The 111,077-nt window shown below is 71.4% G+C and carries 106 protein-coding genes (2 of these 106 only partly in view); 50 read left to right on the top strand and 56 right to left on the bottom strand.

The genetic code is table 11. The features are described from left to right. From flgG to ASG40_RS14360, 13 genes are all read left to right on the top strand, one after another. Window positions 1–774, top strand: partial view of a flagellar basal-body rod protein FlgG gene (gene flgG, locus ASG40_RS14420; RefSeq protein ID WP_055887005.1) — the 3' portion only. The gene continues 15 nt to the left of window position 1, outside the view; only the last 774 of its 789 coding nucleotides appear in the window; the start codon falls outside the window, past its left edge; its stop codon occupies window positions 772–774. Window positions 775–923: 149 nt separating this feature from the next. After that, window positions 924–1,424 (top strand): flagellar basal body P-ring formation chaperone FlgA, encoded by a 501-nt coding sequence (flgA, locus tag ASG40_RS14415; RefSeq protein ID WP_244480624.1) that lies wholly within the window; start codon window positions 924–926, stop codon window positions 1,422–1,424. Beyond that, window positions 1,424–2,524, top strand: coding sequence for a flagellar basal body P-ring protein FlgI (flgI, locus tag ASG40_RS14410; RefSeq protein ID WP_055887002.1), 1,101 nt, complete (start codon window positions 1,424–1,426; stop codon window positions 2,522–2,524). The genes flgA and flgI overlap by 1 nt, the downstream gene beginning before the upstream one ends. Next, the gene (locus tag ASG40_RS14405; protein ID WP_055887000.1) at window positions 2,521–3,039 is read left to right on the top strand and encodes a MotE family protein; all 519 of its coding nucleotides are present in this window, start codon (window positions 2,521–2,523) and stop codon (window positions 3,037–3,039) included. The genes flgI and ASG40_RS14405 overlap by 4 nt, the downstream gene beginning before the upstream one ends. Continuing rightward, on the top strand, window positions 3,039–3,773 hold the full coding sequence (gene flgH, locus ASG40_RS14400) for a flagellar basal body L-ring protein FlgH (protein ID WP_055886997.1): 735 nt from the start codon (window positions 3,039–3,041) through the stop codon (window positions 3,771–3,773). Before ASG40_RS14405 ends, flgH begins: the two co-directional genes overlap by 1 nt. 24 nt (window positions 3,774–3,797) lie before the next feature. Then, window positions 3,798–4,289: a flagellar basal body-associated FliL family protein gene (locus ASG40_RS14395; RefSeq protein WP_055886993.1), complete on the top strand. Its 492-nt coding sequence runs from the start codon at window positions 3,798–3,800 to the stop codon at window positions 4,287–4,289. Window positions 4,290–4,448: 159 nt separating this feature from the next. Continuing rightward, the gene (gene fliP / locus ASG40_RS14390; protein WP_443136617.1) at window positions 4,449–5,207 is read left to right on the top strand and encodes a flagellar type III secretion system pore protein FliP; all 759 of its coding nucleotides are present in this window, start codon (window positions 4,449–4,451) and stop codon (window positions 5,205–5,207) included. A 164-nt stretch (window positions 5,208–5,371) separates the two neighbouring features. Continuing rightward, window positions 5,372–7,048, top strand: coding sequence for a flagellar basal-body MS-ring/collar protein FliF (fliF, locus tag ASG40_RS14385; protein ID WP_055886986.1), 1,677 nt, complete (start codon window positions 5,372–5,374; stop codon window positions 7,046–7,048). Next, window positions 7,048–7,698: a hypothetical protein gene (locus ASG40_RS14380; RefSeq protein WP_055886983.1), complete on the top strand. Its 651-nt coding sequence runs from the start codon at window positions 7,048–7,050 to the stop codon at window positions 7,696–7,698. The genes fliF and ASG40_RS14380 overlap by 1 nt, the downstream gene beginning before the upstream one ends. Window position 7,699: 1 nt before the next feature. Further along, window positions 7,700–9,067 (top strand): MotB family protein, encoded by a 1,368-nt coding sequence (locus ASG40_RS14375; RefSeq protein WP_055886980.1) that lies wholly within the window; start codon window positions 7,700–7,702, stop codon window positions 9,065–9,067. After that, window positions 9,064–10,308 carry a chemotaxis protein MotC gene (locus ASG40_RS14370; protein WP_082494473.1) on the top strand — a complete coding sequence of 415 codons (1,245 nt, stop codon included), beginning with the start codon at window positions 9,064–9,066 and terminating at the stop codon, window positions 10,306–10,308. Before ASG40_RS14375 ends, ASG40_RS14370 begins: the two co-directional genes overlap by 4 nt. After that, window positions 10,305–13,163 (top strand): flagellar hook-length control protein FliK, encoded by a 2,859-nt coding sequence (locus ASG40_RS14365; protein ID WP_055886977.1) that lies wholly within the window; start codon window positions 10,305–10,307, stop codon window positions 13,161–13,163. Before ASG40_RS14370 ends, ASG40_RS14365 begins: the two co-directional genes overlap by 4 nt. Next, window positions 13,117–13,674, top strand: a complete 558-nt coding sequence (locus tag ASG40_RS14360) for a transglycosylase SLT domain-containing protein (RefSeq protein WP_055886974.1) — start codon at window positions 13,117–13,119, stop codon at window positions 13,672–13,674. Before ASG40_RS14365 ends, ASG40_RS14360 begins: the two co-directional genes overlap by 47 nt. Before the next feature lie 6 nt (window positions 13,675–13,680). Here ASG40_RS14360 and ASG40_RS14355 read toward each other — a convergent pair whose 3' ends face one another. From ASG40_RS14355 to ASG40_RS14305, 11 genes are all read right to left on the bottom strand, one after another. Beyond that, window positions 13,681–14,364, bottom strand: coding sequence for a response regulator transcription factor (locus tag ASG40_RS14355; protein ID WP_055886971.1), 684 nt, complete (start codon window positions 14,362–14,364; stop codon window positions 13,681–13,683). Between the two features lie 448 nt (window positions 14,365–14,812). Next, a complete protein-coding gene (locus tag ASG40_RS14350; protein WP_244472344.1) occupies window positions 14,813–15,313 on the bottom strand; it encodes a hypothetical protein in 501 nt (166 codons plus the stop codon). Beyond that, window positions 15,310–16,377 (bottom strand): flagellar biosynthesis protein FlhB, encoded by a 1,068-nt coding sequence (gene flhB / locus ASG40_RS14345; RefSeq protein ID WP_055886968.1) that lies wholly within the window; start codon window positions 16,375–16,377, stop codon window positions 15,310–15,312. Before flhB ends, ASG40_RS14350 begins: the two co-directional genes overlap by 4 nt. Before the next feature lie 62 nt (window positions 16,378–16,439). Further along, the gene (locus ASG40_RS14340; protein WP_055886965.1) at window positions 16,440–17,486 is read right to left on the bottom strand and encodes a flagellar motor switch protein FliG; all 1,047 of its coding nucleotides are present in this window, start codon (window positions 17,484–17,486) and stop codon (window positions 16,440–16,442) included. Window positions 17,487–17,502: 16 nt separating this feature from the next. Then, window positions 17,503–17,874, bottom strand: a complete 372-nt coding sequence (gene fliN / locus ASG40_RS14335) for a flagellar motor switch protein FliN (protein ID WP_055886962.1) — start codon at window positions 17,872–17,874, stop codon at window positions 17,503–17,505. 64 nt (window positions 17,875–17,938) lie between these two features. After that, a complete protein-coding gene (locus ASG40_RS14330; RefSeq protein ID WP_055886960.1) occupies window positions 17,939–18,256 on the bottom strand; it encodes a hypothetical protein in 318 nt (105 codons plus the stop codon). Next, window positions 18,240–19,196, bottom strand: a complete 957-nt coding sequence (locus ASG40_RS14325; protein WP_055886958.1) for a flagellar motor switch protein FliM — start codon at window positions 19,194–19,196, stop codon at window positions 18,240–18,242. Before ASG40_RS14325 ends, ASG40_RS14330 begins: the two co-directional genes overlap by 17 nt. Then, window positions 19,193–20,065: a flagellar motor stator protein MotA gene (gene motA / locus ASG40_RS14320; protein ID WP_055886956.1), complete on the bottom strand. Its 873-nt coding sequence runs from the start codon at window positions 20,063–20,065 to the stop codon at window positions 19,193–19,195. The genes ASG40_RS14325 and motA overlap by 4 nt, the downstream gene beginning before the upstream one ends. A gap of 88 nt (window positions 20,066–20,153) precedes the next feature. Beyond that, window positions 20,154–21,608: an ATP-binding protein gene (locus tag ASG40_RS14315; RefSeq protein ID WP_082524081.1), complete on the bottom strand. Its 1,455-nt coding sequence runs from the start codon at window positions 21,606–21,608 to the stop codon at window positions 20,154–20,156. A gap of 160 nt (window positions 21,609–21,768) precedes the next feature. After that, window positions 21,769–22,533, bottom strand: a complete 765-nt coding sequence (locus ASG40_RS14310; RefSeq protein WP_055886953.1) for a ComF family protein — start codon at window positions 22,531–22,533, stop codon at window positions 21,769–21,771. 102 nt (window positions 22,534–22,635) lie between these two features. Next, window positions 22,636–22,857: a hypothetical protein gene (locus ASG40_RS14305; RefSeq protein WP_055886951.1), complete on the bottom strand. Its 222-nt coding sequence runs from the start codon at window positions 22,855–22,857 to the stop codon at window positions 22,636–22,638. A gap of 124 nt (window positions 22,858–22,981) precedes the next feature. Between ASG40_RS14305 and ASG40_RS14300 the strand changes: the two genes are divergently transcribed. Both ASG40_RS14300 and ASG40_RS14295 read left to right on the top strand, forming a co-directional pair. Next, complete coding sequence (locus tag ASG40_RS14300; RefSeq protein WP_055886949.1) at window positions 22,982–23,881, top strand: methyltransferase domain-containing protein; 900 nt, start codon at window positions 22,982–22,984, stop codon at window positions 23,879–23,881. Next, window positions 23,878–24,228, top strand: a complete 351-nt coding sequence (locus tag ASG40_RS14295; RefSeq protein ID WP_055886947.1) for a DUF427 domain-containing protein — start codon at window positions 23,878–23,880, stop codon at window positions 24,226–24,228. The genes ASG40_RS14300 and ASG40_RS14295 overlap by 4 nt, the downstream gene beginning before the upstream one ends. Window positions 24,229–24,237: 9 nt before the next feature. Here ASG40_RS14295 and ASG40_RS14290 read toward each other — a convergent pair whose 3' ends face one another. The 3 genes from ASG40_RS14290 to argJ form a co-directional block, all read right to left on the bottom strand. After that, a complete protein-coding gene (locus tag ASG40_RS14290; RefSeq protein ID WP_055886945.1) occupies window positions 24,238–24,489 on the bottom strand; it encodes a DUF2283 domain-containing protein in 252 nt (83 codons plus the stop codon). 114 nt (window positions 24,490–24,603) lie between these two features. Next, window positions 24,604–25,008, bottom strand: coding sequence for a (deoxy)nucleoside triphosphate pyrophosphohydrolase (locus ASG40_RS14285; protein ID WP_055886943.1), 405 nt, complete (start codon window positions 25,006–25,008; stop codon window positions 24,604–24,606). A gap of 22 nt (window positions 25,009–25,030) precedes the next feature. After that, window positions 25,031–26,281 carry a bifunctional glutamate N-acetyltransferase/amino-acid acetyltransferase ArgJ gene (argJ, locus tag ASG40_RS14280; protein WP_055886941.1) on the bottom strand — a complete coding sequence of 417 codons (1,251 nt, stop codon included), beginning with the start codon at window positions 26,279–26,281 and terminating at the stop codon, window positions 25,031–25,033. Between the two features lie 249 nt (window positions 26,282–26,530). On the opposite strand from argJ, the gene ASG40_RS14275 reads away from it, so the two are divergent. Next, a complete protein-coding gene (locus tag ASG40_RS14275; protein WP_055887424.1) occupies window positions 26,531–26,968 on the top strand; it encodes a hypothetical protein in 438 nt (145 codons plus the stop codon). 120 nt (window positions 26,969–27,088) lie between these two features. Here the strand turns inward: ASG40_RS14275 and ASG40_RS14270 are convergent, their stop codons facing one another. Next, window positions 27,089–27,643, bottom strand: coding sequence for a PRC-barrel domain-containing protein (locus ASG40_RS14270; protein WP_055886938.1), 555 nt, complete (start codon window positions 27,641–27,643; stop codon window positions 27,089–27,091). Between the two features lie 168 nt (window positions 27,644–27,811). On the opposite strand from ASG40_RS14270, the gene ASG40_RS14265 reads away from it, so the two are divergent. The 7 genes from ASG40_RS14265 (at window position 27,812) to ASG40_RS14235 (ending at window position 37,126) form a co-directional block, all read left to right on the top strand. Next, window positions 27,812–28,387: a glutathione peroxidase gene (locus ASG40_RS14265; RefSeq protein ID WP_055887420.1), complete on the top strand. Its 576-nt coding sequence runs from the start codon at window positions 27,812–27,814 to the stop codon at window positions 28,385–28,387. 313 nt (window positions 28,388–28,700) lie between these two features. Further along, window positions 28,701–29,741, top strand: a complete 1,041-nt coding sequence (locus ASG40_RS14260; protein ID WP_055886936.1) for a sensor histidine kinase — start codon at window positions 28,701–28,703, stop codon at window positions 29,739–29,741. A gap of 167 nt (window positions 29,742–29,908) precedes the next feature. Continuing rightward, on the top strand, window positions 29,909–30,343 hold the full coding sequence (locus ASG40_RS14255) for a SufE family protein (protein ID WP_055886935.1): 435 nt from the start codon (window positions 29,909–29,911) through the stop codon (window positions 30,341–30,343). A 421-nt stretch (window positions 30,344–30,764) separates the two neighbouring features. Beyond that, window positions 30,765–33,134: a putative bifunctional diguanylate cyclase/phosphodiesterase gene (locus ASG40_RS14250; protein WP_055886933.1), complete on the top strand. Its 2,370-nt coding sequence runs from the start codon at window positions 30,765–30,767 to the stop codon at window positions 33,132–33,134. Between the two features lie 840 nt (window positions 33,135–33,974). Continuing rightward, window positions 33,975–35,036, top strand: a complete 1,062-nt coding sequence (locus ASG40_RS14245; protein ID WP_156387732.1) for a substrate-binding domain-containing protein — start codon at window positions 33,975–33,977, stop codon at window positions 35,034–35,036. Between the two features lie 383 nt (window positions 35,037–35,419). After that, window positions 35,420–35,887, top strand: coding sequence for a hypothetical protein (locus ASG40_RS14240; RefSeq protein WP_055886931.1), 468 nt, complete (start codon window positions 35,420–35,422; stop codon window positions 35,885–35,887). A gap of 3 nt (window positions 35,888–35,890) precedes the next feature. After that, window positions 35,891–37,126 (top strand): HlyD family secretion protein, encoded by a 1,236-nt coding sequence (locus tag ASG40_RS14235; protein ID WP_055886928.1) that lies wholly within the window; start codon window positions 35,891–35,893, stop codon window positions 37,124–37,126. Window positions 37,127–37,559: 433 nt separating this feature from the next. Here ASG40_RS14235 and ASG40_RS14230 read toward each other — a convergent pair whose 3' ends face one another. After that, the gene (locus ASG40_RS14230) at window positions 37,560–40,442 is read right to left on the bottom strand and encodes a phosphoenolpyruvate carboxylase (protein WP_443136616.1); all 2,883 of its coding nucleotides are present in this window, start codon (window positions 40,440–40,442) and stop codon (window positions 37,560–37,562) included. Window positions 40,443–40,678: 236 nt separating this feature from the next. Here ASG40_RS14230 and ASG40_RS14225 point away from each other — a divergent pair, with 236 nt between their 5' ends. From ASG40_RS14225 to ASG40_RS14215, 3 genes are read left to right on the top strand one after another with little or no spacing between them, the layout of a single operon-like run. Beyond that, window positions 40,679–40,969 (top strand): hypothetical protein, encoded by a 291-nt coding sequence (locus ASG40_RS14225; RefSeq protein ID WP_055886925.1) that lies wholly within the window; start codon window positions 40,679–40,681, stop codon window positions 40,967–40,969. After that, on the top strand, window positions 40,966–41,697 hold the full coding sequence (locus tag ASG40_RS14220; protein ID WP_244480623.1) for a hypothetical protein: 732 nt from the start codon (window positions 40,966–40,968) through the stop codon (window positions 41,695–41,697). Before ASG40_RS14225 ends, ASG40_RS14220 begins: the two co-directional genes overlap by 4 nt. 14 nt (window positions 41,698–41,711) lie before the next feature. Continuing rightward, entirely contained in the window at window positions 41,712–42,152 is a 441-nt protein-coding gene (locus tag ASG40_RS14215) for a cupin domain-containing protein (RefSeq protein ID WP_055886923.1), read from the top strand. On the opposite strand, the gene yddG is transcribed toward ASG40_RS14215, so the two are convergent. The 7 genes from yddG to ASG40_RS14180 all read right to left on the bottom strand — a co-directional run bounded on the left by yddG (window position 42,094) and on the right by ASG40_RS14180 (window position 48,487). Beyond that, the gene (gene yddG / locus ASG40_RS14210) at window positions 42,094–43,011 is read right to left on the bottom strand and encodes an aromatic amino acid exporter YddG (RefSeq protein ID WP_055886920.1); all 918 of its coding nucleotides are present in this window, start codon (window positions 43,009–43,011) and stop codon (window positions 42,094–42,096) included. The two genes, ASG40_RS14215 and yddG, sit on opposite strands and share 59 nt — an antisense overlap. Before the next feature lie 150 nt (window positions 43,012–43,161). Next, the gene (gene phbB, locus ASG40_RS14205; RefSeq protein WP_055886917.1) at window positions 43,162–43,890 is read right to left on the bottom strand and encodes an acetoacetyl-CoA reductase; all 729 of its coding nucleotides are present in this window, start codon (window positions 43,888–43,890) and stop codon (window positions 43,162–43,164) included. A 190-nt stretch (window positions 43,891–44,080) separates the two neighbouring features. Next, window positions 44,081–45,262: an acetyl-CoA C-acetyltransferase gene (locus ASG40_RS14200; RefSeq protein WP_055886914.1), complete on the bottom strand. Its 1,182-nt coding sequence runs from the start codon at window positions 45,260–45,262 to the stop codon at window positions 44,081–44,083. Window positions 45,263–45,586: 324 nt separating this feature from the next. Next, a complete protein-coding gene (locus tag ASG40_RS14195; protein WP_055886911.1) occupies window positions 45,587–46,051 on the bottom strand; it encodes an arsenate-mycothiol transferase ArsC in 465 nt (154 codons plus the stop codon). 144 nt (window positions 46,052–46,195) lie between these two features. Then, window positions 46,196–46,720 carry a UPF0262 family protein gene (locus ASG40_RS14190; RefSeq protein ID WP_244472342.1) on the bottom strand — a complete coding sequence of 175 codons (525 nt, stop codon included), beginning with the start codon at window positions 46,718–46,720 and terminating at the stop codon, window positions 46,196–46,198. A 7-nt stretch (window positions 46,721–46,727) separates the two neighbouring features. Next, entirely contained in the window at window positions 46,728–48,023 is a 1,296-nt protein-coding gene (gene hisD / locus ASG40_RS14185) for a histidinol dehydrogenase (protein WP_055886909.1), read from the bottom strand. Continuing rightward, the gene (locus ASG40_RS14180) at window positions 48,020–48,487 is read right to left on the bottom strand and encodes a DUF2948 family protein (protein ID WP_055886906.1); all 468 of its coding nucleotides are present in this window, start codon (window positions 48,485–48,487) and stop codon (window positions 48,020–48,022) included. Before ASG40_RS14180 ends, hisD begins: the two co-directional genes overlap by 4 nt. Before the next feature lie 265 nt (window positions 48,488–48,752). On the opposite strand from ASG40_RS14180, the gene ASG40_RS14175 reads away from it, so the two are divergent. Then, window positions 48,753–49,097, top strand: a complete 345-nt coding sequence (locus tag ASG40_RS14175) for a hypothetical protein (RefSeq protein ID WP_244472341.1) — start codon at window positions 48,753–48,755, stop codon at window positions 49,095–49,097. Window positions 49,098–49,244: 147 nt separating this feature from the next. On the opposite strand, the gene ASG40_RS14170 is transcribed toward ASG40_RS14175, so the two are convergent. The 4 genes from ASG40_RS14170 to ASG40_RS14155 all read right to left on the bottom strand — a co-directional run bounded on the left by ASG40_RS14170 (window position 49,245) and on the right by ASG40_RS14155 (window position 52,519). Continuing rightward, entirely contained in the window at window positions 49,245–50,123 is an 879-nt protein-coding gene (locus ASG40_RS14170) for an alpha/beta fold hydrolase (protein WP_055886904.1), read from the bottom strand. Between the two features lie 191 nt (window positions 50,124–50,314). Further along, the gene (gene dapD / locus ASG40_RS14165; protein WP_055886902.1) at window positions 50,315–51,169 is read right to left on the bottom strand and encodes a 2,3,4,5-tetrahydropyridine-2,6-dicarboxylate N-succinyltransferase; all 855 of its coding nucleotides are present in this window, start codon (window positions 51,167–51,169) and stop codon (window positions 50,315–50,317) included. A gap of 100 nt (window positions 51,170–51,269) precedes the next feature. Beyond that, window positions 51,270–51,722: a cyclic nucleotide-binding domain-containing protein gene (locus ASG40_RS14160; protein WP_055887404.1), complete on the bottom strand. Its 453-nt coding sequence runs from the start codon at window positions 51,720–51,722 to the stop codon at window positions 51,270–51,272. 110 nt (window positions 51,723–51,832) lie between these two features. Beyond that, window positions 51,833–52,519 carry a response regulator transcription factor gene (locus ASG40_RS14155; protein ID WP_055886899.1) on the bottom strand — a complete coding sequence of 229 codons (687 nt, stop codon included), beginning with the start codon at window positions 52,517–52,519 and terminating at the stop codon, window positions 51,833–51,835. A gap of 383 nt (window positions 52,520–52,902) precedes the next feature. Between ASG40_RS14155 and ASG40_RS14150 the strand changes: the two genes are divergently transcribed. Further along, window positions 52,903–53,478: a L,D-transpeptidase family protein gene (locus ASG40_RS14150; RefSeq protein ID WP_055886897.1), complete on the top strand. Its 576-nt coding sequence runs from the start codon at window positions 52,903–52,905 to the stop codon at window positions 53,476–53,478. 109 nt (window positions 53,479–53,587) lie between these two features. Here ASG40_RS14150 and ASG40_RS14145 read toward each other — a convergent pair whose 3' ends face one another. The 3 genes from ASG40_RS14145 to ASG40_RS14135 form a co-directional block, all read right to left on the bottom strand. Continuing rightward, window positions 53,588–54,871: an MFS transporter gene (locus ASG40_RS14145; RefSeq protein WP_055886892.1), complete on the bottom strand. Its 1,284-nt coding sequence runs from the start codon at window positions 54,869–54,871 to the stop codon at window positions 53,588–53,590. Between the two features lie 109 nt (window positions 54,872–54,980). Further along, window positions 54,981–56,309 (bottom strand): hypothetical protein, encoded by a 1,329-nt coding sequence (locus ASG40_RS14140; RefSeq protein WP_055886890.1) that lies wholly within the window; start codon window positions 56,307–56,309, stop codon window positions 54,981–54,983. Window positions 56,310–56,319: 10 nt separating this feature from the next. Then, window positions 56,320–57,102, bottom strand: a complete 783-nt coding sequence (locus ASG40_RS14135; RefSeq protein WP_055886887.1) for a hypothetical protein — start codon at window positions 57,100–57,102, stop codon at window positions 56,320–56,322. A 451-nt stretch (window positions 57,103–57,553) separates the two neighbouring features. Between ASG40_RS14135 and ASG40_RS14130 the strand changes: the two genes are divergently transcribed. From ASG40_RS14130 to ASG40_RS14110, 5 genes are all read left to right on the top strand, one after another. After that, window positions 57,554–58,501: a lipid kinase gene (locus tag ASG40_RS14130; protein WP_156387731.1), complete on the top strand. Its 948-nt coding sequence runs from the start codon at window positions 57,554–57,556 to the stop codon at window positions 58,499–58,501. Window positions 58,502–58,505: 4 nt separating this feature from the next. Continuing rightward, on the top strand, window positions 58,506–59,261 hold the full coding sequence (locus ASG40_RS14125; RefSeq protein ID WP_055886885.1) for a TerC family protein: 756 nt from the start codon (window positions 58,506–58,508) through the stop codon (window positions 59,259–59,261). Between the two features lie 230 nt (window positions 59,262–59,491). Further along, complete coding sequence (locus ASG40_RS14120; RefSeq protein ID WP_055886882.1) at window positions 59,492–59,935, top strand: hypothetical protein; 444 nt, start codon at window positions 59,492–59,494, stop codon at window positions 59,933–59,935. 115 nt (window positions 59,936–60,050) lie between these two features. After that, window positions 60,051–61,157 carry a DUF2125 domain-containing protein gene (locus ASG40_RS14115; protein WP_055886879.1) on the top strand — a complete coding sequence of 369 codons (1,107 nt, stop codon included), beginning with the start codon at window positions 60,051–60,053 and terminating at the stop codon, window positions 61,155–61,157. A 36-nt stretch (window positions 61,158–61,193) separates the two neighbouring features. Then, window positions 61,194–62,114 (top strand): DMT family transporter, encoded by a 921-nt coding sequence (locus ASG40_RS14110; protein ID WP_055886876.1) that lies wholly within the window; start codon window positions 61,194–61,196, stop codon window positions 62,112–62,114. 108 nt (window positions 62,115–62,222) lie between these two features. Here ASG40_RS14110 and ASG40_RS14105 read toward each other — a convergent pair whose 3' ends face one another. From ASG40_RS14105 to ASG40_RS14090, 4 genes are all read right to left on the bottom strand, one after another. Continuing rightward, window positions 62,223–63,077: a DUF6456 domain-containing protein gene (locus tag ASG40_RS14105; RefSeq protein ID WP_244480622.1), complete on the bottom strand. Its 855-nt coding sequence runs from the start codon at window positions 63,075–63,077 to the stop codon at window positions 62,223–62,225. Between the two features lie 285 nt (window positions 63,078–63,362). Continuing rightward, window positions 63,363–63,602 carry a hypothetical protein gene (locus ASG40_RS14100; RefSeq protein ID WP_055886873.1) on the bottom strand — a complete coding sequence of 80 codons (240 nt, stop codon included), beginning with the start codon at window positions 63,600–63,602 and terminating at the stop codon, window positions 63,363–63,365. 134 nt (window positions 63,603–63,736) lie between these two features. Continuing rightward, entirely contained in the window at window positions 63,737–64,453 is a 717-nt protein-coding gene (locus ASG40_RS14095; RefSeq protein ID WP_055886870.1) for a PhoH family protein, read from the bottom strand. 374 nt (window positions 64,454–64,827) lie between these two features. Beyond that, complete coding sequence (locus ASG40_RS14090; protein ID WP_055886866.1) at window positions 64,828–67,200, bottom strand: ATP-dependent helicase; 2,373 nt, start codon at window positions 67,198–67,200, stop codon at window positions 64,828–64,830. A 183-nt stretch (window positions 67,201–67,383) separates the two neighbouring features. Here ASG40_RS14090 and ASG40_RS14085 point away from each other — a divergent pair, with 183 nt between their 5' ends. Together ASG40_RS14085 and ASG40_RS14080 are read left to right on the top strand one after the other, a co-directional pair. Beyond that, window positions 67,384–67,623, top strand: a complete 240-nt coding sequence (locus tag ASG40_RS14085) for a hypothetical protein (protein WP_055886864.1) — start codon at window positions 67,384–67,386, stop codon at window positions 67,621–67,623. Window positions 67,624–67,776: 153 nt separating this feature from the next. After that, window positions 67,777–71,361: an AsmA family protein gene (locus ASG40_RS14080; RefSeq protein ID WP_055886861.1), complete on the top strand. Its 3,585-nt coding sequence runs from the start codon at window positions 67,777–67,779 to the stop codon at window positions 71,359–71,361. A gap of 19 nt (window positions 71,362–71,380) precedes the next feature. Here ASG40_RS14080 and ASG40_RS14075 read toward each other — a convergent pair whose 3' ends face one another. After that, entirely contained in the window at window positions 71,381–73,546 is a 2,166-nt protein-coding gene (locus tag ASG40_RS14075) for a S9 family peptidase (protein WP_055886858.1), read from the bottom strand. Between the two features lie 515 nt (window positions 73,547–74,061). On the opposite strand from ASG40_RS14075, the gene ASG40_RS14070 reads away from it, so the two are divergent. Continuing rightward, window positions 74,062–74,496: a MucR family transcriptional regulator gene (locus ASG40_RS14070; protein ID WP_055886856.1), complete on the top strand. Its 435-nt coding sequence runs from the start codon at window positions 74,062–74,064 to the stop codon at window positions 74,494–74,496. A gap of 71 nt (window positions 74,497–74,567) precedes the next feature. Here ASG40_RS14070 and panC read toward each other — a convergent pair whose 3' ends face one another. The 9 genes from panC to ASG40_RS14025 form a co-directional block, all read right to left on the bottom strand. Next, on the bottom strand, window positions 74,568–75,413 hold the full coding sequence (gene panC, locus ASG40_RS14065) for a pantoate--beta-alanine ligase (protein WP_055887394.1): 846 nt from the start codon (window positions 75,411–75,413) through the stop codon (window positions 74,568–74,570). A 292-nt stretch (window positions 75,414–75,705) separates the two neighbouring features. Beyond that, the gene (locus tag ASG40_RS14060; RefSeq protein ID WP_244480621.1) at window positions 75,706–76,098 is read right to left on the bottom strand and encodes a hypothetical protein; all 393 of its coding nucleotides are present in this window, start codon (window positions 76,096–76,098) and stop codon (window positions 75,706–75,708) included. 65 nt (window positions 76,099–76,163) lie between these two features. Beyond that, a complete protein-coding gene (locus ASG40_RS14055; RefSeq protein ID WP_443136621.1) occupies window positions 76,164–77,474 on the bottom strand; it encodes a hypothetical protein in 1,311 nt (436 codons plus the stop codon). Window positions 77,475–77,581: 107 nt separating this feature from the next. Further along, complete coding sequence (locus tag ASG40_RS14050; RefSeq protein WP_055886853.1) at window positions 77,582–78,499, bottom strand: tetratricopeptide repeat protein; 918 nt, start codon at window positions 78,497–78,499, stop codon at window positions 77,582–77,584. Then, window positions 78,499–79,428 carry a VWA domain-containing protein gene (locus ASG40_RS14045; protein WP_055886851.1) on the bottom strand — a complete coding sequence of 310 codons (930 nt, stop codon included), beginning with the start codon at window positions 79,426–79,428 and terminating at the stop codon, window positions 78,499–78,501. Before ASG40_RS14045 ends, ASG40_RS14050 begins: the two co-directional genes overlap by 1 nt. 1 nt (window position 79,429) lies before the next feature. Next, complete coding sequence (locus ASG40_RS14040) at window positions 79,430–80,440, bottom strand: VWA domain-containing protein (RefSeq protein ID WP_055886848.1); 1,011 nt, start codon at window positions 80,438–80,440, stop codon at window positions 79,430–79,432. A 7-nt stretch (window positions 80,441–80,447) separates the two neighbouring features. Continuing rightward, window positions 80,448–80,906 (bottom strand): DUF4381 domain-containing protein, encoded by a 459-nt coding sequence (locus ASG40_RS14035; protein WP_055886847.1) that lies wholly within the window; start codon window positions 80,904–80,906, stop codon window positions 80,448–80,450. Between the two features lie 12 nt (window positions 80,907–80,918). Next, window positions 80,919–81,851: a DUF58 domain-containing protein gene (locus ASG40_RS14030; protein WP_055886843.1), complete on the bottom strand. Its 933-nt coding sequence runs from the start codon at window positions 81,849–81,851 to the stop codon at window positions 80,919–80,921. A gap of 5 nt (window positions 81,852–81,856) precedes the next feature. Continuing rightward, window positions 81,857–82,861: an AAA family ATPase gene (locus ASG40_RS14025; RefSeq protein ID WP_055886842.1), complete on the bottom strand. Its 1,005-nt coding sequence runs from the start codon at window positions 82,859–82,861 to the stop codon at window positions 81,857–81,859. Window positions 82,862–83,138: 277 nt separating this feature from the next. On the opposite strand from ASG40_RS14025, the gene ASG40_RS14020 reads away from it, so the two are divergent. Both ASG40_RS14020 and ASG40_RS14015 read left to right on the top strand, forming a co-directional pair. Continuing rightward, window positions 83,139–84,035: an alpha/beta fold hydrolase gene (locus ASG40_RS14020; RefSeq protein ID WP_055886838.1), complete on the top strand. Its 897-nt coding sequence runs from the start codon at window positions 83,139–83,141 to the stop codon at window positions 84,033–84,035. Window positions 84,036–84,199: 164 nt separating this feature from the next. Beyond that, window positions 84,200–84,916: an MgtC/SapB family protein gene (locus ASG40_RS14015; protein WP_055886835.1), complete on the top strand. Its 717-nt coding sequence runs from the start codon at window positions 84,200–84,202 to the stop codon at window positions 84,914–84,916. An 11-nt stretch (window positions 84,917–84,927) separates the two neighbouring features. On the opposite strand, the gene ASG40_RS14010 is transcribed toward ASG40_RS14015, so the two are convergent. Next, window positions 84,928–86,199 carry a hemolysin family protein gene (locus ASG40_RS14010; protein WP_055886834.1) on the bottom strand — a complete coding sequence of 424 codons (1,272 nt, stop codon included), beginning with the start codon at window positions 86,197–86,199 and terminating at the stop codon, window positions 84,928–84,930. A gap of 118 nt (window positions 86,200–86,317) precedes the next feature. Then, a complete protein-coding gene (locus ASG40_RS14005) occupies window positions 86,318–87,529 on the bottom strand; it encodes an MFS transporter (RefSeq protein ID WP_055886831.1) in 1,212 nt (403 codons plus the stop codon). Between the two features lie 325 nt (window positions 87,530–87,854). Here ASG40_RS14005 and ybaL point away from each other — a divergent pair, with 325 nt between their 5' ends. After that, the gene (gene ybaL / locus ASG40_RS14000) at window positions 87,855–89,672 is read left to right on the top strand and encodes a YbaL family putative K(+) efflux transporter (RefSeq protein WP_055886829.1); all 1,818 of its coding nucleotides are present in this window, start codon (window positions 87,855–87,857) and stop codon (window positions 89,670–89,672) included. A 24-nt stretch (window positions 89,673–89,696) separates the two neighbouring features. Beyond that, window positions 89,697–90,572, top strand: coding sequence for a LysR substrate-binding domain-containing protein (locus ASG40_RS13995; RefSeq protein WP_055886826.1), 876 nt, complete (start codon window positions 89,697–89,699; stop codon window positions 90,570–90,572). 9 nt (window positions 90,573–90,581) lie between these two features. Here the strand turns inward: ASG40_RS13995 and ASG40_RS13990 are convergent, their stop codons facing one another. The 6 genes from ASG40_RS13990 to ASG40_RS13965 form a co-directional block, all read right to left on the bottom strand. After that, on the bottom strand, window positions 90,582–92,048 hold the full coding sequence (locus ASG40_RS13990; RefSeq protein WP_055886824.1) for an amino acid permease: 1,467 nt from the start codon (window positions 92,046–92,048) through the stop codon (window positions 90,582–90,584). 188 nt (window positions 92,049–92,236) lie between these two features. Beyond that, the gene (locus ASG40_RS13985) at window positions 92,237–92,902 is read right to left on the bottom strand and encodes a TenA family protein (protein ID WP_055886820.1); all 666 of its coding nucleotides are present in this window, start codon (window positions 92,900–92,902) and stop codon (window positions 92,237–92,239) included. After that, on the bottom strand, window positions 92,899–93,786 hold the full coding sequence (locus tag ASG40_RS13980; protein WP_055886818.1) for an aldose 1-epimerase family protein: 888 nt from the start codon (window positions 93,784–93,786) through the stop codon (window positions 92,899–92,901). Before ASG40_RS13980 ends, ASG40_RS13985 begins: the two co-directional genes overlap by 4 nt. Then, the gene (gene asnB, locus ASG40_RS13975) at window positions 93,783–95,738 is read right to left on the bottom strand and encodes an asparagine synthase (glutamine-hydrolyzing) (RefSeq protein ID WP_082524078.1); all 1,956 of its coding nucleotides are present in this window, start codon (window positions 95,736–95,738) and stop codon (window positions 93,783–93,785) included. The genes ASG40_RS13980 and asnB overlap by 4 nt, the downstream gene beginning before the upstream one ends. Window positions 95,739–95,805: 67 nt before the next feature. Continuing rightward, window positions 95,806–96,090, bottom strand: a complete 285-nt coding sequence (locus tag ASG40_RS13970; RefSeq protein WP_338011779.1) for a hypothetical protein — start codon at window positions 96,088–96,090, stop codon at window positions 95,806–95,808. A 165-nt stretch (window positions 96,091–96,255) separates the two neighbouring features. Beyond that, the gene (locus ASG40_RS13965; protein WP_055886815.1) at window positions 96,256–97,461 is read right to left on the bottom strand and encodes an FAD-dependent oxidoreductase; all 1,206 of its coding nucleotides are present in this window, start codon (window positions 97,459–97,461) and stop codon (window positions 96,256–96,258) included. 568 nt (window positions 97,462–98,029) lie between these two features. Here ASG40_RS13965 and ASG40_RS13960 point away from each other — a divergent pair. The 4 genes from ASG40_RS13960 (at window position 98,030) to ASG40_RS13945 (ending at window position 101,561) form a co-directional block, all read left to right on the top strand. Further along, window positions 98,030–99,670, top strand: coding sequence for a porin (locus tag ASG40_RS13960; protein WP_055886813.1), 1,641 nt, complete (start codon window positions 98,030–98,032; stop codon window positions 99,668–99,670). A gap of 307 nt (window positions 99,671–99,977) precedes the next feature. Then, the gene (locus ASG40_RS13955; RefSeq protein ID WP_055886810.1) at window positions 99,978–100,439 is read left to right on the top strand and encodes a tellurite resistance TerB family protein; all 462 of its coding nucleotides are present in this window, start codon (window positions 99,978–99,980) and stop codon (window positions 100,437–100,439) included. A 10-nt stretch (window positions 100,440–100,449) separates the two neighbouring features. Further along, the gene (locus ASG40_RS13950; RefSeq protein ID WP_055886808.1) at window positions 100,450–100,848 is read left to right on the top strand and encodes a CidA/LrgA family protein; all 399 of its coding nucleotides are present in this window, start codon (window positions 100,450–100,452) and stop codon (window positions 100,846–100,848) included. Continuing rightward, window positions 100,845–101,561, top strand: coding sequence for an LrgB family protein (locus ASG40_RS13945; RefSeq protein WP_055886805.1), 717 nt, complete (start codon window positions 100,845–100,847; stop codon window positions 101,559–101,561). The genes ASG40_RS13950 and ASG40_RS13945 overlap by 4 nt, the downstream gene beginning before the upstream one ends. A 4-nt stretch (window positions 101,562–101,565) precedes the next feature. Here ASG40_RS13945 and ASG40_RS13940 read toward each other — a convergent pair whose 3' ends face one another. Beyond that, on the bottom strand, window positions 101,566–103,692 hold the full coding sequence (locus ASG40_RS13940) for an ABC transporter ATP-binding protein/permease (protein WP_055886802.1): 2,127 nt from the start codon (window positions 103,690–103,692) through the stop codon (window positions 101,566–101,568). 203 nt (window positions 103,693–103,895) lie between these two features. Then, window positions 103,896–104,198 carry a hypothetical protein gene (locus ASG40_RS13935; RefSeq protein ID WP_055886801.1) on the bottom strand — a complete coding sequence of 101 codons (303 nt, stop codon included), beginning with the start codon at window positions 104,196–104,198 and terminating at the stop codon, window positions 103,896–103,898. Window positions 104,199–104,580: 382 nt separating this feature from the next. Between ASG40_RS13935 and ASG40_RS13930 the strand changes: the two genes are divergently transcribed. The 5 genes from ASG40_RS13930 to ASG40_RS13910 all read left to right on the top strand — a co-directional run bounded on the left by ASG40_RS13930 (window position 104,581) and on the right by ASG40_RS13910 (window position 108,458). After that, complete coding sequence (locus tag ASG40_RS13930; protein ID WP_055886799.1) at window positions 104,581–105,213, top strand: 2OG-Fe(II) oxygenase; 633 nt, start codon at window positions 104,581–104,583, stop codon at window positions 105,211–105,213. A 99-nt stretch (window positions 105,214–105,312) separates the two neighbouring features. Continuing rightward, entirely contained in the window at window positions 105,313–106,035 is a 723-nt protein-coding gene (locus tag ASG40_RS13925) for a hypothetical protein (RefSeq protein ID WP_055886796.1), read from the top strand. 140 nt (window positions 106,036–106,175) lie between these two features. Beyond that, window positions 106,176–106,988 carry a hypothetical protein gene (locus tag ASG40_RS13920; RefSeq protein WP_055886793.1) on the top strand — a complete coding sequence of 271 codons (813 nt, stop codon included), beginning with the start codon at window positions 106,176–106,178 and terminating at the stop codon, window positions 106,986–106,988. After that, window positions 106,985–107,971, top strand: coding sequence for a ParA family protein (locus ASG40_RS13915; protein ID WP_082524076.1), 987 nt, complete (start codon window positions 106,985–106,987; stop codon window positions 107,969–107,971). The genes ASG40_RS13920 and ASG40_RS13915 overlap by 4 nt, the downstream gene beginning before the upstream one ends. Continuing rightward, window positions 107,961–108,458, top strand: coding sequence for a hypothetical protein (locus tag ASG40_RS13910; RefSeq protein ID WP_200938190.1), 498 nt, complete (start codon window positions 107,961–107,963; stop codon window positions 108,456–108,458). The genes ASG40_RS13915 and ASG40_RS13910 overlap by 11 nt, the downstream gene beginning before the upstream one ends. A 285-nt stretch (window positions 108,459–108,743) precedes the next feature. On the opposite strand, the gene groL is transcribed toward ASG40_RS13910, so the two are convergent. After that, on the bottom strand, window positions 108,744–110,399 hold the full coding sequence (groL, locus tag ASG40_RS13905) for a chaperonin GroEL (RefSeq protein ID WP_055886792.1): 1,656 nt from the start codon (window positions 110,397–110,399) through the stop codon (window positions 108,744–108,746). Window positions 110,400–110,497: 98 nt separating this feature from the next. Further along, the gene (gene groES, locus ASG40_RS13900) at window positions 110,498–110,785 is read right to left on the bottom strand and encodes a co-chaperone GroES (RefSeq protein ID WP_055886789.1); all 288 of its coding nucleotides are present in this window, start codon (window positions 110,783–110,785) and stop codon (window positions 110,498–110,500) included. Between the two features lie 216 nt (window positions 110,786–111,001). Here groES and ASG40_RS13895 point away from each other — a divergent pair, with 216 nt between their 5' ends. Next, window positions 111,002–111,077: the start of a magnesium transporter CorA family protein gene (locus ASG40_RS13895; RefSeq protein WP_055886786.1), read on the top strand. The gene runs 923 nt beyond the window's last position; 76 of the gene's 999 nt are visible here — the first part of the coding sequence; it begins with the start codon at window positions 111,002–111,004; its stop codon lies off the right edge, out of view.

The following is a 111,077-nucleotide window of genomic DNA, read 5'->3' as shown; positions in this document are numbered from 1 at the left end:
ATCGCCGCGACCGGCATGAACGCCCAGCAGATGAACCTCGAGGTCATCGCCAACAACATCGCCAACCTCAACACCACCGGCTTCAAGCAGGCGCGGGCCGAGTTCACCGACCTGCTCTACCAGGCCGAGCGCCAGCAGGGCGTGCCCAACCAGGCCGGCCAGGAGCCGGTGCCCGAGGGCGCCATGCTGGGCCTGGGCGTGCGCACCGCCGCGATCCGCAACCTCCACCGCCAGGGGCAGCTCGCCAACACGTCGAACCAGCTCGACCTGGCCATCAACGGCCGCGGCTACTTCCAGATCACCAACCCCAACGGCGAGATCAACTACACCCGCGCCGGCTCGTTCAACCGCAACAACGCCGGCCAGCTGGTGACGCTGGAGGGCTACACCGTCGAGCCGGCGATCCTCCTGCCCGCCAACGCCGTCGACGTGGTGGTCAACCAGTCCGGCCAGGTCTTCGCCAAGATCGACGGCCAGGTCGCCCAGCAGAACATCGGCCAGCTCTCGCTCGCCAACTTCGCCAACGAATCCGGCCTCGAGCCCCTGGGCAACGGCCTCTACCGCGAGACCCCGGCCTCCGGGCAGCCGGTGGTGGGCGTCGCCGGCGACGTCAGCTTCGGCAAGATCCAGCAGGGCTACCTCGAAGGATCGAACGTCGATCCGGTCAAGGAGATCACCAACATGATCACCGCCCAGCGCGCCTTCGAGATGAACTCGAAGGTGATCCAGGCCGCCGACGAGATGGCCGGCACGGTCTCCAAGGGCATCCGATAGGGCCACCGGCCGCGCTGAGGCGGGGCCACCCCGATCCTCCACCCCACCGGCGGCGCCTGCTCGATGCGTGCCGCCCGAGACCTCGAACAGGCGGACGGCGGGGCGGACGCCCGGCCGAGGGACCCGGCTCGCCGCCGGCCGGACACACGATGAAGAGCGCGACCACCATGGGCCAGACACATCTCACCGGACGGATCACGCGGGGCCTCGCCTCGGCCGCGACAGGGCTCGCCCTCTGCGCCGGCCCGCTCTGGGCGGCCGACCTCGTGCTGCCGGTGCCCACGGTGACGATCTACGCCGGCGACGTCATCAAGGAGTCGATGCTGCGCTCCCAGGCCTATCCCGAGACCTTCAGGGCGCGCGGCGCGGTCATCGACGCGCCGCTGGCCATGGTCGGGCGCACCGCCCGGCGGATGCTGCTGCCGGGCGAGCCGGTGCCGGTCAACGCCGTCGAGGACCCGCGCCTCGTCAGCCGCGGCGCACCCACCCAGATCGTGTTCGAGGAGAACGGCCTGTTCATCACCACGGTGGGCTCGCCCCTCCAGAACGGGGGCCTGGGCGAACTCATCCGGGTGCGCAACGCCGACACCGGCCGCATCGTCCTCGGCACGGTGATGGCCGACGGCCGCATCCGCACCGGGGACAAGTGATGCGCCGCATCCTCCTGGTCCTGGTGGCCCTCGTCCTCGCGGCCGTCCCCGCCGCCGCGGGAACGCGGATCAAGGACATCGCCACCCTCAAGGGCGTGCGCGACAACCAGCTCGTCGGCTACGGTCTCGTCACCGGCCTGCAAGGCACCGGCGACACCCTGCGCAACGCCCAGTTCACCGAGCAGTCGCTGCAGTCGATGCTCGACAAGATGGGCATCAACGTCCGCGACGCCCGCCTGCGCACCCGCAACGTCGCCGCCGTGATGGTGACCGCCGACCTGCCGCCCTACACCGGCACCGGCTCGCGCATCGACGTCACCGTGACCTCGCTGGGCGATTCCTCCTCGCTTAAGGGCGGCACCCTGCTGATGACGCCGCTGATGGGCGGCGACGGCCTCGTCTACGCCGCGGCGCAGGGGCCGCTGGCGGTCTCGGGCTTCACCGCCGGCGGCGCGGCCGAGACGGTGACGCAGGGCGTGCCCACCGCCGGGCGCATTCCCAACGGGGCGCTGATCGAGCGCGAGGTGGTCGGCACCTTCCGCGACCTGCCCGAACTGGTGATGGAACTGAAGAACCCCGACTTCAAGACCGCGATCCTGGTGGCCGACGCCATCAACACCTACGCCCTGCAGCGTTTCCGCAAGCGCGTCGCCATCCCCCGCGACCAGCGCGCGGTGGTGCTGATCCGGCCCGCGCAGATCGCCCAGACCCGCTTCATCGCCGAGATCGGCGACCTGTCCGTCGATCCCGACGTGCCGGCCCGGGTCGTCGTCGACCAGCGCACCGGCACGGTGGTGATCGGCCGCAACGTCCAGGTCTCCACGGTGGCGGTGACCCACGGCAACCTCACCGTCCGCGTCACCGAGACGCCGGAGGTCTCGCAGCCCGAGCCCTTCTCCAACGGCCGGACCGTGGTGGTGCCCCGCACCGAGGTCGCGGTCAACGAGCAGCCGGGCCGGCTCGCCATCATCCGCGGCTCGGACCTGCAGACCCTGGTGCGCGGCCTCAACCAGGTCGGCCTGAAACCCACCGACATCATCTCGATCCTGCAGGCGGTGAAGACCGCCGGCGCCCTCCAGGCGGAGCTCGTCGTCCAATGACCGGCAGGCGCTCCCTCCTCGCTGCCGCCATCGCGCTCGTCCTCGCCGCCGGGTCGGCCGCGGCGATCGAACCGCCGCCGCCGGCCGAGGCGGCCCGTGCGCCCGAGGCCGCACCCAAGCAATCCGGCTATTGCGCCAGCATCGCCGATGCCGCCGCCGACGCGCGCTTCGCCTGGCAGAAGGAGCAGCTCGCGACCCTGGAGAAGCAGGTCGAGGAGCGGATCGCGAAGCTCGAGGAGAAGCGCGCCGAATACGAATCCTGGCTGACCCGCCGCAACGCCTTCCTCGCCAAGGCCGACGAGGGCGTGGTGGCGATCTACACCAAGATGCGTCCCGACGCGGCCGCCCTCCAGCTCGCCAACATGCCCGAGGAATCCGCGGCCGCGATCCTCACCAAGCTGAACGCCCGCACCGCGAGCGCCATCCTCAGCGAGATGGAGGCCGCCCGCGCCTCGCAACTCGCCCGCGTCATGACCGATCTGGGCAAGAAGGCCCGGGAAAGCGAGAAATCCTGATGACCCGCCCGGCACCCGCAGGCTCCAGAGCCCGCCTCGGCCTCGCCCTCCTCGTCCTCGCGCCGGCTCTGGGCGCCTGCAACGCCAACCGCCTGTCGGAGTTCGGCCAGGCGCCGGTGCTGAGCCCGATCGGCACCGGGCTCGCCGCCCCGCGCGAGGCGTTGCCGACCACCTTCGGCTCGCTCAACCGCAAGACCTACCATTCGACCTGGGCGCCCGGCGCCGTCGAGATCTTCCAGGACCCGCGCGCCCGCAACGTCGGCGACGTCATCACGGTCTCGATCCAGATCGAGGACAAGGCCCAGTTCGGCAACTCCAGCGATCGCTCGCGCAGCCAGCGCTCGGGTCTCGGCTTCGATTTCGGCTACGGCGTCTCGGCGCTCAAGGACACGGCCACGGCGGATGCCGGCATCCGCTCCTCCACCGAGAGCAAGGGGGCGGGCAACATCGACCGGTCCGAGAGCCTGCGGCTCTCGGTGGCGGCCGTCGTCACCGAGGTCATGCCCAACGGCAACATTCTGATCTCGGGCTCGCAGGAGGTGCAGGTCAACAACGAGGTCCGCGTCCTCACCGTGGCCGGCATCGTGCGGCCGCGCGACATCTCCCGCCTGAACACCATCGCCTACGACAAGATCGCCGAGGCGCGCATCTCCTACGGCGGCCGCGGCCGCATCAGCGAGGTGCAGGCCCCGACCTTCGGCCAGCAGGTCTTCGAGACCCTGGCGCCGTTCTGACGGTTCGATCGAGGAGACGCCACGATGGCCGCCAAGACGGACGATGCCCCCAGGAAGAAGGGCGCCATGGCGCTGATCGGCGCCGTGGCGGTGGCGAGCGTGATCGCCATCGGCACCGGCGGCGGGCTCGGCCTCTACCTGCAGTCCACCGTGGAGAAGGCGGTCGACCAGAAGAAGAAGGACGAGGAGGACAAGGCCGTGAAGGTCCTCAAGTACACCGGCGACCTCTCGCTGCGCAGCGTCGGCTCGGTGGTGACCAACCTCGCCGACGCCAACGAGGCCTGGGTGCGGCTCGAATCCTCGGTGGTGTTCAAGACCGCGGCGGTGCCGAGCCCCGACGTGGCGCTCGCCGAGATCCGGGCCGACATCACCGCCTACCTGCGCTCGGTCACCACCCGGCAGATCGAGGGCCCGAGCGGCCTGCAGCACCTGCGCGAAGATCTCAACGAGCGCGTGGCGCTGCGCACCAAGGGCCAGGTCCGCGAACTGATCGTGGAATCGCTGGTGGTCCAGTAGCGGGCCACCCTCCCTCCCCCTCGTGGGGAGGGAAGACGGGTGGGGGTGGCTGGGTGACCCTCCGCCTCCGGCAAGCGGCACAACCCCCACCTCCGACTCCTCCCCACGAGGGGGAGGAGAATCGCCGGCATCGACCGGGGTCGATCGATGGAAAGCCTCATGAGACATCTCAAACCGGCGTTCCTCGCCCTCGCCGCCCTGCCCGTCCTCACGGCGGCGGCCTCCGCCCAATCCGCCACCGGCGTGCCGGCGCTGGACGCCCTGCTGCCGGCCGGCAACGGGGCGGCGAGCGGGCGCATCCTGCAGCTCGTCGCGCTGATGACGGTGCTGTCCCTGGCGCCCGGCCTCCTCGTGATGGTGACGAGCTTCACGCGGTTCGCCGTGGCGTTCTCGTTCCTGCGCTCCGGGCTCGGCCTCCAGAGCACGCCGGCCAACCTGTTCCTGGTGAGCCTGTCGCTGTTCCTGACGTTCTACGTGATGGCGCCCACCTTCGACCGGGCCTGGAACGAGGGCGTGAAGCCGCTCAGCGAGAACCGGATGACGGAGGCGGAGGCCTTCCCCAAGATCGTCGAGCCGTTCCGCGAGTTCATGACCACGCACGTGCGCCCCAAGGACCTCCAGACCTTCCGGGATCTGGCGAGCCGCACCTTCCCGGCGGCCGAGGAGGGCGAGAAGATCGACCTGCGCATCCTCATCCCCGCCTTCATGATCTCCGAACTGCGGCGCGGCTTCGAGATCGGCTTCCTCATCGCGCTGCCGTTCCTCGTCATCGACATGATCGTGTCCACGGTGGTGATGTCGATGGGCATGATGATGCTGCCGCCCACCGTGATCTCGCTGCCGTTCAAGGTGCTGTTCTTCGTCCTGATCGACGGGTGGAACATGCTGGTGAGCGGGCTGGTGCGATCGTTCTACTGAGGTTTCTCGGTTCTCGACCGGTCGCGGGACGGGGTCGAACCCGTACGTCGCCGGCAGCGCCGAAACGCGACGGAAAGGCCCCGGCGGGCCACGCAATCTCCGCGCAAGGCTGACGGGCAAGAAGGGCGGCACAGGCCGCGTGCCCGTCAGGAGCAGTCCCGTCAATGTCCGGTCGCCAACACGCCGAGAGGCTCTGGAACAACATCGTCGCCCTGGGCGGGCGGCGGATCGCGGCCCTCGGGCTGATCGGCCTCGTCGTCTTCCTGTCGGTGGGGCTTGGCGCCCTCTACCTCAGCCGTCCCGCCCAGGAGACGCTCTACACCGGCCTGAGCCGCGAGGACGTCGGCCGCATCGGCGGCGTGCTCAAGGACGCCAACATCCCCTTCGACGTCGCCGCCGACGGCGCCTCCGTCCTGGTGGCCTACGGCCACACCGCGCAGGCGCGCATGCTGCTCGCCGAGAAGGGCCTGCCGCAGAGCTCCAAGTCCGGCTACGAGCTGTTCAACGACCTCGGCTCGCTCGGCATGACCTCGTTCATGCAGGAGGTCACCCGGGTCCGGGCGCTCGAGGGCGAGATCGCCCGCACCATCCAGGGCATGAAGGGCGTGCGTGCCGCGCGCGTCCACATCGTCCTGCCCGACCGCGGCTCGTTCCGCCGCGACCAGCAGCCGCCCTCGGCTTCCGTGGTGGTGCGCACCGAGCCCGCCGACGACGTCAGCGGCGCCCAGTCGATCCGCCACCTCGTCGCCTCGGCCGTGCCCGGCATGAAGCCCGACCGCGTCACCGTGATCGGCACCGACGGCGCCCTCATCCTGTCGGGCGACGAGGCCAACACCGCCGCCACCGGCAAGATGGCGAGCCTGGAGAAGACGCTCGGCCGCGAGGTCCAGGACAACATCCGCCGGACGCTGACCCCCTACCTCGGCGTCGGCAACTTCGAAGTCAGCGTCGCGGCCCGCCTCAACACCGACAAGACCGTCCAGAACGAGACGATCTACAATCCCGACCAGCGCGTCGAACGCTCGACACGGGCGGTGCGCGAGACCGAGAACGCCCAGAACCGCGCCTCGCAGCGCCCGACCACGGCCCAGCAGAACCTGCCCGACCAGCGCGTGCGCTCGGACGGCAACGACACCTCGAGCAACGAGACCCAGAAGCGCGAGGACCTGACCAACTACGAGATCTCGACCAAGACCATCCAGACGGTGAGCGACGGCTACGCCATCCGCCAGCTCTCGGTGGCCGTGCTGGTCAACCGCTCGCGCCTGGCGGCGCTGGCCGGTCCCGAGGGCGGCAAGGCCGCCATCGACGCCCAGATCGCCGAGATCGAGCAGCTGATCGGCTCGGCCGCGGGCTTCAACAAGGAGCGGGGCGACAACGTCAAGGTCGCCGCCGTGGGCTTCGTCAACGACGGCCAGGCCCTGGAGCCGGTGGCGCCGTTGAGCCTCACCGACGTGCTGCTGCGCCAGTCGGCCACCCTCATCAACGCCGCCACCATCCTGCTGGTGGCCGGCCTGCTGATCTGGTTCGGCCTGCGCCCGGCCATGCGCGCCATCCTGGCGATCCCGGCCGCCGAGCAGGAGCAGGTCGCCGCACTGGCCGCCGCCGCCGGGCTCAACCCCGACGGCACGCCGGCCGGCGCCCTCACCGGAGCGGCCGCCTCGGGCCTGCCCGAACTGGCGGCGCCCGCCGCCGCCACGGGGGTCGCCGGCCTGATCGAGGATCTCGCCGACAAGCTCAACCGCTCGCCGCAGAAGCGGCTCGAGCAGATGATCGAAGCCGACGAGGAGCAGGCCGCGCAGATCCTCAAGCGCTGGCTCCTGCGTGAGGAGGCCGCGTGATGGCACCGGTGATCGCCCGTTATCTCCCCGACTTCTCCGTGGCGCCGGCGGCCCCCCCGCCCCGCGCCCAGGACGGGCTCGCCCTCCTCCTGCGCACCGCCCCGGCCCCGGTCGCGCCGCCGGCTCCCGTCGAGGACCGCGAGGCCCTGCTTCGCGCCGCCGAGGCGAAGGGCTGGGAGCAGGGCCGGGCCGACGCCCAGGCCGAATCCGCCGCCGTCCTCGCCCGGGCCTGCGAGGACTTCGACGGGCGCCTCGACACCGCCCGCCGCGACTGGTGCCGCCACGAGGCCGAGGCGCTGGCCGCCGGCCTCAATGGCGCCGTCGAGGCCCTGGCCACGGCCTTGAGCGAGCGCATCGGCCGGTTGTTGGTGCCGGTGGTGACCGCGTCCCTGCGCGTCCGGGCGGTCGAGGAACTCTCGGGCGTGCTCGCAAAGCTCCTCACCGAGGGGACGAACGGCGCCCCGATCCGGGTCGAGGGCCCTGGCGACCTCCTCGAGGCCATCGCCGAGCGGCTGGGGCCCCTGTCGGCCACCGTCGCCTTCACGCCGGCGCAGGCCGTCGACGTCACCGTCCGGGCCGACCAGACCCTGATCGAGACCCAACTCGGGGCCTGGGCCGATCGCCTCGCCGCCGCCGTCGGAGCGCGCTGACATGGCCGAGGGCGTCCACGAGATCATCATCGTCAAGCGTCGCGGCGACGAGGAGGAGGGGCACCACGGCGGCGCCTGGAAGATCGCGCTCGCCGACTTCATGACCGCGATGATGGCGCTGTTCCTGGTGCTGTGGCTGATCGGCTCCACCACCAAGGAGACGAAGACCGCGATCGCCGAGTACTTCAACCCGGTCAAGCTCGCCGACGTCACCTTCGACCGTCGCGGCCTGCGCGACCCGACCAACACCCCCGGCGAGGCCCCGAGCGAGGGCGAACTCGGCAAGATGGAGGGTGGCAAGGGCGATACGGGTAAGGGGGAAGGCGCCAAGGGCGACGCGAAGGGCGACGCCAAGGGCGGGCCGGGAAGTCGCGCCCGGGAGGCCGCCCTGTTCCAGGACCCCTACGCGGTGCTGGCCAAGCTCGCCGCCGAGGCCGACCCCGACCGGAACGATTCCGCCGACGGCGTCATCACCGAGGCCGGTCAGCCCGGCATCAACGGCGGCGAGGCCGCGCGCGACCCGTTCGATCCGCTCTACTGGCAGGTGGCGCCGGTGGCCAAGATGCGCGCCGAAGCGCCCGGCGCGCCCAACACCGTGGCGCCGCTGCCCCAGGACGGCCGCCTCGACGCCCGTTCGGTCAACCCGCTTCGGACCGCCCCCGTCACGCCTCCCGTCAAGGCCGCCACCACGGTCGCGCCGGCCGAACCGGCGGCGGTCGCAGAGATGGTGGCCGCTCCGCCGGCGGCCGCCCCCGAGGTCAAGCGCGAGACGGCCCTCGAGCCCGCCAAGGCCGAACCGGTCAAGGCCGAACCGGTCAGGGCCGAGCCCGTCAAGCCTGCTCTCTCCAAGGCCGCCCCCCTCGCCGCCGACCGGGCCAGGGATGCGGCCGAGGCCGCCGAGACCCTGGCCGCGGCGCAGATCAAGGACGAGATCGCCAAGGCCCTGGCGAGCCTGGGCACCGCCAGCCCGGCGCCGCGCACCGAGGTGCGGCGCACCGGCGAGGGCATCCTGATCAGCCTCACCGACGAGGCGAACTTCAGCATGTTCGGGGTCGGCTCGGCCGAGCCGCAGGCCAAGGTCGTCAAGGCCCTGGAGCGGATCGCCGGGATCCTCAAGGATCGGCCCGGCCGCATCGTGGTACGCGGCCATACCGACGCGCGCCCGTTCCGGTCGGAAACCTACGACAACTGGCGCCTGTCCTCCGCCCGCGCCCAGATGGCGTCCTACATGCTCGTGCGCGGCGGCGTCGCCGATGCCCGGCTGGAGCGGATCGAGGGCTACGCCGACCGCCTGCCGCGCAACCCGGCCGACCCCAAGGCGGCCGAGAACCGCCGCATCGAGATCCTGCTGCGGGGGCGGCCCGAGTGAGTGCGCGCCCGCGTCGCCTCCTCGCCGCGACCGTCGTCCTGTCCCTCTGCGCGACATCGGCCGTGGCGGCGGAGTCCCACGGCGGCGATTCGCACGGGGGCGGCTCGGTAAGGTCGGCGCCCATCGCGCCGTTGCCGATCGTGCCCTACACGGTGCCGGTCGAACTCGTGCGCACCCTCCAGCTGCTGCAGGACCGGATCGCGCAGGGGCAGACCCAGGCCTTCCACGGCCAGCGCGCCCTGATGCAGCACGCCGAGGAGCGCATGGTCGCCCTTCCCCCAGAGGTCTGGGCCGAGGCGGTCAACATCCGCGCGGCGGTGACCTTCGCCCTGAGCGGCGGCGGCCCCGGCCTGCTGCGCCAGGTGATGGGCTCGGGCAAGGTCGGGGAGGGGGAGACGCCCCTGGTCCTCGGGGCGCTCGCCTATCTCGAAGGCCGCGAGAAGGAGGCGCGCACGCTGCTCGCCAAGTTCGACCCGAACGCCGTGCCGGTGGGCCTGGGCGCCCAGCTCGCCCTCGCCCAGGCGGCGCTGGCGGCGCGCGACGACCCGGCCCAGTCGATCCGGCTCCTCGATCTCGCCCGTCTCATCGCGCCCGGCACCCTCGTGGAGGAGGGCGCCCTGCGCCGCGAGATCTTCGTGCTCGCCCATGTGGGAGACCTCGCCAGGTTCGAGGCCCTGTCGATCCAGTACCTGCGCCGGTTCCGGCACTCGGTCTACGCCGGCAACTTCCGCCAGCGCTTCGCCGCCGCCCTGACCCGCCTCGACTTCGCCAGCGACGGCGCCCGCTTCGCCAAGCTCCAGGCGATGCTCGACGAGATCGAGCCGGAGGGCCGGCGCGACCTCTACCTCCTGGTGGCCCGTGCCGGGCTCGACCAGGGCAAGACCGCGACGGCGGTCTTCGCCGCCGAGCGGGCGATCACCCTGGTGGACGCGGCCTCGGCCTGGTCGGTGCGCGCGCGGCTCTACCGCGCGGCGGCGCTGGTGGCCGTCGACGGCCAGTTCGAGGCCAGCCTCGAGACCCTGCGCGCGACCGACCGCTCGGTCCTGGCGGAGGCCGACGCGGCGCTGCTCGATTCCGCGCTGGCCATGGCCGCGCAGATCCGCTCGGTCCCCGCGCTCGGGGCCAAGCCGCCGGAGGCGGCCCCGGCGGCCAAGCGGTCCCTTCCCACCACACCCGCCATCGCCCGTGCCCAGGGGGCGATCGGGCAGATCGACGCGTTGATGACCAGGAGTGACCGGTGAACACCCTCGGCGCGACTCTCGCTTCCCTGCGTCCGGCCGTCGAGGCTGCGTCCGGCCGGCCCGGCCGCGATGACGATGCGGCGGCCGCGTTCGGAACCCTGCTCGGGTCCCTGGCCGGGGAGGCGGTGACGGGCGACCCGGAGCGGGAGGCCAAGGCGTCGCCCGCACCGGCCGAGTCCGAGGCGCCACCGTCCATCCCCTCGACCACGGGCGATGCCGCCTCGGCCCTGACCATCCTGGCGGCGCTGGAGTCGGCAGGCGCCGCGCCGGCGGCCCGGACAGGGCCGGCCGGGGCCCACCCCGAATCCATCGCGACCTGGATCGCCAGGGCGCTGCCCGCTGCCGCGCCTGCCGCCGGCGGGGTCACCCCCGGCGCGGCCGACCGCAGTGTCGTCGGGCGTTCCGCCGACCGGGCGATGCCGGCCTTTCCCGGCGCCCCGGTCCCGGCCGGGCGGCTGCAGGTGACGGTGATCGCCCAGGAGACCCATTTCGCCCCGGTCAAGCCGCATCCCGTCAGCCTCTTGGGCACGCTGCCGGCGACACCGCCGGCCGGACCCGTCCCGACCGTGCCCACTTCCGCGCCCACCTCCGGCGTGGCCGCTCCGGCCCCCGCGCGGCCCGAGACCGCCATCGTGCCGGGCGCGGCCCCGGCGACACCGCGGCCGGCCGCCGCCCTGGCGACCGTTGCCATTCCGGGCGTCGGGACCGCCGCCGGCCGGTCCGCTCCGACCGGCCCCGGCGAGGCTCCCGTGGTCGCGCGCGCTGGGGCGGACCGGGTCGCGGGCGATGAGGCCGCCGCGCCGTCCCGGCTCTCGATGCCGTCCACGTCCGACACCGCCGCGGCTTCGCTCCCGCCCGTCGCGACCGAAGCCGTCGCCACGGTGCGCTCCCCGCTCGACGGGCCGGTATCCTCGACGCCGGTCCCGGGACCGGCCGCCTCCGAGATGCCCGTCGTCGCGCGCGCCGTTGCGGACGGCGAGCCGCCGGCGCCGGCCGGAACGCCCTCCACCGGCGCTCCCGCGCCGGCCGAGCCCTCTGGCATTCAAGCACGGCGCGGTCCGGGCGCGACGGGCACGCCGCCTGCGCCCGGCGTCGATCCCGACAGCCACGAGCGGTCAGCTGCCGTCACGGCCACCCCGGACTCTGCCCGCCCGCCAGTGGATGTCGCCCCGACCGCCACAGCGCGTCCCGCGAACGCACCCCCGGCCGGTCCCGGTCCGCTGGCGAGCGCCATTCCGGCCGGTGTGGCGCCGGTCGCCCCGGTGTCCGATCCAACTCCCATGCTCCCCCAGGCCGGAACCGACCGCTCCCTCGCGGCCGAGATCGCGTCCGGTTCTCCGGCTCGCGCGATCGAGGCCGAGCGGCCCGTCTCGCTCGACGGTCGGCCGCAGGCCGCCCCGGTTCCGGTGGCGCCGCCTGCCACGGCTGCCGCGTCTCTTGCCGTGGCTTCCGCGCCATCTGCCACGGCTGCCGCGCCGCCTGCCGTGGCTGACCCGACCGTGACCGAGCATCGGCCGGTGGCCGTGCCCGTTCCGCGTGATCCCGCCATGGCGGAACGGCCTACCGCGTCCGATGCGGTCGGGGAGGCCGCGCGGCAGGCGGCCCCGACCGCCGTGGCGCCGCCCGCTACGGCTGCCGGGTCTCCCCCCGCTGCTGCCCTCACCGTTTCCAAGGCGGTCGTCGACGCCCCGCCTGAGGCCGCCGCGATCCATGTCGAACCCGCTGCCTCGAAGGCCGATGGCGAGCCCATCGTCGCCCCGCCCGGAGTCGAGCGCCCGCGCGTGGCCGTGACCGCGGCGGTGCAAGCGGCTCCCTCCGCCGCCGTGCCATCCGCCGTGCCCGACGCGATCGCCCCGACCCCGCCATCCGCAGCCCTGCCCGGATCCGCCCCCTCCGTGACGCCGGTTCCTCCGGCCGCCACCGCCTCGATCGCTCCGCCGGTCGCCTCCTCGCCGCCGGTCGCCGCCGATGGCGGACGCCCCGTCCCGCCGCCTGTCCAAGCGGCTGCCCAAGCGCCTGCCCAAGTTTCTGCCCAAGCGCCTGCCCCGGCCGGCTCCCTCTCCCCGTCGCCGCCCGCTCAGGCTCCGGCCCCGGTGGTCGTCCCGGCGCGCCCGCAGCCGATCCTCACTCGCGCTGTGGCGGAGCCCGAGGCGGAGGCCGCTGCGTCCGACACCGCCCCATCCGGCGCGGCGAGCCGGATGTCGCCGGTGTCGTTTGCGTCCTCGCCCATCGGCGACGTGCCGCAGCCGGGCGTCTCCGCCGAGGGCCGACGCGAGGGGGCCCAGCCGGTCACGCCCGTGGCGGCGCTGGCGATGCCGGCCGTGGCGATGCCGGCGGCGGCCGATCCGGCGCGTCAGGTCGCGGACGCGGTGGTCGCCGAGGCCGGACGGCTGCATGCGCCCGCCGCGACCGCCGGCGCGGCGAGTGGCCTCGACGGGCCCTTGCGCATTCTGACGATCCAGCTGCGGCCGGACGACATGGGCACCGTCGTGGTGCGGATGCGCCTGCGCGGTGACGCCCTCGAGGTGAGCCTGCACGCCAGCCGCGAGGAGACGGCGGCGCTCCTGCGCAGCGACGACGGCGCGCTGCGCGAGGTGCTGCGCAGCGCCGGCTACCAGCCCGACGTCGTCACCATCGGCTCGGGCCGCCCCGACACCGCATCCGGCGACGCCGCCCGGCACGGCGGCGGGGCCGATGCCGCGGCGCAGGGCGGCAGGGGCGGCGATGCCGCGCCGGGCCAGTCCGGCCGCCGCCAGTCCGATCCGCGCGAGACCGAACGGTCCGCCCACCGAGGGGAGTCCCAGAGCGATGACGCCACGTCTGCCGGTCCTGGCCGTAGCGGCCGCTATCTCTAGTTTCGCGGCTCCGGCCGCGGCCACCAACGTCTGCGAGCGCGAGATGGCGAGCGCCTCGGCCAAGCACGGGGTGCCGCTGGGCGTGCTCTACGCGGTCGGCCTCACCGAGAGCGGCAACCGCGGCTCGCTGCAGCCCTATGCGATGAACATCGCCGGCAAGGCCTATTTCGGCGCCAACGCCGCCGATGTGGTGTCGCGCCTCGCCCAGGCGCGCACCGGCGGCATCAAGCTGGTCGATCTGGGCTGCATGCAGATCAACCACCACTACCATCGGGCGAAGTTCGCCTCGCTGGAGAGCATGATCGATCCGCGCCAGAACGTGGAATACGCCTCGGTCTTCCTCAAGGAGCTCAAGGCGCGGGAGGGGAGCTGGACGCTGGCGGTGGCCCGCTATCACGCCGGCCCCAACAACAACCCGGCCCAGAAGCAGTACGTCTGCCGGGTGATCGCCAACATGGTCGCCACGGGCTTCGGCCAGTGGACGCCCAACGCCCGCGGTTTCTGCAAGTAGGGCGGTTCAGCCGTTAAAGGTGTAGCCGATGAAGCGCTTGGCCTCGATCGGGTCGTAGCCCAGGCGCGTGCTCAGCTTCTTGCGCAGCTTGCTCACGTGCCCCTCGATGACGCTCTCCTCGACCCCGTTGCTGTAGACACCGTAGACCACGTTGTAGATCTGCGACTTCGTCATGCGGCGGCCCTTGTTGCGCACCAGGCATTCGAGGATGTGGCGTTCGCGCCGCGGCAGGGCCAGCACGACCCCGTCGATCTCCGGGTCGCGGCCGTCGAAATAGACCCTGAGGCGGTCGGGGGCGGGGGGCGCCTCGCCCGGCTGCGGCGCGCCCCCGTTCACCCGCCGCCAGATCGCCTCGGACCGGGCCAGGATCTCGCGGACGTGGACGGGCTTGGGCAGCACGTCGTCGATGCCGGCATCGAACAGGACGAGGGTGTCGTCGAGGCTGCGCACGTCGGACAGGGCGATGATGGGGGCCCGCGACAGCCGGCGGATCGCGCTCGCGCATTTGGCGCGGTCCTCGAAGTCGCCCAGCAGGAAGCCCTGGATCGCCTCGCGGTCGCTGCGCGATGAGGCCTGGAACCAGTGGGTGAACTCGTCGGGCGCCAGCCCGAGCGAGGAAATCCCTTCCTGGTCGAACCTGGCCTTGTACGCGGCGTTCACCGACTCGCGCGCGTCGACCAGTATGTACATCGCGGGACCTCTCCGGTTCTTCTCGACCGTCTGTCGGTGGGCGTCGCGTGGCCGGATCGACCCCCCTTTCCCACGACCTCCCTGGATCGCCGGGCGCCCCCGGCGCCGGAGGATCGCGTCCACAATCGGTGATCGCGGCGTGGATCGGATTCGCGGCTCGGATGTTCCGTCAAAATCGATCCGGTCAGACGAGCGCGTCTCTCCGGCTCGAAGACAGAACAGGTCCGCCCCGATTTAATCCTTGCACGTCTGGAAATCTTATCGGTCGGCGGCTGATCATCCGCTCACCTGTCCGGTCCACGATTCGATCCTGCCGCCTACCTTTGTCGGTCGGCGGTTGGACGGTCAATGGATTTTGCATTCCACCGCGTCATTAACATAGGATCGTGTCGCGACCCGCCTGCGGCGCGGAGCGCGGCGCGCGAGGACCCGCCGTCTCCCGGGGTGGTCAGGCGGCGTTCGGACGCAGCCTCGCATCGGCCAGCGCGGTGGCGAACCCATCGAGGTTGAACGTCGTCGGGGGCTGGTCGGCCAGGATGCGCTGGATCGCGACGCCGACGTAGACGCCGTCGAGGATGAGCTTGAAGAACACCGTCACGGGTTTGGTCACGAACTCCATGTCGAGGACGACGGTGAGGGAACGGCCCCAGTCGAACCGGATGTCGGCTCCGTCGGCGTAGGCGATGGTCGCCTCCTTGAAGAACGGTTCGGCCGAGGAGGCGACGAGGTCGGCGATGTTGCCGTGGCGCTCGCCCTTGACCCAGCCGATCAGGATCCCGCCGTCGAGGAGGCAGAGTTCGGCGATGAAGTCCCGGATGGCGGTGGCGAACACGCGCTCGGCCGCGCCCATCACGTCCTCGGTGGCGCAGCCGACGTCGTGGGCGTCCCCGTCACGGGCGGAACGGCCTCGGGTCGAATCGCCGGCGGCCCAGCGGGAAGCTGCGGTCATGAGCGGTTCCTTGCGAACAGGAAGAACAGGATCTGGGCCACTGCGCTGTAGAACTCCGCCGGGATCATCTGATCGACCTCGACACTGTCGTACAGGGACCTTGCGAGAGGCTTGTCTTCCACCACCGGAACGCCGTTCGCCTCGGCGATTTCGCGGATGCGCAGGGCCAGCAGGTCCTTGCCCTTGGCCAGCACGAGGGGGGCGGGCTGCTCCTCGCGGTTGTAGCGAAGCGCGATGGCGTAGTGGGTCGGGTTGGCGATGACGACGGTGGCCGTCTTCACGTCGGCGAGCATGCGCTTGCGCGAGCGGTCCTGGGCCAGCGAGCGCAGGCGGCTCTTGACGAGGGGGTCGCCCTCGCTCTGCTTGTGCTCGTCCTTGAGGTCCTGGTGGGACATCCGCAGGGACTTCTGCCAGCGCAGGCGCGACCACACCAGGTCGGCGGCCACGATCACGATGGTGGCGATGCTCACCACCGAGATCAGGCGGATCGCCACCGTCAGGATCAGGTCGGGGATCTGGCTCGGATCGGAGAACATGGCATTCATGGCTTTGTTGCCCTCCGAGCGCAGGAGGAGCAGGGCGATCAGAGAAACCGATAAGAATTTAAGGACCGATTTCAGGAACTCGACCTGCCCTTCCTTTCCGAAGATCCGTCCCCAGCCCTTGGCCAGTGAGATCCGCGACCATTGCGGGCGGATGCGCTCGCCCACCAGGCTCGGAACGTTCTGGAGGAGGGAAGCGGACAGGCCGCACACGGCCAGGATCGCCAGGATCGGGATCAGGAACTTCGCCACCGCGAAGGCGGTGGCCTGGAACAGCATCGCCGCGTCCTGGCTGTTCTCCAGGGTGAATCCGCGGGGATGGTCGAACAGCGGCAGCATCTCCCGCACCAGCGGGCCGATGCCGTCGCGCACGACGAAGCTCAGGGCGATGAGGAGGCCCAGGATCGAGGCGAAGATGGGGGCCTCGCGCGAGAACGGCACGTTGCCCTTCTCGACGGCGTCGCGGATCTTGCGCTCGCTCGCCGCCTCGGTCTTGCTCTCCGGATCGCTGTCATCCGACACGGACGGGATCCGGCCTGGCGGTCAGGGCTGGCGTCGGGACACGGCGGGCCGGAGCCGATCCTTCAGCGGACGAGCTCCTCAACCTCCCCTCCCGCGTTGATCTCGATCTCGCCGCGCCCGGCCATCTCCATGGCGAGGTCGGTGATGCTGCGGCGCGCCTCCAGCACGTCCTTCTGCGCGGCCGGCTCGCCGCCGTTCAGCTCGTGCTCGACCATGCGGCGCACGCGGGCGGAGAGCGCGCTGAGGACCACGGTGCGGAACTCCGCGTCGGTGCCCTTCAGGGCGAGGATCAGGCGGTCGCTCGGCACCACGTCGAACAGCGTCGTGCGGGCGCGGGGCGCCAGGCGGGCGATGTCGTCGAAGGTGAAGAGCAGGCCCTTGAGGATCTCCACGGATTTGGGCTGCGTCTCGCCGAGGCTCGTGAGCACGGCGTCGATCTGGTTGCGCTCCATCTTGTTGATGATGTCGGCCATCTTGGCGTGGGTGTCGGCGCCGGAGTTGCGCGAGCCGTTGATGAGGAAATCCTCCAGCAGCGCCTTCTCGATGGTCTGGCGGATCTCGTCGACCACGGGCTTGAAGGTGAGCATCCGGCGCATGATCGTGTTGCGCAGGGCCTCGGGCAGGTGGGCCATCACCTTGGCGGCCGCCGCCGGCTTGATCCGCGACAGCACGAGGGCCGCCGTCTGCGGGTGCTCCTTGACGAGGTAGCTCGCCAGCACGCTCTCGGACACGCCCGACATCCGCTCCCAGACCGAGCGGGTGACGTCGCCGCGCAGGTCGGCCAGGATGTCGGAGAGCTGGTCGGCCGGCAGGAGCCCGGTCAGGAGCTTCTCGACCTCCTGCAGGGTGCCGATCAGGCTGCCGCCGGCCGAGAACTCGCCCGAGAACGTGTCGACGATGCTGTCGATCTGCACCGAGCTCACCGCGCCGAGCTGGGTCGCGGAGCGGGTGATGAGGCGGATCTCGTCGGGCTCGAAGTACTTGAGCAGGCGGCCCGCGGCCGGCTTGCCCATGGCCAGCAGCAGGGCCGCGACCTCGTCGACCGCGTTGAGCTGGCGCAGGCCGCCCTTGCTGCTGCCGGCTTCGACCTTGGCGGGAAGAGTGGCCATCGCCGCGTGTCCCGCCTCAGCCGTTCTGGCCGGCGTCGGCCGGGCCGACGATCTCGGTCAGCGACACGCCGAAGCGGGAATTGTCCTCCTCCACCACCACGATCTCGCCGCGGGCCACGACCCGGCCGTTGACGGTGATGTCCACCGGCTCGCCGACCCGGTGGTCGAGGGGGACGATGGCGCCGCGGCCGAGCTTCATCAGGTCGGCCACCGGCATGGTCGCCGAGCCGAGCACCACCTGGATCAGGACCGGGATGCGTAGGATCGAATCGAGGTTGCGGCCGTCGCCGACCCGCGGCTCGCCCGTGGCGGCCGGCGGGATGTTCGGGAAGGCCGGCGCTGCACCCGGGGGGGCGGTGCCGGCTCGGTCGAAGGGGCTGTCGGTCATCGGCCGCTCTGGGGGGTTGTCGTGTGGGGTCTAGGCGGGACGGGTGAGGGGGCGCGGGAGGGGTCTAGCCCCCGCGGGCGTGGCCGTCCCGGGAGGTGGCGGCCTCCGAGGTCAGGCGCCGGCGGCTCTCCTCGAGGTCGGACAGGGTCCGGCGGGCCTCGTCGATCTTCACGGTCAGCGCCTCGAGGATCTCGCGACCCTCGGTGCTGAAGCCGCGCACCGCCTCGCCGGCGCTGTGGAGCGCTTGGCCCGACTGGGCGAAGATGCGGCCGTACTCGGCCTGCGTCCGGTCGAGGCGCTTGAGCTTGAGATACATCGGCACCACGCAGGCGCTCGTCGCGATCAGGGCCAGCAGCAGGACGGTGTCAACGAGCGGGGTCATCTTCGGTGGCTTCCTTTCCCTGCGCAATGGCCTCGTCGACGCGCAGGACGTAGGACCCCTGCGCCTGCCCCATATGGCACCAGAACAGCGGCCTGTCGTTGCCCTCGAGCATCACCCGCGTGCTCGGGGTGGCGTCGAGGCCGATCACCTGGCCGACCTTGAGGTCGGCGATCTCGCCCAGCGTCAGGGTGCGCTCCTCGAGCACCGCCCGCAGGGTGACCTGCGCCTTCTGGACCTCCGCCGCCATCTGCCGGGTCCAGTGCGGGTCGCGGGCGGCGGACTCGCCGGTGAGGACCTTGGACAGGCTCGGCCGCATCGGGTTGAGCACCGATTGCGGAAACAGCACGCACATCTCGCCGCCCCGGTTGAGGGACTGGATCATGAACTTGGCCTCGACGGCCTTGTTGGTGCGCCCGCCGATCACCGCGAACTCCATCCGGGTCTCGGCGCGCTCCATGCGGAAGGTCGTGGCCGAGACCAGGGAGAACGAGGATTCCAGCGCCTTGCCGATCTGCTCGAACACGAGGTTGGCCAGCCGCAGTTCGATCGCCGAGAACGGCCGCTCGTCCTCCACCGGCGGTTCGCCGCCGTCCGAGCCGAACAGGGCCTCGACCATCGTGAAGATGAAGTCGCGGTCGAGGGCCACCAGGATGTGGCTGTCCCACTCGGCGGCGTGGAAGATGCCCGCCACCGCGTTGTCCTCGTAGGCGTCGAGCATCTCGCCGAAGGGGCCGCTGCGCACGCCGCTGAACGAGAAGAACACCGAGGAGGCGACGAGGTGCTTGAGGTTGTCGGTGCAGGCGCTGGTGAGGCGGTCGAACACCACCGCCAGCATCGGCAGCCGTTCGAGGGAGAGGTCGCCCGCCTCCTTGAGGCGGGTCTTGAGGTCGATGCGCCCCGGTTCGATGCGCCCCGGCTCGATGGTCGGTCGATCGGTCATGCGGCCTCCCGCTGGGCTCCGCCGGTGACGGTCGCGTTCTCGACCTCGTCGATGGTGGGCCGGTCGCCCGACGAGATGCCCTTGCGGCCGTGCTCCACCGCGATCTGCGGCACGGCGCCGTTCATGTAGGCGAGCAGGCTCTGCTTGACGATGACGTAGACGCGGCCCTGCTTCTCGCGGGTGGTCTTCACCTTGATCGCGAAGGGCGCGAGCATGCCGTAGGACAGGAAGATGCCGACGAAGGTGCCCACCAGCGCCGCGCCGATGAGGCCGCCGAGGATCTGCGGCGACTGGTCCAGCGCCCCCATGGCCTTCACGATGCCGAGCACCGCCGCGACGATGCCGAGCGCCGGCAGCGCCTCGGCCACGGTGGTGATGGCGCCGTAGGGCTTGAGCGCGTCGCGGCGCTGGCTGCCGATCTCCTCGTCCATCAGGGCCTCGATCTCGTGGGAGCGGGCGTTGCCGATCAGGATCAGGCGGGCGTAGTCGCAGATGAACATCACCAGGTCGATGTTCTTGGCGACGTCGGGATAGGCCTTGAACAGCTCGGAATTGGCGGGGTCGTCGAGGTGGGGCTCGACTTCGTTGCGGGGCTTGTTCTTGAGCTCGCGCATCAGCGCGTGCAGGAGCCCGAGCAGGGCGAGGTAGTCCTTGCGCTTGGGCACCTTGCCGGTGAGGGCCTCCAGGGAGGCGCGCCCGGAATCCACCACCGTCTTCATCGGGTTGGCGATGACGAAGGTGCCCGCGGCCATGCCGCAGATGATGACGTATTCCCAGGGTTGCCAGATGACGATCAGGTGGCCGCCCATGGCGACGAAGCCGCCGAGCATGGAACCGATCGCGATGACGAGGCCGACGAGGACGCTCAAGGCTGCTGTCTCCCTGGTGGGACGTTCAAGATCGCAGCCGGGATAGGGCGAGACGCTTGTGCGGGGCTGGACCGTGCCCGGGCCCGGCTCACGCCCCGGCCGCCGCCGCCTCGCCGACCCGGGGGGAGGGCGCTTCGGCCACCCGCGCCATCCCGCCGGCCCGCGGCAGGTGGAGGGTGGCCACGAGGCCGTGCGGCGCGCGGGCGGACAGGTCGAGGCTGCCGCCGTGCGCCTCCGCGATCGCGACCGCGATCGACAGGCCGAGCCCGAAGCCGGGCGTGCCGTCGAGGTTGCGCGCCCGGTCGCCGCGCACGAAGGGACGCAGCATCGCCGCATGCTCCTCGGGCGGGATGCCCGGCCCCTCGTCGGCGATCGATACGCTCGCCCCCGTCGCCGTCGCCGACATCCCCACCCGCACCCGCCCGCCGTACTTGACGGCGTTGTCGACGAGGTTGGTGAGCGCCCGGCAGAGGTCGTCCGAGCGGCCGTTGACGAGGACGTGGCGCAGGGTCTCGGCCTCGACGTCGGCGCCCACGTCCGCGAAGCCGTCGCAGACGGTCTGGACCAGGGCGGCGAGGTCGAGGGTGCCCATGCGCTCGTCGGTGCGGCCGTCGCGCACGTAGGAGAGGGCGGCCTCCACCAGCGCGTTCATCTGGTCGAGGTCGCGCAGGGTCATGGCGCGGGCGTGGTCGTCCTCGATGAACTCCGCGCGCAGGCGCATCCGGGTGATCGGGGTCCGCAGGTCGTGGCTGATGGCGGCGAGCATCCGGGTGCGGTCGTCGATGAGCCGCTTGACGCGGTCGCGCATCCGCCCGAGCGCCCGCGAGACGGTGAGCACCTCCGCCGGCCCGCGCTCGGGCAGGGGGGTGGAATCGTCGACGTTGCCGAAGGCCTCGGCGGCCTCCGCCAGCCGCCTGAGGGGAGCCGCTAGGGCGCGGGCCGCCCAGAGCGACAGCACCACCAGCATGATCGCGAGGAAGATGGTCGTGGCCAGCGCCGGTCCCCATCGCGTCGGCAGCGGCCCCAGGCGGAAGGGCAGGGTGGCCGAGATGTGCAGGCCGGCGGGGGTGACCACCGCCACGCGCCCGGCCTCGGTGCCGTCGCCGGCGCGCCACGGCATCGGCACGAGGCGATAGCCCGGCCCCAGGATCTGCAGCAGCCGCGGCCCCTGCGGATGGTTCGTCGAGGCCGGCGACCCTTGCGCCGCCGGATCGTCCTCCCCCGTCCTCTCTTCCCAGGTCAGGGCGAGGGCCGGCTCGACCTCCTTGGCGAGGGTGAAGATCGCCCGCCGCCTGTCCTCGGGCGTCGCCTCGATCATGCGCAGGATGACGGCGAACCGGTTGGTGTTGCCGCCCGGGGTGTCGCCCCCGGCAAAGCTCGCCGGCCCCATCAGGAAGAAGGCCGCCGCGATGAGCACATGCGTGACGACCACCGTCAGCACCACGAGCAGGGCGAGCTGGGCGCCGACGCTGCGGGGCCGCGAGCCGATCGCTCGCGTTCCCTCGGCACCCGCCCCGAGGATGCGGCTCACGAGACGGGCCATGGCGTCCTCCGTTCCATCGCGGTGCGGTCCCCGGCGGTTCCGGCCATGCCGGTGGCCGGACGGGTGTTCCACGTGGAACGCGCGAGCCCGGTCGTCCGCTGGCACCCCCCATCGACCACGCCGATGTTTCTCGGGTGTCTCTGCGAGCTTGCGACGATCTCTAGTCGGCCCCGCCCGGAACCAGGGCGAAGGTGAGGAGGTCGACCGCCTCCGCCCCGCCGCGGATCAGGGCGCGGGCGGCGGCATTGGCGGTGGCGCCGGTGGTGCTGACGTCGTCGATCAGGAGGATTCTCCGGCCCTGGAGCCGGGCCCTGGCGTCCTTGGGGATCGCGAAGGCCCCCTGGAGGTTGGCCGCCCGCGCCGTGCGGCTCAGGCCGACCTGCGAGCGGGTCGCACGGACGCGGGCGAGGCAGGCGGGATCGTAGGCGAGCCCGTGCCGACGCGCCAACGGACGCGCGAGGAGGGCGGCCTGGTTGAAGCGCCGCCGCCACAGGCGCAGGCGATGGAGCGGCACCGGCACGACCGCGTCGGCCTCCGCCAGCAGCTGCGCGCCCGCCCGCGCCATCATGCCGGCCATGGCGGCGGCGAGGTCGAGGCGGTCCTCGTACTTCAGGCGGTGGACGAGCCGGCGGGCGACGTCGTCGTGGATCGCCACCGCCCGCGCCCGGTCGAATACCGGTGGGTCGGCGATGGCCCGCGGCGACAGGAGAGGGCCGACGCCGAGATCCACGGGGAAGGGCGTGCCCAGGCGCGGGCAGACCGGCTCCTCGATCAGCCGCAGCCGAGACCAGCACGACGGGCACAGGGCGTGGGGATCGGCGGTGGCGCCGCCGCAACCGACGCAGGTCGGCGGATAGACGATGCCGAGGGTCGCGGTCCAGGCGGTCGCGAGGCCCGAACGCAGATGACGGAGGGCGGTGGGCATCGAGGCTCGTCCGCGGCACGACCGCGATCCTACCCGGCACGCATGCATTGGCAAGCCGGCGCCCCGGCGGGAGCGAGTTCCGCCGGGGCGGGTCGCGCTCGGTCAGCGCGTGGTGGTCTGCTTGTTCTGCTTATTGGCCTGGTGGCGGCCGACGGCGCAGCCGGCGACGGCACCCATCACGCCGTGGCCGGCCATGTGGCCGGCGACGCCACCGACGATGGCGCCCTTGATGCAGCCCTTGGCCTGTGCCTCCGGCGCGGCTCCGAGGACGGCGAGGACCATGGCAAACCCCAGGACCGTGTGTCTGATGATCGTGGATGTCATGTGACGATGTCCCACTGCTGGATCGACGGATGAAAGAACGCCGTCGTTCGTGCGATCGTTCCTGGTGGTATCGCCACCGCGGCGAGGCTGGCCGCCCGCCGCCGCCGCTCCATGTAAGAGGATCATGTCCGTCCCGCCGCCCCTGTTCGACACCGCGTTGATCCGCGCTCGCCTGATCCGCGCGCACCGTGGGGGCTATGCCGGCTTTCTCGTGGACCGCGCGGCGGAGGATCTCGACGACCGGCTCGGCGCGGTGCTGCGCCGCTTCGACCTCGCGGTGGACCTCGCCACGCCGACCCCCGCCGCCGCGGTGCGGCTGCGTGCCTCCGGCCGGGCCGGGACGGTGGTGCGGATCGCCCCGGTCGCGGACGGTTCGGGCGACCTCGCGGCGGTGGGCGACCCCGAGGCGCTGCCGCTGGCGCCCGGCCGCTTCGACCTCGCGGTGTCGCTTCTGGCCCTGCATCAGGTCAACGACCTGCCCGGCGCGCTGGTGCAGTTGCGCCGGGCCCTGAAGCCGGACGGGCTCTTCGTCGGCTGCCTCCTGGGCGGGCGCAGCCTCACCGAGCTGCGCCAGGTCTTCGGCGAGGCCGAGGCCGAGCTCGAAGGCGGGGTCAGCCCGCGGGTGGCGCCCTTCGCCGACGTGCGCGCGATCGGCGGGTTGCTGCAGCGGGCGGGCTTTGCCCTTCCCGTCACCGATGCCGACCTCGTCACCGTTCGCTACGCCGATCCCTTCGCCCTGATGCGCGACCTGAGGGCGATGGGGATGACCAACGCCCTCACCGAGCGCCGCCGCACGCCGCTGCGCCGCGCCACCCTCCTGCGCGCAGCCGCCCTCTACGCCGAGCGGTTCGCGGATGCGGACGGGCGGCTGCGGGCGAGCTTCGAGATCGTCTGGGTCTCGGGATGGGCCCCGCACGACAGCCAGCAGAAGCCGCTCAGGCCCGGCAGCGCCCGCACCCGCCTCGCCGACGCGCTCGGCACCACCGAACACATCCCCGTCACCGACCCGTCGAGAGAGCCATGAGCGCCATCAGCATCGCCCCGAACCCGAGCCGCGTCCGCGTCACCCTCGGCGGTATCGTCCTGGCGGAATCGGACGCCGCCCTGCGGCTGGTGGAGGGCCGGTCGAGCCCGGTGCTCTACATCCCGCGGGCCGACGTGCGCTGGGAGCTGTTCACCAGGACCGCCACCCGCACCCACTGCCCCCACAAGGGCGACGCCAGCTACTACGCGGTGACCGTCGACGGCACGCTCCGGCCCGACGTGGTCTGGAGCTACGAGGACCCCAAGGCGGAGGTCGCCGCGATCAAGGACCACCTCGCCTTCTATCCCAGCCGGGTCGACGCCATCGAGGAGGTCGCGAGGGGGTGAGGCGATGCTCTACGTCTTTCCCTGAGACCGGATCGATTGCCTCATCGCAGAGCGGAACGGCCTTCTAGCTGCCGCGAAATGCTCGAGGGCGGCACCGATGGCCAAATGCTCCGACGCGTCGAGGATCTCGACGGCCACGATCCGCCCGGTGGCGTCGAAATCCAGCACGAGGCCTGGCCGCACTTCCTCGCTCTCCACGACGGGAGCGTCGGCGAAGCGCACGGACAGCGCGTCCGTCTCCGCATCGTACCGCGACTTCACGGGAGGCGTCTCCGACGTCGGTCGAGGAAGGCGGTCACGATGGGGGCGCCACCGTTCGTCGGCACCTGTTTGATGCGCGGCACCCTGCCGTGGCACTCGGCGGTCGTCCTCACCTTACGGTCCCAGCAGATCCACCAAGAACGGGATCAGCGGCGCGTCGGCCGGAGGCATCGGCTTGTCCCTGAGGTCGCGCGGGCGCACCCAGGCCAGGGCCTGGCCTTCGAGGGGGGCGGGCGTACCCTCCCAGCGCCGGCAGACGTAGAGCGGCATCAGCAGGTGGAAATCGGGATAGGCGTGGCTCGCGAAGGTCAGCGGCGCCAGGCACGGCTCGGCGACCGTGATCCCGAGCTCTTCGGACAGTTCGCGGATCAGCGTGTCCTCCGGCCGCTCGTTGGCCTCGACCTTGCCGCCGGGGAACTCCCAGAGCCCGGCGAGCTGCTTGCCCGGCGGGCGCTGCGCCAGCAGCACCCGGCCGTCCGTGTCGACGAGGGCCACCGCGACGACGAGGAGGAGCCTCATGCCACGACGCTCACGAAGACGCTCACGACCGGTAGTCCCCGTTGATGGCGATGTAGCCGGAGGTGAGGTCGCAGGTCCACACGCGGGCCGTGCCGTCGCCCAGGCCGATGTCGACCCGCACGGTCACGTCGGGCTCCTGCATCACCGCGCTGGCGGCCTCCTCGCTGTAGGCCGGATCGCGCGCGCCCTGGTGGGCGACGCGGATGTCGCCGAACCAGATCGAGAGCCGGTCGCGGTCGGCGGGCTCGCCGGCCTTGCCCACCGCCATGACGACCCGGCCCCAGTTGGCGTCCTCGCCGGCGATGGCGGTCTTGACCAGGGGCGAGTTGGCGATCGACATCGCGATCCGGTGGGCGGAGGCGTCGTCCGCGGCACCGCCGACCTCGACGGTGACGAACTTGCGCGCGCCCTCGCCGTCCTTGGCCACGAGCTGGGCGAGCTCGATGAGGAGGTCGTCGAGGGCCGCCTTGAAGCCGGACAGGCGCGGGTCGGCGGCATCAGCGACCGCCGGGTTGCCGGCTTTGGCGGTGGCGAACAGCATCAGCGTGTCGGAGGTGGAGGTGTCGCCGTCCACCGTGACGCAATTGAAGCTCCTGGCGGTACCGGCCGAGAGCAGCGCCTGCAGCACCGCCTGCGGCAGCGCCGCGTCGGTGAAGGCGAAGGCGAGCATCGTCGCCATGTCGGGGGCGATCATGCCCGCCCCCTTGGCGATGCCGTTGATGGTGACGCTGACCCCGTCGATCTCGGCGCGGCGGGTGGCGAGCTTGGGGAAGGTGTCGGTGGTCATGATCGCCTGCGCCGCCGCCGCCCAGGCGGCAGAGCCGGCCTCGGTGCGGCCGGCGCAATCGGCCAGCACTCCCTCGAACTTGTTGGCGTCCAGCGGCTCGCCGATGACGCCGGTGGAGGCGATGAACACGTCCTCGGGCCGGCAGCCGGCGGCGCGCGCGGCGATGGCGGCGGTGAGCACCACCGCATCGCGGCCGAGGGCGCCGGTGAAGGCGTTGGCGTTGCCCGAGTTGACCACCAGGGCGCGGGCGCCGGGGCTCTCGAGAGCGGCGCGGCACCAGTCCACCGGTGCCGAGGGGCATTTCGAGCGGGTGAAGACGCCCGCCGCCTGCGTGCCCTCGGCCAGCGAGAGGTAGAGCACGTCGGTGCGCCCGGCATAACGGATGCCGGCCTGCGCCGTGGCGATCCCGACGCCGTCGAGGGCCGGCAGGTCGGGGATCGTCTCGGGGGCCAGGGGCGAGACGGGAACGGCTTTGCCTGACGACATCGTGGAGCGACTCCGGCTGTTCGCCACGCGGCGATTCTGGCGGTGGCTGGCGCGGCCGGAGTTGCCCCGCCTCGGGTTCGCGCGTCAACCGGTGGAACGCGGGAGGCTGCTCAAGAATTCACCATGCGGGTTCCGTTTCGCGGCGCCTCGCAGGCTTGTCTCATGAATGCATCGTGACGTAGCATGCTGCAACGCAACGCGAACGAGGTGACGAGCACGCGGATGTCGCAGAACGCCCGGGACGTTTCCATGCCGCGATCCGTTTCGCCGCGAACCATTTCCCGGCCGGCCTCTGGCAACCAGGGCGGCGCCTACGGGGTCCAGGTCCTGATCGCGGGACGGCAGAAGCACTGGCGCGACGAGGTCGCCTGCCAGATCAGGCGGGCGGGCTACACCGCGACCACGGTCGACTGCGGCGTCGATGCGATGACCGTCCTGGCGCTTGGCCTTCCCGTCGACGTCCTCGTCACCGACGTGACGCTTCAGGGCGAGCTCTGCTCGGCCAAGCTCGCCGTCGAGGCACGCGCCCTGCGGCCGGACCTGCGCATCGTCTTCGCCAGCGACCTCACCGACACGGCGTGGTGCGAAGCCGCGGGAATCGCCCCGCGCGCGATGTTCGTGGCCCCCGATCCGCGGGCGGACGCGGTGGCGTCCACCGTGCGCGAAGCCTTGGCCAGTCGGGACTGAACCTTACTGACGGTGTCGGGCCGATTCGGGCCGCCAGAGGGACGGTCGGCAGACACATGCGGGCTCGCGGGGCGGTGCGGGTCACCCCGATTCGCCCCGCATCCCATGTTGATCGGCTTGTCAGTTGGGCTTGGTCTCGGTGGTGGCGGGCATGTCGGCGGCGGCCGGCTTGGCGTCGGTCGTCACGGGCTTGCCGTCGCCGGCCGCGGGCTTGACGTCGCTAGCCGCGGGCTTGGCCTCGTTCGGTTTGGCGGCGCCGAGATAGATGTATTCCGGTGCCGCGCGGATCTGGTCCTTCGTCGTCTCGATGGACGCCTTCATCGTCTTGTCGTCGACGCGCGTGAGCTTGAGGGCGCTCGGGTCGATGGCGACGTACTTCGTGCCGATGCCGAGGAAGCCGCCGACGCCCACGATCCAGGCCTTGATCGTGCTCGACTCGTCGAGGACGATGTCGGCGATCTCTCCGATGGTCTCGTTGGCGCCGTTCTGGATCGTCAGGCCGATCAGCTTCGAGGTCACCCTGTCCGTCGCGGCCTGGGCGACGAAGGTGGGACGCAGGTCGTTGGCGAGCGTCGCGGGGGCGGCCGGCGCCGGGGCCTGCGCAGTGGGCGCCTGGCCGAGGGCCAGCGTCGTGCTCGCGACGAGGAGGGTCGTTCCCAGCAGCAGGTTGCGCATGGCGTGTGTCTGATCCCGTTGTTCGTGAATGGCTCACGCACAAGCCGACCCCGTCGGAAAGGTTCCCCCTGCGGCGACGCTACGATGGCGGCTCCGCCCCGATGGCCTATCTTGCTGGTCGATGCCGTGGCGGCAACGGCCGCCGGCTTTGCCAGCTATGGAGCGTCCATGTCGTCCTCAGCGTCGTTCTCCTCGCCGTCGATTCCCCGCCGCCAGGCGCTCCTCCTCCTCGGCTTTTGCCTCGCCGCCGGCCCCGTCCGCGCGGCCGGGGAGACCGCCGCCAGCTTCGGCTTCGACAGGCCGGAGGGCGGCACGCTCCCCCTGTCGGCTCACGCCGGCAAGCCGATCCTGATCGTCAACACCGCCACCTCCTGCGGCTATGCCGGGCAGTTCTCGGGTCTCCAGGCCCTGTGGACCCGGTTCGGCGACAGGGGGCTCACCGTCATCGCGGTGCCCTCGCCCGATTTCGGCAACCAGGAGCCCCTGGACGGGATGGCCATCGCGGAGGCCGCCCGCGCCAACCACGGCGTCACCTTCCCCGTCGTGTCGAAGACCCATGTGCGGGGCCCCAAAGCGCATCCGTTCTATCGCTGGGCGGCGGCCGAGAAGCCGGGCACGGTCCCCAACTGGAACTTCCACAAATATCTGATCGGCCGCGACGGCGACATCCTCGGCGCCTATCCCTCCTTCGTCGAGCCCAATGATCCGCGCATCGTCACCGCCATCGCCGGTGCCCTGGGATAGGCGTCGCCCACGACCCCGGGGTTGCGCACGGCGGGCACCTGGGCGAGGTAGGCGCCCGAAACGGGGTCGGCGACGCCTTCGATCGGCGCCCGGCGACCCGGAGTCGGAACCACTGGCGCTCGCCCATGACCCTCCCCGCGAACCAGCCCCGTCCCGGTGGGGACATCCCGCCGCGACGGACCGCCCGCCGCCCTGGAACCTGTGCCGTGTCCGTCACCGGCGCGGGCCTGGAACGGCGCCATCCGGGACACGTTGAACCGCCGTCGGGAGTCTCTGAACACGGGCGGCATGCGACGGGCGGATCGGATTGAGAATGAGTGCGGACACATCGGCGACCGGCATGGCCTCGGAGAGCCTTGTGGGTGACGCCTTCCGGCAATTCGCGAACGACGTGCCGTTGATGATGTGGCGCTCGGACACGGAGGGCCGTGCCGTCCATCACAACGAGAGCTGGCTACGGTTCACCGGGCGGTCCGCCGATGACGAGGCCGGCCACGGCTGGCGCCGCAACATCCACCCCGACGACGCGCCGGCCTTCCTCGCCCTCGTGGCAGAGGCCTTCACCCTGCGGGAATCGTTCACCGCCGAGTTCCGCCTGCGCCGCCACGACGGCGCCTATCGCTGGCTCCTCGACACCGCCCGGCCGATCGAGCACGACGGACATTTCGCCGGCTACCTCGGGACCTGCTTCGACATCACCGACCGCAAGAACGCCGAGGCGCATGCGGAAGCGGCCCTGGTCGAGAAGGAGACGCTCCTGGCGGAGGTCTACCACCGGGTGCGCAACAACCTGCAGGTGATGGTGAGCCTGATCGGCCTCTACGGCCGCGCCGCCCCCCCCGCCTGCCGCGGCAGCTTCGAGGCCCTCGGGCAGCGGGTGAGGGCGATCGCCCTGGTGCAGCAGCACCTGCACGAGGCCCCCCACATCGCCTCCATCGACCTGCGCGACTATCTCCACCGCCTCGCCTCCGGCCTCGGGCAGCTGCGGCGGGCCGGGCGCATCGGCGTCACCATCGACGGGACGGGCACCACGCTTGTGGAGCCGCGCACCGCCAACGCCCTGGGCATGATCGTGGCCGAAGTCGTGGCCGAATGCCTCGACACCACCGCCGATTCGGTGGCCTGCGCCATCACGATCCGCATCGATGCGGCGGCCGGCGCGCCGGTGCGCCTCTCCATCGCCTCGCGCAACGGCGCGGGCGGGAGTGCGGCCGGAGCCGTGCCGAACCTAGGGCCACGGCTGATCGCCGCCTATGCCGCCCAGGCCGAGATCGCGGTGCGCGGCCCGGTCGGCCCGGACGAGCCGCTGGAGCTGCAATTGCCGGAGGTGCTCACCCGGATCGTGCCGGACTAGGCAGCTTTCGCAAAAGCGGCCATCGTGAACCTGCCGAGACGCTTCGGAAGGGCCTGAGGCGCCGGGCCTCATCGCAACGGGGTTCGCCTCGCCGACGATGCCGCCTATATGCGCCGGGACGCCGGCGCGACCGGCCCCGTTCCCGTCGACAATCGGTGTCGCCCGTCATGCTTCCCCCCATCGCGACCATCGTCGAGAATTTTGCCTTCATCGAGGATTGGGAAGAGCGCTATCGCTACGTGATCGAGCTCGGCCGGGCGCTGCCGCCGGGCGGCGAGGATCTGCAGACCGAAAGCAACAAGGTCCACGGTTGCGCCAGCCAGGTCTGGCTCGACCTCGGGGTCGATCGTTCGGCCTCGCCACCCCGCCTGTCGGTGAGGGGCGACAGCGACGCCCACATCGTGCGTGGGCTCGTGGCCCTGATGGTGGCGCTGTTCGACGGCAAGACCCCGTCGGAGGCCGCCGCCACCGACGCCTTCGCGCTCTACACGGAACTGGGCTTGGCCGAGCACCTGACGCCGCAGCGCTCCAACGGCGTGCGCGCCATGGCCGACCGCATCCACCGCGACGCGGTCCGCCTCGCCGCCGCCGATGCCCGATGACGGCCCGCGCCGCGAAAATCGCCTGCCCGCCCTTGAAATGAACCGCGAGAGGCTTGCCGCCCCCGAGGAGGGCGTGCAGGTATTTGGCCCACGAGGTCTCGTCGGGCCGGATCGCGTTGCCTCGTCCCGCGCGGCGAGCGCGTCGCCGGCCCGATCACGGCCGGCCTCGCCCGGCCATGGCCATCGGCCGTGGCCTCCGCTCTTTGAAGTTGTATTGCAACCTTAGGGGTACGATACGGGTTTCGCGTGCGCGCCGGCCGGATCCGCGATCGGCTCCCCTGGCGAACGGCGGGTCGGCGGGTGGACCTGTGCGTCCGCGGACGCGAACCGACGGTGGGCACGACGAGGCCTGGCGTCGCGAGTGGACGGTGCGTCAGGGCGCGGAACGGATGGAGTCGAGAGTGTGACGACAGCGTGGATCATGTCGATCCGGACAAAGATCTTTTTCGGCTGCATCAGCCTCACCCTGGTGACGATCTTCGTCGGGTTCCTCGCCCAGAACTCCCAGTCCAAGCTGAACGCCGCCGCACTCGGCATCTATGACAACGCCTTCCAGTCGATGAGCTACCTGCGCTCGGCGCAGGCGATCATCCTCGGCATCTCGCGCGAGATCGCGGTGGGCGGGACCAACACGGCGGTGTTCGTCGACCAACTGCAATCGACCCTCGACGCGCTGGACGTCGCCCGCGAACGGGCGATGTCCGAACGCGGGGCGGCCCTCGCCCGGCAACTCCAGGCCGCGGTGTCCGAGCTTCAGGCGACCTTGCGGGACTCCGGGGCATCGCCCGGGCGCCGCGACTTCGAGGCCATCGAGCGGACCTTCGACAGCGCGGTCGGGGTCTACGCCAGCGACGGCTTCCGGCTCCGGCAATCCGCCGAGGCCCTGGTGGCGGAGACCCGGCTGAAGACCTTCGTCGCCATGGCCGGGTCGATCGTGGCGGCCTTCCTCATCACCCTGCTGCTGAGCCGGGCGATCGTTCCCTCGATCCGCCAGGCGGTGGGGATCGCCACCGCCATCGCCGGGGGCAAGCTCGACAACCGCATCGACGGCGCCAGATCGGACGAAACCGGGCTGCTGCTCACCGCGCTCGCCACCATGCAGCGCAGCATCGCCGAGAAGATCGGCTTCATCGAAATGCTGATGGCCCAGCAGGCCTCGAGCCACGACGTCGAGATCGCCTCGCAGAACGCCCGGTTCGAGACCGCCCTCGACCACATGACCCTGGGCCTGCGCATGTACGACGGCGACGACCGGCTCCTGGTCCAGAACCGCCGCTTCTCGGAAATGTTCGACGGCGAGGACGTGCTGGCGAGCCTCGCGGCGGCGTTGCCCGAGCGCCGGGCCACCTCGCACCGGCCCGAGGCGGGATCGGGCACGTATCATTGCCGGCTCGCGGACGGACGCACCATCGAGGTCTCGCAGGAGGCGATGGCCGGCGGCGGCCGCGTCGTCACCTACGACGACATCACCGAGCGCCAGCGCACCGAAGCCCGCCTGCACCGGATGGTCCGCCACGATGCCCTGACCGGGCTGCCCAACCGCATCCTGTTTCGCGAGCACCTCCAATCTGAGGTCGCCGCCGTCCGGCATCCCGCCCGGGTCTCGGTCCTGTGCCTCGACCTCGACCGCTTCAAGTCGGTGAACGACACCCTCGGCCATCCCGTCGGGGACGCGCTCCTGCGCGAGACCGCGACACGGCTCGTCGGGACCACCGGCGACGCCGGCATGGTGATCCGGCTCGGCGGCGACGAGTTCGCCGTGGTCCTGGGGGGCGATGCGCCGGGGGCGGACGCCGGCGCGCTGGCCGAACGGATCATCGCGACCCTGAGCCAGCCCGTCCATATCGAGGGCCACCACATCGCCATCGGCGTCAGCATCGGCATCGCCCAGACCGTGGACGGGAGCGAGACCCCCGACGAACTCCTCAAGAACGCCGACCTCGCCCTCTATGCCGCCAAGGGCGAGGGCCGCGGCACCTACCGGTTCTTCGCACCCGAGATGGAAGCCCGCGTGCAGGGCCGGCGCACGATGGAACTCGACCTGCGCGTCGCCATCGCGGACGGTCAGTTCCTGCTGCACTACCAGCCGCTGGTGAACGCGCGATCCGGCGCCGTGGTCGCCTTCGAGGCGCTGCTGCGCTGGCACCATCCCGAGCGGGGCGTGGTGCCGCCCGGCGACTTCATCCCCCTGGCGGAGGAGGCCGGACTGATTCCGGACATCGGCCGCTGGGTCCTCGAACAGGCCTGCCGCGACGCCGTCGCCTGGCCGGTAGGCGTCAAGGTCGCCGTCAACCTCTCGCCCCTGCAGTTCCAGTACCGCGATCTCGTCGCCGACGTCGAAGGCGCCCTGCGCCGGTCGGGACTGCCGCCGACGCGGCTCGATCTCGAGATCACCGAATCGTTGATGATGCAGGATTCCGACGCCACCCTGGCGACCCTCCACGCCCTGCGTGCCCTCGGGGTACGCATCGCCATGGACGATTTCGGAACCGGATTCTCGTCGCTGAGCTACCTGCGCCGGTTTCCCTTCGACAAGATCAAGATCGACCGCAGCTTCATCCGCGACGTGGTCGAGAGCGAGGACGGCCTCGCCATTGTCAAGGCCGTCATCCGTCTGGGCCAGTCCCTGCGGATGGACGTGGTGGCCGAGGGCGTCGAGACGGTGGAGCAGAAGACCCTCCTCTGCCAGGCCGGATGCCAGGAGCTGCAAGGCTACCTCTTCAGCCGGCCGCAGCCGGTGAGCCAGGTCGCGGAGATCATTCGGACGATGTCGATGGTGGCGGCGGCCTGAGGCTGCCGGCCCCGCCCGCCTGTTCGCAGGACGTCCGGAGCGTCGGACCGGCTCGATCCGACCGGCGCGAGCGCAAGCGACACGTCGGGAGAGTCGTCGCCGAGACCTGATCCGGTTTCCGCCCGATGCCAGCGGCAGCCGTATCACGGCGCCCGCGCCGCGCCTGAGGATGACCGACATCCGCATGGCGAAGCCATCAAATGGCCTCCGTACGAGACGTCGCCCGCTCGATGGGGCCGGTGAAACGCGTCCCGTCGCCCTTGCGGGGAGGGGGAGGGGGCGGCGTGGTTCCGCCGGCCTCGGCAGCCGGGTCGACCAGGCATCCCCACCTCCCTGCCTCCTTCCCGCACCCAAGTCGGGCTCGACCGCCTCGGGCACTCGAGGGTGCGGCTCTCGGGCAAGCTCGAGAGCCGTGGAGGGGGGACCCGTGGCAGCCGAAGTGAACAAGTGGAAAATACGATGGGTTGTTTTCCTGTTTCTGTTCGCTCTTGAATAGAAATCCGCTAATGGGTGTTAAATATTTTGTATAAAGCGGTGATAAAAGGAGAATATCGACGGAAATAGGCCGACATCGATCCATGCGATACTGGCGATGATCTGTCGGCCCGGATTTAAAGGCAGGCACGTGGTCGCCCCCGCCTCGTCGATTAACCTTCCACCGCGAAGCGCAATCACGCTAGGCTATCGCCACAGGGCGGTTCGGTGCAGCCTGTCGCGGTTTTGGCACCGCCGATCGTCGCGACTCGGCCCCGTCGGTCGCGTGGCGGACGGCGTCAAGACCGGAGGGTCGGTGGATCCACCGGGCCGTTGCGACTGCGACGTCGCCCTCGGGGAAGGACGATGATGGCACGGCTCGGACTGGCGGCTGTTCTGTTCTGGCTTCATCTGGCCGGCGCCTTCGCCCAGCAGCCTCGCTTCAATCCGGACACCGATCCGAGCCGGATCCGGTGGAGCCGTATCGTCGACGAACTCGGGCCCGCGCCCGACGTGCGCGGCGAGCGGTTCGGCGTCATCCTGAAGACGCCCGCCAACGAGTACTGGCGCCTGATGGCCGCCGGCTATCGCCAGCGTGCCCTGGTCGACGGGGTGAAGCTCGATATCCAGGCCGCCCGCGACGAGACCGACCAGACGCGCCAGCTCGCGCTGATGCAGTCGATGATCGGCAACCGCTACAGGGCGCTGATGATCTCGCCGATCTCGACCTTCAACCTGCAGCCGGCCATCGACGAGGCGATCGCGGCCGGGGTGCCGGTGGTCGACGTGGACGGAGCGGTGGTCGACAGCGTCCGGCACTTCGTGGGGCCGATCAACCGCGACCTCGGCGTCGCGGTGGCCCGGTGGTTCATCGCGCACTATCCCAGGGGGGGCAAGGTCGCGGTCATCGAGGGCCAGCCCGGAGTCTTCTCCACCATCCATCGCTCGGCCGGGTTCCGCGATACCCTGGGGCAGGTGAAGACCTTCTCGGTGGTGGCGAGCGTCTCCGGGCAGTGGGACCGGCGCCTGGCGCTGGATGCGGCCGGCGCGATCATCGCGGGGACGCCCGACCTGATCGGGATCTATTGCAACAACGACACCATGGCGCTGGGCGTCGTGGAGGCCGTGAAGGCCGCGGGCGCGCTCGAGCGCATCCGCGTCTTCGGCACGGACGGTACCGCCATGGCCTATGCCTCCATCGCGGCCGGCGAGCTGACCGGGACGGTCGACATCTTCCCCACGATGATCGGCGAGATCGGCCTCGACGTCGCCAAGCGCCTCTCGGTCGGGGGTACCGTCCCGCGCGTCGTGGAAACGCCCCACATCCTCGTCACCCGCGAGAACATCGCCCGCTACGCCGGGCAGGAAGCGGAGCGCCGCAGGTTTCTCCTGGAGGACGAGGATCGCCTGCTCCGGTCGAAGCCGTGAATTCGGACAGGGGCCGACGCACCGCGACTCCCTACGACAAAGTCGCTCGCAACCGTGCCTCAGCCGTTGCAATCGCCTTGTGGTGCCGATCGAGTCCAGACCCTCAGCGGTCCTCGTAACCGGACGGCCATCGCCCTTATGTCGGGCTGCGCGGCGCCTCGGATGCAACCGGCAATCCGGTCGGATGCTTATCGGCAGCTGACGGGAAAAATCCGCCGCCTCCGGAACACCAGCATCCAACGGCGGAAATCAATTATACGCGCGACAAATTCAATACCCGAGTGTATCTTGGCTCCTCCAGAGGGCGGTTCTGGCGTTTGATACGCCGTGGAACTATGCGAAGCCGCGTTTCGATTGCGTCACCATTTCTGTCGGGGGCCAACATGTCCGACGCGATTCATCCGGCTGCACCGCATCATTTGCCGATGTTCGTGCCAGCGGCAGATGGGACCGACGTGTTCATGTCGGTCATGGCCGTTGTCCTCGTCGTCGTGGTGATGGCAGCGGGGCTTCTGTTCCTGCGCCTGCACACCTTGCCCGAACGGATGGCCCACAAGAGCCACAAGCTGCAATTCGAGATCGTCGCCGTGCTGGGGCTGCTCGCCCTCTTCACGCATATCCATCTGTTCTGGGTGATGGGCCTCCTGCTCGCCCTGATCGACATCCCGAACTTCGGAGGAACGCTCAGCCGGATGGCGGGGGCGCTCGAACGGATCGCGGGTCTCCCTCCAGAAACGGGAGCTGCGGCGGTGTCAGAGGACATCGCGTCGGTCAGTGCTGGCGACGAAGACCTCCCGCCTGTCTCACGGCCCATCCCGAGGATCGTCCCGTCACGCACGACGAGGACCTGATCCATGCTTGAGATCTTGCTGTGCTCGGTGCTGACAATCCTGCCGGACTATCTTTTCCGACGCTTCGGCCAGGGCAAGCGGTTCGGCAGGGAGATCACGCTCTACTCGGTTTGGTTCGAGTTGAGGTGGGGTATCGTTTCATGCCTGATGCTTTCCGTGGGTCTGATCACGGTGATTTTCTATTATCACCCGTCCACGAAAAGCGCGACCCTGTACTACAGGACCGTTCCCATCGTCTCGGAGACGAGCGGACGTGTAGCCGAGATCTACGTCAACAGCATCAGCGGCGAGGTCAAGCAGGGCGAACCCATCTTCCGCCTGGACAGCGCAACCCAGGAGGCGGCAGCCGAGGCGGCTCGGCGCAAGATCGCTGAGGTCGAGGCGGCCATGGTGGCGGCGCGATCCGAGATTGCGGCGACCGAAGGCAAGGCTCAGGAGGCGAGGAGCGGCCTGCAGCAGGCCATCGACGAACTGGAAACAAAGCAGGAGCTGAACCGGCGAGGCGCTGGGATCGTCGCGTTTCGCGAGATCGAGCGGCTCCAGAACGTCGTGAACGGCCGGCGCGGCTCGGTCGCGGCGGCGACGGCGGCCAAGCAGACGGCCGAAGCACAGGTCAGCAGCCTTCTCCCGGCCCAGAAAGCCAGTGCGGAAGCTGCTCTCGCCCAAGCCGCCGTCGAGATTGCGAAGACCACCATCCGGGCCGGTGTCGGTGGACGCGTGGAGCAGTTCACCCTGCGGGTCGGCGATATCGTCAATCCGATCATGCGACCGGCAGGCGTGCTGATCCCCGACGGTGCAGGACGTAAAGCCATTACGGCGGGGTTCGCGCAGATCGAAGCTCAGGTGATGAAGGTCGGCATGCTGGCCGAGGTCACCTGTGTCTCGAAACCCTGGACCGTCATCCCCATGGTGGTAACGAGCGTGCAGGACTTCATCGCAGCCGGACAGTTTCGTGGCGGCGAGCAACTCGTCGATGCGCAACAGGTGGTTCGCCCCGGAACGATCACGGTGTTTCTCGAGCCGCTCTACACGGGCGGGCTCGAAGGCGTGACACCGGGAAGCAGCTGCATCGCCAATGCCTATACCAGCAACCACGATCTGATCGCGTCGGGCAAGCTCGGCACCACCAGGAGCTTGGTCCTCCATGCGGTCGATGCCACCGGTATCGTGCACGCCATGATCCTGCGGATCCAGGCGCTGATGCTACCCATCCAAACCCTCGTGCTGAGCGGACATTGACGCAGGAACGGACCGAAGCCCCCGGTCGGTCACCAACTGGTCGTCTGTTCTCCATCCGACCCGACCGGATACCTCTGTCGCATCGCGTGCCGGAAAGCGGACCTTCCGACCTTCTGCAACGGGTCGGAAGCGGGCCTTCCCCTGGTTGAGGTGATAGGGTTCCGACCCCAAGGGACGGGGTTTGAAAGACGAAGAGCGGCGTTCGAAGGCCATGGCGGACGACATCGGGACGACGCCGAGGACGAAGGCCGTCATGGCAGCGACGACAACGGTCTTCATCACATGAAACGCGGCTCCTCATGCAGTCCGGACCTCGGGGTCGGGTCCGTTCATCCTGCCTGAGCCCGTTACCGGAAGCCGCTGCTCTTCGTGACGTTTCGCCTCGCACGAGGCGCGAGGGATCAAAGCATGGCGGCCTTCCGGGGGCGACCGCTCACCCGAAGGCGCCGACCTCGTGCTGGATCATCCCGCTCAGTTCCCGCACCCGCGCGAAGGAGCGGCCGATGGGCGCGAACAGGGTGGTGTGCTCGGCCTCGTAGGTGCCGACGTCGCGCGGGCCGGCGGGCTCACCGAAGTTGAGGCCCAGGGTCGGGTCGGGCGTCACGGGGAACACGTCCTCCAGGAGGGTGAGGCAGCCCTCCACGTCGAGGCGCAGGAAGCGCTCGATCAGCGCCTCGCGGGTGATGCCCGACTGCGGCCGGAAGCCGGGGATGTGGACGGCGAGGAACCAGATCCGGTGGATCAGGGCGAGGCGGATGGCGTGGAGCAGGGTCAGGCGCGGCGACATCTTGCCGAGGTCGGGGGCGGCGGTCTGCAGGCTCAGCCAGTCGCAGGTGAGGCGGCCGAACAGACGGCGCAGCTTCGGCGCCAGGTCGAGGCGGTCGAGGGCGGTGGCGATCACCACGAGTTCGTCGCGCCGCGCGTCGCGCTGCGTGCGCCGGGCCCGCTCCAGCCACACGGCCGGGTCGAGGGTGTCGATATAGGCGCGCAGCACGTCGAGGTCGCTGACCGCGGCCGCGTGCTGGACCATGCGGAAGGCGCGCGAGAAGCGCACCGAATCGCGGCGCATGTCGCGGAACAGGTCCGGCGCCCGGCCCGCGGCGCGGCCCATGCCGTGCAGCGAATTGGCGAGGAACCCGAGCTGGTGCAGGATCGCGTTGTTGGGGATCGCCCGCATCTGGCGCGGATGCGTGATCATGGCCGGCCCGCCCCCGTCGCTCTGGCGGGCCACCGGGCGCGAGCCGGTACGGTCGAGGAGGCTGGGGCCGAAGGTGCCCAGCAGCGCCGCGTAGCCGGTGTCGTCGACGAGGGACTCCATGTCCTGGCGCACCACCGTGAAGAACTCGGTGGCGAAATCGGCCTCGGCGTAGATCGGGTCGTCGGTCTCGTCGGCGCCGTCGGGGGCATCGCTGAGGACGTAGTCGGCAAACGCGTCCTCGTCGGCGATGTCGAGGGCGAAGACGTGCTCGGCGATGCGCTCCACAGTGGCCTGCGCCAGCGGCGGGGTGCCGAACATCAGGTAGCCGTCCGACCCCTGGAAGCTCGATTCGAGGCGCACCCTGATGCCGTTGGCCCGGTTGCGCCGGCGCGCGTCCTCGGGGGCGAGATAGGCGAGGCGGTCGCGCAGGGAACTCGGGTGTGCGCCCCGGCCGATCGATTCGCCGTGGGTGTCGAAGATCGCGAGCTCGATGCCGGAGAGATCGTTCTGCGCCATGAGTTCGGACAGGCGAAGCCGCAGCCGCTCGATCCAGAAGCTCGCGGCGAGCTGGCCGACGTAGCGGCCGGAATCGGAGTAGCCGAACTGCACCGTCAGCCGCCCGATGCGCTTGAGGTACTGGCGCCAATGGGGATTGCGCAGGGCGTCGTCGAGGACGCGGATGCCCTGTTCCAGTGCGCTCGCCGTTTCGAACAGCGGCGTGATCTCGACCTTGTCGGCGATCCCGTAGTGGCGGGCGAGCCAGAGGGCGGCGAGCAGCGTGTAGCCGGTCTCGGTCTCCGCGATGAGGAAGCGCACCGGGTGGGTGCCGTCGACGTGCTTGAGGATCTGGGTGATCGTCATCATCAGCCGGGCGGCCGAGGCGCGCTCGGCGGCCAGCGCCCCGAAGTCCACGTCGACCGGCTGCACGTCGTTGAGCAGCGCGTGGATGGTGGCGAGGTGCGACCGGCGCTGGGCGGCGTCGGTGGGCTCGCCCTCGAGGTCGATCACCCGGCGCACGGCGTTGTGGATCTGGCTGGCGTTGAGCCGGAAGTGGGGCAGGGCGTTCGAGAGCCCGTGCGCGGCGATGCCCGAGCGCAGCACCGCGATGGCGCGCCGGTCCGCATCGCTTTCGGCCACGGTGATGGCGCCGGCGAGCCCCGCCAGGATCGGCCCGGCATCGGTCTGGGCGCGTTCGCGCTCGATGATGAGGGCGAGGGCGAAGCGGTGGACCGCCTCCAGGGTCGGCTTGGTGCCCAGCCGCGGCGCCACCGCGAGCTGGCGGTTGACGGCGGCCAGCGCGCCCTGGGCCAGGGTCCGTACCACCTTGGTGGCCGGCACGTCGGGCAGGTCGCGCATCAGCCGGTCGAGCTGCATGCGCTTGGATTCGATGCGGTAGCGCAGGGTGTCCCACCAGCCGATGTCGGTGCGCCCGTCGGTGTCGCAGCCGACCCAGCTCGCGATGGCGAAGGGCTTAGGCACGAGTTCGGTCCAGCGGTCGGGCCAGCGCGCCCGGGCGGCGTCGAGCAGCGCGCCGTTGAAGGCGTCTAGCGCCTCGCGGCCGTGGTTGGCGGCGATGCAGGCCTGCTCGAACTCGTCGTCGAGGCTGATCCTGGCGTCGGGCCGGGTCGAGAGGGCGGCGGCCTCGGCCACCAGGGGCCTGCGCGCGCCGGCATCGGGCTCGGAGGCGGCCCTGGCGATCAGGCCGGCCACGGCCTTGGGCATGCCGAAGGTGGGATGGGCCGTGAACACCACCGCGAAAGCGGTGCGGCCCACGAGGCCGCGCAGGGTCTCGAAATCGTTCGCGCCCTTGGGGACGGCGCCGACGATCCGGGCCGGCATGCCGGCATCCGAAGCGTGGCGGTCTAGCCCGACGTAGCCGCGCAGGCGGGCGGCGCGCTCGGCCAGGGACTGCTCGCGCAGGCGGGCGAACAACCCGTCGAGGTCGGCCTCGCCGATCTCGTCCCGGTCGAGCATCCGGGTGATCGCCAGGGTCACCGCCAGGACCGGGTTGCGGAAGGGATCGTCGCTGGCCTGCTCGCGGGAATCCTCGATGAGGGCGAGGAGGTCCCGCTCCAGCGCGTCGGGGGCGTGCGGGGCGGCTGGGCTGCGGTCGAGCATGCGCATCGAGAACCTTGGAAGAGAGCGTCGTCACCACGCATAGGGTGAGCGGGGCCGGAACGCGACGGGAACCATGGAACGGCGTCGGCGACAGCCGTGTGGCGACCCCGGCGACGGCCCGACCCGAGGCCTGCGTGACGCAAGGACCGTTCCGCCGCGCGCCGGGCGGTCGGGTTCGGCCGCTTGCGGTTCCGTGCGTGCAACGGACGCTGTCCTGGGGTAACGCTGTCCCCGGCATGGAAACGGTTCTGATCCTCGTCGCCGTCGTGGCCCTTGCCATTTCCGGCGTGACGGTGGGGGCGATGGCGGCACGCTCTCGCCGCCCGCCCTTGCGCCTGCCGAACGAGCACAGGATCGAACAGGCCAGCGACGACGGGCTGATGGACGACATCGAAGCACCCCTGCCGAGCCCGATCGACCGGCGCAGCGGCGCCGTGCTCGACCTCGAGCCGATCGAGTCGCAGCTGCAGATCGCGGCCTCCCGGCGGGCCGAGGCGCCGCGACGCCGGGACGACGCCGAGCGATGATTGATCGGATACGGACGGCCGCCCTCGCGGTCCTCGTCGGGGGATTCGTGCTCGCTCGGCCGGCTCCGGTGCCGGCGCAGGATGGCGAGCCGGCGATACAGCCCGAGGCGCCCGGCCAGGATACGCCCGTGCCCAAGAAGCCGCGGCGCAAGCCGGCGGCGGCGAAGCCGGCTCCCGTGCCGGCCGAACCCGCGACGCCGATGGCGGCCCAGCCCATGCCGGAACCGGCGGCCCCGCCCAACCTCACGGTGCTGTGCGAAGGAAAATCCGCCCGCTACACGGCCGATACCGGCGCGGCGGTGTGGGTGACGCGCTCGGGCGTCGTGTCGGTGGACAACCCGCTGCGGCCGCTGACCCCGGACACGACGCGGGTGCTGCAGGTGGTGGTCGGCGACCGGGCGGCGACCGCCTACGGCCCCGATCTCGCCGCCCTGCGCCGAGGCGGCACGCCGGCCTCGCTGGAGGCGCGTCTGGGCGCCGCGATCCGCTGGGACGAGGTGCTGCCGCTCCTGCCGGATGCCTTCGTCGTCGTCTCCGAGGCCGGCGAGACGGTCGCCCGCCTGCCGTTCAAGGACTGCGCCGAGGCGCCCGCCGTGAAGGCCGATCCGGTCGCGGCCAAGCCCGCCTCGAAATCCCCCCCGAAGCCGCGTCGGGCGAAGCCCGAGGGCGAAGCCACGGCACCCAAGGGCTTGCAGATCCCGCAAGGGGCGATCCCCGGCAATCCATAGGAGCGACCAAGGTCATGACGTCAACGCTCGCCGCCGCCGAGGTGATCGCCCGGCTCGGCCTCGCGCCGCATCCCGAGGGCGGCCATTACCGCGAGACGTTTCGCGATGCCGAGACCGTGGGGGGACGCGCGGTGGGCAGCGCGATCTACTACCTGCTCGATGTCGGCGAGACCTCGGCCTGGCACCGGGTCGATGCCGCCGAGATCTGGTTCTGGCACGCGGGCGCGCCGATGGTGATCACGGTGAGCCCCAACGGCCATGACGCCGAGGCGCGCCACCTCGGTCCCGACCTCGCCCGCGGCCAGCGTCCGCAGATCGTGGTGCCCAAGGGCCATTGGCAGACCGCGACGAGTCTCGGCGCCTGGACCCTGGTGAGCTGCACCGTCGCCCCGGCCTTCACCTTCGAGGGGTTCGAGATGGCCCCGCCGGACTGGCGCCCGACGCCGCGGGGGTGACGGCGGCCCGCGCCGCCACGACGGCGCCGGCGACGATGAGGAGGCAGGCGAGGCCCAGCGCCGGCGTCGCATCGGCATATCCGGTGGCCACGAGGATCAGCGTCGACAGGACCGGCGCGGCGTAGGAGCAGACGCCCAGAAGCCGGATGTCGCCCCGCTTCATGCCGACGTCCCACAGGTAGAAGGCTGCGCCCACGGGCCCGAGCCCGAGGGCGACGAGCGCCGCCCATTGTCCCGCACCCGCCGGCCACACCGTGCGCTCCAAGGCCAGGTGGCAGGCGAGGCTCAAGGCCGCGGTCGCGAGGCAGAACCCGGCCACCGCATCGGTGGGAACGGCCCCGAACCGGCGCGACAGCACCGAATATCCGGCCCAGACGAAGGCGCAGGCGAAGGAGGCGGCATAGCCCGGCAGGGCGCCGGCCGGAAACTGCAGGTCGCCCCGCCCGGCGAAGAGGGCGGCCACCCCCGAAAGCCCGAGGAGGGCGCCGACCACATGACCACGGCGCAGGCCCGCCTCGCCGGGCAGTCCGGCCGAGAACAGGACGATGAGGAGCGGCCACAGGTAGTTGAGCAGCCCCGCCTCGGCCGGCGGGGCCAGCCGCAGGGCGGTGAAATAGAGGGCGTGGTAGCCGAACAGGCCGCCGACCCCGAGCAGCCAGACCGGCCAGGGCTGCACCAGGGCCTTCAGCCCGGACGGCCGCACGAGCCAGCTTGCGCAACCGAGGAGCCCGCCGATGGCGAAGGTCATCGCCGCGAGCTGGAACGGGGGGACATCGCCCGATGCGGCCGTGAACAGGGCCAGCAGCGACCACAGCAGGATCGCACCCGAGCCGACGAGGGTGGCGGAGGCTAAGGTCATCCGTGGCCGACTACGCCGGCGCCCCGGAACGACGGCGCGGTGTCATCGACGATGCCGATGACCGCCGCGGTGGCGCCCTCGTTCCACAGCCTTCGATGTCCTGTCATCCTGTCAGGGTGTGAGGCGGCGAGGCCGCCCCGCACTGCGCGATCACGCGATGTACTGCGCGCCGTTGATGGTCAGGGTCGAGCCGGTGATGAAGCCCGAGTCCTCGGCGGCGAGGTATTCCACCGCGCGGGCGATCTCCTCGGCTTCGCCGAGACGGCCGACCGGGATCGTGGCGATGATCTTGTTGCGGATGTCCTCCGGCACCGCCATCACCATGTCGGTGGCGATGTAGCCCGGCGCGATCACGTTGACGGTGATGCCCTTGGAGGCGCTTTCCTGGGCGAGCGCCTTGGCGAAGCCGATGACGCCGGCCTTGGCGGCCGAGTAGTTGGTCTGGCCGGCCTGGCCCTTCTGGCCGTTGATCGACGAGATCAGGATGATGCGGCCGAACCCGCGCGTGCGCATGCCCTCGATGACGGGGCGGGTGCAGGTGAACATCGAGTCGAGGTTGGTCTTGATGACCGCCTGCCACTTGTCGAAGGTCATCTTGTGGAAGGCGCCGTCGCGGGTGATGCCGGCGTTGTTGACCAGCACGTCGATGGGGCCGACCTCGGCCTCCACCTGTTTGATGCCGGCCTCGCAGGCGGCGGCGTCGCCGACGTCGAACTTGAACACCGGGATGCCGGTCTCGGCCTTGAAGGCGGCGGCCGCCTCGTCGTTGCCGCCGTAGTTGGCGGCGACCTTGTAGCCCTTGGCCTTGAGGCCGTTCGAGATCGCGGCGCCGATGCCGCGCGTTCCACCCGTGACGAGGGCGACGCGTTCCTGAGCCATGATATCCTCCGATTGTTGTTTCTTGGCAGGTTTATGAAGTTGGCAGGCTGATGAAAGCCGGTGTCGCGTGGGGCTTTAGCGGGCGAGGCAGCCGTCACGCGACCCATTTAAATTTGCGGCGCCGTCAAGAATTCCCGAACCGGCGCCGCGACTTGGCGGGTGGCCTTGGCGGGTGGCCTTGGCGGGTGGCTCAGACCCGCTCGATGCACATGGCGACACCCATGCCGCCGCCGATGCAGAGGGTGGCGAGGCCCTTCTTGCCGTCGCGGCGCTTGAGCTCGTGCAGCAGGGTGACGAGGACGCGGGCGCCGGAGGCACCGATGGGGTGGCCGATGGCGATGGCGCCGCCGTTGACGTTCACCTTGTCGGTGTCCCAGCCCATGTCCTTGTTCACGGCGAGCGCCTGGGCGGCGAAGGCCTCGTTGGCCTCGATCAGGTCGAGGTCGGACGCCTTCCAGCCGGCCTTGTCCAGCGCCTTGCGGGAGGCGGGGATCGGGCCGGTGCCCATCACCTTGGGGTCGACGCCGGCGGTGGCCCAGGAGACGATGCGGGCCAGCGGCGTGATGCCCCGGCGCTCGGCTTCCGAGGCCGACATCAGCACGATGGCGGCCGCGCCGTCGTTGAGGCCAGACGCGTTGGCGGCGGTGACGGTGCCGTCCTTCGAGAAGGCCGGCTTCAGCTTGGCCATGGCCTCGACGGTGGCGCCGTCACGGATGTACTCGTCGGTGTCGACGATGGTGTCGCCCTTGCGGCCCGGCACCGTGACGGGGACGATCTCGTCCTTGAAGCGGCCTTCCTTGCGGGCGGCCTCGGCCTTGTTCTGCGAGGCCGTCGCGAACGCGTCCTGCTGCTCGCGGGTGAGCTGGAAGGCCTGGGCCACGTTCTCGGCGGTGGTGCCCATGTGGTAGCCGTTGAAGGCGTCCCACAGGCCGTCCTTGATCATGGTGTCGACGAGCTTGACGTCGCCCATCTTCTGTCCGCCGCGCAGGTACTGGGCGTGGGGGGAGAGCGACATCGACTCCTGGCCGCCGGCCACGATGACGGTGGCGTCGCCGTTGGCGATCTGCTGCATGCCGATGGCGACGGTGCGAAGCCCTGAGCCGCAGACCTGGTTGAGGCCCCAGGCCGTGGCCTTCTCGGGGATGCCGGCCTTGATGGCGGCCTGGCGGGCCGGGTTCTGGCCGGCGCCCGCGGTGAGGACCTGGCCGAAGATGACCTCGTCCACGTCGTCGGGCGAGACGCCGGCCCGCTCCAGGGCCGCCTTGATCGCCACGGCGCCGAGGTCGTGGGCCGGGACCGTGTTGAAGGCCCCGCCGAACGAGCCGACGGCGGTGCGCGCCGCGCCGACGATGACGATGTCTTCTGCTGCCATGGTGCGTGTCTCCTCGATGTCTGTCGGCAATGCCTGGCCGCCGTCGAGGGCGTGCGCGCTTGTGCCGTCTCCTCGGATGAAAGGCCTCGACCTGTTGAAGTCAAGCGCCTGCACCGACCAGCAGTCGTCGTCGTCGACTCTTTTGTCGGTTCGCCACTGGTCCAGGCACGGCGGCACGTCCAGCGGGTGACGCATTCCTTCGATCGATCTTGCAACCGATCTTGGTCGAAGGCCGCTGGTATTATGAACACCTCATAGAACATCTCTGCAAAGCCATGGCTCGTTGCCACGAGGGTGTCGCCATCGCCCGTCGCGGGAGGGCCCTCATGGCTTCAGCCTCGTCTTGATCCGATAGATCAGCCCGTCGCGGACATCGCGATAGGCGTCGAGACGCTGGTCGCGCGAGGCTTCCTGCAGGATGGTCGGGTCGGGGGTCGGCCAGTATTCCACCTCGACGGCGTTGGTGCGGGTGAGCTCCAGCGCGGCGTGGTGGGCTTCGGGCGCCAGGGTGATGATGAGGTCGAAGTTCAGCCCCTCCCACTCCTCGAGCTGTTCGAGGGTGCGCGGCTTGTGGCGCGAGGCGTCGATGCCGATCTCGTCCAGCGCCGCCACCATGAACGGATCGGCCGGCTCGCCGGTGCGCACCCCGGCCGACTGCACGTAGGTCGACTTGCCGAAGTAGTGGCGGGCGATCGCCTCGGCGGCCAGCGAGCGCACCGCGTTGTAGTTGCACATGAACAGCACCGACTGCACGCGCTTCTTCTTGCCCGGGCCGCCCTCGTCCGCCATCCGCTGCCTTGCCTTGGGTCTCGATGGGGAGACCGGTCCTTATGAGCCGACGACCCCGACGGTCGACGCGGGTGCAAAGCGCGACTGTGCGTCGCCACGCGCGTGGGCGAGGCCCTCGACCGTGTGCGGTCGAGGGCCTCGCCTTCAAGCCTTCCAGTGCAAGGCGAAGACCAGGGTGAACAGCCGGCGCGCGGTGTCGTGGTCGAGGTCGACCTTGCCTTCGAGGCGCTGGCGCAGCAGCTCGGAGGCCTCGTTGTGGAGGCCGCGCCGGCCCATGTCGATCGCCTCGATCTGGGTCGGCGAGGCGGTCTTGATGGCGTTGAAGTAGCTCTCGCAGATCATCTCGTAGTCGCGGATCACCCGCCGGAACGGGGTCAGCGACAGGAGGTGGGTCATCGCCGGGCCGCCGCTCTCGTGGCGGATCGCGAAGGAGAGCTTGTTCTCGACGAGGCCGAGGGTGAGGGCGAAGGGGCCCTCGCGTCCGGGGATCGAGAAGTGGTTGTCCTCCAGGATGTCGAAGATCGCGATGGCACGCTCGTGCTCCTGGTCGGGGTTGCCCCGCCCGATCGAATCCTCGTCGAGGGTCACCGACGCGAGGCGGTCGAGACCCTTGGTCTTGCGGTCACGGGCATCGTCGCGCTCTTGCGCCACCTTGGCTTCGTCCGACATGGCCGCCTCACAGGTTCAGACGGATGGCGACGGAGCGGGCATGGCCGTCGAGGCCCTCCGAGCGTCCGAGCGCGATGGCGGCGGGGCCCAGCGCCCGCAGGGCGGCGGCGTCGCAGCGCAGGATCGTGGTGCGCTTCATGAAGTCGAGGACGCCGAGGCCCGAGGAGAACCGCGCCGAGCGGGCGGTGGGCAGCACGTGGTTGGGGCCGCCGACATAATCGCCGATCGCCTCCGGGGTGTGGCTGCCGAGGAAGATCGCGCCCGCGTTGCGGATGCGGTCCGCCAGGGCCTCGGCGTCTTGCGTCTCGATCTCCAGGTGCTCGGGGGCGAGGCGGTCGACCAGCGGCACCGCCTCGATGAGGTCGCGCACCACGAGGATGGCGCCGTAGTCGCGCCAGCTCGCCCGGGCGATCTCGGCGCGCGGCAGGGTGACGAGCGCGCGCTCCACGGCGGTCTCGACCGCATCGGCGAGGCCGGCGGAATCCGTGATCAGGATCGCCTGCGCCGCGACGTCGTGCTCGGCCTGGGCCAGCAGGTCGGCCGCGATCCAGTCCGGATTGGCGTGGGCATCGGCCAGGATCAGCACCTCGGAGGGGCCGGCGATCATGTCGATGCCGACCTGCCCGAACACCCGGCGCTTGGCGGCCGCGACCCAGGCGTTGCCGGGCCCCACGATCTTGGCCACGGGCGCGACGGTCGGGGTGCCGTAGGCCAGCGCCGCTACCGCCTGCGCGCCGCCGACCCGGTAGATCTCGTCGACGCCCGCCAGCCTGGCGGCGGCCAGCACCAGCGGGTTCATCTGCCCTTCGGGCATCGGCACCACCATGACCACGCGGGGCACCCCGGCGACGCGGGCGGGGATGGCGTTCATCAGGACGGAGGAGGGATAGCTCGCGGTGCCGCCGGGTACGTAGAGGCCGACCGATTCGAGGGCCGTCCAGCGCCAGCCCGACATCACCCCGAGTTCGTCGGTGGAGCGGTGGTCCTGCGGCACCTGGCGACGGTGGAAGGTCTCGATCCGCTCCGCCGCGAGGGCCAGGGCGTCGAGGGTCTCGGCCGGGCAGGCGGCGATCGCCGCATCGACCTCGGCGGGCGTGACGCGCAGGGAGGCGGCGGTGAACTCCTCGCCGCGCCGGTCGAAGCGGCGGGTGTAGTCGACGAGCGCGTCGTCGCCGCCGGCCACCACGCCGGCGATGATGGCCCGCACGGTGTCGTCGACCTCCTCGGAGATCTCGCGCTTGACGCTGAGCAGGCGCCGGAACTCCTCGGCGAACCCGTCCTGGGACGAATCGAGGCGGATCATGGGGTGCGTCCTTCGATGGCGGCGCGGCCGGCCTCGGCCGCCTCGTGGTCGGGGCGCCCTTCCGCCTCCCAGACCGGGCCGAGGTCCTTCATCCGCACCTCGATGCATTCGACGTCGAGCCGGATCGCGGCGCCGCCGGCAAAGACCAGGGTCACGGTGCCGGAAGGCGCCTCGCCCGGTTCGAAGGTGACGGCGAGCAGGCTCAGGGTCGCGTCCGAATCCGCGCCCGGTACGATCCCGCGGCCGCGCACGCCCAACACCCGCTCGAAATGCACCCCCGTCAGCCGCCGGCGCGGCGCCTCGCCGGGCGCCGCCGACCAGTCGAACCGGCGCGCCACCAGCACGAAGCGATGCGCGCCCGCCAGATAGGCGAGGTCGCCCGAGCGCAGGATCGCATCCTGGAGGTGGGCCGAGACGACCGCGAGGTCCTCGGTGTCGAGGGCAGCGAGCTTGAGAAGCTCCATGGCGGGGGTGTCGCGCTCTTGCAAAAGTCGATGGGATTTTCGGGACGACGCGGGTGTACGGGACGAGGGGCCGCGCCGATGACGGCCATGGTAGGTAGCGAGGCCACCCGCCCACGGCAACCGTCATGGTTCGCCGGGACACGGGGGCCCGACCCCATGTGATGCCGCCCGGCGGCCTCATCACGCGTTCATCTCGCCCGCGCTACCACCGTGACCGTCGACATACGGCGGCGAGACCCGCCGACGAGATCCGGAGACGACGACGGTGAAGCGCATCCTCCTGGCGGCCACGACGGCCCTGACCCTCGCCGGCGGCGTGAGCGCCCAGGCCCAGTACGGCGGGGGCTACGACGACGACCGGCCCCGCCGCTACGAAGAGCGGCGCTCCGACGAGGACCGCTACGAGCGCCGCCGTCCGCGCTACGAGGAGGATCGCTACGAGCGGCGCCGGTCGCGCTACGACGACGACCGGTTCGACCGGGCTCCGCGCGGCGGCGGCATCTGCGTCACCGCCCGCGGCAATTGCATGACGCGGCCGGCGCCGATCAATGCGCCCTGCGGCTGCGAGGTCCCGGGGTTCGGGTTCAAGCGCGGCGCCATCGGCGGCTGAGGCCGACGCGGTCCGGCGGCGAGGAGCTGCCCCGATCCCGCATCATCCCATTTCCGGGTGATCACTTCGTGATGCGGAAATGGGCTTCGCTCAGGCGCCGCGCGGGCTCGGTGATACGGTTCCCGCTTGATTCAAGCGTAAACCGCCTCACCCGATCCCGCGGATCGCCTCGGCGACCTCGCCGGCATATTCCTCGTGGGCGCTGAGCGCCCCCGGGACCGTCTCGCGGCTGACCCGGCCGGTGGCGATGAGGGCGTCCATCTCCGCGCCCGAGCGGCGCGGCGCCCGCTCGGGCCGCAGCACCAGCACCGGCGGCAGGCCGGGCCCCTCGAACAGCGACAGGAAGGCCTCGCGGCTCGTACAGGGGTCGAGCCCGCCGGTGACGAAGGCGGCGGTGCCGAAGCGGGCGCCGATCTGGCGGGTGATGGCGTGCTTGTCGGCGATGACGCCGGGGGTGACGTGGTCCGGGTCGGCGTAGACGTGGGCGCGCATCATCCGCCCGATCACCGGCCGGCTGATGTTGATGCGGTAGATCGCGTCGCCGACGAGGGGTACCTCGACGAGGCGGCGCAGGGCCTTGAACAGGCCGCGCCGCTCCTGGCCCATGGCGGTGGGGAGCGGCCCGCGCCAGGTCGGTCCGACGAGGACGATGCGCTTGAACAGGCCGGGATGCCGGCGGGCCGCCGCCATGAGGTAGGGGCCGGCATGGCCCGCCGCCACGGCGAGCGCGTAGGGGCCGGGCTTGGCCACGAACAACGCGTCGAGGAAGGCGTGCATCGTGCCCGGGTTCATGGGCAGCGGTACGCGGGCCTGATTGCCGAACCCCGGCCAGTCGGGGATCAGGCAGCGGTAGTCGTGCCCGAGGTCGCGCGCCAGCGGCCACATCTCGGAGCGGGCCGAGATCGACGACAGGGCGGGGAGGAGCAGGGCGTCGGGGCCGCTGCCGACCACGTCGCAGGGCATCGACAGGGTGCGCCCGTCGATGGTCAGGCTGAAGCTGCGGGCGGAACGTGCCGGCTCGATCATGACCCCTCGGATGGCTGAGGCACCGGTCCGCGACGCGGCATGCGGTTGGCGGGATGAAGGACGAAGCGATCGTCGACAGAGTCGGCTGACAGTCGCGAGGTCGGTCACGACGATTCCGTCGAAAGGGATCGCAGGCCCGTCCGCGATCCCCGGACAGTCCCGCGCCGAGGCGCGGGCCGGCCGGCGTCCCGTCAGGTCCGCAGGAGTTCGTTGATCGCGGTCTTGGCGCGAGTGCCCGCATCGACGCGCTTGACGATCACCGCGCAGTATAGCCCGGGGCCGGCCGAGCCGTCGGGGAGCTTCTTGCCGGGCATGGTGCCCGAGACGACCACCGAATAGGGCGGCACCCGGCCGTAGAAGACCTCGCCGGTGGTGCGGTCGACGATCTTCGTCGAGGCGCCGATGTAGACGCCCATGGACAGCACGCTGCCCTCGCCGACGACGACGCCCTCGACCACCTCGGAGCGGGCGCCGATGAAGCAGTTGTCCTCGATGATGGTGGGGCTCGCCTGCATCGGCTCCAGGACGCCGCCGATGCCGACGCCGCCCGAGAGGTGGACGTGCTTGCCGATCTGCGCGCAGGAGCCGACGCTGGCCCAGGTGTCGACCATGGTGCCCTCGTCCACATAGGCGCCGAGGTTGACGAAGGAGGGCATCAGCACGACGCCGGACGCGATGTAGGCGCCGCGCCGGGCGATCGCCCCGGGCACCGCCCGCAGGCCGGCCTCGCGGAACTGCTTCTTCTTCCAGCCCTCGAACTTGGAGGGCACCTTGTCCCACCAGTTGGCGCCGTCGGGGCCGCCGTGGATGATCTCCATGTCGTTGAGGCGGAACGACAGCAGCACCGCCTTCTTGAGCCACTGGTTGACGTGCCATTCCTCGCCGGCCTTCTCGGCCACCCGCGCCTTGCCGGAATCGAGGAGTTCGAGGGCCGTCTCCACGGCGTCGCGCACGGCACCCTTGGTGCCCGCGTCGATCCCGGCCCGGTCCTCCCAGGCGGTCTCGATGGTGGCGGCGAGGTCGGCGTGGGCGCTGGGGGCGGACATGTCGGGATTTTCCGGGTGGCGGCAGACGAGCCCGTGCTTACAAAAGCCGGTCGGCCCTGTCACCCGCCGCAGGAGGCGTCTCAGGGTACGGGCCCGCGTCTCAGGGCCCCTCGAACCGCGGCCGCACCCCGTCGAGGTCCCGCGTGAAGGCGACGAGATCCTCGGTGAGGTCGGCCTCGATGGCGGCGGCGGCGTCGGGGAACTCCTGGAGCACCCGGCGCATCAGCGTCGGCGTGATGCGCAGGACCTCCGAGGGCACGCTCGCCCGCGCCTCGCTCGGCCGCTCGCCGCGCAGGAACAGGGAAAGGCGCCCGATCAGCGCCGAGGGGCCGGCCACCACCGGCTCGCCGCCGGCCCGGCGGGGCGCCACCGCGATGGCACCGGTCAGCACCACGAAGCCGCCGTCGGCGCGCTCGTCGCGGGCGTAGAGAACGTCGCCCGCGGCCAGGCTGCGCCGTTCGGCCGCAAAGCACAGCAGCCGCAGGGCATCCCGGCCCATGAACCGGAACAGCGGGGCGGCGGACAGGATCGCGATGTCGTCGTCGAGTCCCACCGTCACGCGGTCCCTTCACCGTCTCGCCCGCAGGCCGATCTCGCCGCCCCGCCCATTCCGCACCGCGATGGGGACCGCCACGCGCGAAGGTCCGGGACCGTGTGCAAACGTCAAGGCAACAGTTTGTAGCCGCCGGATTCCGTCACGAGGATCGCGGCCAGGGCCGGGTTGGGTTCGATCTTCTGGCGCAGGCGGTAGATATGCGTTTCCAGCGTATGGGTCGTGACCTGCGCGTTGTAACCCCAGACCTCGGCGAGCAGCGTCTCGCGGCCCACGACCTCGCGGCCCGCCCTGTAGAGAAAACGCAGGATCGCGGTCTCCTTCTCGGTGAGCTTGAGCTTGGAGCCGCGGTCGCCCACCAGGAGCTTGGCGCCGGGGCGGAAGGTGTAGGGGCCGATCTGGAAGACCGCGTCCTCGCTCGCCTCGTGGCTGCGCAGGTGGGCGCGGATGCGCGCGAGCAGCACGGCGAACTTGAACGGCTTGGTGACGTAGTCGTTGGCCCCCGCCTCGAGCCCCTCGACGGTATCCTCCTCAGAGACCTGGGCGGTGAGCATGATCACCGGCCCGCGATAGCCGTTGCGCCGCATCGCCCGGACCGCTTCGCGTCCGTCCATGTCCGGCAGCCGCACGTCCATCACCGCAAGATCGATCCGGTCCGAGGCGACCCTGGCGATGGCGCCCGCCCCGTCGGCCTCGGGCAGCACCACGAATTCCTCGGACAGGTCGAGCTGCTCGGTGAGCGTCTCCCGCAGCGAGGCGTCGTCGTCGCAGACCAGGAGGCGATAGGCGTTCGGCATCGGCTGCAACACTCTTCCACACGCGACAGGCGAAGATCCGCGCACGGAACGGGGCGCGAGGACGGGTCGATCGAAAATGGCCGGGCCGAACGGCCGCGACGACGACAACGAGCCGGGGTCGGACATCCTGGCCGGGCGTGTCACCCCGCTCGAGGGAGATGCCCCGCCCAAGGTAGATGCCCTGCCCAAGGGTGCCGCCCCGCCTCACGGACCCCTCGACGCATCCCACCCTAGCGCGTTTCGCCCAGCAGGAAATCATCCCGGATGCGTCGAGCGCAGCGGTTGCCCACAGCCTTCGTTGTCTTCCATACGTGAACGGCCGGGTGCAAGTTTCAACCGCCCGGCCGCCCCGCAATCCGGCCCCGATGGCACTCCGACGCGTTATGTCCCCTCCTGTCCGGTCGATCCCGCACCCGAAGGCCGTCCGCGCCGTCGCCCTCGCCGCGATCCGGGTGCGTCCGCTCGTCGGCGACCGCCGCCGCGGCCACCTGCTGGTGGGCCCCTCGGTCATTCCCTGCGCCCTGGGCCGGAGCGGGATCGGCACCGTCAAGCGCGAAGGCGACGGCGCCTCGCCGCGCGGGCGGTTCCGCCTGCGTGCGGCCGCGTACCGGCCCGACCGTCTCACGGTGCGTCCGGCCACCCTGCTGCCGATCCGCGCGACGCGCTCGCACGACGGCTGGTGCGATGCTCCGTCCCACCGCCGCTACAACCGGCCGTTGACGCTGCCCTGTCCGGGGGTGAGCGCCGAGGAGATGTGGCGCGGCGACGGGCTCTACGACCTCGTCGTCGACATCGACTACAACCGCGGGCCGATCCGCCCCGGCCGCGGCTCCGCGATCTTCATGCACGTGGCCCGGCCGGGCTATCCGCCCACCGAGGGCTGCGTCGCCCTGGCCCGGGCCGACCTCCTGCGCCTGTTGCGCCGGCTCGGCCCCGGGACCCGGCTGCGCATCGGCTGATACGGTTTGCCGCTTGGATCAAGCGGGAATTGTATCACCGAGCCCGCGCGGCGCCTGAGCGAAGCCCATGTCCGCATCACGACGTGATCAACCGGAAATGGGTTGAGGCCTACCGGGCGCTCGCGGGCCTCGCCCGGTCGAGGGTCATGATGGCGGCGGCGGCGAACAGGCACAGGGCTCCGGCCGTGAAGAAGGCCGGCAGGTAGCTCGCCAGGACGTCGCGCGACAGGCCGGCGCCGTAGGCGGCGCCGGCCGCCCCGAGCTGGTGCCCGCAGAAGATCCACCCGAACACGAGGTTGGCCTTCTCGCGCCCGAACCGGGCCGCGGTGAGCCGCACGGTGGGGGGCACCGTGGCGATCCAGTCGAGGCCGTAGAGGACCGCGAACAGCGACAGGCCGATCAGCGTGAAATCCGAGAACGGCAGGCACATCAGGGCGATGCCGCGCAGGCCGTAGTACCAGAACAGGAGCCAGCGGTTGTCGTAGCGGTCCGACAGCCAGCCCGAGGCGACGGTGCCGATGAAATCGAAGGCGCCCATGGCCGCCAGCACCCCCGCACCCTGGATCGGGCTGATGCCGTAGTCGGCGCACAGGGGGATGAAGTGTGTCTGGATGAGGCCGTTGGTGCTGGCCCCGCAGATGAAGAAGGTCGCGAACAGCACCCAGAACACCCGCGTGCGCGCCGCCTCGCGCAGGGCGGCGATGGCCCCGCCGGCATCGACGGGGGCGAGCGCCGCCCCGGCCGCTGCCGCCTCGCCGTAGGGTGCCAGACCGAGGTCCTCGGGCCGGTCGCGCATCAGGAGCAGGACGGCCAGACCCGTGAGCACCAGCAGGCTGCAGACGAGGAGGAGGGCGGCGCGCCAGCCCCAGTGTTCGGTGAGGGCGGCGAGCACCGGCAGCACCACGAGCTGGCCGGTGGCCGAACTGGCGGTGAGGAGGCCGACCACGAGGCCGCGCCGCGCCGTGAACCAGCGCGTCGCCACGGTGGCGCCGAGCACCAGGGCGGTGAGCCCGGTGCCGACGCCCACCGCCACCCCCCACAGGAGGACCAACTGCCAGACCTGGCTCATCCCCAGCGACAGCAGCATGCCGCCGGCGATGAGGAGGAGCGCGCACAACACGATCCGGCGCGGCCCGTAGCGGTTCATCAGGACGGCGGCGAACGGCCCCATCAACCCGAACAGGACGAGGCGGATCGCCAGGGCCGCCGAGATCGTGGCGGTGTCCCAGCCGAACTCGCGCTGCAGCGGCAGGATCAGCACCCCCGGCGCGCCGACGGCGCCCGCGGTCACCAGCATCGTGAGGAAGGTGACCGCGGCCACCACCCATCCGTAGTGCACGCCGCGCCGGGCCAGCGTCGCGGCGAGCGCGGTGGAGGGGGACGCAGCGGTCATCGATATCGCGCCTCGCGGCCGGGCTTGAGCGCAAGGGGCGTAAGCGCCGAACCGGACCGGCGCAAGCGGACCCGGCACGAACCCATCGTGCAGGAGCGGACGGCCGCCGTCAGCGCGCCCAGACGCCGAGGCGCTCGGTGCGGGCCCTGTCCTCGGCCGCCACGAGGTCGGGGGTGGCCTCGGGCGAGGCGCGGCCGCCGCCGTTGAACAGGACGACCTCGGAGAGGTCGCGTCCGTCCACCGCACAGAGGTGCGCTTCGCTGCCCGCCACGGGCCGGCAGGTGACCGAACGCTTGCCGAGGTAGCGGGTCAGCTCCTCGGTCTGGCCGCCGCGCACGAAGGCGACGCCGAACAGCCGTACCACCCGGCCGCCGATCTTCAGGGTGGCGGTGTCGACGACCTCGGCCGGGCCGGTGATCTCGCCGGCCTGGGGCACCACGTCGGCCTGCATCGGCGCGTCGTCGGGGGCGGGCTCGTCGTCGGGCGGGGCGGCCTGGGGGCGGGCCGAAGCGGAGGGCGGCTGCGAGGCCGGCGGCGTCTGCGCGGCGGCGGGCGGAGCCTCGGCGGCGGGCGTCTGCACGGACGGCGCCGCCGCCGGGGCCGGGGAAGGCCGGTCGCCGTCCCCCCGCAGCAGGACGACGAGGAGGCCGGCACAGGCGACGGCGGCAAGCGCCATGACGGCAGACGGGCGGCGCAGGCTTCCGCCGGGCCCGACCGCATCGCCGAGGCCGTCGCGCAGGCCGTACCAGGTCCGGCGGCCGCGATCGGCCGCGCGGACGGAGAGGTCGCCCGCGCCCCGGCGCCGGCTGCGATCCGCCAACGGCAAGGATACCGGGGGCACGGCCGGGGCGGGCGCCGACATCGCCGGAGGCGAGACCTCCGTAGAGGCCGCCATCGCCGCAGCCACCGACGGCGGCTCGGCCGATGCCGCTTCCGGACTCACCCGGGCGGGGCGTTCGCGGGACAGGCGCGTCCTGGCCGCGGCACCCATCGTCAGGAGACGGCTCCGGGCGGCCGTGGCGAGCGCCCGGCCGCGTTCCGTCATGGCGGCGAGCCTGGCCGGGGACGGCGCGAGCGAGGACAGCATCGATGGGCCGGGCGCCTTCGCCGCCACGGCGGGTTCGACGACGGCCGGCGCGGGTTCGGGCTCGGGCGGCAGGAACAGGTCGGGGTGGCGCGAGCGCATCGCCGCCAGTGCCTCGTCGACACTGCCGTCGTGCGCGTGAGAACCATCCGCCGGCACGGGGGCGTGGGCCAGTTGCGCCTCCACCAGCAGCGCGAGGGTATGGCGCGCGATGGGGTGGGGGCGGGCGTCACCGACCGCCGCCGCGATCCGCGCGCGAAGCGCGGCCCTGTCGGCGTCCCAAGCGGCATCCCGCTCCGGCAGGAGCGGGTCGGTGGGACGGGTGTCGGCCGGGTCGTTGGCGTCGAGGGACATGAGCCCCGTCTTAGGCGCCGGCTTTGGTTCGCGCGTCAACCAGCGACGCGGAGGCCGCCCGGCGCAGGACGCGGCCCGATTCCGATACGATCACCGGACGGTCGTCGGCGAAGCTGATCTCCAGCACCAGTTCGCCGACCCCCTGCGTGCGGGTGCCGCGGGCGGGATTGCGGGCGCTGTAATCGTAGGTGGCCTGGACGATGCACACCTTCATGGCCGCGTTGCAGGAGGTGCGGATCGCACCGGGCTGGGCGGCATAGCGCCGCTCGGGCCAGCGGCTGGCGAACCGGCGCTTGTCGGCGATCACGGCGGCGAGGGAGACGGTCCGTCCGAACCGACGCACCTGCGGGGCGTAGAAGCGCGGCGCCTCCGCCAGACTCGCCTCGTTGGAGGCCGAGACGCTGTCGAGGTAATCCAGGGTCAGGCGCTGGGCCTTGCCCGCCCACGCGGGAAAGCGCGGGTCGTCGACGCCCGGGCCCGGGGCGGCTGCCGCCGCGGGCGGAGTGAACACGAGACGGTCCTGGCCGGGGCGCACCGGGCGCCGCGCCTCGCGGCGGGGCCTCGCCGGCGATTCCGTGACGGCCGCCGGGCTCGGCTCGGCCGTTCGCGCCGCGGCCCGCGGCTCGGCACTCGGCTGGGGGGCGGGCGGAGCGACGGGTGTCGGTGCCTCGGCGGCGGGTTGGCCCTGTACCTTGGCCGGCGGGTCGACCCATCCGGTCTGCGCGATGGCCGGCGCCACGGCAAGGCCCCCGGCGACCAGGACGGCGGAGGCGAACATCAGACGGTCGCGCATGGGATCAACACCGGATACGTCGGGGGCCAGGGTCGGGTCGGCCGTCCGCCGGACATCGATGCGGCGGCCCGCTCCTCACCACTAAACGGGACATCGGCGCGAAATGGTTCCATGACCGCGTCGCGAAAGGCGGTTCTCCCCGCTTTGCCCGGTATCGAACGGCCGATGAACGTCGATCCGGTCCCGCGCTCGCCTTCGAGGCTCGACGGCCTTGTCATGGCCGAGCTAACACCCACCTGTGGTGGCGTTGGGTCCGGGCCCCTCTGGCGGTGGACGTGTCGACCGTGATGTCGGACCCCTTCTCTGCCGTGGTGCCGCCGTCGGGGTGGTGCGACCGCACCGGGGGGATGGTGTTGCGCGTGATTCGATATGACCGGGCCCGACCGCTCGCCCCGTCCGGCCGACCTGTGCCGGCGGCCCGACGCACGCCTTTCCGATCGGAGACGCCGTCGTGGTGAACGCCCCCTCGCCGGGGCGCCGCGCCCTTCTCCTCGTCAATCCCAACGCCCGCAACGGCTCCGCTCCCCTCGACGCGATTCGCGCGGCGCTGGTGGAGGGCGGCATCACGCCGTTCGAGCCGCCCGGCGAGGGCGATTGCACCGCCCTGATCAAGCGCCACGCCAGGGAGTGCGATCTCGTGATCCTGGGCGGCGGCGACGGCACGATGAATGCGGCGGCCCCCGCCCTCGTCGAGACCAGGCTGCCGCTGGGCATCCTGCCGCTCGGCACCGCCAACGATCTGGCGCGCTCCCTGAACCTGCCCACCGACCCGGTCGCCGCCGCGCAGCTCATCACCACCGAGGAGGCGCGCCCGGCCGATCTCGGCTGGGTCAACGGCCACTACTTCTTCAACGTCGCCAGCATCGGCTTCTCGGCGGAACTCGCCGGGGACCTCACCGCGGAATCGAAGAAGACCTGGGGCACCCTCGGCTACGCCATCGCCGCCATCCGGGTATTGCGCCGGGTCCGGCCCTTCACGGTGATCCTCGAGCACGACGGGATCCGGGAAAAGGTCACCACCATCCAGGTCTCGGTGGGCAACGGTCGCCACTACGGCGGCGGGATGACCGTGGAGGAGACCGCGCGGGTCGACGACGGCAAGCTCGATTTCTACAGCCTGGAGGTCGCGCACTGGTGGCGGCTCCTGGCGTTGCTGCCGGCCCTGCGCAAGGGCACCCAGGGGCGGGCCGCCGACGTGCGGGCCTTCTCCACCACGGAGATCGTGGTGCGCACCCGGCGCCCGCGCCAGGTCAACACCGACGGCGAGCTCACCACCGTGACGCCGGCCCATTTCAAGGTCGTGCCCGGCATCCTGCGTATCTTCGCCCCCGATCCCGCGACCCTGCCGCCGATGATCGCCGGCGTGCCCATTCCCTTCCCCTTCGGTACGAAAGCCTGACGCCGTGGACAGCCTGATTCAACTCGCCTCAGACCCCACCGCCTGGGCCGCCCTCGCCACCCTGGTGGTGATGGAGATCGTGCTCGGGATCGACAACCTGATCTTCATCTCGATCCTCACCAACAAGCTGCCGGAGGAGCACCAGACCAAGGCACGCCGCATCGGCATCGGCCTCGCGCTGGTGCTGCGGCTCGGCCTGCTCGGCTCGGTCGCCTACATCGTCCAGCTCACCGCGCCGGTGTTCGAGATGTTCGGCAAGGGCTTCTCCTGGCGCGACCTCATCCTCATCGCCGGCGGCCTGTTCCTGCTGTGGAAGGCGACCCAGGAGATCCACCATTCGGTCGACCCCGAGCCCGAGGACAAGACCGGGGGCAAGATGCAGATCGGGTTCGCCGCCGCCATCGGGCAGATCCTGGTCCTCGACCTCGTGTTCTCCATCGACAGCATCATCACGGCGGTGGGCATGACCGAGCACGTGCCGATCATGGTCATCGCCGTGCTCGCCGCGGTCACCGTGATGCTGCTCGCCGCCGATCCGCTGTCGCGCTTCATCGCGGCCAACCCCACCGTGGTGATGCTGGCGCTGGGCTTCCTCATCATGATCGGCATGACGCTGATCGCGGAAGGGTTCGGGGCGCATGTGCCCAAGGGCTACATCTACACCGCCATGGCGTTCTCGGCGGGCGTGGAGACCCTCAACATCATCGTCCGGCGCCGTCGCCGGGCCAAGGGCATCGCCGGCCAGAACGACCACGCCTGAGGGCGGCGCTCACTCGGTCGCGGCGGCGGGTTCTCCCACCGCCGCCGCGATCGGGGTGTGCCTGTGGATAACCCGTTCGTCACCCATCTCCGCCGTGGACTCTCGCAGGGCGCGCCGCCGCCGCTTCCGACTCGGTCAGACGCTTGTGGATAACCCGCCGCATCCCCACTTCCGGTGCAGGCGGGCGTCGGCCTTGACGCTCGGAAACGGTTAAGATTATTTTAGAACAAATGGCGAACAAGAGAGCTCTGTCCTGGTCGGCCGCCCTGCGCGACCTGCGGGACGATAGGTCGCGGAGCATGGACGTGCGCGAAGAACGCCTGAGATCGACCGCCGGGTTGCGCGGGACGCCGGCGCTGACGCTCAGCGCCTGGCGCGGGCATTCGGGCCGCCGCTACGTGGTCGGCGTCCACGACCTCGTCGAGCCCGATCTGGCGGAGATGGGCGAGGCGGTGGTGATGGCGGTGCGCCGGGACGCGGCCGGGGTCGCCGAACTGGTGGCCCTCTCCACCGCCGGCGAGACGCCGCGCGAGCGCCTCCAGAACTGGGTGGCCCGCGCCCGCAACAGCGGCGCCACGGAGATGCACGTCCATCGCCTGGCCGAGGACGAGAGCGAGCGCCGCGCCATCGTCGCCGACCTCGACGGCCCCGCCACCACCGGCACGCAGGCCTGAGCCGCGGCGCCGGCCCATCGTCGCGCTTGCATCCGGGGTCCGGGCTCGTCCAAGACGGGCCGTCGCTTCCGGGCCCGCGACCGGCCCGGGAGCTGGAAGCCTGGGAACGGACACGATGGCGTCGAACGTCGACCAAGCACGACCGGACGCGGCGGCAGGGCCGGCGGAGCCCAGGCGCAGCCGCATCGGCCTGTTCCTGCCGTTCGTCCTGCTCGGGCTCGTGGTGGTGCTGTGGTCGGTGGCCTGGTTCTGGATCCGAGGACGCGCCGCCGACGAGATGGACGCCTGGCTGGCGCGGGAGGCGGCCGCTGGCCGGACCTGGACCTGTGCCGACCGCTCGATCACCGGCTACCCCTTCCGCCTCGAATTGCGCTGCGGCTCCCTGGCCTTCGCACGGGCCGACGGACGCTTCACCCTGGGACCGCTGACCGCGGTGGTGCAGGTCTACCAGCCGCGCCACGGCCTCCTGCAGGTGTCGGGCCCGTTCCACGTGGAACAGGGCGACCTCGTGGCCGACGCCACCTGGAAGGATCTGGAGGCGAGCTTCCATGGCGCTTCCGACGGCTTCACCCGCGCCTCCCTCGTGGTGGACGACGTCAAGGGCACCATCGCCGCCGAAGGTCAGCCGCCGACGTCTTTCGCGGGCGACCACCTCGAGGCCCATGCCCGGCCGACCCCCGTGCGCTTTGCCAGCGAGGGCGCGGTCGACGTCAGCCTGCGCCTGACGCGGGCGGTGGTGCCCCCGCTCGACGCGCTCCTGGCCAGCACCGATCCCCTCGACCTCGCCCTCGACGCCACCATCGACCGGGCGGCGGTCCTGCGCACCGGCCAGGTCGCGCGCGAACTCGAGACCTGGCGCCAGGCCGGCGGGCGCCTCGAAATAGCCCTCCTGTCCCTGGCCAAGGGCGAGCGCCGGCTCCAGGCGAGCGGCAAGATCGGCCTCGACGCGGACCACCGCCCGGCCGGCGACTTCGACGTGCGCGCCGCCGGGCTCGAGGCCCTGGTGGCCCAGGCGATGGGGCAGCGGATCGGCGCCGAGCGCGGCGCCATGGTCGGGCGCCTGCTCGGGCAGCTCCTGAGCGGGGGCCGCCGCGCGCCCGATGCGGCCGCACCTCCCGGCGATGCGGCCCTGAAGCCGCTGCCGCCCCTGCGCCTGGCCGACGGCCGCCTCATGCTCGGCCCCTTCCCGATCCCGAACGTCACGGTTCCTGCATTGTATTGAGGTCGGCCGATCCGATCGGCGTCGAGACAGGCCACGATGCCCGATCCCCTCCTTCCGGCGCCGTCCGCGACCGCCAAGGCCTATCCGCTGCTCACGCTGACGGCGATGCTGTGGGCGGGCAACGCGGTGATGAGCAAGTGGGCGGTGGGCGAGGTCTCCCCCCAGGTCCTCACCTGCCTGCGCTGGACCGTGGTCTGCGCCGTGCTGGTCGCCATCGCCGGTCCGGACGTCCGGCGCGACTGGCGCCGCCTGAGGCCGCGCTGGCTCAGCATCCTCCTGATGGGGGCGGGCGGCTACACCGCCTTCAACAGCCTGTTCTACGCGGCGGGCGCCTACACCACGACCCTCAACATCGCCCTGTTCCAGGGGGCGCTGCCGGTGCTCGTGGTGCTCACCAACTACGTCGTCAACCGCACCACGGTCACCGGCTTCCAGGGGCTCGGCGTGGCGGTGACGCTGATGGGCGCGGCGGTGGCGGCCACCCACGGCGACTGGACGGTGTTCACCACCATGGCGCTCAACCGCGGCGACATGCTGATGCTGATCGCCTGCCTCCTCTACGCCGGCTACACCGTCGCCCTGCCCAATCGCCCGGCGGTCTCGGGCCTCGCCTTCTTCACGGCCATGGCGGTGGCCGCCTTCCTGACCTCGCTGCCGCTGCTGGCGGTGGAATGGGCCGCCGGCCATGCGGTCTGGCCCAGTGCCAAGGGGTGGGCGATCGTCGTCTTCGTGGCGCTGGGGCCGTCGCTGGGCTCCCAGCTCGCCTTCATGCGCGGGGTCGAGCTGATCGGCCCCAACCGGGCGGGTGTGTTCGTGAACCTGGTGCCGGTGTTCGGGGCCCTGCTCGCGGTGGTGCTGGTGGGCGAGCCGTTCCGCTGGCACGACGGGCTGGCGCTCGCCCTCGTGCTCGGCGGCATCTACATCGCCGAACGCTTCGGGCGCCGGCCCGCCGCGTGATACGTGTTTCCGCTTGGATCAAGCGGGAGCCGTATCACCGAGCCCGCGTAGCGCCCGAGCGAAGCCAAAATCCGCATTGCGAAGCCATCGAACGGATTGTGTGAGCGCTCAGGCTTCGCGCCACAGCCGCAGCCGGGCGCGGTCGGGGCCCACCGCTTCGCGTTCGAGGCCGTAGTGCTCGGCCAGCCGCGCCAGGGCGATGCGGGCCACCACCTTGGCCGAGCGCGCCGGCCAGCGCCGTTCCGCCTCGATCCGCTCCAGGCCCTTGAGGAACCCGCACAGGTCGATCAGCAGCCCGGACAGGTCGCTGCCCACCGCGTCGAGGGCGGCCCGGACCCGCTGGCGTCCGGCCAGCATCGTGTCGGAGGCCGCGGACGGGTCGCGCGGTCCCGAACCGTCGACCTTCACGCCGCTCCAGTCGGAGCCCATCCGCGGCATCAGCGACGCCGTCGTGAGGTCGCGCCGCAGCCGCTCCCCGGCCTCGAAGCAGGCCGCGTCGATGAGGGGGCGGCCGTCGCGGTCGCGCCGCCGCGCCATCCAGGCGAGCGGGCTTTCGGAGGCGTCGCGCCAGGGTCGCTCGGGCCCTGCGCCTGGCTCCTGCACGAGGTCGAGGTGCTGGGCGAGATAGGGATGGGCCGCGCCCGCGGCCTCGCGCCGCAGCCGTGCCCGGCCCGCCGCGCTGATCGTCAGTCGCGCCCGCCGCCCGCCGCCCTGCTCGGCGAGGTCCGCCGCGAGCAGGGCCGCGCCCGCCCCGGCCGGGAACCGCCCCGCCCCGAGGGAGATCCCCGTTCCGCCGCTGCGCACGATCAGGCCGGTCTCGTCGACCGGGTCCTCCAGCGCATAAGCGCCCTCCGCGGCGAGGGCCGCCAGGAGCCGCGCGGCATGGCGGTCGAGGCGCGTCTCCGGGCGAGTTTTGGGGACGACGGAGGCGAGGCCATGATTGGCCTTGCGAGCTTTGTTCATGATATGTTCCCTACGAGGCTGATGGGAAACGACCCCCGCACAACCAACGGTAAAGGAAAAATATCCTAGCACAAGTCTTGACAGCCAAAGGGCAGTCTTCCAACGGCCTCTTCCAAGGGCCGGTCTTCAGTGCCGTGCGAACGTCCGCTACGCTCGTCCGAGATCGACACGGGTTTTTCCCCACGAAAAAGGCCGCTCCGACGACATCGGAACGGCCTTCGTAGGCGGTCGATGCCCCACCCCACGGGCGGGAAGTGGCGGGCCGGCAGGCGGCCCGCCGGCCGATCACATGCGGCGCATGTCCCGGCGCATCATCCGACGCTTCATCATGCGCCGCTCCATCATCCGACGCTTCATCATGCGCCGCTCCATCATCCGGCGCTCCATGCGCATCATCTGAACGTTGGTGACGGCGTCGGGAGCGGTGACGCCCATCGGAGCGCCGGGGGCAGCGGAGGCGGAGGTGGCGAGGCCAGCGGCGCCGAGCGAGGCGAGCACGGCGAAGGCGAAGGTCAGTTTCCTCATGAAGGGCGTCCTTTTTTCTGTGTCCCGAGCGCGGCACCCGGTTCGTTCTCCCGACGCGGCGCGCCGGAGAAGATCGTCGCACACCGGGGCGCGCGGCAGGCCCCCGTTCGGGCCTGCCGCTGACAACACGCGAGTCAGAGTTTCGTTTCCTCGAAGGCCCTGACCCAATCAGCGCAGATGCCCGAGCGGACGATGTCGTCGAGGGTGAACTCCACGATCGGGATGCGCATCATCCGGCTTTTCACGAGATGGATGACGGTGCGCAGGCCCGAGGTCTCGCGCAGATCGGTCTGCGAGACGTCGCCGTTGATGATGACCTGGCAATCGTCGCCGATGCGGGTCAGGAACATCTTGATCTCGGCGGTGGTGGTGTTCTGCGCCTCGTCGAGGATCACGAGGCAGTTCTTGAAGGTGCGCCCGCGCATCACCTCGAAGGGCACCACCTCGATGTCGCCGGTCTTGCAGGCGATCTCGAAGGCCGCCGTGCCCATCCGCTCCTTGATGGTCTCGGTCAGCGGCGCGACCCAGGGGGCGATCTTCTCCTCGAGGGTGCCGGGGAAGAACCCGAGCGAGCGCCCCGAGGGCACGTTGGGCCGGGTGATGATGACCTTGGAGATCCGGCGCTGGCGAAGCTGGTCGGCGGCGCGGGTGCCGGCGATGTAGGTCTTGCCGGTCCCGGCGGGCCCGAGGACGATCACCTGGGGGTGGGTCGCCAGGGCATCGAGGTATTCGGCTTGCCGGTCCGTCAGGGGTTGGATGGGACTGAGGATCCGCTCCTCGTCGAAACGCGTTCGGTGCAGTCGGGCCGGATGCTCGTCAACCAATTCAAGTCGTGCGCGCCGTCTCTTCATCGAACAACACTCCAACCGGACGTGCCAATCTGGACTTGCCAACGCTTCGCTACGCTACTGTCGTGACTCCCGCCGATATCCTCCGGTCCACAGATCAAACTCTCCGATGCCGGGGAGTTCCCCGCACCGACGAGGCCGCTGTGGACGGCCGGCCGATCCCGCCCGGCCGATCCCGCGACGTGTCGCGCGGGTGTTGCCGTGCACGCACCATGCCGCGCTGCACGCGACAGGGCCATGACGACAGCTTTTCGTTAACGGAACCGTAAGATCGCACGAGGTGCTGGACCCACTCGGGGTACGATCCATCGCGATCCCTCGATCGTCCACGCCGCAGATGGGCGGGACGGCCGGCCCCTCGGGGCCGGTGAGACGCCTCATCCGGGCTGGATGAAACTGTCGAGCACCATTTTCCGGCCGGCCTTGTCGAAGTCAACGGTGAGCTTGTTGCCGTCGACGGCCGCGACCTCGCCGGGGCCGAACTTCATGTGGAAGACGCGCATGCCGGTGGCGAAGGCCGAGGGCGCGCCGGTGGACGATGCCACGAGTTCGCCCTCGATCTGGCGCGGGGCGCCGCGCTGGCTCGACCCGCGGCCGAACTCCTGGCGGCGCGCGGTGGCATCCGCGGTCCTGGCGGTGTTCTCCTGCGCCCGTTGCCAGCCCGGCGTAGAGTACGACGAGCCGAACGGCGTCGGGTTGCGGTCGAACCGGGAGGCGCCGGCCGCGAAATGGGCGGGCGCATCGACCACGTCGACGGCGTCCGGCGGCAGTTCGTCGATGAAGCGGCTCGGCACCGTCGAGGACCACAGGCCGTGGATGCGCCGGTTGACGGCGAACGACAGTTTCGCGCGCCTGCGTGCCCGGGTGAGACCGACATGGGCGAGGCGGCGCTCCTCCTCCAGCCCGGCCCGGCCGCTCTCGTCGAGCGCCCGCTGGTTGGGAAACAGCCCGTCCTCCCAGCCCGGCAGGAACACCGTGTCGAATTCGAGCCCCTTGGCGGCGTGCAGGGTCATCAGGGAGACGCGATCGGCCCCCTCCTGCTCGCTGGCCTCCATCACCAGGGAGACGTGTTCGAGGAAGGCGCCGAGATCCGGGAACTCCTCCATGGAGCGCACGAACTCCTTGAGGTTCTCGAGGCGCCCGGCGGCGTCGGCCGAGCGGTCCTTCTGCCACATCTCGGTATAGCCGGATTCCTCGAGGATGGTCTGGGCCACCTCCGATTGCGGCCGGCCCTCGATCATCCGCGCCCACCGCGAAAAGCTCTCCACCAGGGCGCGCAGGGTCGAGCGGGCCTTTGGCTTGAGCTCGTCGGTCTCGACGAGGCCGCGCGCCGCCATCAGCAGCGGTACCTTCCGGGCCCGCGAGGTGGCGTGCAGCACCTGCAGCGTCGCGTCGCCCAAACCGCGCTTGGGGGTGTTGAAGATGCGCTCGAAGGCGAGGTCGTCGGCCGGATTCACGGTGACGCGCAGGTAGGCCAGCGCGTCGCGGATCTCGGCGCGCTCGTAGAAGCGCGGGCCGCCGACGACCCGGTAGGGCAGGCCGAGCTGGACGAAGCGGTCCTCGATCTCGCGCATCTGCGCCGAGATCCGCACCAGCACCGCGATCTCGGACAGCGGGTGGTTCTTGGCCTGCAGGCCCTCGATCGCCTCGCCGAGCTGGCGGGCCTCCTCCTCCGAATCCCAGGCGCCCGAGACCGTGACCTTCTCGCCGGCCACGTCCTCCGTGCGCAGGGTCTTGCCGAGACGGCCCTCGTTCTTGGCGATGAGCCCCGAGGCGGCCGAGAGGATGTGGCCGGTGGAGCGGTAGTTGCGTTCCAGCCGCACCACGGTGGCGCCGGGGAAGTCGTGCTCGAACCGCAGGATGTTGTCGACCTCGGCCCCGCGCCAGCCGTAGATCGACTGGTCGTCGTCGCCGACGCAGGCGACGTTGCGGTGGCCCAGCGCCAGCAGCCGCAGCCACAGGTACTGGGCGACGTTGGTGTCCTGGTACTCGTCCACGAGGATGTAGCGGAAGCGCTGCTGGTAGGTCTCGAGCACGTCCGGGTTCTCGCGCCAGAGCTTGAGGCACAACAGCAGCAGGTCGCCGAAATCCGCCGCGTTGAGGGTGGCAAGCCGGGCCTGGTAGGCGGTGTAGAGGGCGCCGCCCTTGCCGAAGGCGAAGGCCTGCGCCTCTCCCGGCGGCACCTGCTCGGGCGAGAGGCCCCGGTTCTTCCAGCCGTCGATGGTGGAGGACAGGGCGCGGGCCGGCCAGCGCTTCTCGTCGATACCCTGGTCGGCGATGACCTGCTTCATCAGGCGCAGCTGGTCGTCCATCCCCAGGATGGTGAAGTCGGACTTCAGGCCGACGAGCTCGGCGTGGCGGCGCAGGATCTTGGTGCCGATGGCGTGGAAGGTGCCGAGCCAGGGCATGCCCTCGCCCGCCGGGCCGATCAGCGCGCCGATGCGCAGCTTCATCTCGCGGGCGGCCTTGTTGGTGAAGGTCACCGACAGGATGTCGTAGGGCCGCGCCCGGCCGGTGGCGACGAGGTGGGCGATGCGGGTGGTGAGCACCCGCGTCTTGCCCGTGCCGGCGCCGGCCAGCACCAGCACCGGCCCTTCGGTGGTCTCCACGGCCCGGCGCTGCTCGGGGTTGAGCCCCTCGAGATAGGGCTCTCCCTGCGGCCGCAGGGACGCCATGGCACGCGCGGCGATGGAAGAACCGGTTTGCGAGGTCGGAGCGGGCGCGGGCGCCGCGCCGGGATGCTGTGTCATGCCCGCTTCCCTGGACCAAAACGCGAACGGCGTCGAGGGCGCGGCGCCCGCGCCCGGCGTCCAGGCTGCGACCACGCGGGGGTACTCTTCGCGCCTGCGTGGAACTTGGATTCCCGCCCCCGCGTCGACACATCGAGCCCAGTCGCCGCCTCATCCGAGCCTTGAGTCAGTCAGGACCGACCCATGCGCCTATCCCTCGCCACCGCCCTGTTCCTCGCCGCCGCCAGCCCGGCGCTCGCCCAGTTGTCGGGCAACCCCGACAGCCTGAACGCCACGAACGAGCGGCTCTCCAACCAGAGCCAGATCCGCGGCATCCAGCAGCAGCAGCAGTTCGAGAACAACCAGATGCGCATGCAGATCCAGCGCAACGACGCCTTCCGCGCGGCACCCGCGCCGACGATCGTCGTTCCGCCCCGGCGCTGAGGCCCGGCACTGAAGCGCGCCCCCGGCCCGTGTGCTATGCGCAGGCCCGGGGACGCGAGATGTGGCGCCGCGCCGTGGATGCGGCCGGGTGCGATCCATCGTCGAGCCCCGTGAACCGGCCCGTCGACGCGGGCGACACGGGAACAGAGACTGGTGCGTGACATCCTGACCGCGGTCGCGGGCGCCGTCATCGTCATCCTGGTGGCGGCCCTGGCGATCCCGCCGTTCTTCCCCTGGGAGGAGTACCGCACCCTGGTCGACCGGGCGATCTCGCGGTCCGTCGGTCTTCCCGCCCGCAGCGAGGGGCGGATCGGGGTGCGGTTCCTGCCCTCGCCGCGGCTGCGCCTCGACCGGCTCTCGCTGGGCGACGCCCGGGACACCGACAGGCCGTCCGTCGACCTCGGCTTCGTCAAGGCCGAGATCGGGCTGACGCCGCTCCTCTCCGGCGAGATCCGCTTCACCGAGACCCGTATCGGCCGGGCAGAATTGCGCCTGCCGGTGACCGACGGCGACAGCGTGATGCTGCCGGCAGCCCCCCTCACCGGCGAGGACGGGCTCGCCGTCGACGACCTCGCCATCCGCCAACTGGTGGTCACCACCATCGCCACCAGGACCGGCCGGACCGGCCAGATCCGTGCCGAGGACGTTCGCCTCGACGCGCCGCGGCTCACCGGCCCGTGGCGGGTCGCGGGCTCGCGCGGCGGCGTGCCGTTCCGCCTGTCCACCGGCCAACCCGATGCCGAGGGCCGCATCGCGGTCAAGCTCTCGGGTGGCGGCGACACCCACCCGCGCGTCGAACTCGACGCGCGCTTGGGTCTCGTCCCGGTGCCGGACGCGCCCGCCGGCCCGATGCGGGCGATGGTGCCGGAGGCGGAGGGGACCTGGCGCGTCGTCGTCGGGCCGCCGACCCAGGCGGCCGGCCACTACCTGCCGTTCTCCCTGTCGGGGCGCTTCGCCTCGCGCAGCCCCGTCGCCACGCTGGAAGGGGTGACCGCCGAGATCGACCCGGGCGGCAAGACCCTGCGCCTCACCGGCGACGGTCGGCTCGACCTGCGCGAGGGCCGCGCCGCGCTGAGGCTGGAGGCGCGCCGCCTCGACCTCGATTCCTTCCTGATCTCCACCGAGGGACAGGCCCTGATCGGGCGCGGCATGCCTGCCGCCGCCGGCAACCTGCCGGTGCTGGCCGACCTCGACGTCTCCGTCGAGAGCCTGGCGCTCGGCCTCGACGACTGGTCGGACCTCGACCTCGGCCTCACCCTCGACCGCGACGGCGGCCTCGTCCTGCGGCGCTTCCGGACCACGGCGCCGGGCGGCGCCCGGCTCACCGTCACCGGCAGCCTCGACACCCAGCCCCGCCTGCGCTTCACCGGCACCGCCGGGCTCGACGTGGCGGCCTCCGACGGATTCGGGCGCTACCTGCGCAAGCTCGGCCTCGAGGGGCCGGCGGTGGCGGTGATGGACGGCCGGCCGATCCAAGCCTCCTCCGACCTCTCCGCCGACTTCTCGGCCGAAGCCCCGACCCTGTCGCTGCGCAACCTGCGCCTCGGCCTCGGCGAGGCGCGTATCACCGGCAACGCCCGCTACACGCGAGGGGAGGCCGGCACCCGGGGCCGCTTCGACGCCCAGCTCGCGGCCAAAGGGGTCGACATCGCGACGCTGCCCTCCTTCGCACAGGCGGTGTCGGGCCTGCGCGGCCACGACATCGGCCTGACGCTGCAGGCCGGCGACGTCCGCTACGGCCCGCGCCAGGGCGCCGGCGGCAGCATCGCGGCCAGCATCCGGTCTGACGGTCCGGCGCTGTCCATCGACACCCTGGAGGTGACGGATCTCGCCGGCGCCAACGCCAGGCTCTCGGGCCGCATCGCCCCCGACGGCTCGGGGCGGATCGCCGGCCATGTCGACGCGCCGGTGGCCGCCCCCCTCCTCGCCCTCCTCGACCGGGCCTGGGTGGCGGAGGCCCGGCTGCTGCCGGCCTTCCTGCGCCGGGGCGCCCTCGACCTCGACCTCAGCCTGGAACGGGAGGCGGGGGCCGCCGACACCCTCAAGGCCGCCGCCAAGGGCAAGGCCGCCGGCAGCGACCTCGACCTCACCGTGATCAGCCGGTCGGGCCGCATCGTCAGCCTCGACGCGACGCTGGCCACCGCCGAGGCGGCCCGCTGGCTCGGGCGGGGCGAGGCTCCCACCCGCCAGCCGGCGCGCCTCACCCTGACCGGCCGTCGCGGTTCCCTGCCCGGCGAGCCGAGCCCGTTGAGCGTCACCCTCGACGGGGCCGTCGCCGGCCTCACCCTGGCGACCAAGACACCGATCCTGGTGGAGCCCGGCCTGCTGCCCCCGGACGCGGGCGAGATCGCCATCGCGACCGCCGACCTCGGCCCGGTCCTCGACCTCGCCTTCGGCAAGGGTGCGACCGTGCCCGGCCCGCTGCCGGCGGACCTCGTGCTGGGCCTGTCGCGGGCCGGCGACGAGGCGCGGTTCGCGGTGAGCGGGCGCATCGCCGGCCATCCCGTCACCGCCAGCCTGCTGCGGGCGCCCGAGGGCGACCTCGGCGGTAGCCTCGGGCTGCGGCGGCTGTCCCTGCCCTGGCTCGTCGGCGTCCTGGCCCTCCCTCTCGATCCACGCGCGGCCCCGAGCGCCGGCGCGACCCTGTCGGGCGCGCGGTTCATGCCCGCGCCCGAGCGGCCGCCCGTCACCCTGGCCCTGCGGGCCGACACCCTCGACCTCGGACGCGGCTTCACCATGACGGGGGCGGCCCTCAACCTGCGGCTCGCCGACGGGGCGCTCAGCCTTGACGACATCACCGGCACCCTGGCCGGCGGCGTGTTCACCGGCTCGGCCACCGTCGCCCGCCAGGGCGGGGCGGCGTCCGTCTCCGGCGAGGGTCGCATCGACGGGGCCGATCTCAAGGGGCTCGCCGGACCCGGGGCGGTGGCGGCCACGATCTCGGCGTCGCTGCGCTTCGGCGCCTCGGGGGAGAGCTTCGTCGGCCTCGCCAACAACCTCGGCGGCAGCGGCAGCCTGACTCTCTCCGGGGTGAGCCTGCCCGAGGGCGATCCGCGCGGGATCGGCCGCGCCCTCGCCCGCGCCCTGGAGGACGACGACCCCCTGCGCGAGGGCCGCCTCAAGGGGTGGATGGCCGAGGCCCTGGCCGCCGGCCCGTTCGCGGCCAGGGGGCCGGCACGGGTACCCGCCACCCTGGTCGGCGGCGCCTTGCGGGCGACGCCCCTGTCCCTCGATCTCGACGGGGGGCGCTGGGACGGCAAGGTCGACCTCGACCTGCGCAGCGGCCGCTTCGAGGCCCGCGGCACCCTCACCGGCACCGACGCGCCCCGCGGCTGGACCGCCGGCCCGCCGGCGATCCAGTTCGGTTATGCCGGCAGCCTCGCCAGGCCGGAGCGCATCGTCGATCCCGGTCCCCTCACCACCGGGCTCGCCGCGGTGGTGCTGCAGAGGGAACTGGAGAGCATCGAACTGTTCGAGGCCGACCAGAGCGAGCGCCAGCGCCGCCGCGCCCGCATCGAGATGGACCGCGCCAGGGCGGAGGCGATCAAGGCGGCGGCCGAGCGCATGGCGGCGGACAAGGTGGCGGCGGACAAGGCGGCCACCGAGCGTGCCGCCGCGGAGAAGGCCGCGGCCGAAAGGCTCGCGGCGGAACGGGCGGTGAAGGCCGCGGCCGACCGGGCCGCCGCCGAGGCGCGCAGCCGGGAGACGCCGACCCCTCCGGTCCCCACCGAGCCGTGAGCCCGGCGCGGGGCCGGACCTACGCCTCGCCCGCGGCCTTGCCCACCGCGAGCAGCGCGAAGGCGTAGTTGAGCCCGACCTCCTCCAGCCGGTCGAAGCGGCCGGCCGCACCGCCGTGCCCGGCCTCCATGTTGATGCGCAGCATCACCGGGCCGCCCCCGGTCATGCTGGCGCGCAGCCGCGCGACCCATTTGGCCGGCTCCCAATAGGTCACGCGCGGGTCGGTGAGCCCGCCCAGCGCCAGGATCGCCGGATAGGTCTTGGCCGCCACGTTCTCGTAGGGCGAGTAGCCGAGGATGGTGCGGAAGGCGGCCTCGCTCTCGGCCGGGTTGCCCCACTCGGGCCATTCCGGCGGGGTCAGGGGCAGCTCGCCGTCGAGCATGGTGTTGAGCACGTCCACGAAGGGCACGTCGGCGACGATCCCCGCGAAGAGCTCGGGCGCGAGGTTGGCCACCGCCCCCATCAGCATGCCCCCCGCGCTGCCGCCGTGGGCGACGATGCGCCCTTGCGCGGTGTAGCCGGCGTCGATCAGGGCGCGGCCGCAGGCGACGAAATCCGAGAAGGTGTTGGGTTTCTTGTCCCGCTTGCCGTCCATGTACCAGCGCCAGCCCTTCTCGGTGCCGCCGCGGACGTGCGCGATGGCGTAGACGAAGCCGCGGTCGACGAGGCTGAGCAGGTTGGTGCGGAACGAGGCCGGCATCAGCGTGCCGTAGGAGCCGTAGCCGTAGAGGAGCAGCGGCGCCGATCCGTCGAGGACGAGGTCGCGCCGGTGCAGGAGCGAGATCGGCACGGTCTCGCCGTCCGGCGCCGTGGCGAACAGGCGGCGGGTGACGTAGTCCTCCGGCTTGTGCCCGCTCGGCACCGTCTGGCGCTTGCGCAGCTGCCGGGCGCGGGTGACGCAATCGTAGTCGTAGGTCTCGGCCGGGGTCGTCATCGACGAGTAGGTGAAGCGGATCACCGCCGTCTCGAACTCGTGGCCCGGCTGCAGGCCGAGGGAATAGGCCTCCTCCGCGAAGGCGACGGTGTGCTCGGTGCCCGAGAAATCGCGCACGACGATGCGCGGGCGCGCGTTCTCGATCTCGAGTCGCACGAGGTGCCCGGCGATGAGGTGCTGGTGGCGGATCATGATGCCCGGCCGGTGCGGGATCACGTCGACCCAGTTCTCGCGGCCCGGCGTCGCGATCGGGCAGCTGGCGATCTTGAAGTCCTCGGCCCCGTCGGCGTTGGTGAGCAGGAAGAGGTAGGAGCCCCAGTGCTCCACCGAGTAGATCAGGAGCGGCACCCGCGCCTGCACCACGCTGAGCGCCGGGTCGGCGGCATGGCGGTCGAGGATGTGGACCTCCGCCGTCTCGTGGTCGCTGGCGGTCACCGTGAGGTAGGTGCCGGACTGGGTCTTGTCGATGTGGACGAAGAAGCCGGAATCGCGCTCCTCGTAGATCGTCACGTCGTCGTTCTGGTCGGTGCCGAGGCGGTGGCGCATGACCCGGGCCGGGCGATGGTTGTCGTCCACCGCCGTGTAGTAGAAGGCCTTCCCGTCGGCGGCCCAGATCACCTCGCCGGAGGTGGCCTCGACCCGGTCGGGCAGGTCCTGCCCGGTGGCCAGATCGCGCACCTTGATCACGTAGAGCTCCGAGCCCTTGGTGTCGGCGCTCCAGGCCATCAGCGCGTGGTCGTCGGAATGGACCGCCGCCGAGAGCTCGAAGAAGCTCAGGCCCGCGCCCTCGGCGTCGCCGTCGATCAGGATCGTCTCGCCCGGCTCGGGGCCGCCGTCGGCCGCCGTCTCGGCGCCCGAGCCGGGCAGCACGATCACCGTGCGCGGCCGGCGGCAGACCAGGGGGTGCTGCCCGCCCTCGCGGTGGCGGGTGTAATAGGCGTGCGGCCCGTCGGGCGCGGGCACGCCGCTGTCGTCCTCGCGGATGCGGGCGCGCATCTCGGCCACCAGTGCCTTGCGCAGGGGCTCGATGCCCGCGAGCGTCGCCTCGGTGAAGGCATTCTCGGCGGTGAGATGGGCGTGGATGTCGGCGGGCAGGGTCGCGGGATCCTTGAGCACCGCGCGCCAGTTGTCGGCCTTCAGCCAGGCGTAGTCGTCGACGACCTCGACCCCGTGGACCTCGTAGCGATGCGGACGCCGTTCCGCGACCGGCGCCGCTTGCGGAACCGGGATGGTGTGACGGTCGGAAGCCATCGGACGTGTCCTTAGCGTTCGGAAAAAAGGGGCGGGACGCGTGTGCTGCGCTCCCATGGGAGGGATGTGCCGCGCGGAGGCGGCGGGGGCAAGGCCGTGCGTCGGACGCAGGGCCAGCAACATTCCAGATACACTAATCGACCGCCGTCGCGATGCTCGCCTGTGCCCGCGCAAGACATCCACAACTACAAAGGGCGTTTTTGCCACCCCTGGCGGTGGCGGGGCACTAGGAAATCCATGCGAATTGGGATCTTCGTCTTAGGAAGTCATCGGCCTGTATCTGAGGCATGCCACCCTGTCTTGCGAGGCATGGCTGAATATCATAGAGGATGTGGGTGGCAGACAGGATCGCCATGTGTGGTCGACGACTTGCGGTCGAACAGGTCGTCGATGTGTTTTCGGCCCGCGACACCCGGAACGGGTCGGAGCGACCGGTGATTCGGCAGTCGACTTCCTGCCCGAACACCTGCGCGCCGCCCCTGTTTCTGCATCGCGTCAAAGGAACTGTTGTCCCCATGAATGATACCGACACCTCGACCGATTACGTGGAACTCACGGTCGACATCGTCTCCGCCTACGTGAGCAACAACCCGGTTCCCCCGGGCGACCTCGCCCATCTCATCGGTCGCACCCACGCCGCCCTGCTGCAGATCGCCAACGGCGTCGTCGAGACGCAGGCCGCCGCGGCTCCCCAGGCCCCCGCGGTTCCGGTGAAGAAGTCGATCACCGCCGACCATATCGTCTGCCTCGAGGACGGCCGCATCTTCAAGTCGCTCAAGCGGCACCTGCGGGCCAAGTACGACATGAGCCCCGAGCAGTACCGCGCCAAGTGGGGTCTGCCGGCCGACTACCCGATGGTGGCCCCCAATTACGCCAAGGCCCGCTCGGACCTCGCCAAGGCGATCGGCCTCGGCCAGACCCGGAACGGCAACTACGACGAAGCGGCCTGATCGGCCCATATGCGCGCCGGACCGGGGAGCGATCCGGTCCGGTGCCAAGCCTGGTTTCGCGACCGGGTCGTTCAGGTGCCGGGCGCGACCGGGACGTTGTCGATGAGCCGGGTGCGGCCGAGGTAGGCCGCCGCCAGCACCCGCGCCGGGCGGACGACCCGCTCCACCGGCGCCAGGGTGTCGGCGTCGCAGACCGCCAGGTACTGCACCGGGGCGAACCCGGCCGCCTTGAGGTCGGCTATTCCCTCGGCGACCGGCCCGGTGGCCGGCTCGCCCGCCGCCAGGGCGCCCGCGATCCGCGACAGGACGGCGTTGAGGCGGGGCGCCACCGCCCGCTCCTGCGGGGTCAGGTAGCGGTTGCGCGAGGACAGGGCGAGGCCGTCGGCCTCGCGCAGGGTCGGCACGCCGCGGATCTCCACCGGCACGTCGAGGTCGCGCATGGCGCGGGTGATGACGCGCAACTGCTGGTAGTCCTTCTCGCCGAACAGGGCGACGTCGGGCCCGACCTGGTTGACGAGCTTGGCCACCACCGTCGCGACACCCGTGAAGTGGCCGGGCCGGAACGCCCCGCACAGCCCCTCCGTGAGATCGGCCACCTCGATCCGCGTGGAGAAGCCCGGCGGATACATGGTCTCGACGCCGGGCAGATAGGCCGCGTCGACGCCGGCCCCCGCGAGGAGGGCGAGGTCAGCCTCGACATCGCGCGGATACCGCGAAAAGTCCTCGGTCGGGCCGAACTGGGTGGGGTTCACGAAAATGCTGGCGACCACCCGGTCGCCGATGGTTCTGGCGTGCGCCATCAGCGCCAGGTGGCCGGCGTGGAGCGCCCCCATCGTCGGCACCAGCACGATCCGCTCGCCGCGCGCGCGCCATCCGGCGGTGGCGGTCCGCAACGGCGCGACGGCGTCGAGGCGCAGGGGAACGGGCGGTTGGGACACGGCGGGACGCTCCGGTGACGGCGCAAACGCCACACCTAGGGCCAGGGCCGGACCGGCGCCAGATGGCGAAGGCCCGGGGTCCCTCCGGTTCTCGGGTATCCGACCGATCGGTCGTTGCCGGCTTTCGGAGACAGCCGATGCCACCGCAAGAGCCCGACGCGAGGCCTCATGCCATTTCCGGCTGATCACGTCGTGATGCGGACATGGGCTTCGCTCAGGCGCCGCGCGGGCTCGCCGATACGGTTCCCGCTCGGTTCGAGCGGAAACCCTATCAGCGGCAGTACGGCAGGATCGAGCGGCCGAAGGGGTCGTCGGTGCCGAGGGCGGGCACGAAGCCGTAGTAGCTCGGCTTGCCCAGGCCGTAGGTGGAGCCGACGTAGCTCGGATCGTCGGGCGCGTCGGTGGGGATGGGCACGCGGCGCGGACGGCAGCCCCTAGCGATCCGGCGCCGTTCCGGGACCACCGCGACGCTGCTGTCGCTGCCCTCGCGCGGGAAATAGCGCGGCAGCGGCGGGAGGTCGCTCTCGCCCGGGTCCGCGTAGGCCGGCGGAACGCCGTACCCGAACCGGCGGTCGACCGAATCGGCGGCCCCGGCGGGGGCCGGCAGCCAGGCGATCCCGAACAGGGCGCCTGCGGTCGCCGTCAGCCTTGCGCGTCTGCCCACGTCCGTCCCCTCGATCCGCACCCGCCTGCGGGCGTGCAGGCTGCGCCGTCGTGGTGAACGCCCAGTTAACCCGCCCGGTCTCGGGTCGAGCGGCCGTCGAGGGCGGCCAGGCGCGCCTCGGCGGGGGCACGTCCGGCATCGACCCGCACCGGGCGGGCCAGCCGATCGGCGAGACCGCGCAGGTCGAGGGTCGCGCCATCGCCCCGGCCGTAGAGCGCGTCGTCGAGGGCGGTCAGGCCCGCCACGATGGCGGAGTCCGCCCGCCACTTCTGCGCGAGGGCGGGGTCGGCCTGACGCCCCGTCTCGATCGCGGCGCGGAAGGCGGCGGCATCGCCGGCGGCGGCCGCCTTCCGGAGGGCGCGCCGGGCGGTGCGGTCGAGGCGCAGGATCCGGCTGCTGCTACGTCCGCCGAAGCCGACGAGGGCGAGTCCGGCACCGAAGGCGAGGAGGCCCGCCGCGCCGATCAGCACCGACGAGACCGGGGCCGCCGCCTTGGCGTCCTCCTCGCGGTCGGGCAGGCCGCCGCCGATCTGCCGGGCCGGGATCTCGGCCTCGCGCATAATCCGCGCCACGGTGTCGAACCACGGGATCACGATGGCGTCGAGGGGGATGATCTCCGGCACGCCGGGGCGCACGTCCCACTGGTAGGTCGCGCGGGCGATGGGGCCGCTCGGGGTGATGACGGTCTCGCGGGTGACCGGCCCGGCGAAGGTGAGGATGCCGCGGGTGCGCATCACCGGGCGGGGCGGCAGCCCTTCCGCGATCATGCCCTGCGCCTCGATGGTGACGATGCGCCTCGCCGACTCCCCGAGCTTGATCGTCTCCGGGTCCGGGCTCCAGGAGTCGGTGATGGTGACGTCCTTGGCCGGCAGCCACCACGGCTCCTTCACGTCGGGGCCGCCGGTGGGCTTCGTCCATTGCGCCACCGGCAGGGCGATCGGGGCCGAGCGGACGTCCACCACCTTGCGCACGCCCTCGTCGTTGATCGTCAGGCGGTGGATGAACGGCTCGATGGTGAAGTCGCCCGCATGGTGCGGGAACACCGCCACCACGCGCTCGAAGGCGATGGCGGTGGGGCCGTCGGGCAGACGGGTCTTGGTCCAGGTGTCGCGGCCGAGCTGCGTCCAGCTGAAGTTGGCCAGCGACGGCTGGACCACCTCCTCGAGCAGGATCGGCTGCCGGTAGACCCCGCGGATGCGCAGGAGCACCATCTCGCGCGAGAACGGCGCGGCGTTGCCGTTGCGCTCGGGCGTGACCGTGAAGGTGAGATCACCGGGGGCGACCTCGGCGCGCGCGGGGGCGGCGAGGAGGAACAGAGCCGACAAGGCGGCGGCGACAGTGGCGAGGGTACGTCCCTCCCCCTTGCGGGCAGGGATCGTGGGCGGGGGTGGTGCCACCGGCCTGCGCAGCGGGTCGGCCAGCCACCCCCACCTCCAACGCCTCCCCACGAGGCGGAGGAGGGCCGCGTTCCGCCACACGCCGCTCACCATGGGTTGCTCCCCGCCGGCACCGCAGTGCCGGCCTCGACGCGGGCGGCCTGTTCGGCCTTGAGGCGCAGCTTGAGATAGCGGCCGGGATCGTCCGGCAGGGTCTGCAGCCAGAGGCGGTCGGGCCGGATCTCGTGGGCCTCGAAGCTTTTCGTCACCCGCCGCACCTCCTTCTCCGGGGCGGCGGCCACCATGGCCGAGCCCGCACCGGTGCGCCCGCGCCCGGCCGCGTCGCTGGCCGAACCGCGGGCCTCGCCCTTGCCGGACTCGATCGAGGCCTGCTCGGCCTTGCCGCGGCGCGCGACCTTGCTGTTGCCGGGCGTCGAGGACGTGGTGCCGCCCTCCTTGTTGCCGGCCAGCCCCTCGCCGCTGGAGGTCGCCTGGGTGTTGTCGTTGGGGTCCTGGTTGGCGGTCTTGTTGTAGCGCGAGCCGGTGGTGGCGGTGGCGTTGGCGATGCCGCCGCCCTTGCCGGGGTCCTTCTCGTCCTCGATCAGCCGGGCGATCAGGGAGCGGTTGGCCTGGGCGTCGGCGTTGCGCGGGTTGTAGGAGAGGGCGTCGTCGTAGGCCGTGATGGCGCCCTCCAGGTCCCCGGCCCGCGCGAGCGCATTGCCGAGGTTGTAGGCGCCGCGCTTTCCGGCCTTGCGGAAGATCTCCGCGGCCTCGCCGTAGCGGCCCGCCTGGTAGAGGGCGGGGCCGCGCCAGGCCGGATCGGACAGGACCGCGGCGGCGGCATCCGGCAGCCCCAGCCCCATCAGCAGGCGGCCGGCAGCGTTGCGCGGCTGCGAGACCAGGACGAGGGCGAGCAGTCCCGCACCGGCGAGACCGAGGCCGGCGAGACGCAGCCACAAGGTCCAGCTTGCGCTCCATCCGGGCGCCAGGGCGGGCAGGCGGGGCAGAGCGATCGCTGGTCGCATCAGGCGCTCCGGCGGAACAGGAGGAGGGCGGGTAGGAGCGCCAGCAGGATCAGCCAGCGCCCCACCTCCGCGAAGGCGAGCACGCCGTAGCCGCCGGCCACCAGGTGCTGGGCGGTGCTGGCGCCGACCCGGCCGAGCACCGCCTCGGGCGCGCCGATGTCGGCCGCCACGCCGCCGCCCGTGCCGACCAGCCGGTCGAGGGAGGCGCGGTCGGGCCGGGGCACCCCCTCGGGCAGGCGCTGCGTCGCGGGCACGAACAGGCCGCTGAGCGCCCAGCCCTTGGCGCGGATGGCGGCGGCCTCGCGGGTCGCCGCCTCGCCGATGCCGTCGCCGTCGGTGATCAGCACCACGTCGCCGGCGATGACGCCGGCCTCCTCGAGGGTGCGCCGCGCCAGGGCGAGGCCACGCTCCGGGTGGCTGCCGCGATCGGGCACGGTGTCGGCATCGATGGCGAACAGCGTCGCGCCCAGGGCATCGCGGTCGGTGGTGGGGGGAATCGCGAGGTAGGCGTCGCCGGCATAGACCACCACCGCGACGCTGCGGGTGCCGGCGGCTTCGGCGGCGGCCTGGGCGATCTGGCGCGCGTCCTTGAAGGCGCCGCCGTCGGCCACCGAACGCGAGACGTCGAGGACGATGACGGTGGCGTCGAGGTTGCGGAAGGCCGTGGTGTCGGGCCGCTCGAAGGCCGGGCCGGTGAGCGCCAGGGCGATGAGGCCGGCGGTGATCGCGGCCACGAGGTTGGCCTGGCGCCGCCCGCCCAAGACCCCGCCGCGGCGGGCCATCAGCGCCATCAGCGCGGGATCGACCGCACGCACCCAATCCCCGAGGGGGGCCGAGCGCCAGGCGGCGCGCAGCGCCAGCAGGGCGATCACCGGCAGGGCCGCGAGCCACCACGGCCGCAGGATCGCGAAGGCCGCCAGGTCGCTCATCTCACGCTCCCCGCCGCGCGGCCAGGAGGCCCGCCGCGCACAGGAGCGCGAAGGCCGCCGGCCACGGCCACAGGTCGCGCCGCAGCGGCACCGGCGGCGCCTTGGCCCGCCCGCCCTCCAGGGTGTCGATGGCATCGGCCACCGCCATGAGGTCGTCGGTGGTCTTCACCCGGAAGGCCTTGCCTCCGCTGATCTCGGCGACCTCCTTCAGGGTCTCGGTGTCGACCACGTCCTGCTCGCCGTCGGCGTTGGCGAGGTCGCGGGGCCCCAGCGCCAGGGTGTGGACCTTGACCCCGAGTTCGCGCGCCAGCTGGGCGACGTCGCGGGGCGTGGTCTGGCCGGCGTTGTTGGCGCCGTCGGTCATCAGCACCACCACCTTCGAGGTCACCGGCGGTCCGCCCTCCGCCTGTCCCGCGGTCGGAACGAGGCGCTTCAGGGCCAGCCCGAGGCCGTCGCCGATGCCGGTGGAACGGCCCACGAGGCCGATGGTGGCGTCGTCGAGGGCCCGGGCGACGGTGGCGGTGTCGAAGCTCGGGCTGGCGGCGACGTAGGATTCGTTGGCGAAGATCACGAGGCCGATCCGGTCGCCGGCCCGGCGGCGGATGAAGTCGGTGCCGACCCGCTTGACCGCGGCCAGCCGCGTCACGGTCTCGCCGTCCAGGGAGAAGTCGCGCCGCTCCATGCTGCCCGAGAGGTCCATCACCAGCATGATCTCGCGCCCCGATGCCGGCAGGGCGGTGGCCGGCAGCACCAGCCGGGGACCGGACAGCGCCACGACGAGGCCGGCCCAGAGCGACCAGATCAGGATGGTGCGCGCCCGCCCGCGCGCCGCGATGGTGTCGCCGCGGGCGGCGTCCGCCACCACCGAGGCCGGCACCCGCAGCGCCCCGCTGGCGCCCGCCCGCTCGGGCGGCATCGCGCGGGCGGCGAGAAGCGGCAGCGCCAGCAGCAGCAGCGCATAGGGGCTGGCGAGGTCGAAGGCCGAGAGGAAGGCGGTGATCCAGGCCGGCATCGGGGGTTCAGGCCTTGATCTGCGCGAAAAGACGGCCGAGTTCGGCGTCGATGGCGGCGGGGTCGGCGCTCTCACGGCGGTAGAGGCCCTCGCCCAGCACCCGGCCGGCGCCGCGGGTGAAGAAGGTGGTGGCGAAAACCCGGTCGAGGCGCGCCGACCACTCCGCACCCCTGGCATCGGCGGCGGCATCCCCCTCGACGGTGCGCACGATCCGGCGCAGGAGCCGCGCCTGGGCGACGAGGCGCGCCTCGGGCGCCAGGTGGCGCACGGCGGCGAGTTCGGCCAGGGCCCGGCGCCTCAGGCTCGCCTTGGCGCGGCGACGCCACCACCGCACCAGCCCCACCGCCAGGGCCGCGAGGAAGCCCAGCGCCACCGCCAGCGCGATCTCGCCCTGGACCGCGCCGGCCGAGCCCGCCGGGAGGTGGAGGCCGCGCAGGTTCTCGAGACCCGCCGGAACCGGATTCATGACTGTCCCACCTCAGAGCACCGCATCGAGGCGCTCCATCAGCGGGGCGTAGGCCTCCGGGCCCGCCTCCACGTCGAGGCGCAGGCCCTCGATGCCGCGCCGGGCGAACTCGGCGAGGCGCTCCTCGGCGGTGGATCGGCCGGCCGTGGCCCTGCGCGCCGCCTGAACCGTGCCGCGGCGGCCGTCCTGCGTGGCGAAGGGGTAGAAGCCCGGCGGGCGGCTGCGCTCGAAGGCGTCGCTCACCAGGATCAGGCTGATCGACAGGCGCTCGGCCAGCACCGTCAGGAGCCGGTCGAAATCCTCGCCCGGATCGTCGAGGGCGCTGGCGATGACGAGGTGGCCGCCCGACGGCAGCAGGCTCTGGGCCAGGGTGAGGAGCGGGGTCAGCGGCCGGTCGTCGGACTGCGACAGCGACAGGGCCGCGGCGTGGGCCTGGGCCAGCGCGCCGGTGACGGCGGTCATCGCACGCTCGCCCCCGGCGGGGCGCACCACCACCGGCTCGGCGCCGGAGGCCACCACCAGCCCGACGCGGCCGCCGTCGCCGACGATGCGCCAGCCGAGCAGCACCAGGGCCTCGGCCGCGGCCACCGAGCGCAGCGCCCGGCGGGTGCCGAACAGCATCGAGGGCCGGATGTCGGCGAGCAGCACCACCGCGCGGTCGCGCTCGTCGTGGTGGGTGCGCACGTGCAGGATGCCGGTGCGGGCGGTGGCGTTGCGGTCGATGTGGCGGCGGTCGTCGCCCTCCGACCACAGCCGCACGTCGTCCGGCTCCGAGCCGCGCCCCCGCCGGCGCGTGACGATGCCGCCCGGCAGGCCGGCCAGCGTCCGCGTGGTCGGCGAGACGCCGCGCCGGGCGAGATGGCGCAGCCCCATCAGCACCTCGCCGGACAGATGGATTCCGGGATGGGTGTCGATGGGATCGGCCGGGGCGGGGGTGGACGCCATGAAGCTCAGAGCGCCCGCACCCGCTGGACGAGTTCCTGGATGATCTTGCGCGAGGTCCGGCCCTCGGCCGCCGCGCGCCAGGTCAGGCCGATGCGGTGGGCCAGCGCGTCGGCGGCCAGATCCGCGACGTCCTCGGGAATGACGTGGTCGCGCCCGTGCAGATAGGCGCGGGCCTTGCCCGCCAGCATCAGCGCGAGGGTGCCGCGGGGCGAGGCCGGGTGCTCGATCGCCGCGCGCAGCTCCGGGGCGGCGGCATCGGTGCGGGTGCCGGCCACGAGCCGCACGAGGTAGTCCTTGAGGGCCGGCGAGACGTAGACGTCCAGCGCCGCGGCGCGGGCGGCCCGGATCTCCTCCACGCTGAGCTTCACCGCCATCGCCTCGGCGTGGTGGTTCAACTCGCCCTCGACGAGGTCGAGGATGCGCCGCTCGGAGGCCTCGTCGGGCATCTCCACGACGACATGCAGCAGGAAGCGGTCGAGCTGGGCTTCGGGCAGCGGGAAGGTGCCGGCGTGCTCGATCGGGTTCTGGGTCGCCACCACCATGAACGGGTCGGGCAGCGGATGGGTGATGCCCGCCACCGTGATCTGGCCCTCGGCCATCGCCTCCAGCAGCGCCGACTGCACCTTGGGCGGCGCGCGGTTGACCTCGTCGACGAGGATCAGCGAGTGGAACAGGGGCCCGGCCAGGAACTCGAAGGTGCCTGCGTCCTGGCGCCACACCGTGGTGCCGGTGAGGTCGGCGGGCATCAGGTCGGGGGTGCATTGGACGCGCGCGAAGCTGCCGTCGAGGCCGTCCGACAGGCGCTTGACCGCGCGGGTCTTGGCCAGCCCCGGGGCGCCCTCGATGAGCAGGTGGCCGCCGGTGAGGAGCCCGATCAGCAGGCGCTCCACGAGGCCGGTGCAGCCGATCAGCCCGTGCTCGAGCCCGTCGCGCAGGGCGAGGATGCGGGCGCGCAGGGCGTCGTCGGGAGCGGGCGCGGCCGGCCGCTCGGCCAGGGTCGCACCGCTCACGAGCGCCGCTCGGTGTCGTTCGCAGGAACCGTGTTCCGCATGACAGGCGTCTCCTCGACCGGGGTTCTTAGTCGACCCTCAAGTTCCATGAGGGTGTGCCCGTCGCGCAGGGGCGGCGTCAATCCCGCTTGCGCACGATCGAAGGGTGTCGGGCATTTTGCCCGAACGGCGGGATCGATGCCGGCGCGAACGCTTTGACAAGCCTCCCGGCTGGGCAATGGAGAAGCCTCCCGGCGGGGCGATGGAGAAGCCTCCCGGCGGGGCGATGGAGCGAGCGATGGCGGCGGATCTGTTCGAGGGTTTCGAGGCCCGCTGGATCGACGGGCCGGACGGCCGTGCCTTCGCCCGCATCGGCGGCCCCGAGGGGGCGCCGCCCCTGCTGCTGCTGCACGGGTTTCCCCAGACCCACGCCTGCTGGCACCGCATCGCGCCGGCCCTCGCGCGGAACCGGCGCGTGGTCTGCCTCGACCTCAAGGGCTACGGCTGGTCGCAGGCGCCGGCCGGGGATGCCGGGCACGCGGCCTACGCCAAGCGCACCCTGGCGCGCGAGGTCGTGGCGATCATGGAGGGGCTCGGCCATGTCCGCTTCGCGGTCGCCGGGCACGACCGCGGCGCGCGGGTCGGCTACCGCCTGGCGCTGGACGAGCCGGGCCGCGTCGAGCGCCTCGCCCTCCTCGACATCCTGCCGACCCTGGTCCAGTGGCAGCGACTCGAGACGGCGCCGGACCGGTTCTCGCACTGGCGCTTCCTGGCGAGCCCCGAGGCGGAGGCCGAGATCGGCCGCGATCCGATCGCCTATTACGAGGGGCTGCTGCGGACCTGGAGCGGGGCCGGGACCCTCGACCCGTTCGAGCCCCGCGCCCTCCACCTCTATCGCCAGAGCTGGAACGACCCCTCGCGCATCCATGCGGCCTGCGAGGACTACCGGGCCGGCGCCACCCACGACCGGCAGGCCGACGCCGACGATCTCGCCGCCGGGCGCACCATCGCCAGCCCCGCCCTGATCCTCACCGGCGACCGCTACCTCGACCAGAGCGTCGAGACCGCGCTCGACACCTGGCGGCGCACCTTCGCACCGGGCGCCACCGGGACCGTGATCCCGTCCGGTCATTTCCTCGCCGAGGAGAACCCGGACGCGACGCTGGCGGCGCTGGAGGCGTTCTTCGCGGTCTGATCCGGTTTCCGCTTGAATCAAGCGGGAACCGGATCACCGAGCCCGCGCGGCGCCTGAGCGAAGCCCATTTCCGCATCACGAAGTGATCACCCGGAAATGATATGAGACAGTTTCCCGGGTGCAACGGTCACGCTTCCGTCACGACGCTGATCGATGACACCGGAATGTCCGGTCTTCCCTTCGCGCCGCTGCCCGAGACCCTCAACTCGGCGGTCAGTCTCCTCGTCGCCTTCGCCCTCGGCACCCTGATCGGGGCCGAGCGGCAGTACCGCCAGCGCACGGCGGGCCTGCGCACCAACGTGCTGGTGGCGCTGGGGGCGGCCGCCTTCGTCGATCTCGGCATGCGCCTCGAAGGGTCGAAGGGGGCGGTGAGCACGGTGGCCTACGTGATCTCCGGCGTCGGCTTCCTCGGGGCGGGCGTGATCATGAAGGAGGGCATGAACGTGCGCGGCCTCAACACGGCCGCCACGCTGTGGTGCTCGGCGGCGGTGGGCGCCTTCGCCGGTGCCGACCTGCCGGTCGAGGCGGTGCTCGTCACCGCGGCGGTCCTGGCCGGCAACACCCTGCTGCGGCCGCTCGTCAACGCCATCAACCGGGTGCCCATCGACGAGAGCCAGACCGAGGCGACCTACGAGGTCCAGGTGACGGTGGCGGCCGAGGGCGCGGGGCCTGCCCGCGACCTCCTCGTGGAGCGCCTGGAGGCGGCCCATTACCCCGTCGGCGGGATCGAGGTGGTGGAACGCGGCGAGGACACCGTCGAGGTGGTGGCGACCCTGGTGGCCACCGCCGTGGAGGCGGCGGAACTCGACGCGGTGGTGGCCGACCTCGCCAAAGCGCCGGGCATCGGCCACGCCACCTGGTCGGTCCAGACGGCGGATTAGCCCCGCGAGAGTCACATGATCCGCGAGACCAGGATCTTGTCGATCCGGCGGCCGTCGAGGTCCACCACCTCGAAGCGCCAGCTGGCGATCTCGCAGACCTCGCCGGTCTCGGGCAGGCGCTGGAACCGGGCGATCACCAGACCGGCGGCGGTCTCGTAGTCGCGGTTCGATTCGAGCTTGATGCCGAGCTGGTCGGCCATCTCGTCCACCGGCATCCAGCCGGCGATGAGCCACGACCCGTCCTGGCGCTGGACCGCCTCGGGCTCGGGGTCCTCGGAATGGAAGGCCCCGGCGATGGCGTCGAGGATGTCGGCGGGCGTCACGAGGCCGTCGAAATGGCCGTACTCGTCGTGGACGAGGGCCATCGGCACCTCCGCCGCCTGCAGGGCGGTGAGCGCGTCGAGGGCGTCGAGGGTGTCGGGCAGGACGGGCGCGGTGCGGATGTAGGCGCGCAGGTCGAAGTCGACGTTCTCCACCAGGGCCTTGACGATCTCGCGCACCTGCACGACGCCGAGCATGTTGTCGGGGTTGCCCTCGCCCACCGGCACCCGCGAGTGCGGGCTCGCCAGCAGCATCGCCCGGATCTCGGCGGGGTCCTTGTCGAGGTCGATCCAGTGGACGTCGGTGCGCGGGGTCATCACGCCGCGCACGGCGCGGTCGCCCAGGCGCAGCACGCCGGCGATCATCTTGCGCTCGTCGGTCTCGATCACGCCGGCGGTCTCGGCCTCGGCCACGATGCTGCGGATCTCCTCTTCCGTCACCGCGCTGGCGCTGGCCGCCTCCTGCCCGAGGACGCGGAACACCGCCCGCGTCGAGGCGTCGAGCAGCCAGACCGCGGGCAGCGCGGCCCGCGAGATCACCCGCATGGTCGGGGCGACCATGCAGGCGAAACCCTCGGGATCGCGCAGGGCGACGTGCTTGGGCACCAGTTCGCCGATGATCACGGACAGGTAGGTGATGGCGGCGATGACGAGGCCGTAGCCGAGCGGATCCGACACCGCCTTCGACAGTCCGGCCTCGAACAGGATCGTGGTGAGCCGTTCGCCCAGGGCCGCACCGGAGACCGCACCCGAGAGGATGCCCACCAGGGTGATGCCGATCTGGACCGTGGAGAGGAAGCGCCCGGGGTCGTCGGCCAGGGCCATCGCGGCCTTGGCGCCGGGGCGATGCGCCTCGACCATGGTCCGCAGCCGCGACTTGCGCGACGAGACCACGGCGAGTTCTGACAGCGCGAAGGCCCCGTTGAGAAGGATGAGCGCGACGGCGACGGCGAGTTCGATCACAGACTGCGACGCAGAGCCGGAACCGCCTTGGGAGCAGCGCGCCGGGCTTCCTCTTCCAGGGTACGGACGGCGTCTCAATGAAGCCCGGCGGGTTCCAGGTCAACCATGGGGTCCCAAGTCAACCATGGGGGGCCAGCGGTGCCAGCCGCGAGAGGCGCAGGGCGACGAGGAGCGCGAGCACGTAGAGCCCGGAAAAGAACCCCGCCACCCCCGTCCAGCCGGAATGGGCGAAGAACCAGCCGCCGGCCGTGCCGAGCACCGAGGAGCCGAGGTAGTACAGGCACAGGTACAGCGAGGAGGCCTGGGCGCGGTCGCGCAGGGCCCGGCGCCCGACCCAGGAACTCGCCACCGAATGGGCGCCGAAGAAGCTCACCGTCACCACCACGATGCCGGCGACGATGAGGACGAGGCTGTCGGACAGCGTCAGGGCGATGCCGGCGAGCCCGAGCGTGATCGCCAGCCACAGCACCTTGCGGCGCCCGAGCCGGGTCGCGATCTCGCCGGTGGCGGCCGAACTGATCGTGCCGGCCAGGTACACCACGAAGATGGCGCCGATGGCGGTCTGGCTCAGGGAGAACGGCGGCTCGAGCAGGCGAAAGCCGATGTAGTTGTAGACGCTGACGAAGCCGCCCATCAGCAGGAACGCCTCGGCGAACAGCCACGGCAGCCCCGGATCGCGACAATGCCGGCCGAAGCTCGCCGGCACCTCGGCCCAGCGCATCCGGTTGGCGCGAAACCGCCGCGAGGGCGGCAGCAGGAACGCGAAGGCCACCGCCGCCAGGAGGGCGAGGACGCCGATGGTGCCGAGCCCGATCCGCCACGAGGCGTGGTCGGCGATGACGCCGGCCACCAGCCGGCCGACCATGCCGCCCAGCGCGTTGCCGCCGATGAGGAGCCCCATGGAAAGCCCGATGGCGCGGGTGTCCATCTCCTCGGCGAGATAGGCCATCGCCACCGCCGGCAGGCCGCTGGCGGCGAGCCCGGTCAGGGCCCGCAGGGCCAGGAAGCCGTACCAGCTCGGGACGAGGACGGCGACGAGGGTGAGGATCGCCGAGGCGAACAGGGAGGCCACCATCACCGGCTTGCGGCCCCACACTTCCGAGAGCGGGCTGACCACGAGGAGCGCCAGCGCCAGGGTGGCGCAGGGCGCTGACAGGGCGAGGCTGCTCTCGGCGGGCGAGACCTGGAACGACTCGGAAAAGACCGGCAGCAGCGGCTGCACCCCGTAGAGCACCGCGAAGGTGGAGAAGCCGGCCGCGGCCAGGGCCACGGTGGTGCGCCGGAAGGCCGGCGTGCCGGCGGCGATCAGGGTGTCGCTCGCGTCGTCCATGCGCCCGGGCTCCCTTCGGTTTCGGCTCTCGCCCGCGGTCGGTTGACGACCGTTCCCGCCTCAGGTCAATCGCTCATGGCCCGGTGCCAAGGCTCCGCACCGGGCCATAAGCGCGGAGAAGTCATGAGCGCGGCGGCGCCCCTCGAAGCGGACGGATCGTCGTCCCGGCGGTGGCTGCGTGCCGAAACGCTCTCGCGCCGGGGGATTTCTGCCCTAAAGGGAGAGAACCCCTCGCTCCGGCCGTCGATGCGCGGCATGACGCGTTCTCTGCGTCACGCCCGACGATGCCCGATCCCGTCCCCCCAGACCCGAGGTCCTTGAACCCTTGCCGCACGCCACCGGACTCATCGCCATCATCGCCCTGGGGCTCGTGCTGGCCTTCGTCTGCGGAATGGTCGCCCAGCGCCTCAAGCTGCCGCCGCTGGTGGGCTACCTGCTGGCGGGCGTCATGGTCGGCCCCTACACGCCGGGTTTCGTCGGCGACAGCGTGCTCGCCGCCCAGCTCGCCGAGATCGGCGTCATCCTGCTGATGTTCGGGGTCGGGCTCCACTTCTCCATCAAGGATCTGATGGCGGTGCGCACCATCGCCCTGCCCGGCGCCGTGGTGCAGATCGTCACCGCCACGGTGATGGGCGGCGGCCTCGCGCTCGCCTGGGGCTGGGGCATCGGGGCGGGCCTGGTGTTCGGGCTCGCGCTGTCGGTGGCGAGCACGGTGGTGCTGCTGCGGGCGCTGGAGGAGCGCGGCCTCCTCGACAGCGACCGCGGCCGCATCGCGGTGGGCTGGCTCATCGTCGAGGATCTGGCGATGGTGCTGGCGCTGGTGCTGCTGCCGGCGCTGGCCACCTCGCTGGGCGGGCAGGGCGACGGCGCGGCGCATGCGGCCGGGGGCGGCAGCCTCTGGCTCACCCTCGCCCTCACGCTGGCCAAGGTCGCGCTCTTCACGCTGCTGATGCTGGTGGGCGGCCGCCGCTTCGTGCCCTGGCTTCTCGACCAGGCGGCGCGCACCGGGTCTCGGGAGCTGTTCACCCTGGCGGTGCTGGCCCTGGCGCTCGGCATCGCCTTCGGCTCGGCCGAGCTGTTCGGCGTGTCGTTCGCGCTCGGCGCCTTCTTCGCCGGGATGGTGCTGGCCGAATCCGACCTCAGCCATCAGGCCGCGGCCAACTCGCTGCCGCTGCAGGACGCCTTCGCGGTGCTGTTCTTCGTGTCCGTGGGCATGCTGTTCGACCCCGGCATCCTCCTGCGCGAGCCGCTCTCGGTCCTGGCGGTGCTGGGCGTCATCATGATCGGCAAGTCGGTGGCGGCGGTGGCGATCGTGCTGGTGTTCAAGCATCCCCTCGGCACGGCGCTCACCATCGCGGCCAGCCTCGCCCAGATCGGCGAATTCTCGTTCATTCTCGTCGGCCTCGGCCTGTCCCTGAAGCTGCTGCCCGAGGAGGGGCGCGACCTGATCCTCGGGGGCGCCCTCCTGTCGATCACCCTCAACCCCCTCGTCTTCGCCCTGGCCGCGCGCGCCGAGCGCTGGCTCGGGAGCCGGCCCGAGGTCGCAGCGCGGTTCGAGCGCCACGCCGCCGCCCCGCCCGCCATCGCGGCGGAGGCGACCGCCCACCGCGGCCATGCCGTCATCGTCGGTTACGGCCGCGTCGGCAGTGCCATCGGCAAGGCCTTCTCCGCCTGGGACCTGCCCTTCGTGGTGGTCGAGCGCGACCGGCGCCGGGTTCTGGAACTGCGCAAGGCCGGCATCGAGGCGATCTTCGGCGATGCCAGCGCGCCGGGCCTGCTCGAGGCGGCCGAGATCGGGGAAGCGCGGCTGTTCGTCATCGCCGCCCCGGACGCGCATCAGGCCCGCCGCCTCGTGGAGCTCGCCCGTTCCCTCAATCCGAGGATCGACACGCTGGTGCGCAGCCACAGCGACGGCGAGCGCAAGCTCCTGGAGGAGCAGGGCGTCGGCCTCGCCCTGATGGCCGAGCGCGAACTCGCCTTCGGGATGATCGTCTACGCCCTGCGCAGCCTCGGCCTGAAGGAGGGCGAGGCCCGCATCTTCGTGGACACCAGCCGGGCCGAGACCCGCGGCGAACCCCCCGAGGCCGGCGAGCCGCACAAGGGCGCGCCCGAACTGCGCCACCACCAGGCCGATGGTCCCTGACGCCGCGCCTGTCCCGGCCCCGTCATGACCCTCGACCAATTGCGCATCTTCGTGGCGGTGGCCGAGCGCGAGCACGTCACGCGGGCGGCCGAGGCCCTCAACCTCGCCCAATCCGCGGTGAGTGCGGCCATCGCCACCCTGGAGGCGCGGCACGCGACCCGGCTGTTCCACCGGGTCGGGCGCGGCATCGCCCTGACCGAGGCCGGGCGCGTTTTCCTGATCGAGGCGCGGGCGGTGCTGGCGCGGGCAGAGGCCGCCGAGCGGGTCCTGGCGGACCTGAGCGGGTTGCGCAGCGGCACGCTCTCGCTGGCCGCGAGCCAGACCGTCGCCAGCGACTGGCTGCCCCGCCACCTCGTCGCCTTCCGCCGCGCCTATCCGCTGATCGCGGTGCGCCTCTCCGTCGGCAACACCGCCGAGGCGGCCGGGGCCGTGCACGACGGGACCGCCGAACTCGGCTTCGTCGAGGGCGACCTCGACGACCCGGCGCTGGCCGCCGCCACGGTGGCGCAGGACCAGCTGGTCCTGGTGGTGGCACCCGGCCACCCGTTCGCGGCCGCCCGCGACCTCGCGCCCGGGGATCTGGCAGAGGCCGAATGGGTGCTGCGCGAGGCGGGCTCGGGGACGCGCTCGGTGTTCGAGGCGGCGCTGGCGCAGGCCGGCATTCCGGCCGCCGGGCTCAGGGTCGTCCTCGAACTGCCCTCGAACGAGGCGGTCCGGGCAGCGGTGGAAGCCGGCGGCGGGGCCGCCGTGCTGTCGCGCACCGTCGTGGCGGCCTCCCTGCGGGCGGGCACCCTGGTGCAGGCCGCCTTCCACCTGCCGGCGCGGCCGTTCCGGGTGCTGCGGCACAAGGAACGCTACCGCAGCCGGGCCGCCGACGCGCTGCTCGCGCTGATCGGCTGAACGAGTGCGCTACGCCTCCCGCCCGACCCGGCTGTGGTTGCGGCTCCAGGCGAAGTAGATCACGAGGCCGATGGCGAGCCAGACGCCTAGGCGCAGCCAGGTCTCGCCGTCGAGCGACACCATCATGGCAAAGCAGCTGACGATGCCGAGGATCGGCACCAGCGGCACCAGCGGCGTGCGGTAGTCGCGCCGCGCGTCCGGCTGGGTCCGGCGCAGGATGATGACGCCGACGCAGACCAGGATGAAGGCGAGCAGGGTGCCGATGCTGGTCATGTGGCCGAGCTGGGAGATCGGCAGGAAGCCGCCGAGCGCGCTGGTGAACACCATGAAGAACAGGTTCGAGCGGTAGGGCGTCTTCCAGGTCGGGTGGATCTTGGAGAAGAAGCCCGGCAGCAGCCGGTCCTTGCTCATGGAGTAGAACACCCGGCTCTGGCCGAGCAGCAGCACCAGGATCACCGTGGAGAAGCCCGCGATGACGCCGAGCGTCACGAGGCTCTTGAGCCACGGGAACGGCGTCATCGCGATGGCGGTGTTCACCGGCGCGGCGTCTCCCTTCATCTGGGCGTAGGGGACGAGGCCGGTGAGCACGCTAGCGAAGGCGATGTAGATCACCGTGCAGATGGCGAGCGACCCCAGGATGCCGATCATCATGTTGCGCTGTGGATTCTTGGCCTCCTGCGCCGCCGTGGAGACCGCGTCGAACCCGACGTAGGCGAAGAAGACCACGCCGGCGCCGCGCATGATCCCGCTCCAGCCGTACTCGCCGAAGGTGCCGGTGTTCTCGGGGATGAACGGCACGTAGTTCTGCGCCTTGATGTAGAACAGGCCGACGCCGACCACGACCGCCACCACGGCGAGCTTGATGAGGACGACCACGGCGTTGACCCGGGCCGATTCGCGGATGCCGACCATCAGGAGGGCGGAGGCCGCGACGATGATGACGATCGCCGGCAGGTTGACGAGGCCGTGCGCCACGGTGCCGTCGGCGAGGGTGTAGGTCTCGAACGGCGAATTCACGAGGCTGGGCGGCAGGTTGATGCCGAGGCTGTCGCGCAGGAAGCGGGTGACGTAGCTCGACCAGCTCACCGAGACGGTGGCGGCGCCGACCGCGTATTCGAGCACGAGGTCCCAGCCGATGATCCAGGCCACGAACTCGCCCATGGTGGCGTAGGCGTAGGTGTAGGCCGAGCCCGCCACCGGGATCATGCCCGCGAGTTCGCTGTAGCACATGCCGGCGAAGGCGCAGGCGAGGGAGGCGATGGCGAAGGAGATCACCACGGCCGGGCCGGCGTGCTCGGCCGCCGCGATCCCGGTGAGCGAGAACAGCCCGGCGCCGATGACCGCGCCGATGCCGAGCGCGATCAGGCTCCAGGGACCGAGCGTGCGTTCGAGTTGGTTCTCGCCGCTGTCAGCGTCGGCGTTGAGACGCTCCAGGGATTTCGTGCGGATGAGATCGCCGGCAAGGCCCGATGCCATGAATGTCGTGTCCTCTCAGCGTCCGTTCTCGCGGGGGCCCGAGGGCGGGCCGCCCGTCCTGGTCCATCTTGCCGACACGGGCCAATCGCGACCCTGCGATCCGTGCCGGAGAGTCGACATGCGACGAGTCGCGGTCCGGTTGCAAATCGTCTGCCACCCGGCCTCGCATCCCGGTCCCGGCGCGAGCCTCACACCGGCCAGCGCGCCTCGCGGTAGGCGCCGTCCCAGAACATCCATTCGAGCTGGGTGGCGCGGGTGAAGGCCCGGTGCATCCGCTCGCGCAAGGAAGGCGAGGCGTCGGCCGCGGCCTCGTCCGTGGCCGCGATCATCTGCGCGACGGCGGTGGCGAACTCCTCGCCGGCGTAGGTGTCGATCCAGGCCTGGTAGGGGTTGGCGGAGGCCGCCCGCGAGAGGATGTCGGTGCCGACCTCGGCGTAGATCCAGAAGCAGGGCAGCAGGGCCGCGAGCACCACCTCATAGGGCTCGCCGTAGGCGGTGGCCATGAGCGAGGAGACGTAGTGGTCGCAGGCCGGCGACAGCGGCGTCTGCGCGAAGGTCCGCGCATCGATGCCGTGATCGCGAAAGAAGCCGCCGTGGAGCGAGCGCTCCACCACGATGGCGGTCTCGGCGGCACGGGCGAACTGCACGATCCGGTCGGGGTCCGGCGCCTTGGCGGCGGCGAGCGCCAGGGCCCGGCCGAAGCCGATCAGGTAATGCGCGTCCTGCACGATGTAGTGGACGAAGCGGGCCGGGCTGAGGGTGCCGGCGGCGAGCTCCGCGTTGAAGGGCATGGTGCGGATCGCCTCGTAGGCGTCCGCGTTGCGCGCCCAGGCCTGGGCCGAGAAGGCGGTCATGCGCCCGCCGCCTCGAACGACAGCGTCACGCCGTGCCGCGCCCGGGCTCCCGGCGCGAGCAGGCGTTGCGCATCGCGCTCGGAGAGATCGCCGGAGAACCCGGCCCAGTCGGCGTGCCCGGTCCAGCATTCGAGGGAGAGGAAAGGCGCCGTCGGCTTCGTCCAGACGGCGAGGTGGGGGAAATCCTCCGCTTCGAGGCGGATGGCGCTGCCGTCGGGACCGGCAAAGCGCATCCACCGGCTCTTCGCGTCGAGGACGACCAGGGCTTCGGTGAAGATCTCCGGATCGAGGGGGAGGGTGTCGCCGTCGAGGGGCAATGGCTGCTCGTCGCGCAGGAGCAGGCCGCCCTCGCCGACCTGCGGGGCGAACGGCCGCTCGGGATGCTCGAACACCACCGCGTAGCCGGCGCCGGCCGCACGCTCGCCCCCGGCGAACGGCCAGGGGAAGGCCGGGTGGAACCCGAGGCCGTAGGGCAGGGCGGTCTCGCCGGTGTTGTGCACCACGATCGTGAAGGCGAGGCGGCCGGGGCTCACCGTGGCGGTGATGTCGAGGGCGAAGGCGAAGGGGTAGTGCGCGCGCGTCGCGGCGTCGTCGCCGAGCCGCAGGGTGACGGAGTCCGGCGCCTGCGCCGCCACCGCGAAAGGCAGGTCGCGGGCAAAGCCGTGCTGGGCCATGGGGAAGGTGTCGTCGCCGACCCGGACGCGCCCGCCGGCGCTGGCGCCGACCACCGGGAAGAGCCACGGCGCATGGCGGTTCCAATGGGCCGGGTCGCCCTCCCACAGGTACTCGCGCCCGGCGACGACCCAGGACACCGGCTCGGCGCCGTGGAGGGCGATGGTGGCCGCCGTGCCGTCCGCGGCTGCGATGGTGATCGTGTCGCTCAAGCCGATGCTCCCCCTGGCGTCTCTCCGGCACTGTGCCGCGCCCTGCGGCCTTGCGCCAGACGCCAGGCTTCGAACGTCACGAGCGGCCATAGCCCGACCGCATGGTTGCGCCGCCCCGACAGGTGCTCGTCGAGCATCGCCCGCACCAGGCCCGTGTCGAGGAAGCCGCCGCCGGCGTCGGGCGCCCGCAGCAGGTCGTTCGCATAGGCGCGCAACGGGCCGCGCAGCCAGGCGGCCAGGGGCGGGGCAAAGCCCTGCTTCGGCCGCTCGAACAGGGCCGGCGGCACGTGGCGGGCGAGCACCCGGCGCATGAGCCACTTGCCCTTGCCGTCCCGCCGCAGCAGCGATTCCGGCAGGCTCCAGGCGAAGGCGACGACGTCGCGGTCCAGCAGCGGCACCCGCGCTTCCAGCCCCACCGCCATGCTGGCACGGTCGACCTTGGCGAGCACGTCGTCGGGGAGGTAGCTCAGGGTGTCGAGGCGCCGCATCCGCTCGAGGAGCGAGCCGTCCGCCTCCTCGTCGAGGGGGTGCGCCAGTCCCGGCACGCCGCGCGCCAGCGCCTCCGCCGCGGGGTTGAGGGTGAGGAGGCGGGCATAGAGCCCGAAGCCGTCGCCCGACAGCTGTGCCGCCGCCTTGCGCAGGCGGTCGGCGGCATCCGGCCCGCCCCAGGGCCGGGGCAGGGCGCGGCCGAGGATCGCCAGGGCCCCGTGTGGCAGGGCGAGGACCGCGCCGGCGGCGAGGCGGCGCAAGGGGGGCGGCACCGGCTCGGCGCGGGCCGCGAAGCGCAGGGCGAGGGCATAGCGGTCGTAGCCGGCAAACAGCTCGTCGCCGCCATCGCCCGAGAGCGCCACCGTGATCCCGGCCCGCCGCGTGGCGGCGCAGAGGAGGTGGGTCGGCAGGCCGGATGGGTCGGCCAGGGGCTCGTCGTAGATCTCGGGCAGATGCGCCACGAGGGCCAGCGCATCCGCCTCGCGGACGGGGATGGTGGTATGGTCGGTGCCCAGGTGCCGGGCGACCCGCGCGGCGGCGTCGCTCTCGTCGAAGCGCGGATCGTCGGTGAAGCCGGCCGCGAAGGTCTTCGGGGCCTGTCCGTGCGCGGCCATCAGGGCGACCACCGTGGAGGAATCGACGCCCCCCGACAGAAAGGCGCCGAGCGGCACGTCGCTCGCCATCTGCCGCCGCACCGCCGCCGCCAGCAACGCCTCGAGCCGTTCCGCTGCGGCTTCGTCCGACCCCCGGAACGGATCGGCCCGGCCGGTGCGGACGACATCGTCGAGGCGCCAATAGGCGCTCGTGCGGGGGGCCTCGCCGGGGCGCCAGCACAGGAGGAAACCGGGGGCGAGCTTGCGCACACCGCTGAGGATCGAGCCCGGTGCGGGCACGTAGCCGTGGCGCAGGAGGCTCGACACCGCCGCCGGATCGATCCCGGGCGCGAACTCCGGGCAGGCGGTGAGCGCGCTCAGCGTCGAGCCGAACATCAGGCGCTCGCCATGATGCGCATAGAACAACGGCTTCACGCCGATGCGGTCGCGAGCGAGCCACAGGCGGCGCTCGTGGCGGTCGTAGGCCGCGAAGGCGAAGATGCCCTCGACCCGGTCGAGGGCGGCCGGGACGCCGTGGCGGGCGATGAGTTCGACCAGGACCTCGGTGTCCGAGGTGCCGGCGAAGGTGTGCCCGCAGTCGGACAGGTGCCGGCGTCGGTCGGCGGCGTCGTAGAGTTCACCGTTGTACGTCACCACCCAGCGCCCGTCGCGGGAGCGCATCGGCTGGGCGCCGGCGGCGCTCACGTCGAGGATGGCGAGGCGGCGATGGCCCAATGCCACGCCGTCTTCATGCCAGACCCCGCGCCCGTCCGGCCCGCGGTGGGCGAGGGCGTCGGCCATCGCGCCGGCGAAACGCGCGAGCCGCTCGGGCGAAAGGCGAGGATCGACGAGGCCGGCGATGCCGCACATGCGCGAAGGGTCGCCCGCCGACGTGAACGGGCCCCTTCGCGATGTGCCGGGGCCTGCCCGGCAGGCTTTAGTCCACCGTCTTCAACTGATCCAGGGCGACCTCGCCGTTCTGGCTGCGGAAGCGCGGCGAGCCGCCGCTCGACTGGGAGACGCCGTTGATCTGGTGGTCGCCGCTATCGTAGGTGGTGCGCTTGCCGTTCTCCTCGATGACGAGGCGCTGCTTGTCCGGGAAGAAGGCGTAGCGCAGGCCGTTCTGGCCGCCGCTGGTGGACGGCCTGCCGAGTTCCTGCGGCCACCAGGCCTCCGATCCCTGCATCGGCTTCATGGGCTTCATCGGTTCCATGGGCTTCATGGGTTCCATCGGCTTCATCGGTTCCATCGCGGTCGTCCCGTGGTTGCTGTCGCTGGCACGGGAGACGCTCGAACGGCGCCTTGGGTTGCATCGCGCCGGGTCGGTCATGCCGGCGATGCGGCGTGCGCATGCCCGCGGGCGGCCCGATGTCGGCAGCGGGCGGGATCACATCCGTGCGGAGGATCCGGTCATGGGCGGGGCCTCGGCCCGCACCAGCGACGCTCCGGCCTGTCGCACCAGGGCGGCGCCCTTGCGAACCAGGGTGTTGCGCGCCCGCCGCGCGACCCAGACCAGCCCCGGATCGATCGCCATGGAGCGGGAGAACTCGCTCTGCCGGATCGCCTGGGCGTCGCTCTCGACCTTGCGCGGGTCGTCGTAGAACGCGCCGATCTTGGAGGCGTCCATGCCGGGCGTCGCCAGCCAGCGCGGGATGTGGACGTTGCATAGCAGGTCCACGTCCGTGAGCACCCGCTTCACCCCGACGCCGGGGGCCGGGCAGGTGGTGCAGAAGGCATCGCCCACCAGCACGACGCCGTCGCGGCGGTGCCCCTGCGAGAGGGTGAGGTCGATCGGGCGCACCTGTACCCGGCCCGCGACCCCGAGCCCGCCGCAGATCCCGCCGAGGTTCGGCATCAGGGCGCCGAGGGTCTCGGCCGGGTTCTGGCGAAACGCCCTGGTCCAGGGGTCGTTGGCCTCGCGGTAGACGAACAGGTTGGCGCGCATCGTGTCGCGGATCGGAAACAGGGTCAGGTAGGCGACCCGGTCGTAGCCGGTGCCGTAATAGGCGAGGGACTCGAACGGGTAGGCGTAGGCCGGCCGGTCGAGGTCGAACCCCAGCGACAGCGAATGGGCCTTGCGGGTGTCGACCCGCGCGATGCCGACCATGCGGCGGATGGCGTCGCCGAGCCCCGTGGCCACCACGACGAGCCGGGCCGCGATCGCCCGGCCATCGGCCAGCGTCACGGTCTGGAGGCCGGGCCCGGCCTCGATCCCCGCAACGCGGCCGACCATGAAGTCCACCGCCGCCGGCATGGCCCCGCGCAGGGCGTTGACGACGTCGGAATAGCCGTAGCCGTACTCGCGCCCGCGATGCCGCGCGACGAGACGGCCGAACCGGTAGATGTCGATGCTGTCGATGGCCGTGGCGGCGCCGAGCGCGGTGTCGGCGAGCCCGAGAGGCTCGAGCATCGCGACGTGGGGCGGGCCGAGTTTTTCGGCCCGGAACTCGGGCGGGAAGACCCGGTGCGAATCGACGAGTGCCACCGAGCGGCCGGCCCGGGCCAGCACCGTCGCCGCCGCCGTCCCGGCGAGGCCCGCGCCGATGACGACGACCTCGACCTGCGTCGTCGACGGCATCACTGTCTGGTCCATCGTCGACATCGTCCCGGGCGGTCTGTGCGGCGTGCCTGCGCACTGCGCGCCGCCTCGATCGGAGGGTCGCCCAAAGCCCTGACAGTCCGATTAACGGGACGGCCGAGATCCGGGGTGATCCGGTCGTTCCCGCATCGGTTTTTCGCCGCAAGCCGCAGAAATCCGCGTTTGCGGGACCTAAAATGCCTAACGAATGGTCAATCTATTGAATTGATGCCCGCTGCCGCGGCGCGGGAGGGCCGAGATCAGACCTTTCGCGGGCTCACGCGAACCCACGCCGACCCGGCATCTCCAAAAATGCTTGCGCGATCGGCCGTTAGCCGCCTCAGGTTCGTTGCAGCACCGCAACAGAGGGAGGGAACTTCCGGCAAGGACACGAATCCGTGTTGCTTGGAGCGGGGGGTGTCGTCCAAGGTATATCAGCACGGGGGCAAACCCCGGCAACGCCCGCGGTTCCGGCAACGGACGCGACGGGTTTCTACTAGCAAGTACGGGCGGGCCGGTTGCGACCTTGGGGGTCGGAATTGAGATCTGCATAGTCTTTGGTCTCGAAACTCTGGAGATAACAATGAGGCTCTTAAAGAGCTCGCTCCTCGGGTCTGTCGCGGGGGTTTTCGCGGTAGCTGGAGCGCAGTCCGCCGATCTGCCGGTCAAGAAGGCCGCCCCGATCGAGTACGTGCGTGTCTGCTCGGCCTACGGCGCCGGGTTCTTCTACATCCCCGGCACCGACACCTGCCTGCGCCTCTCGGGCCGCGCTCGTTTCGAGGTCGGCTACGGCGAGTCGAAGCAGCGTAGCGGCACCAACGGCGACCTCGTCGGTTACCGTGGCCTCGCCCGCATCAACCTCGATGCCCGCACCCAGACCGGCTACGGCACCCTGCGCGCCTTCGCCCGCCTCGAGTTCGCCTCCCGCACCGGCGCCACCCAGGGCATTCGCTCGGGTACCCAGGAGCGCATCGGCAACGCCTTCGGTGCGAACGGCCAGGATCAGGCCGGCCACGTCCAGCAGTTCGTGAACACCGACAAGGCGTTCATCCAGTTCGCCGGCTTCACCGCCGGTCGCGCGTCCTCGTTCTTCGACTTCTACGCCCACGACTTCGAGATCCAGACCGCGACGGCCGGTTCGGACCTGCAGTCGACCAACCTGCTCGCCTACACCACCAAGCTCGGCGACAGCGGCTTCTCGGCGACCCTGTCGCTGGAAGACCCGGCCTTCCGCCGCAACACCATCTACTCGCAGGAATTCGCGAACCCGGCTCAGGGTGCCAACGTCGCTGCGCTGCAGCGCGTCCTGTTCAACACCACCGTCGCCGGCCCGCAGTACCAGACCGTCGACGTCCGCGGTTCGAGCCGTCTTCCCGACTTCGTCGGCGTGCTCCGCTACGACGCGGCCTGGGGTTCGGCCCAGCTGTCCGCTGCCGTGAAGGAGATGAACACCCAGAACTTCGTCGCGGGTTCGTCGGGCCTCGCCGCCAACGCCGGCGCTCTGACTCCCGGGTTCGTTCTTCCCGCGATCGGTCCGACCGCACGTCCGTCCTCCGAGTACGGCTGGGCCGTGCAGGGTGGCGTGAAGATCAACATGCCGTTCATCGCACCGGGCGACACCTTCTACCTCCAGGGTGCCTACGGCGAGGGCGCCAGCCTCTACACCGGCATCCCCTCCTACAACGGTAGCTATGCCTCGCGCATCAGCACCATCAACGGCGCCGCCTTCGACCCCTACATGTCGGATGCGACCCTCAACCCGTTCACCGGCAAGATCGAGCTCTCGAAGAGCTTCAGCGTCGTCGGCTCGTTCCTGCACTACTGGTCGCCCGAGTGGCGTTCGGCGGTGTTCGCCAGCTACTCGGAGATCGAGTTCGCTCGCGGCGCCCGTCAGGCCAACGCACTCGCCTACTCCGGTGCCGGAAACGCGACCAACAACAACTTCACGGGTATCGTCGGCACGCGCTCCTTCGCGCTCGCCCCCACCCTTCGCGACAACTACCAGATCGTCGCCGGCGCGAGCCTGATCTGGTCGCCCGTCAAGGACCTCGATATCGGCGTCGAGGGCATGTACACCAAGGTCGGCGTCCAGCAGGGCCGGGTCATCGACCAGACCCGCAACGCTCCGCTCACCGCGGCGCAGATCAATGCCGGTGCCGCCGTCCGCACCGTCACCGCCGACGACACCTACCAGGTCCGCATGCGCGTCCAGCGCGACTTCTAGGACCCGACATCCTCCGGCGCGGCGGGCGCCGCGCCGGGGACCCATGGCTGGCCATCGCCTTCGGCGATGGAGAGTTTCGAGAATCGACGACTTGGCCCGGCTGTGGAAGCCGGGTCTTTTCGCGTTGAGGGCTTGGTTTCGCAGCGCCGGTTGTCGTCGTCGTCCGGCCGGGTGATCGCGGGAGGCGCAAGCCGAACCCTCTCCTTTTCGAGGGAGGGCATTCGCGTTTCGACCGGCGAGCGACGGCTCGCATCGCCGACACGATCGAACGACGCCCCGCCGACTCCCGTCTCCGCACGAGGCTCCGATGACGCTGATCGAACGCCTGAAGTCCTACGCCGCCGACGCCTTCGGGCTCGCCGCGCCGGAGGTCGCCGATCCGGCAGAGGACGAGGCCCTGGCGGCCATCGCGCTGCTCGTGCATGTGGCACGGGCCGACGGCACCCTGGCCGCGCCCGAGGCCGAGCGGCTCGCCCGCCTCGTCGAGGGTCGCTATGCGCGCTCGCGGCCCGAGGCCGATGCCCTGATCGCCCGCGCCACCGCCTTCGACGCCGAGACCCGCGACATGGCCGAACTCGTCGAGCGGATGGGGCATGACGCCGATCGCCCGGAGCGGTTGCGCCTCCTGGCCATGGCCTGGTCGGTGGCCAGCGCCGACGGCGCCGTCCACGAGTTCGAGGAGGCGCTGGTCTGGCGCCTTGGTGGCCTGCTCGGGCTCGGCGAGGACGAGATCGGACGCGCCCGCACCGGCCCGGCCGCCATCGCCTGAGTCTCATCCGATGATCGTCAGCCTGACGCTGATCCTGATGGCGCAGCTCGTCGGGGAGGCGGCGGCGCGCGGCGCCGGCCTGCCGGTGCCGGGGCCGCTGATCGGGATGGCCGTGCTCCTGGCCTTCCTCGGCTTGCGCGACCGGGCCACCCGCCTGTCGGACCGGGTGCTGCCGCGGCCCCTCGTCGACGGCACCCTGGAGGGGACCGGCAAGGGCCTGCTCGCTCACCTCTCGCTGCTGTTCGTGCCGGCCGGTGCCGGCATCGTCGGGCGCCTCGACGTCATCGCCACCCACGGCCTCGCCATCGCCGTGGTGGTCCTGGTCTCCACCCTCCTCACCCTGGCGGCCACGGCCCTGACCTTCGTGGCGGTGGCGCGCCGGATGGCACCGCGCGACGACCCGCGATGAAGGGGGATTTCGCCGTCTGGGTCTACCTCTCGCACACGCCGCTGCTGTGGCTGACCGTGACGCTGCTCGCCTACGGCGTCGCCGAGCGGGTCGCGCTCGCCACCGACCGGCACCCCCTCGCCAACCCCGTGCTCGTCGCCATCGTCATCACCGCCACGGTACTGTGGCTCACCGGCACGCCCTACGCGACCTATTTCGAGGGGGCACAGTTCGTCCACTTCCTGCTCGGGCCCGCCACCGTCGCCCTGGCGATTCCCCTCTACGAGTACCGGGCCACGGTGATGCGCGCCCTGGTGCCGATGCTGGCCGCCCTCGTGGTCGGTTCGCTCGTGGGGATCGTCTCGGCGATGAGTCTGGGGCTCATGCTCGGTATCCCCCGCGACGTGGTGGTGGCGATGAGCCCGAAGTCGGTGACCACGGGCGTCGCCATGGGCATCGTCGAGACCTTGGGCGGCGATCCGACCCTGGCCGCCGTCCTCGTCATGCTCACCGGCATGACCGGCGGCATCCTGGTGACGCCGCTGATGAACCGGCTGCGGATCGAGGACCGGCGCGCCCGCGGCTTCGCGGCGGGTCTGGCCGCCCACGGCGTCGGCACCGCCCGCGCCTTCCAGGTCAGCGCCGTGGCCGGCACCTTCGCCGGCATCGCTCTGGGCCTCAACGCCTTCCTCACCGCGATCCTGGTGCCGGTGGCGGTGGGGTTCTTGCGCTGAGGGCCTACTCCGCGGCGACGGGCTTGGGCATGTCGCGCGGCACGAACCTGCCGTCGTTGCCGGCCTGCATGTCGAGGCGGCGGTCGTGGAAGGCGTGCAGGGTCGAGCGGTGGCCGATCGAGACGATGGTGGTGTCGGGCAGGCGCTCGCGCAGCATCCGGTAGATCCCGGCCTCGCTGGCCTCGTCGAGGGCGGCGGTCGATTCGTCGAGGAACAGCCAGGCTGGCTTGGCCAGCACCGCCCGGGCGACGGCCAGGCGCTGCTGCTCGCCCCCCGACAGGCGCTGGTCCCAGGCATCGACCTCGTCGAGGCGGTCGACGAGCTGGGGCAGCTGGGCCGCCACCAGCGCCTCGCGGATCGCCGCGTCCGGGAACTGGTCGGTGGTGTTGGGATAGACCACGGCGCCGCGCAGGGTGCCGAGCGGGATGTAGGGCCGCTGCGGCAGCACCAGGGCCGACTGGCCCGGCGGCACGTCGATGCGGCCCCGGCCGAACGGCCAGATGCCGGCGATCGCCCGGAACAGGGTCGACTTGCCCGAGCCCGACGGGCCGGTCACCAGGGTGGCCGATCCCTTGGCCAGGGCCAGGCGCTCGGCCGCCACGATCTCGCGCCCGTCCGGCAGCGCCAGGGCGAGGCCGGCGGCGGTGACGTCGCCCGCCGTCTCGTTGCCCTGGACGAGGCCGTAGCCCGCCCCGTTCAACGCTTCCGCCTTGGTCATCGCCCGCTTGAACGACGTCAGGCGGTTGGTGTTGGCGCGGTAGGAGGCGATGGTGGTGTAGGACGAGATGAAGAACGACAGCGACGATTGCACGTTGGCGAAGGCGCCGGCGGTCTGCTGGAACTGGCCGAGGGTGATCTTCTTCGTGAAGTAGGACGGCGCGGCCAGGATGTAGGGGAACACCACGCTGATCTGGCTGTAGGACAGGGTGAAGCTGCCGAGCTTGATCCGCCGGTAGATGATGTCGACGAAGTTGCCGATCACCGCCCCGAACAGGTCGCGCAGCCGCAGCGTCTCGGCCCGCTCGCCGCGCAGAAGCGCGATCTGCTCCGAATAGATGCGGGTGCGCGCCAGCGAGAAGCGGAAGTCGGCCTCGACCTTCTCCTGCCGGAAATCGAGCCCGATGAGTGGCCGCCCGATCAGGTGGGTCAGCCAGGTGCCGATCACCGCGTAGCCGACCACCAGCCAGACGAGGAAGCCCGGCACCACCGTGTCGGTGAAGGGCAGCGCGAAGTCGCGCGACAGGCCCCACAGGATGACCATGAACGAGACCAGCGTGGCCGCCTGCGACAGGAGCCGGATCGACAGGATCATGGTCTGCTGGATGAACAGCCGCACGTCCGCCTGGATGCGCTGGTCCGGGTTGTCGGCCGCCTCGTCGGTGAACGGGATGCGGTAGTGCACGCCCGCATCGAGCCAGCGCTCGGACAGGCTGCGCGTCAGCCAGGTCCGCCAGCGGATCTCCAGCGTGGCGTCGACGAAGGTGTCGAACATCCCGATGACCACCCAGATGGCGGCTAGGGGCGCGAAGACGAACAGCAGTTGATACCAGAACGCCTCGGCGTTGTACTCTTGCAGGGCGTTGAACAGGTCGCGGTACCAGAAGTTCAGCCGCAGCTGCAGGGCCACCTGGGCGAAGGTGATGAAGATCGAGAGCGCCACCAGCCGCTGCCCGATCTTGCCCTCGGTGCCGCCGAAGAAGCGGAACGGGCCGATCTCCTTGGTGGGGGCGTCGTGCGTGGCGAAATACGGGTCGGCGATCAGCGTGATCGCGCGGATCGGCTCGAGGTAGGAGATGCCGAGCACGATGGCGGCGAACACCACCGCGCCCGTGGCGGCGAAGGCGGGCGGCAGCAGGGCCGCTATGGTGCCTGGCAGGATGCCCAGGCCCGCGAGCTGCTGCGCGCCGGCCAGGGTGACGTAGCCGATGCCGTACATCGCCACGAAGATCTTGAGGAAGGCCGAGAGCCGCACCGAGGCGTAGAGGATGCCGGCCATCGCGAGGCCGCTCAGGGTCACGTAGAGCGGGGCCGCGGGCGCGCCGGGCACCAGCACCGGCGTGAGGAGGAGAACGAGGACGAACACGGCCGTCACGGGGGCCTGGAGGCCGAGGCCCGTTCTCAACACCGCCATGCGCGTCCCCCCGTCGTCGTCTCGTGGTGTCGGTCGTCTCGCGGGCGCCTGACCCCGCCGCAGTGACCATCGGACATGGCGAGATCGTGGCACGTCCCAGGGCGCGGCCGCGACGACGATGCCGCATGTCAGGCCCCCACGGGGGGGCGGCGGCGCTCGGGGAAAAGCCGATCGGAGCGGGAGGGCCGTCCCCGCGAAAAATCCTACTGCCAGTCCCAATCGTTGAACCCGAGTTCGCGGCAGCGGTAGCCCACCGGGCATTCGGGGTTGTCGCGGGTGGGCACGAACCGCAGTTCCGCGATCTCGCTCGTCTCGCAGAAGCTGCGATCCTTGACGAAGCGTTCGAGGGCCGAGCCGCCGGCGTTCAGGAGGATGGCGCCGCTCTTCTTCACGAGGCCCATCGCCTCCGAACAGACCATGCGCTGAACGGCGGCACCGGGCTGCGCCTGCGCGCCAGCCGGCAGCGTGAAGCAGAGGATCAGGGCGAGGACGGTCCGGTTCGACACGGGGACTTGGCGCCGTTCCTGTTTCCGATGGCGCCAAGCATGGCAGTTTCCGCGCCCTGCGAAAAGGGCTCGGCCGTCTGGAAGAGGGCTTAAGCCCGAGGAATGACCGGCACGGACCCAGGCTCCGCCGGCATCCGTTCGAAACACGGTTGCCAGTGTCTTGACGCAGGCCGCCGTAGAGTGGGCGACCGGGGCTGCCGCCGGCTTGTCTTACCTGGCCTGCCGCCGGCTTGTCTTACCTGGGCTGCCGCCGGCTTGCCGCAATCGCGGAGTCTACCCGGCGGCTCGGCCCGGCTCGTCGCGCGAACCGGGCTCCCATTCTTCAGGTCGGGATCGAGACCGTCTCGTTCCCGCGCCGCCACAGACGGGACGACCGGTAGCCATGGCCCAGCTTTCGACCATCGACCTCGATGCCGTGCGCGCGGCGCCGGTCTCGCGTGAGCCCTACAGCTTCTGCCTGGGCACGGACGTGCTCCGGCCCGAGGCGATCGACGAGATCCGCCAGGATTTCCCGGCGATCGCCAAGCCGGGCTACCTCACGGTGGACGAGGTCGCGCTCAAGGGTCGGTTTCGCGACCTGATCGAGGAACTGGAGAGCGACGCGTTCTCGGTGATCCTCGGCGAGAAATTCGGGATCGACCTCGTCTCCTGCCCGCGCCTGACCACGATCATGAAGCGCTCGCAGCTCAAGTACGGGTCGATCCACACCGACGGCCCGTCCAAGGTGCTGACGCTGCTCGTCTACATGAACGACGCCTGGGACGCGCCGGCCGCCGGCCGCCTGCGGGTGCTCTACGACGGCAAGAACTACGCCCCCTTCGCCGTCGAGGTGCCGCCGACCATGGGTACGATGTTCGCCTTCCTGCGCGCCGACAACTCCTGGCACGGCCACGAGCCGTTCGAGGGCGAGCGCCGGGTGGTGCAGGTGGCCTGGGTGAAGGATGCCGCGGAATTGGAGCGCAAGAAGAAGCGCAACCGCACCGCCCAATTCCTCAAGGGCATCTTCGGGCGCTGACCGGCGGTCGAAGTAACGAACATCCCGCGGTGTGGTTCCAAAGCGGCTTCACAGGGTTCCACATCCTGGTTTATGAATCATGAACCGGGAGGGGGAGCGATGGCGCAGGGGCTCGACGGGACGTTCGGCCCGACGCTTGTCGACGACGCGTGCCCGGAGTCCGACGGCCGTTCCCTGCTCTGGCTGGTGGTGCCGGTGGTCCTGGCCATCGGCTGGGGCATCTTCTTCGCCTACACCGCGATCTACCTCGCCGACGACACGGTTCAGCGTCCGCACCGGGACAGCGAGCGGGCCGAGGCGCGCACGGAGGCGAGTGCCTTCGTCATGATGCCGGAACCGGCGCGGCAGCCGGCCTCGTTGCGTCCCTCCCGCGGGCTCGACCGGCCCGCTTCGCCCGCCGAGCCGGCCGCCACCGACGCGATCCCGCCCGACGCGGCGGCTGCCCAGCCGTCGTCGCCGGTCCCGGCCAAGGCCGAGCCCGTGATCGCCGTACCGGCCGGTATCCCGCGGGCCGCGGACATCGAAAGGGCCGAGTTCGTCGGGCTGTGGGGGCCGACTCCCGCCGCCTGCCAGGCGCCCTCGCGCCGCCACGGCTACATTCCGGCCCGGATCACGGCCGGCGGCGCCAGGGCCGGCCGTACGATCTGCACGTTTCGCGACGGCCGCCGTGCGGGCAGCGCCTGGGTCGTGGCCGCCGAGTGCAGCGACCGCGGCCGGCGCTGGTCGTCCCAGGTCCGCCTGACCGTGGACGGCGACCGGCTGACCTGGTCGAGCGGCAAGGGCGCCTCCGCCTACGTGCGCTGCGGCCGCCGCGACGGCTGAGCGGCCGTCGCCCGACCTGCCCCACGACGTCTCGCCGCGCGTGTTCTTTTCGCTGGCGCGGTTGTGCAATCCCGCTACCGTGACCACAACCGGCGGCCGAGGGGGCGCGCGCGGACGACGAGCGATACCTGCCGCATCTCATGGGCCGACACGCCGATTCCACCGCCCTCCCGGGCCGCATCCTCGCTCTCCTGCCCCAGGACGGGACACCGGTCCTCAACCGTGTCATGCGGGCCCTGATCGCCCGCGACGGCGAGCGCCCCGTCCCGGCCGAGACCTATTTTTCCGCCTGCGACGACCTCGTGGGCATGGGCCGGATCGGGCGCCTGCGCGGGCAGGGCGGCCAGATCTTCCTCGTGGCGGCCTCCGCGACCGAAACGGCGGAGCCTTCGTCCGAGTCCGTCGAGGACGGCTGGGCCGAGGCCCGGCTGATGGCGCCGCTGCAACTCTATCTCGAAGGCGCCTTCCGCAAGGGCCTCGACCTGGGCGACGGGCTCTGCCTCGTCCAGGACACCTCGGGCATCGGCCCGCGGCGGGGGCAATGGGCACGGCCCGACTTCCTGCTGGTGTCCGCCCTCCGGTTCCGGCTTCTGCCCGGCGCGCAGATCGACGTCCATGCCTTCGAGCTCAAGACCGAGGCCGGCGGCACGGTCCAGGCGGTCCACGAAGCCCTGGCCCAGACCCGGTTCACGCACTTCGGGCATCTTGTCTGGCACCTGCCCACGGGCGCGCGCAGCGAGGGACGGCTGCCCGAGATCGCCTCGCAATGCGCCACCCACGGCATCGGCCTGATCCGCCTGCGCGATCCGCGCGAGCCGGACCTCGCCGAGATCCTGCTCGACCCCGTGCGCAAGGCCACGGTCCCGGCGATCGTCGACGGGTTCCTCGAATCGCGGCTCACCCGCGAGAACCGGGCGAGGCTCGTGCGCGTCCTGGCGGAGACGGTATCATGAGCGGCAAGCACGAGACCGGCAAGCACGAGACCGGCAAGCACGAGACCGGCAAGTACGAGACCGGCAAGCCGGGGACTGGAAAGCGCGCTTCGGGCAAGCTCGTGGCCGTCGCCAACATGAAGGGGGGCGTCGGCAAGACGACCACCGTGGTGATGCTCGCCGAGGCCCTGGCCGCCGATGGCGCCAGGGTGCTGGTGGTGGACCTCGATCCCCAGGCCAGCGTTTCGGTCTGCCTCGCGGGCGAGGAGATCCTCGGGGAGATGATCGCCAAGGGCCGCACCCTCGAGGCCTACCTCGCGCTCAAGCTGATCCAGAACGAGAAGCCGATCCTCGCGCCCCGTATCCGCGCCAACGTCAGCCTGACCACGCATGGCAACGAGCCGCTCGCCCTCTCGCTGCTGCCGGCCGGACCGTACCTGCGCCTCGTCGAGCGCGAGCTGATCTACGAGCTGACCGGGCGGAAATACTCGATGCACGCCATCGAGGGGCAGCTTTGGACGCTGTTCCAGGACGACTTCGTCCCGCTCGCCGCGATCTACGACTACATCCTGTTCGATTGCGCGCCGGGCATCTCGCCGATGACCGAGATCGCGGTGCGCGGGGCCGACCTCGTCCTCGTCACCTCGATCCCGGACTACCTCTCCACCTATGGGCTCGACGCCTTCGTCCAGACCATCTGGGGCTCCGGGCGCAAGCGCCACAGCCGCCTGGCGCCCAAGCGCCTGCCGCACGTGCTTGTGACCCGCTACCAGCAGAACGTCCGCCAGCATCAGCAGACGATCCTGCGCCTGGAGGAGGAGGCCGCGGCCGAGGACGCCGGCTTTCGCCTCCTGACGACCCGGATCCCCCAGGCGGCGGCGCTGTCCGAAGCCCTGATGCCGCGGGAGGTGCCGCCCACCTTTTCGGGCAAGTACGGCGCGCACGTGTCCCAGGTGCTCATCCCCCTCGTCGCGGAACTGAAGGAGATTCTCCATGGCGCTTGATGTCGACGGTTTCGCGATCCTCAAAGCCATCGTGGCCAGGCCGGAGGCCTTCCCCGACATCCGGGCGGAGGTGGCCAAGACCGGGCGCGCCCTAGTGGTCAAGCAACTCAAGGCCAAGACGCTCCCGCTCGCGGGCGTCCGGGCGATCCACGCGGGCCTCGGGGCGGAGACCTTCGCCCTCGTGGTCGACGGCCTCACCGACGCGGAATCCAGGACCCTCGTCGCCCGCCTCGACAAGAACCACCCCGACCTCAAGGCCGCGACCCCCGACTGGCCGCGCCGGCATCTCGTCGCGCTGGCCGGCGGCACCGACCCGGTCGCCAAGGTGGCCGCCAAGCCGGCCACTAAGCCGTCCGAACCGAAGGCGCTCGCGCCCAAGAAGCCGAAGTCGACCCGCGCGCTCGGCAGCGCCGCCTTCGCCGCGACATGGGACGGCAAGGACCACGATGCCAAACCCAAGGGGGGCAAGAAGGGCAAGTCGGCCTGATCCCAGCGCGGATCGCCACCGCGTCTCCTGCTGCCTTCGACCCATAGATGCCAGGGTCGATGCTAGGACGGTCTGTCCCTTCGTCACGTCGTTCCGGCTTCGCCTGTACCCACCCGCGAACCTTGTCCCAAGGCGCCCTTGCTTTGGCGCTTCAGGACGAGGTCGCAGGCGGGGGCGACGTTCCGACCGAGGCGATCACGCGGTGAAGATCCCGCGTGTCCCACCCATGAAAAAGGGGCCGCCTTTCGGCGACCCCTCTTCTTTGGATGGACTGGAGGCGTGGACTTAGAAGTCCATGCCGCCCATGCCGCCGCCCATGCCGCCGCCGCCGGGCATGCCGCCGCCGCCGCTCTCCTTCTTGGGAGCATCGGCGATCATGGCCTCCGTGGTGACGAGCAGGCCGGCCACCGAGGCGGCGTCCTGCAGGGCGGTGCGCACGACCTTGGCCGGGTCGACGATGCCGGCCTGGATCATGTCGACGTACTCTTCCGTCTGGGCGTTGAAGCCGTAGGTGATCGAGTCGGTCTTGTCGGTGATGCGGCCGACCACGATCGAGCCCTCGACGCCGGAGTTGGCGGCGATCTGACGGATCGGGGCCTCCAGGGCCTTCAGCACGATCTTGATGCCGGCCTGGACGTCCGGGTTGTCGCTCTTGAGGGCGCGGACGGCCTCGCGGGCGCGGAGCAGGGCGGTGCCGCCGCCGGGGACGATGCCCTCTTCCACCGCAGCGCGGGTGGCGTTGAGCGCGTCGTCGACGCGGTCCTTCTTCTCCTTGACCTCGACCTCGGTCGCGCCGCCGACGCGGATGACCGCGACGCCGCCGGCGAGCTTGGCCAGGCGCTCCTGGAGCTTCTCACGGTCGTAGTCCGAGGTGGTCTCCTCGATCTGCGCCTTGATCTGGCCGACGCGGGCTTCGATCTCGGTCTTCTCGCCGGCGCCGTCGATGATCGTGGTGGTCTCCTTCTCGATGCGGATGCGCTTGGCGCGGCCGAGCATCGGCAGGGTGACGTTCTCGAGCTTGATGCCGAGGTCCTCGGCGATCATCTGGCCCTGGGTCAGGATCGCGATGTCCTCGAGCATGGCCTTGCGGCGATCGCCGAAGCCCGGAGCCTTGACGGCCGCGACCTTGAGGCCGCCACGCAGCTTGTTCACGACGAGGGTGGCGAGCGCCTCGCCCTCGATGTCCTCGGCGATGATGACCAGCGGCTTGCCGGTCTGCACAACGGCCTCGAGGACCGGGAGCATCGCCTGGAGCGACGAGAGCTTCTTCTCGTGGATGAGGATGTAGGGGTCCTCGAGTTCGGCGACCATCTTCTCGGCGTTGGTGATGAAGTACGGCGAGAGGTAGCCACGGTCGAACTGCATGCCCTCGACGACGTCGAGCTCGGTCTCGGCGGTCTTGGCCTCTTCGACGGTGATGACACCCTCGTTGCCGACCTTCTGCATGGCATGGGCGATCATCTCGCCGATTTCCTTGTCGCCGTTCGACGAGATCGTGCCGACCTGGGCGACTTCCTCGGAGGAGGCGACCTTCTTGGCGCGGGCGATGATGTCCTTCACCGCGGCGGCCGTGGCGAGGTCGATGCCGCGCTTGAGGTCCATCGGGTTCATGCCGGCGGCGACGTACTTGGCGCCTTCGCGGACGATCGCCTGGGCCAGGACGGTGGCGGTGGTGGTGCCGTCACCGGCGATGTCGTTGGTCTTCGAGGCCACTTCGCGCAGCATCTGTGCGCCCATGTTCTCGAACTTGTCGGAGAGCTCGATCTCCTTGGCGACGGTGACGCCGTCCTTGGTGATGCGCGGCGCGCCGAAGCTCTTCTCGATGACGACGTTGCGGCCCTTGGGGCCCAGCGTGACCTTCACCGCGTCGGCGAGGATGTCGACGCCGCGCAGCATCTTCTCGCGGGCGTCGGAGGCGAAGCGGACTTCTTTCGCTGCCATGTGTCGGAATCCTTATGAAGTGGGGAGCCCCGCGGCGCCGCGGGCGGCGCCCTCGAAGGGCTCGTGGAGACGGAGAAAAAGCGAAGGCGGACCAGACTTTAGGCGACGACGCCCATGATGTCGGATTCCTTCATGATCAGGAGGTCCTGACCGTCGATCTTGACCTCGGTGCCGGACCACTTGCCGAACAGCACGCGGTCGCCGGCCTTGACGTCGAGGGCGTTGATGCGGCCGGCCTCGTCGCGGGCGCCGGGGCCGACGGCGACGATCTCGCCCTCTTGCGGCTTCTCCTTGGCGGTATCGGGGATGATGATGCCCCCCTTGGTCTTCTCTTCGCCTTCGATGCGGCGGACGACGACACGGTCGTGCAGCGGACGGAACTTCATGAGCTGCCCTCTTGCTTCAAATTCATGGATGGCGTTGATGCGGCCGAAGGCACGCTCAACCCGGCGCCGTTAGCACTCTCGATCGGTGAGTGCCAGCGATGGCTGCGGATTAGGCGTATGCCGGCCGCGAGTCAAGGAAAACCCTCGGCGCAACCCCCGTGTCGCGGTGGATTCGGTCCCCGCGGGGCCCGCCGTGCGAGGACGTTTCACTCTCCCATGATCAGTCTCCAGGGGCCGCACGGCGCGGTCGACCATGCCGGGCCGCCCGGAGCGCCGAGGGTGCCCGATCACG

The organism is Methylobacterium sp. Leaf399, assembly GCF_001424525.1.
Taxonomy (GTDB): Bacteria; Pseudomonadota; Alphaproteobacteria; order Rhizobiales; family Beijerinckiaceae; genus Methylobacterium.
The sequence above is the reverse complement of the archived record's forward strand: the minus strand, read 5'-3'. Positions and strand labels throughout refer to the sequence as shown.

Excerpts from the sequence above, each read along its gene's own strand:
- flgA (WP_244480624.1), top strand. The coding sequence starts at position 924 with ATGAAGAGCGCGACCACCATGGGCCAGACACATCTCACCGGACGGATC.
- flgI (WP_055887002.1), top strand. The coding sequence starts at position 1,424 with ATGCGCCGCATCCTCCTGGTCCTGGTGGCCCTCGTCCTCGCGGCCGTC.
- ASG40_RS14405 (WP_055887000.1), top strand. The coding sequence starts at position 2,521 with ATGACCGGCAGGCGCTCCCTCCTCGCTGCCGCCATCGCGCTCGTCCTC.
- flgH (WP_055886997.1), top strand. The coding sequence starts at position 3,039 with ATGACCCGCCCGGCACCCGCAGGCTCCAGAGCCCGCCTCGGCCTCGCC.
- ASG40_RS14395 (WP_055886993.1), top strand. The coding sequence starts at position 3,798 with ATGGCCGCCAAGACGGACGATGCCCCCAGGAAGAAGGGCGCCATGGCG.
- fliP (WP_443136617.1), top strand. The coding sequence starts at position 4,449 with ATGAGACATCTCAAACCGGCGTTCCTCGCCCTCGCCGCCCTGCCCGTC.
- fliF (WP_055886986.1), top strand. The coding sequence starts at position 5,372 with ATGTCCGGTCGCCAACACGCCGAGAGGCTCTGGAACAACATCGTCGCC.
- ASG40_RS14380 (WP_055886983.1), top strand. The coding sequence starts at position 7,048 with ATGGCACCGGTGATCGCCCGTTATCTCCCCGACTTCTCCGTGGCGCCG.
- ASG40_RS14375 (WP_055886980.1), top strand. The coding sequence starts at position 7,700 with ATGGCCGAGGGCGTCCACGAGATCATCATCGTCAAGCGTCGCGGCGAC.
- ASG40_RS14360 (WP_055886974.1), top strand. The coding sequence starts at position 13,117 with ATGACGCCACGTCTGCCGGTCCTGGCCGTAGCGGCCGCTATCTCTAGT.
- ASG40_RS14355 (WP_055886971.1), bottom strand. The coding sequence starts at position 14,364 with ATGTACATACTGGTCGACGCGCGCGAGTCGGTGAACGCCGCGTACAAG.
- ASG40_RS14350 (WP_244472344.1), bottom strand. The coding sequence starts at position 15,313 with ATGACCGCAGCTTCCCGCTGGGCCGCCGGCGATTCGACCCGAGGCCGT.
- ASG40_RS14340 (WP_055886965.1), bottom strand. The coding sequence starts at position 17,486 with ATGGCCACTCTTCCCGCCAAGGTCGAAGCCGGCAGCAGCAAGGGCGGC.
- fliN (WP_055886962.1), bottom strand. The coding sequence starts at position 17,874 with ATGACCGACAGCCCCTTCGACCGAGCCGGCACCGCCCCCCCGGGTGCA.
- ASG40_RS14330 (WP_055886960.1), bottom strand. The coding sequence starts at position 18,256 with ATGACCCCGCTCGTTGACACCGTCCTGCTGCTGGCCCTGATCGCGACG.
- ASG40_RS14325 (WP_055886958.1), bottom strand. The coding sequence starts at position 19,196 with ATGACCGATCGACCGACCATCGAGCCGGGGCGCATCGAACCGGGGCGC.
- ASG40_RS14315 (WP_082524081.1), bottom strand. The coding sequence starts at position 21,608 with ATGGCCCGTCTCGTGAGCCGCATCCTCGGGGCGGGTGCCGAGGGAACG.
- ASG40_RS14310 (WP_055886953.1), bottom strand. The coding sequence starts at position 22,533 with ATGCCCACCGCCCTCCGTCATCTGCGTTCGGGCCTCGCGACCGCCTGG.
- ASG40_RS14305 (WP_055886951.1), bottom strand. The coding sequence starts at position 22,857 with ATGACATCCACGATCATCAGACACACGGTCCTGGGGTTTGCCATGGTC.
- ASG40_RS14300 (WP_055886949.1), top strand. The coding sequence starts at position 22,982 with ATGTCCGTCCCGCCGCCCCTGTTCGACACCGCGTTGATCCGCGCTCGC.
- ASG40_RS14295 (WP_055886947.1), top strand. The coding sequence starts at position 23,878 with ATGAGCGCCATCAGCATCGCCCCGAACCCGAGCCGCGTCCGCGTCACC.
- ASG40_RS14285 (WP_055886943.1), bottom strand. The coding sequence starts at position 25,008 with ATGAGGCTCCTCCTCGTCGTCGCGGTGGCCCTCGTCGACACGGACGGC.
- argJ (WP_055886941.1), bottom strand. The coding sequence starts at position 26,281 with ATGTCGTCAGGCAAAGCCGTTCCCGTCTCGCCCCTGGCCCCCGAGACG.
- ASG40_RS14275 (WP_055887424.1), top strand. The coding sequence starts at position 26,531 with ATGCCGCGATCCGTTTCGCCGCGAACCATTTCCCGGCCGGCCTCTGGC.
- ASG40_RS14270 (WP_055886938.1), bottom strand. The coding sequence starts at position 27,643 with ATGCGCAACCTGCTGCTGGGAACGACCCTCCTCGTCGCGAGCACGACG.
- ASG40_RS14265 (WP_055887420.1), top strand. The coding sequence starts at position 27,812 with ATGTCGTCCTCAGCGTCGTTCTCCTCGCCGTCGATTCCCCGCCGCCAG.
- ASG40_RS14260 (WP_055886936.1), top strand. The coding sequence starts at position 28,701 with ATGAGTGCGGACACATCGGCGACCGGCATGGCCTCGGAGAGCCTTGTG.
- ASG40_RS14255 (WP_055886935.1), top strand. The coding sequence starts at position 29,909 with ATGCTTCCCCCCATCGCGACCATCGTCGAGAATTTTGCCTTCATCGAG.
- ASG40_RS14250 (WP_055886933.1), top strand. The coding sequence starts at position 30,765 with ATGTCGATCCGGACAAAGATCTTTTTCGGCTGCATCAGCCTCACCCTG.
- ASG40_RS14245 (WP_156387732.1), top strand. The coding sequence starts at position 33,975 with ATGATGGCACGGCTCGGACTGGCGGCTGTTCTGTTCTGGCTTCATCTG.
- ASG40_RS14240 (WP_055886931.1), top strand. The coding sequence starts at position 35,420 with ATGTCCGACGCGATTCATCCGGCTGCACCGCATCATTTGCCGATGTTC.
- ASG40_RS14235 (WP_055886928.1), top strand. The coding sequence starts at position 35,891 with ATGCTTGAGATCTTGCTGTGCTCGGTGCTGACAATCCTGCCGGACTAT.
- ASG40_RS14230 (WP_443136616.1), bottom strand. The coding sequence starts at position 40,442 with ATGCTCGACCGCAGCCCAGCCGCCCCGCACGCCCCCGACGCGCTGGAG.
- ASG40_RS14225 (WP_055886925.1), top strand. The coding sequence starts at position 40,679 with ATGGAAACGGTTCTGATCCTCGTCGCCGTCGTGGCCCTTGCCATTTCC.
- ASG40_RS14220 (WP_244480623.1), top strand. The coding sequence starts at position 40,966 with ATGATTGATCGGATACGGACGGCCGCCCTCGCGGTCCTCGTCGGGGGA.
- ASG40_RS14215 (WP_055886923.1), top strand. The coding sequence starts at position 41,712 with ATGACGTCAACGCTCGCCGCCGCCGAGGTGATCGCCCGGCTCGGCCTC.
- yddG (WP_055886920.1), bottom strand. The coding sequence starts at position 43,011 with ATGACCTTAGCCTCCGCCACCCTCGTCGGCTCGGGTGCGATCCTGCTG.
- phbB (WP_055886917.1), bottom strand. The coding sequence starts at position 43,890 with ATGGCTCAGGAACGCGTCGCCCTCGTCACGGGTGGAACGCGCGGCATC.
- ASG40_RS14200 (WP_055886914.1), bottom strand. The coding sequence starts at position 45,262 with ATGGCAGCAGAAGACATCGTCATCGTCGGCGCGGCGCGCACCGCCGTC.
- ASG40_RS14195 (WP_055886911.1), bottom strand. The coding sequence starts at position 46,051 with ATGGCGGACGAGGGCGGCCCGGGCAAGAAGAAGCGCGTGCAGTCGGTG.
- ASG40_RS14190 (WP_244472342.1), bottom strand. The coding sequence starts at position 46,720 with ATGTCGGACGAAGCCAAGGTGGCGCAAGAGCGCGACGATGCCCGTGAC.
- hisD (WP_055886909.1), bottom strand. The coding sequence starts at position 48,023 with ATGATCCGCCTCGATTCGTCCCAGGACGGGTTCGCCGAGGAGTTCCGG.
- ASG40_RS14180 (WP_055886906.1), bottom strand. The coding sequence starts at position 48,487 with ATGGAGCTTCTCAAGCTCGCTGCCCTCGACACCGAGGACCTCGCGGTC.
- ASG40_RS14170 (WP_055886904.1), bottom strand. The coding sequence starts at position 50,123 with ATGATCGAGCCGGCACGTTCCGCCCGCAGCTTCAGCCTGACCATCGAC.
- dapD (WP_055886902.1), bottom strand. The coding sequence starts at position 51,169 with ATGTCCGCCCCCAGCGCCCACGCCGACCTCGCCGCCACCATCGAGACC.
- ASG40_RS14155 (WP_055886899.1), bottom strand. The coding sequence starts at position 52,519 with ATGCCGAACGCCTATCGCCTCCTGGTCTGCGACGACGACGCCTCGCTG.
- ASG40_RS14150 (WP_055886897.1), top strand. The coding sequence starts at position 52,903 with ATGTCCCCTCCTGTCCGGTCGATCCCGCACCCGAAGGCCGTCCGCGCC.
- ASG40_RS14145 (WP_055886892.1), bottom strand. The coding sequence starts at position 54,871 with ATGACCGCTGCGTCCCCCTCCACCGCGCTCGCCGCGACGCTGGCCCGG.
- ASG40_RS14140 (WP_055886890.1), bottom strand. The coding sequence starts at position 56,309 with ATGTCCCTCGACGCCAACGACCCGGCCGACACCCGTCCCACCGACCCG.
- ASG40_RS14135 (WP_055886887.1), bottom strand. The coding sequence starts at position 57,102 with ATGCGCGACCGTCTGATGTTCGCCTCCGCCGTCCTGGTCGCCGGGGGC.
- ASG40_RS14120 (WP_055886882.1), top strand. The coding sequence starts at position 59,492 with ATGGCGAACAAGAGAGCTCTGTCCTGGTCGGCCGCCCTGCGCGACCTG.
- ASG40_RS14115 (WP_055886879.1), top strand. The coding sequence starts at position 60,051 with ATGGCGTCGAACGTCGACCAAGCACGACCGGACGCGGCGGCAGGGCCG.
- ASG40_RS14110 (WP_055886876.1), top strand. The coding sequence starts at position 61,194 with ATGCCCGATCCCCTCCTTCCGGCGCCGTCCGCGACCGCCAAGGCCTAT.
- ASG40_RS14105 (WP_244480622.1), bottom strand. The coding sequence starts at position 63,077 with ATGAACAAAGCTCGCAAGGCCAATCATGGCCTCGCCTCCGTCGTCCCC.
- ASG40_RS14100 (WP_055886873.1), bottom strand. The coding sequence starts at position 63,602 with ATGAGGAAACTGACCTTCGCCTTCGCCGTGCTCGCCTCGCTCGGCGCC.
- ASG40_RS14095 (WP_055886870.1), bottom strand. The coding sequence starts at position 64,453 with ATGAAGAGACGGCGCGCACGACTTGAATTGGTTGACGAGCATCCGGCC.
- ASG40_RS14090 (WP_055886866.1), bottom strand. The coding sequence starts at position 67,200 with ATGACACAGCATCCCGGCGCGGCGCCCGCGCCCGCTCCGACCTCGCAA.
- ASG40_RS14085 (WP_055886864.1), top strand. The coding sequence starts at position 67,384 with ATGCGCCTATCCCTCGCCACCGCCCTGTTCCTCGCCGCCGCCAGCCCG.
- ASG40_RS14075 (WP_055886858.1), bottom strand. The coding sequence starts at position 73,546 with ATGGCTTCCGACCGTCACACCATCCCGGTTCCGCAAGCGGCGCCGGTC.
- ASG40_RS14070 (WP_055886856.1), top strand. The coding sequence starts at position 74,062 with ATGAATGATACCGACACCTCGACCGATTACGTGGAACTCACGGTCGAC.
- ASG40_RS14050 (WP_055886853.1), bottom strand. The coding sequence starts at position 78,499 with ATGCGACCAGCGATCGCTCTGCCCCGCCTGCCCGCCCTGGCGCCCGGA.
- ASG40_RS14045 (WP_055886851.1), bottom strand. The coding sequence starts at position 79,428 with ATGAGCGACCTGGCGGCCTTCGCGATCCTGCGGCCGTGGTGGCTCGCG.
- ASG40_RS14040 (WP_055886848.1), bottom strand. The coding sequence starts at position 80,440 with ATGCCGGCCTGGATCACCGCCTTCCTCTCGGCCTTCGACCTCGCCAGC.
- ASG40_RS14035 (WP_055886847.1), bottom strand. The coding sequence starts at position 80,906 with ATGAATCCGGTTCCGGCGGGTCTCGAGAACCTGCGCGGCCTCCACCTC.
- ASG40_RS14030 (WP_055886843.1), bottom strand. The coding sequence starts at position 81,851 with ATGGCGTCCACCCCCGCCCCGGCCGATCCCATCGACACCCATCCCGGA.
- ASG40_RS14020 (WP_055886838.1), top strand. The coding sequence starts at position 83,139 with ATGGCGGCGGATCTGTTCGAGGGTTTCGAGGCCCGCTGGATCGACGGG.
- ASG40_RS14015 (WP_055886835.1), top strand. The coding sequence starts at position 84,200 with ATGTCCGGTCTTCCCTTCGCGCCGCTGCCCGAGACCCTCAACTCGGCG.
- ASG40_RS14005 (WP_055886831.1), bottom strand. The coding sequence starts at position 87,529 with ATGGACGACGCGAGCGACACCCTGATCGCCGCCGGCACGCCGGCCTTC.
- ASG40_RS13995 (WP_055886826.1), top strand. The coding sequence starts at position 89,697 with ATGACCCTCGACCAATTGCGCATCTTCGTGGCGGTGGCCGAGCGCGAG.
- ASG40_RS13990 (WP_055886824.1), bottom strand. The coding sequence starts at position 92,048 with ATGGCATCGGGCCTTGCCGGCGATCTCATCCGCACGAAATCCCTGGAG.
- ASG40_RS13985 (WP_055886820.1), bottom strand. The coding sequence starts at position 92,902 with ATGACCGCCTTCTCGGCCCAGGCCTGGGCGCGCAACGCGGACGCCTAC.
- asnB (WP_082524078.1), bottom strand. The coding sequence starts at position 95,738 with ATGTGCGGCATCGCCGGCCTCGTCGATCCTCGCCTTTCGCCCGAGCGG.
- ASG40_RS13970 (WP_338011779.1), bottom strand. The coding sequence starts at position 96,090 with ATGAAGCCCATGGAACCGATGAAGCCCATGAAGCCGATGCAGGGATCG.
- ASG40_RS13965 (WP_055886815.1), bottom strand. The coding sequence starts at position 97,461 with ATGGACCAGACAGTGATGCCGTCGACGACGCAGGTCGAGGTCGTCGTC.
- ASG40_RS13960 (WP_055886813.1), top strand. The coding sequence starts at position 98,030 with ATGAGGCTCTTAAAGAGCTCGCTCCTCGGGTCTGTCGCGGGGGTTTTC.
- ASG40_RS13955 (WP_055886810.1), top strand. The coding sequence starts at position 99,978 with ATGACGCTGATCGAACGCCTGAAGTCCTACGCCGCCGACGCCTTCGGG.
- ASG40_RS13950 (WP_055886808.1), top strand. The coding sequence starts at position 100,450 with ATGATCGTCAGCCTGACGCTGATCCTGATGGCGCAGCTCGTCGGGGAG.
- ASG40_RS13945 (WP_055886805.1), top strand. The coding sequence starts at position 100,845 with ATGAAGGGGGATTTCGCCGTCTGGGTCTACCTCTCGCACACGCCGCTG.
- ASG40_RS13940 (WP_055886802.1), bottom strand. The coding sequence starts at position 103,692 with ATGGCGGTGTTGAGAACGGGCCTCGGCCTCCAGGCCCCCGTGACGGCC.
- ASG40_RS13930 (WP_055886799.1), top strand. The coding sequence starts at position 104,581 with ATGGCCCAGCTTTCGACCATCGACCTCGATGCCGTGCGCGCGGCGCCG.
- ASG40_RS13925 (WP_055886796.1), top strand. The coding sequence starts at position 105,313 with ATGGCGCAGGGGCTCGACGGGACGTTCGGCCCGACGCTTGTCGACGAC.
- ASG40_RS13920 (WP_055886793.1), top strand. The coding sequence starts at position 106,176 with ATGGGCCGACACGCCGATTCCACCGCCCTCCCGGGCCGCATCCTCGCT.
- ASG40_RS13915 (WP_082524076.1), top strand. The coding sequence starts at position 106,985 with ATGAGCGGCAAGCACGAGACCGGCAAGCACGAGACCGGCAAGCACGAG.
- ASG40_RS13910 (WP_200938190.1), top strand. The coding sequence starts at position 107,961 with ATGGCGCTTGATGTCGACGGTTTCGCGATCCTCAAAGCCATCGTGGCC.
- groL (WP_055886792.1), bottom strand. The coding sequence starts at position 110,399 with ATGGCAGCGAAAGAAGTCCGCTTCGCCTCCGACGCCCGCGAGAAGATG.
- groES (WP_055886789.1), bottom strand. The coding sequence starts at position 110,785 with ATGAAGTTCCGTCCGCTGCACGACCGTGTCGTCGTCCGCCGCATCGAA.